This window comes from Floricoccus penangensis (assembly GCF_001832885.1).
GTDB classification, from domain to species: Bacteria; Bacillota; Bacilli; order Lactobacillales; family Streptococcaceae; genus Floricoccus; species Floricoccus penangensis.
Genome location: NZ_MKIQ01000003.1, coordinates 57672 through 173014, shown reverse-complemented (window position 1 = coordinate 173014; position 115343 = coordinate 57672). Strand labels below are relative to the sequence as shown.

The 115343-nt window shown below is 33.4% G+C and carries 111 protein-coding genes, 2 tRNA genes and 2 pseudogenes (2 of these 115 cut by a window edge); 91 read left to right on the top strand and 24 right to left on the bottom strand.

Features of this window, described 5'->3' with window-relative positions; translation table 11 throughout:
• From glsA to BG262_RS01905, 3 genes are all read left to right on the top strand, one after another.
• Positions 1 to 1062, top strand: partial view of a glutaminase A gene (gene glsA / locus BG262_RS01915; RefSeq protein WP_070787196.1) — the 3' portion only. Its footprint begins 786 nt before the window's first position; only the last 1062 of its 1848 coding nucleotides appear in the window; its start codon lies beyond the left edge, outside the window; its stop codon occupies positions 1060 to 1062.
• A gap of 125 nt (positions 1063 to 1187) precedes the next feature.
• A complete protein-coding gene (locus tag BG262_RS01910; protein WP_070787195.1) occupies positions 1188 to 1628 on the top strand; it encodes a LytTR family DNA-binding domain-containing protein in 441 nt (146 codons plus the stop codon).
• Positions 1625 to 2362 carry a DUF3021 domain-containing protein gene (locus BG262_RS01905; protein ID WP_070787194.1) on the top strand — a complete coding sequence of 246 codons (738 nt, stop codon included), beginning with the start codon at positions 1625 to 1627 and terminating at the stop codon, positions 2360 to 2362. The genes BG262_RS01910 and BG262_RS01905 overlap by 4 nt, the downstream gene beginning before the upstream one ends.
• Positions 2363 to 2503: 141 nt before the next feature.
• On the opposite strand, the gene BG262_RS01900 is transcribed toward BG262_RS01905, so the two are convergent.
• From BG262_RS01900 to BG262_RS01885, 3 genes are all read right to left on the bottom strand, one after another.
• Complete coding sequence (locus BG262_RS01900; RefSeq protein WP_070787193.1) at positions 2504 to 3100, bottom strand: hypothetical protein; 597 nt, start codon at positions 3098 to 3100, stop codon at positions 2504 to 2506.
• Between the two features lie 136 nt (positions 3101 to 3236).
• Positions 3237 to 3491, bottom strand: a complete 255-nt coding sequence (locus BG262_RS01895; protein ID WP_070787192.1) for a zinc metalloprotease — start codon at positions 3489 to 3491, stop codon at positions 3237 to 3239.
• 294 nt (positions 3492 to 3785) lie between these two features.
• Positions 3786 to 4877: a M24 family metallopeptidase gene (locus tag BG262_RS01885; RefSeq protein ID WP_070787190.1), complete on the bottom strand. Its 1092-nt coding sequence runs from the start codon at positions 4875 to 4877 to the stop codon at positions 3786 to 3788.
• Positions 4878 to 5230: 353 nt separating this feature from the next.
• On the opposite strand from BG262_RS01885, the gene ccpA reads away from it, so the two are divergent.
• The 15 genes from ccpA to BG262_RS01810 all read left to right on the top strand — a co-directional run bounded on the left by ccpA (position 5231) and on the right by BG262_RS01810 (position 19735).
• Entirely contained in the window at positions 5231 to 6226 is a 996-nt protein-coding gene (gene ccpA / locus BG262_RS01880) for a catabolite control protein A (protein ID WP_070787189.1), read from the top strand.
• Between the two features lie 39 nt (positions 6227 to 6265).
• Complete coding sequence (locus BG262_RS01875; protein WP_233278810.1) at positions 6266 to 8143, top strand: LTA synthase family protein; 1878 nt, start codon at positions 6266 to 6268, stop codon at positions 8141 to 8143.
• A 123-nt stretch (positions 8144 to 8266) separates the two neighbouring features.
• Positions 8267 to 8932, top strand: a complete 666-nt coding sequence (locus BG262_RS01870) for a response regulator transcription factor (protein WP_070787188.1) — start codon at positions 8267 to 8269, stop codon at positions 8930 to 8932.
• A 1-nt stretch (position 8933) separates the two neighbouring features.
• Positions 8934 to 10256: a sensor histidine kinase gene (locus BG262_RS01865; RefSeq protein ID WP_070787187.1), complete on the top strand. Its 1323-nt coding sequence runs from the start codon at positions 8934 to 8936 to the stop codon at positions 10254 to 10256.
• A gap of 2 nt (positions 10257 to 10258) precedes the next feature.
• On the top strand, positions 10259 to 11281 hold the full coding sequence (gene holA / locus BG262_RS01860) for a DNA polymerase III subunit delta (protein ID WP_070787186.1): 1023 nt from the start codon (positions 10259 to 10261) through the stop codon (positions 11279 to 11281).
• A gap of 319 nt (positions 11282 to 11600) precedes the next feature.
• Positions 11601 to 12452 (top strand): transporter substrate-binding domain-containing protein, encoded by an 852-nt coding sequence (locus BG262_RS01855; protein ID WP_070787185.1) that lies wholly within the window; start codon positions 11601 to 11603, stop codon positions 12450 to 12452.
• A gap of 51 nt (positions 12453 to 12503) precedes the next feature.
• Positions 12504 to 13115 (top strand): superoxide dismutase, encoded by a 612-nt coding sequence (locus tag BG262_RS01850; RefSeq protein WP_070787184.1) that lies wholly within the window; start codon positions 12504 to 12506, stop codon positions 13113 to 13115.
• A 196-nt stretch (positions 13116 to 13311) separates the two neighbouring features.
• Positions 13312 to 14652 carry a DEAD/DEAH box helicase gene (locus tag BG262_RS01845; protein ID WP_070787183.1) on the top strand — a complete coding sequence of 447 codons (1341 nt, stop codon included), beginning with the start codon at positions 13312 to 13314 and terminating at the stop codon, positions 14650 to 14652.
• A gap of 37 nt (positions 14653 to 14689) precedes the next feature.
• Entirely contained in the window at positions 14690 to 15553 is an 864-nt protein-coding gene (locus BG262_RS01840) for a transporter substrate-binding domain-containing protein (protein ID WP_070787182.1), read from the top strand.
• A gap of 17 nt (positions 15554 to 15570) precedes the next feature.
• Positions 15571 to 16380 (top strand): amino acid ABC transporter permease, encoded by an 810-nt coding sequence (locus tag BG262_RS01835; protein WP_083312863.1) that lies wholly within the window; start codon positions 15571 to 15573, stop codon positions 16378 to 16380.
• Positions 16373 to 17134 carry an amino acid ABC transporter ATP-binding protein gene (locus BG262_RS01830; protein ID WP_070787181.1) on the top strand — a complete coding sequence of 254 codons (762 nt, stop codon included), beginning with the start codon at positions 16373 to 16375 and terminating at the stop codon, positions 17132 to 17134. Before BG262_RS01835 ends, BG262_RS01830 begins: the two co-directional genes overlap by 8 nt.
• Before the next feature lie 14 nt (positions 17135 to 17148).
• Positions 17149 to 17376 carry a DUF4059 family protein gene (locus BG262_RS01825; protein WP_070787180.1) on the top strand — a complete coding sequence of 76 codons (228 nt, stop codon included), beginning with the start codon at positions 17149 to 17151 and terminating at the stop codon, positions 17374 to 17376.
• Positions 17377 to 17467: 91 nt separating this feature from the next.
• Positions 17468 to 18379, top strand: a complete 912-nt coding sequence (trxB, locus tag BG262_RS01820) for a thioredoxin-disulfide reductase (protein ID WP_070787179.1) — start codon at positions 17468 to 17470, stop codon at positions 18377 to 18379.
• 77 nt (positions 18380 to 18456) lie between these two features.
• The gene (locus BG262_RS01815) at positions 18457 to 19263 is read left to right on the top strand and encodes a helix-turn-helix domain-containing protein (protein WP_070787178.1); all 807 of its coding nucleotides are present in this window, start codon (positions 18457 to 18459) and stop codon (positions 19261 to 19263) included.
• 64 nt (positions 19264 to 19327) lie between these two features.
• Positions 19328 to 19735 carry a hypothetical protein gene (locus tag BG262_RS01810; RefSeq protein ID WP_070787177.1) on the top strand — a complete coding sequence of 136 codons (408 nt, stop codon included), beginning with the start codon at positions 19328 to 19330 and terminating at the stop codon, positions 19733 to 19735.
• Positions 19736 to 19798: 63 nt separating this feature from the next.
• On the opposite strand, the gene BG262_RS01805 is transcribed toward BG262_RS01810, so the two are convergent.
• Positions 19799 to 20530 (bottom strand): SDR family NAD(P)-dependent oxidoreductase, encoded by a 732-nt coding sequence (locus tag BG262_RS01805; protein WP_070787176.1) that lies wholly within the window; start codon positions 20528 to 20530, stop codon positions 19799 to 19801.
• A 187-nt stretch (positions 20531 to 20717) separates the two neighbouring features.
• Between BG262_RS01805 and BG262_RS01800 the strand changes: the two genes are divergently transcribed.
• Positions 20718 to 21683: a serine hydrolase domain-containing protein gene (locus BG262_RS01800; RefSeq protein WP_070787175.1), complete on the top strand. Its 966-nt coding sequence runs from the start codon at positions 20718 to 20720 to the stop codon at positions 21681 to 21683.
• A 55-nt stretch (positions 21684 to 21738) separates the two neighbouring features.
• Here BG262_RS01800 and birA read toward each other — a convergent pair whose 3' ends face one another.
• Positions 21739 to 22665, bottom strand: coding sequence for a bifunctional biotin--[acetyl-CoA-carboxylase] ligase/biotin operon repressor BirA (gene birA, locus BG262_RS01795; RefSeq protein WP_070787174.1), 927 nt, complete (start codon positions 22663 to 22665; stop codon positions 21739 to 21741).
• A gap of 223 nt (positions 22666 to 22888) precedes the next feature.
• Here birA and metK point away from each other — a divergent pair, with 223 nt between their 5' ends.
• From metK to budA, 4 genes are all read left to right on the top strand, one after another.
• Positions 22889 to 24079: a methionine adenosyltransferase gene (metK, locus tag BG262_RS01790; protein ID WP_070787173.1), complete on the top strand. Its 1191-nt coding sequence runs from the start codon at positions 22889 to 22891 to the stop codon at positions 24077 to 24079.
• Between the two features lie 199 nt (positions 24080 to 24278).
• A complete protein-coding gene (locus tag BG262_RS01785) occupies positions 24279 to 27707 on the top strand; it encodes a pyruvate carboxylase (protein WP_070787172.1) in 3429 nt (1142 codons plus the stop codon).
• A 207-nt stretch (positions 27708 to 27914) separates the two neighbouring features.
• Complete coding sequence (gene rny / locus BG262_RS01780) at positions 27915 to 29495, top strand: ribonuclease Y (protein ID WP_070787171.1); 1581 nt, start codon at positions 27915 to 27917, stop codon at positions 29493 to 29495.
• A 133-nt stretch (positions 29496 to 29628) separates the two neighbouring features.
• Positions 29629 to 30339, top strand: a complete 711-nt coding sequence (gene budA, locus BG262_RS01775) for an acetolactate decarboxylase (protein WP_070787170.1) — start codon at positions 29629 to 29631, stop codon at positions 30337 to 30339.
• 23 nt (positions 30340 to 30362) lie between these two features.
• On the opposite strand, the gene BG262_RS01770 is transcribed toward budA, so the two are convergent.
• Complete coding sequence (locus tag BG262_RS01770; protein ID WP_070787169.1) at positions 30363 to 31193, bottom strand: mechanosensitive ion channel family protein; 831 nt, start codon at positions 31191 to 31193, stop codon at positions 30363 to 30365.
• A 106-nt stretch (positions 31194 to 31299) separates the two neighbouring features.
• Here BG262_RS01770 and BG262_RS01765 point away from each other — a divergent pair, with 106 nt between their 5' ends.
• The 5 genes from BG262_RS01765 to lepB all read left to right on the top strand — a co-directional run bounded on the left by BG262_RS01765 (position 31300) and on the right by lepB (position 33613).
• On the top strand, positions 31300 to 32319 hold the full coding sequence (locus BG262_RS01765) for a branched-chain amino acid aminotransferase (protein WP_070787168.1): 1020 nt from the start codon (positions 31300 to 31302) through the stop codon (positions 32317 to 32319).
• A 136-nt stretch (positions 32320 to 32455) separates the two neighbouring features.
• Positions 32456 to 32659, top strand: a complete 204-nt coding sequence (locus tag BG262_RS01760; RefSeq protein WP_070787167.1) for a DUF2969 family protein — start codon at positions 32456 to 32458, stop codon at positions 32657 to 32659.
• A gap of 78 nt (positions 32660 to 32737) precedes the next feature.
• A tRNA-Tyr gene (locus BG262_RS01755) sits at positions 32738 to 32818 on the top strand.
• Positions 32819 to 32845: 27 nt separating this feature from the next.
• A tRNA-Gln gene (locus BG262_RS01750) sits at positions 32846 to 32917 on the top strand.
• A gap of 66 nt (positions 32918 to 32983) precedes the next feature.
• A complete protein-coding gene (gene lepB, locus BG262_RS01745; protein WP_070787166.1) occupies positions 32984 to 33613 on the top strand; it encodes a signal peptidase I in 630 nt (209 codons plus the stop codon).
• An 89-nt stretch (positions 33614 to 33702) separates the two neighbouring features.
• Here lepB and BG262_RS01740 read toward each other — a convergent pair whose 3' ends face one another.
• Positions 33703 to 35103 carry a D-alanyl-D-alanine carboxypeptidase family protein gene (locus tag BG262_RS01740; protein WP_083312862.1) on the bottom strand — a complete coding sequence of 467 codons (1401 nt, stop codon included), beginning with the start codon at positions 35101 to 35103 and terminating at the stop codon, positions 33703 to 33705.
• Between the two features lie 207 nt (positions 35104 to 35310).
• Here BG262_RS01740 and BG262_RS01735 point away from each other — a divergent pair, with 207 nt between their 5' ends.
• The 26 genes from BG262_RS01735 (at position 35311) to BG262_RS01605 (ending at position 58327) form a co-directional block, all read left to right on the top strand.
• The gene (locus tag BG262_RS01735; protein ID WP_070787165.1) at positions 35311 to 36564 is read left to right on the top strand and encodes a diaminopimelate decarboxylase; all 1254 of its coding nucleotides are present in this window, start codon (positions 35311 to 35313) and stop codon (positions 36562 to 36564) included.
• A 119-nt stretch (positions 36565 to 36683) separates the two neighbouring features.
• Positions 36684 to 36920 carry a YneF family protein gene (locus BG262_RS01730; protein WP_070787164.1) on the top strand — a complete coding sequence of 79 codons (237 nt, stop codon included), beginning with the start codon at positions 36684 to 36686 and terminating at the stop codon, positions 36918 to 36920.
• A 57-nt stretch (positions 36921 to 36977) separates the two neighbouring features.
• Complete coding sequence (racE, locus tag BG262_RS01725; protein ID WP_070787163.1) at positions 36978 to 37769, top strand: glutamate racemase; 792 nt, start codon at positions 36978 to 36980, stop codon at positions 37767 to 37769.
• Positions 37766 to 38776, top strand: coding sequence for a nucleoside-triphosphate diphosphatase (locus BG262_RS10325; RefSeq protein ID WP_083312861.1), 1011 nt, complete (start codon positions 37766 to 37768; stop codon positions 38774 to 38776). Before racE ends, BG262_RS10325 begins: the two co-directional genes overlap by 4 nt.
• Positions 38773 to 39288, top strand: a complete 516-nt coding sequence (locus BG262_RS01715; RefSeq protein WP_070787162.1) for a metallophosphoesterase — start codon at positions 38773 to 38775, stop codon at positions 39286 to 39288. Before BG262_RS10325 ends, BG262_RS01715 begins: the two co-directional genes overlap by 4 nt.
• On the top strand, positions 39278 to 39763 hold the full coding sequence (gene cbpB, locus BG262_RS01710; RefSeq protein WP_070787161.1) for a cyclic-di-AMP-binding protein CbpB: 486 nt from the start codon (positions 39278 to 39280) through the stop codon (positions 39761 to 39763). Before BG262_RS01715 ends, cbpB begins: the two co-directional genes overlap by 11 nt.
• A gap of 12 nt (positions 39764 to 39775) precedes the next feature.
• Entirely contained in the window at positions 39776 to 40516 is a 741-nt protein-coding gene (xerD, locus tag BG262_RS01705; protein WP_070787160.1) for a site-specific tyrosine recombinase XerD, read from the top strand.
• Entirely contained in the window at positions 40509 to 41252 is a 744-nt protein-coding gene (locus BG262_RS01700; protein ID WP_070787159.1) for a segregation/condensation protein A, read from the top strand. The genes xerD and BG262_RS01700 overlap by 8 nt, the downstream gene beginning before the upstream one ends.
• Positions 41230 to 41814: an SMC-Scp complex subunit ScpB gene (gene scpB / locus BG262_RS01695; protein ID WP_070787158.1), complete on the top strand. Its 585-nt coding sequence runs from the start codon at positions 41230 to 41232 to the stop codon at positions 41812 to 41814. The genes BG262_RS01700 and scpB overlap by 23 nt, the downstream gene beginning before the upstream one ends.
• Positions 41815 to 41861: 47 nt before the next feature.
• Positions 41862 to 42581: a pseudouridine synthase gene (locus BG262_RS01690; protein ID WP_070787157.1), complete on the top strand. Its 720-nt coding sequence runs from the start codon at positions 41862 to 41864 to the stop codon at positions 42579 to 42581.
• Positions 42574 to 42933, top strand: coding sequence for a holo-ACP synthase (gene acpS / locus BG262_RS01685; protein ID WP_070787236.1), 360 nt, complete (start codon positions 42574 to 42576; stop codon positions 42931 to 42933). Before BG262_RS01690 ends, acpS begins: the two co-directional genes overlap by 8 nt.
• Positions 42934 to 42938: 5 nt before the next feature.
• Complete coding sequence (alr, locus tag BG262_RS01680; protein ID WP_070787156.1) at positions 42939 to 44054, top strand: alanine racemase; 1116 nt, start codon at positions 42939 to 42941, stop codon at positions 44052 to 44054.
• 149 nt (positions 44055 to 44203) lie between these two features.
• Positions 44204 to 45052: a bifunctional methylenetetrahydrofolate dehydrogenase/methenyltetrahydrofolate cyclohydrolase gene (locus BG262_RS01675; RefSeq protein ID WP_070787155.1), complete on the top strand. Its 849-nt coding sequence runs from the start codon at positions 44204 to 44206 to the stop codon at positions 45050 to 45052.
• Positions 45045 to 46370 carry an exodeoxyribonuclease VII large subunit gene (gene xseA / locus BG262_RS01670; RefSeq protein WP_070787154.1) on the top strand — a complete coding sequence of 442 codons (1326 nt, stop codon included), beginning with the start codon at positions 45045 to 45047 and terminating at the stop codon, positions 46368 to 46370. Before BG262_RS01675 ends, xseA begins: the two co-directional genes overlap by 8 nt.
• Positions 46367 to 46594: an exodeoxyribonuclease VII small subunit gene (locus BG262_RS01665; protein WP_099098714.1), complete on the top strand. Its 228-nt coding sequence runs from the start codon at positions 46367 to 46369 to the stop codon at positions 46592 to 46594. Before xseA ends, BG262_RS01665 begins: the two co-directional genes overlap by 4 nt.
• Entirely contained in the window at positions 46584 to 47462 is an 879-nt protein-coding gene (locus BG262_RS01660) for a polyprenyl synthetase family protein (protein ID WP_070787152.1), read from the top strand. The genes BG262_RS01665 and BG262_RS01660 overlap by 11 nt, the downstream gene beginning before the upstream one ends.
• A gap of 11 nt (positions 47463 to 47473) precedes the next feature.
• A complete protein-coding gene (locus tag BG262_RS01655; RefSeq protein WP_070787151.1) occupies positions 47474 to 48292 on the top strand; it encodes a TlyA family RNA methyltransferase in 819 nt (272 codons plus the stop codon).
• 3 nt (positions 48293 to 48295) lie between these two features.
• Positions 48296 to 48721, top strand: a complete 426-nt coding sequence (locus BG262_RS01650) for an arginine repressor (RefSeq protein ID WP_070787150.1) — start codon at positions 48296 to 48298, stop codon at positions 48719 to 48721.
• Position 48722: 1 nt separating this feature from the next.
• Positions 48723 to 50381, top strand: coding sequence for a DNA repair protein RecN (recN, locus tag BG262_RS01645; RefSeq protein WP_070787235.1), 1659 nt, complete (start codon positions 48723 to 48725; stop codon positions 50379 to 50381).
• A gap of 233 nt (positions 50382 to 50614) precedes the next feature.
• Positions 50615 to 51559, top strand: a complete 945-nt coding sequence (gene rsmH / locus BG262_RS01635; RefSeq protein WP_070787148.1) for a 16S rRNA (cytosine(1402)-N(4))-methyltransferase RsmH — start codon at positions 50615 to 50617, stop codon at positions 51557 to 51559.
• A 32-nt stretch (positions 51560 to 51591) separates the two neighbouring features.
• On the top strand, positions 51592 to 51969 hold the full coding sequence (gene ftsL / locus BG262_RS01630) for a cell division protein FtsL (protein WP_083312859.1): 378 nt from the start codon (positions 51592 to 51594) through the stop codon (positions 51967 to 51969).
• A complete protein-coding gene (locus tag BG262_RS01625) occupies positions 51966 to 54212 on the top strand; it encodes a penicillin-binding transpeptidase domain-containing protein (protein WP_070787147.1) in 2247 nt (748 codons plus the stop codon). The genes ftsL and BG262_RS01625 overlap by 4 nt, the downstream gene beginning before the upstream one ends.
• Before the next feature lies 1 nt (position 54213).
• Positions 54214 to 55209, top strand: coding sequence for a phospho-N-acetylmuramoyl-pentapeptide-transferase (mraY, locus tag BG262_RS01620; protein WP_070787146.1), 996 nt, complete (start codon positions 54214 to 54216; stop codon positions 55207 to 55209).
• A gap of 389 nt (positions 55210 to 55598) precedes the next feature.
• A complete protein-coding gene (locus tag BG262_RS01615; RefSeq protein ID WP_070787145.1) occupies positions 55599 to 56531 on the top strand; it encodes a PLP-dependent cysteine synthase family protein in 933 nt (310 codons plus the stop codon).
• 2 nt (positions 56532 to 56533) lie between these two features.
• Entirely contained in the window at positions 56534 to 57679 is a 1146-nt protein-coding gene (locus tag BG262_RS01610) for a cystathionine gamma-synthase (protein WP_070787144.1), read from the top strand.
• Entirely contained in the window at positions 57680 to 58327 is a 648-nt protein-coding gene (locus tag BG262_RS01605; RefSeq protein WP_070787143.1) for a class I SAM-dependent methyltransferase, read from the top strand. It begins immediately after the preceding gene.
• A gap of 164 nt (positions 58328 to 58491) precedes the next feature.
• Here the strand turns inward: BG262_RS01605 and nrdF are convergent, their stop codons facing one another.
• The 5 genes from nrdF to plsY all read right to left on the bottom strand — a co-directional run bounded on the left by nrdF (position 58492) and on the right by plsY (position 63135).
• The gene (gene nrdF / locus BG262_RS01600) at positions 58492 to 59445 is read right to left on the bottom strand and encodes a class 1b ribonucleoside-diphosphate reductase subunit beta (protein ID WP_070787142.1); all 954 of its coding nucleotides are present in this window, start codon (positions 59443 to 59445) and stop codon (positions 58492 to 58494) included.
• A gap of 103 nt (positions 59446 to 59548) precedes the next feature.
• Positions 59549 to 61705: a class 1b ribonucleoside-diphosphate reductase subunit alpha gene (gene nrdE / locus BG262_RS01595; protein WP_070787141.1), complete on the bottom strand. Its 2157-nt coding sequence runs from the start codon at positions 61703 to 61705 to the stop codon at positions 59549 to 59551.
• A gap of 68 nt (positions 61706 to 61773) precedes the next feature.
• On the bottom strand, positions 61774 to 62133 hold the full coding sequence (nrdI, locus tag BG262_RS01590) for a class Ib ribonucleoside-diphosphate reductase assembly flavoprotein NrdI (RefSeq protein WP_233278809.1): 360 nt from the start codon (positions 62131 to 62133) through the stop codon (positions 61774 to 61776).
• Between the two features lies 1 nt (position 62134).
• Positions 62135 to 62356, bottom strand: coding sequence for a glutaredoxin-like protein NrdH (gene nrdH, locus BG262_RS01585; RefSeq protein ID WP_070787140.1), 222 nt, complete (start codon positions 62354 to 62356; stop codon positions 62135 to 62137).
• 140 nt (positions 62357 to 62496) lie between these two features.
• Positions 62497 to 63135 (bottom strand): glycerol-3-phosphate 1-O-acyltransferase PlsY, encoded by a 639-nt coding sequence (gene plsY, locus BG262_RS01580; RefSeq protein WP_070787139.1) that lies wholly within the window; start codon positions 63133 to 63135, stop codon positions 62497 to 62499.
• Positions 63136 to 63394: 259 nt separating this feature from the next.
• On the opposite strand from plsY, the gene parE reads away from it, so the two are divergent.
• From parE to BG262_RS01555, 5 genes and pseudogenes are all read left to right on the top strand, one after another.
• A complete protein-coding gene (gene parE / locus BG262_RS01575; RefSeq protein ID WP_070787138.1) occupies positions 63395 to 65335 on the top strand; it encodes a DNA topoisomerase IV subunit B in 1941 nt (646 codons plus the stop codon).
• Positions 65336 to 65352: 17 nt separating this feature from the next.
• Entirely contained in the window at positions 65353 to 66684 is a 1332-nt protein-coding gene (locus tag BG262_RS01570) for a TrkH family potassium uptake protein (protein ID WP_070787137.1), read from the top strand.
• Between the two features lie 8 nt (positions 66685 to 66692).
• On the top strand, positions 66693 to 67346 hold the full coding sequence (locus BG262_RS01565; RefSeq protein ID WP_070787136.1) for a potassium channel family protein: 654 nt from the start codon (positions 66693 to 66695) through the stop codon (positions 67344 to 67346).
• 11 nt (positions 67347 to 67357) lie between these two features.
• Positions 67358 to 69787 carry a DNA topoisomerase IV subunit A gene (parC, locus tag BG262_RS01560; RefSeq protein WP_070787135.1) on the top strand — a complete coding sequence of 810 codons (2430 nt, stop codon included), beginning with the start codon at positions 67358 to 67360 and terminating at the stop codon, positions 69785 to 69787.
• 59 nt (positions 69788 to 69846) lie between these two features.
• A pseudogene (locus BG262_RS01555) lies at positions 69847 to 70254 on the top strand (VOC family protein).
• A 165-nt stretch (positions 70255 to 70419) separates the two neighbouring features.
• Here BG262_RS01555 and BG262_RS01550 read toward each other — a convergent pair.
• Positions 70420 to 71559, bottom strand: a complete 1140-nt coding sequence (locus tag BG262_RS01550) for an amidohydrolase (RefSeq protein ID WP_070787134.1) — start codon at positions 71557 to 71559, stop codon at positions 70420 to 70422.
• 232 nt (positions 71560 to 71791) lie between these two features.
• Between BG262_RS01550 and BG262_RS01545 the strand changes: the two genes are divergently transcribed.
• From BG262_RS01545 to BG262_RS01440, 22 genes are all read left to right on the top strand, one after another.
• On the top strand, positions 71792 to 72499 hold the full coding sequence (locus BG262_RS01545) for a beta/alpha barrel domain-containing protein (RefSeq protein ID WP_070787133.1): 708 nt from the start codon (positions 71792 to 71794) through the stop codon (positions 72497 to 72499).
• Positions 72500 to 72577: 78 nt separating this feature from the next.
• Entirely contained in the window at positions 72578 to 73051 is a 474-nt protein-coding gene (gene lspA / locus BG262_RS01540) for a signal peptidase II (RefSeq protein WP_070787132.1), read from the top strand.
• Positions 73048 to 73944 carry an RluA family pseudouridine synthase gene (locus tag BG262_RS01535; RefSeq protein ID WP_070787131.1) on the top strand — a complete coding sequence of 299 codons (897 nt, stop codon included), beginning with the start codon at positions 73048 to 73050 and terminating at the stop codon, positions 73942 to 73944. The genes lspA and BG262_RS01535 overlap by 4 nt, the downstream gene beginning before the upstream one ends.
• Positions 73945 to 74151: 207 nt before the next feature.
• Positions 74152 to 75966: a glutamine--fructose-6-phosphate transaminase (isomerizing) gene (glmS, locus tag BG262_RS01530; RefSeq protein ID WP_070787130.1), complete on the top strand. Its 1815-nt coding sequence runs from the start codon at positions 74152 to 74154 to the stop codon at positions 75964 to 75966.
• Positions 75967 to 76116: 150 nt separating this feature from the next.
• The gene (locus BG262_RS01525) at positions 76117 to 76848 is read left to right on the top strand and encodes an MIP/aquaporin family protein (RefSeq protein ID WP_070787129.1); all 732 of its coding nucleotides are present in this window, start codon (positions 76117 to 76119) and stop codon (positions 76846 to 76848) included.
• Between the two features lie 250 nt (positions 76849 to 77098).
• Entirely contained in the window at positions 77099 to 77620 is a 522-nt protein-coding gene (gene pyrR / locus BG262_RS01520) for a bifunctional pyr operon transcriptional regulator/uracil phosphoribosyltransferase PyrR (protein WP_070787128.1), read from the top strand.
• A gap of 26 nt (positions 77621 to 77646) precedes the next feature.
• Positions 77647 to 78927 (top strand): uracil-xanthine permease family protein, encoded by a 1281-nt coding sequence (locus BG262_RS01515; RefSeq protein WP_070787127.1) that lies wholly within the window; start codon positions 77647 to 77649, stop codon positions 78925 to 78927.
• Positions 78928 to 79017: 90 nt separating this feature from the next.
• Entirely contained in the window at positions 79018 to 80013 is a 996-nt protein-coding gene (locus BG262_RS01510; RefSeq protein WP_070787126.1) for an NAD(P)/FAD-dependent oxidoreductase, read from the top strand.
• A gap of 18 nt (positions 80014 to 80031) precedes the next feature.
• Positions 80032 to 80985 carry an aspartate carbamoyltransferase catalytic subunit gene (locus tag BG262_RS01505; protein WP_070787125.1) on the top strand — a complete coding sequence of 318 codons (954 nt, stop codon included), beginning with the start codon at positions 80032 to 80034 and terminating at the stop codon, positions 80983 to 80985.
• A 2-nt stretch (positions 80986 to 80987) separates the two neighbouring features.
• Entirely contained in the window at positions 80988 to 82073 is a 1086-nt protein-coding gene (locus BG262_RS01500; protein WP_070787124.1) for a carbamoyl phosphate synthase small subunit, read from the top strand.
• Between the two features lie 161 nt (positions 82074 to 82234).
• Entirely contained in the window at positions 82235 to 85414 is a 3180-nt protein-coding gene (carB, locus tag BG262_RS01495) for a carbamoyl-phosphate synthase large subunit (protein WP_070787123.1), read from the top strand.
• A 290-nt stretch (positions 85415 to 85704) separates the two neighbouring features.
• A complete protein-coding gene (locus BG262_RS01490) occupies positions 85705 to 86508 on the top strand; it encodes a dihydroorotate dehydrogenase electron transfer subunit (RefSeq protein ID WP_070787122.1) in 804 nt (267 codons plus the stop codon).
• Positions 86508 to 87455, top strand: a complete 948-nt coding sequence (locus tag BG262_RS01485; protein ID WP_070787121.1) for a dihydroorotate dehydrogenase — start codon at positions 86508 to 86510, stop codon at positions 87453 to 87455. The genes BG262_RS01490 and BG262_RS01485 overlap by 1 nt, the downstream gene beginning before the upstream one ends.
• A complete protein-coding gene (gene pyrF / locus BG262_RS01480; RefSeq protein WP_233278808.1) occupies positions 87445 to 88131 on the top strand; it encodes an orotidine-5'-phosphate decarboxylase in 687 nt (228 codons plus the stop codon). The genes BG262_RS01485 and pyrF overlap by 11 nt, the downstream gene beginning before the upstream one ends.
• 22 nt (positions 88132 to 88153) lie before the next feature.
• The gene (gene pyrE, locus BG262_RS01475) at positions 88154 to 88783 is read left to right on the top strand and encodes an orotate phosphoribosyltransferase (protein WP_070787119.1); all 630 of its coding nucleotides are present in this window, start codon (positions 88154 to 88156) and stop codon (positions 88781 to 88783) included.
• 1 nt (position 88784) lies between these two features.
• Positions 88785 to 90056, top strand: coding sequence for a dihydroorotase (locus tag BG262_RS01470; protein WP_070787118.1), 1272 nt, complete (start codon positions 88785 to 88787; stop codon positions 90054 to 90056).
• A gap of 104 nt (positions 90057 to 90160) precedes the next feature.
• Positions 90161 to 91936 carry a DUF2075 domain-containing protein gene (locus BG262_RS01465; protein ID WP_070787117.1) on the top strand — a complete coding sequence of 592 codons (1776 nt, stop codon included), beginning with the start codon at positions 90161 to 90163 and terminating at the stop codon, positions 91934 to 91936.
• The gene (locus BG262_RS01460) at positions 91933 to 92259 is read left to right on the top strand and encodes a nucleotide pyrophosphohydrolase (RefSeq protein ID WP_206598546.1); all 327 of its coding nucleotides are present in this window, start codon (positions 91933 to 91935) and stop codon (positions 92257 to 92259) included. Before BG262_RS01465 ends, BG262_RS01460 begins: the two co-directional genes overlap by 4 nt.
• A 74-nt stretch (positions 92260 to 92333) precedes the next feature.
• Positions 92334 to 93347 carry an oxygen-dependent tRNA uridine(34) hydroxylase TrhO gene (gene trhO / locus BG262_RS01455; protein WP_070787116.1) on the top strand — a complete coding sequence of 338 codons (1014 nt, stop codon included), beginning with the start codon at positions 92334 to 92336 and terminating at the stop codon, positions 93345 to 93347.
• Between the two features lie 115 nt (positions 93348 to 93462).
• Positions 93463 to 95259 (top strand): ROK family protein, encoded by a 1797-nt coding sequence (locus BG262_RS10990; RefSeq protein WP_338061279.1) that lies wholly within the window; start codon positions 93463 to 93465, stop codon positions 95257 to 95259.
• 582 nt (positions 95260 to 95841) lie between these two features.
• Positions 95842 to 97296, top strand: coding sequence for a sucrose phosphorylase (gtfA, locus tag BG262_RS01445; RefSeq protein ID WP_070787115.1), 1455 nt, complete (start codon positions 95842 to 95844; stop codon positions 97294 to 97296).
• Between the two features lie 98 nt (positions 97297 to 97394).
• Positions 97395 to 98168 carry an EcsC family protein gene (locus BG262_RS01440; protein WP_070787114.1) on the top strand — a complete coding sequence of 258 codons (774 nt, stop codon included), beginning with the start codon at positions 97395 to 97397 and terminating at the stop codon, positions 98166 to 98168.
• Between the two features lie 294 nt (positions 98169 to 98462).
• Here BG262_RS01440 and BG262_RS01435 read toward each other — a convergent pair whose 3' ends face one another.
• The gene (locus tag BG262_RS01435) at positions 98463 to 99014 is read right to left on the bottom strand and encodes an NADPH-dependent FMN reductase (protein ID WP_070787113.1); all 552 of its coding nucleotides are present in this window, start codon (positions 99012 to 99014) and stop codon (positions 98463 to 98465) included.
• A 128-nt stretch (positions 99015 to 99142) separates the two neighbouring features.
• Here BG262_RS01435 and BG262_RS01430 point away from each other — a divergent pair, with 128 nt between their 5' ends.
• The 6 genes from BG262_RS01430 to BG262_RS01405 all read left to right on the top strand — a co-directional run bounded on the left by BG262_RS01430 (position 99143) and on the right by BG262_RS01405 (position 104153).
• Positions 99143 to 99661, top strand: coding sequence for a hypothetical protein (locus BG262_RS01430; protein ID WP_070787112.1), 519 nt, complete (start codon positions 99143 to 99145; stop codon positions 99659 to 99661).
• An 84-nt stretch (positions 99662 to 99745) separates the two neighbouring features.
• Positions 99746 to 100933 carry a DUF998 domain-containing protein gene (locus tag BG262_RS01425; protein ID WP_070787111.1) on the top strand — a complete coding sequence of 396 codons (1188 nt, stop codon included), beginning with the start codon at positions 99746 to 99748 and terminating at the stop codon, positions 100931 to 100933.
• A gap of 139 nt (positions 100934 to 101072) precedes the next feature.
• The gene (locus tag BG262_RS01420) at positions 101073 to 102383 is read left to right on the top strand and encodes a bifunctional folylpolyglutamate synthase/dihydrofolate synthase (protein WP_070787110.1); all 1311 of its coding nucleotides are present in this window, start codon (positions 101073 to 101075) and stop codon (positions 102381 to 102383) included.
• A gap of 38 nt (positions 102384 to 102421) precedes the next feature.
• Positions 102422 to 103411: an alpha/beta hydrolase gene (locus tag BG262_RS01415; protein WP_070787109.1), complete on the top strand. Its 990-nt coding sequence runs from the start codon at positions 102422 to 102424 to the stop codon at positions 103409 to 103411.
• A gap of 2 nt (positions 103412 to 103413) precedes the next feature.
• Complete coding sequence (locus tag BG262_RS01410) at positions 103414 to 103791, top strand: EamA family transporter (protein ID WP_099098712.1); 378 nt, start codon at positions 103414 to 103416, stop codon at positions 103789 to 103791.
• On the top strand, positions 103791 to 104153 hold the full coding sequence (locus tag BG262_RS01405; RefSeq protein WP_070787107.1) for a DMT family transporter: 363 nt from the start codon (positions 103791 to 103793) through the stop codon (positions 104151 to 104153). Before BG262_RS01410 ends, BG262_RS01405 begins: the two co-directional genes overlap by 1 nt.
• Before the next feature lie 417 nt (positions 104154 to 104570).
• On the opposite strand, the gene BG262_RS01395 is transcribed toward BG262_RS01405, so the two are convergent.
• The 4 genes from BG262_RS01395 to BG262_RS01380 form a co-directional block, all read right to left on the bottom strand.
• Entirely contained in the window at positions 104571 to 105206 is a 636-nt protein-coding gene (locus tag BG262_RS01395; protein WP_070787105.1) for an Asp23/Gls24 family envelope stress response protein, read from the bottom strand.
• Between the two features lie 59 nt (positions 105207 to 105265).
• Complete coding sequence (locus BG262_RS01390) at positions 105266 to 105439, bottom strand: DUF2273 domain-containing protein (protein WP_070787104.1); 174 nt, start codon at positions 105437 to 105439, stop codon at positions 105266 to 105268.
• A gap of 26 nt (positions 105440 to 105465) precedes the next feature.
• Positions 105466 to 106074 carry an alkaline shock response membrane anchor protein AmaP gene (gene amaP / locus BG262_RS01385; protein ID WP_070787103.1) on the bottom strand — a complete coding sequence of 203 codons (609 nt, stop codon included), beginning with the start codon at positions 106072 to 106074 and terminating at the stop codon, positions 105466 to 105468.
• Between the two features lie 101 nt (positions 106075 to 106175).
• Entirely contained in the window at positions 106176 to 107180 is a 1005-nt protein-coding gene (locus BG262_RS01380) for a YeiH family protein (RefSeq protein WP_070787102.1), read from the bottom strand.
• A 200-nt stretch (positions 107181 to 107380) separates the two neighbouring features.
• Between BG262_RS01380 and BG262_RS10900 the strand changes: the two are divergent.
• Positions 107381 to 107590 (top strand): annotated as a pseudogene (locus tag BG262_RS10900) (CsbD family protein); the annotation flags it as partial.
• A 596-nt stretch (positions 107591 to 108186) separates the two neighbouring features.
• On the opposite strand, the gene apf reads toward BG262_RS10900, so the two are convergent.
• The 6 genes from apf to BG262_RS10310 all read right to left on the bottom strand — a co-directional run bounded on the left by apf (position 108187) and on the right by BG262_RS10310 (position 113740).
• A complete protein-coding gene (gene apf, locus BG262_RS01370) occupies positions 108187 to 108855 on the bottom strand; it encodes an aggregation-promoting factor (protein WP_070787101.1) in 669 nt (222 codons plus the stop codon).
• 578 nt (positions 108856 to 109433) lie between these two features.
• On the bottom strand, positions 109434 to 109613 hold the full coding sequence (locus tag BG262_RS01365; RefSeq protein ID WP_070787100.1) for a hypothetical protein: 180 nt from the start codon (positions 109611 to 109613) through the stop codon (positions 109434 to 109436).
• Between the two features lie 17 nt (positions 109614 to 109630).
• The gene (locus BG262_RS01360; RefSeq protein WP_070787099.1) at positions 109631 to 110230 is read right to left on the bottom strand and encodes a hypothetical protein; all 600 of its coding nucleotides are present in this window, start codon (positions 110228 to 110230) and stop codon (positions 109631 to 109633) included.
• Positions 110223 to 110981, bottom strand: coding sequence for an HAD-IIB family hydrolase (locus BG262_RS01355; protein WP_070787229.1), 759 nt, complete (start codon positions 110979 to 110981; stop codon positions 110223 to 110225). Before BG262_RS01355 ends, BG262_RS01360 begins: the two co-directional genes overlap by 8 nt.
• A gap of 16 nt (positions 110982 to 110997) precedes the next feature.
• Positions 110998 to 112563, bottom strand: coding sequence for a GNAT family N-acetyltransferase (locus BG262_RS10315; protein ID WP_083312856.1), 1566 nt, complete (start codon positions 112561 to 112563; stop codon positions 110998 to 111000).
• 106 nt (positions 112564 to 112669) lie between these two features.
• Positions 112670 to 113740, bottom strand: coding sequence for a GNAT family N-acetyltransferase (locus BG262_RS10310; protein ID WP_158006629.1), 1071 nt, complete (start codon positions 113738 to 113740; stop codon positions 112670 to 112672).
• A gap of 134 nt (positions 113741 to 113874) precedes the next feature.
• On the opposite strand from BG262_RS10310, the gene BG262_RS10815 reads away from it, so the two are divergent.
• The 3 genes in view from BG262_RS10815 to BG262_RS01330 are tightly spaced (at most 9 nt apart) and all read left to right on the top strand, a layout consistent with a single transcriptional unit that may run on beyond the window.
• Positions 113875 to 114198 carry an ArsR/SmtB family transcription factor gene (locus BG262_RS10815; protein ID WP_070787098.1) on the top strand — a complete coding sequence of 108 codons (324 nt, stop codon included), beginning with the start codon at positions 113875 to 113877 and terminating at the stop codon, positions 114196 to 114198.
• Positions 114199 to 114609, top strand: a complete 411-nt coding sequence (locus tag BG262_RS10810; protein ID WP_070787097.1) for an SRPBCC family protein — start codon at positions 114199 to 114201, stop codon at positions 114607 to 114609. It abuts the gene before it with no gap.
• Between the two features lie 9 nt (positions 114610 to 114618).
• On the top strand, positions 114619 to 115343 hold the 5' portion of the coding sequence (locus tag BG262_RS01330) for a hypothetical protein (protein WP_070787096.1). Its footprint extends 82 nt past the window's final position; only the first 725 of its 807 coding nucleotides appear in the window; it begins with the start codon at positions 114619 to 114621; its stop codon lies beyond the right edge, outside the window.

The window sequence follows — 115343 nt, the reverse complement described above, 5'->3', positions numbered from 1 at the left end:
GGGATTTTGGGAGTCCTCCCAGGTCAGCTTGCTATTGCTGTTTTCTCACCATTACTCGACCGTCACGGGAGTTCTGCGCGTGGAGTGGCCGCTTTTGAGACAATAAGTAGCGACTTAAACCTGCACATTATGAATGTCAATAAGAGCGCATCTTCCGTGATTAAGTCAATTTATACTATTGATGAACGTCCATCAATTTTGAGAAGAACTACCGATGAGGAAGAAGTTCTAGATAAATATGGTTATAAGGCAAAAGTCATTGAAGCAGAAGGAGATATTTTATTTTCTGGTGCTGAAACTCTAATAAGAGAGTCAATGAAGGATGCTGATGACATTGATATCTTTATCTATGACAATACTTTGGTAAAGAGCATTACTGATGGTAATGAAGAAGACATCGTAAGAAAAATGATGTACGAGGTTGGAGAAGAAAAACTTGCTCAAGGGAAAAGAGTTGTTATTGTAGACCCTAGTGGAAGATATCTGGATAACAATACAAACGAGGATATTAAGGTATTTAAAAGTACGGAATCAGCTCTTCAATGGGCGGAAGAAAAGATATTAAAAAAATATTCCGATCCTGATGTAAATACCTCATCATCGATAGTACCTATAAATGACTTTGAATTTTTTACAAATTTTGATGAGAAACAAATTAAGGATTTTGTAGACTTGCTCAAACCTTTATCATATAAAAATGGTGATAAGATTGCCTCAGTTGGTGATGAAAATAAAGGAATTTATTTTATTACCAAGGGCAAGGTTACGGCAAGTAAAAAAGAAGGAAATAATTCCCAAAATTATCGTCGAATTACTATTTTGATTGCTGGAATGACTTTCGGAGAAATAGCCCTTACTAGTGGTGATAAGGCAAAATTTGATATTTGGTGCCAAGCTGATACAGAACTTCTCTATCTTTCAAAGGATGCCATCAATAAAATGACAATAGAAAATCCATCCCTCGCGGCTGCTATGTGGAAGGCAATCGCATTAGATGGATATAGTCTCTTTGATAGAACATTAAGGCAGTTATCATCACGAGTAGAACAAGAAGAAATATAAATTAATCCAGTCTGACGATTGTCAGACTTTTTTTGACCTCTTAATCAATAATTTATACCTCTTACCCAAAAGTTATAGTTTTGGATAATATTTAATGATAATATTACCTTAAAGGAGAGGGATGTATGAAAGTAAATCTTTATATAGACGAGAATGAAAAAGATCCAAGAATTGATATTTATTCTGATGCTATGAATGAAGAGATAGAAGAAATTTTAAAGTTACAAAATTTAATTACTAATAAAAATATAGTTGCATATTCTGATGATAAAATTTTTATCTTCGAACCCGAAGAAATTGTAAGAATTTACTCAGAAAGCAGAAAAGTATTGGTTGAGACCTTAGATAGTAAAATTTATAAGCTTAAGATACCCTTGTATGAAGTGGAAGAAGTGTTTCAAGAAGAGTTTATTAGGATAAGTAAAAGTGAATTAGTAAATTTTTTTCAACTTCAGCAATTGGAACAAGCATTTAATGGACAAATAAAACTTACCCTCAAAAATGGACAAATAGCTTATGTTTCAAGAAGATTTGTTAAAGAATTGAAAAGGAGGTTGGGAATATGAAGATATTTAAAAATATTTTAAAAGGTGCAAGTTTTGGAATTACAATTGGATTTTTAATTTCACTAATAGTCTCCTCATTTTATGAAGGTGGTGTCTACTATCCATCAAGCCCTAATTTTGTTAGTTCATTTCCAAGAGAAGTTGATGCTATTTGGTATTCAATTGTTATTTGGACCTTAATTGGATTATTATTCACATGCGCAGGTTTAATTTTTACAATTGAAGATTGGTCTTTATTGAAAAAAACATTTATTCATTTTATAGTGACCCTTGTAATTTTTTCATTAATTTTTAAATTTACGGGCTGGACTGATTTATCGATAAAAAGTTATATGATTTGTGTATCTATTTTTTGTTTAACATATATTATCATATGGACGTTAACATATAAAACAACGGACAAGGAACTTGAGATGATTAATAATAAATTAACTTCTAAAAAAATTGATAAAGATTACACTGAAAGATTACGTAAAAGAAGAGCACATCAAAAAAGGTATTCAATCAGATTTGGACAAGATATTAATTGGGATGAATTTTTAAATAATGATTTCGTTAAAATGAATATTGATTTTATTAGTTTATCGAAAAGTAAAAAAAGCATGCAAGTTTGGTGCTCTTATACATCTGTTCAAATTTGTGAAGAACTATCTAAGATTACCTTTGTTCCTAAAGATAAAATAACTGTAACGGATTTAGGTGCATTTGCTAATCTTTCTTTTGTAAGATTATAACTCTAATGAAACATGATAATAATGTATATGTTTTGATTAATTAATAATTAATAACAAGAGAAAATTCGAGAAGAACTATCTGAAGTTACTATAACTGATATGACTAAACTAGATAGTTTTCATTGTTTTGGTTTTTGAAATTCATATATGTATATCATAATTAAAACGCCAGAATCTTATCTGACGTTTTTTAAAAATTATTTTTTTTGATGGTAATTTAGCAATTTGATCCATTATCTTCAGGTTGAAGTCTATGAGTTTTTCATGGATAGCCATATAATCAGAATTTGTTTGATCAATACCTTTATCGCTTATCAATTTTTCAAATTTAATTTTTGCTCTATTAATATCTTGTTGTCCTGTCAAAATATACATTTCATCTGAGGAAGTGATCGAGCTAGGGTTATCAATAAATCCTTGAAGCTTATCATAATAGTCTTTATAGCTTTGTGCCACTTCATTTGCTGAGTCAATAACTTCTTTAGGCAAAGTAGAATTGTCAAGTCCAAGATCAAATTGACTACCTTTTAAGTCTTGAGTATCAGTCTTTGTTTGATTAGAATCTTCTTTAGCAGCAAGTTCTTGAGTGCTTTCTTCAATTTTCGAAGTGTCATTTTTACTAGTCGCTGTTTCTTTAGATACTTCACTTTTCTTTGATGAAGAGCATGCGTTGAGTGATACTAGACTAAGTATAGTTGCACTTAAAACTAGCCCTTTTTTTAATAAATTCTTTTTCATTTTTTCTACTTTTTTTTATTAAAAACTTTATATAGCGCTTACATTATTATTTTAACAAATTATAAAATAAAGTAAATATAAAAATATTTAATAATCTTAAAAAAGAAAAGACGTTATAAATAAAACGTCTTTTCTTTTATTCAAAATCATCTTTTTCAAAAGCAACCGAAGGATAATGACCAATTTTTGAAAGATCAGTGTCATAAGGTACACCGTAAATCATTAGATATTCATCTTCTTTGAAGTTTGCTTCATAGAAGTCCCTTATTAGTTCTTTATCTTCAGAAATAAATAAGACTTCAGCAACTTCAAAGTTATTTTCCATTCGTCCACGAACAATAACTTTTAAAGGATGTTCATTATCTAGACCGTTCAATGCCATTTTATTCATAAAGAAGACTCCTTTATTTTTTTGAATTTACATTAATCTTTACTTTTCTTATTCACATATTTATCTGTAATTACAAAATAGATAAATCCAACAGACCCTGATATTAGTAATAATATTAAAAGTTTGGTTGTGAAGGATAAGTCTTTTTGTATAAGATAATTTGTTGATATAAAATATATTAACAAATTGATTAGCACACCAATTATTCTTTGCACTTTTTCACTCATAAGCACCCCTGGATTGCTTATATTTAGAGATTATAAGACTTTAATGATTTCAAGTATATATATATATCTATTCAAAGATTAAAAGATCCTTACTTGTTTTAGTAAATGGTACTACGCCAGTATCTGTCATATGCATACAGTCTTCAATACGTACGCCAACTTTTCCTGGAATGTAGATACCTGGTTCAATTGAGAAACACATACCTTTTTCCATAACCACATCATCAACACCACCAAGTGATGGGAATTCATGGCAATCCATACCAATACCATGACCAGTACGGTGAGTGAAGTATTCGCCATATCCAGCTTTTGTAATCACATCACGCGCAACCTTGTCAATTTCATTAGCTGTAACGCCTGGTTTTGCAAAGTCCATAGCAGCTAATTGAGCTTCTAGAACAATATTATAGATTTCAGTATCAAACTCACGTGGTTTTCCAATTGAAATAGTACGAGTAGCATCACTTGCATAACCATTTTTCATAACACCAAGGTCAAATAGAAGGAATCTGTTACGTTCGATAACATTTGTTCCAGGCATACCATGAGGGTTTGCGGCATTATCGCCAGTTAGAACCATTGTGTCAAATGACATTTTTGAAATACCTAGACGTTTCATCTCGTATTCAATTTTAGCAATTACATCCATTTCAGTTGCCCCTGGATTTTCAGCAGCATATTTAAAACCAATTTCAAAGGCTTTATCTGCATAGTCACCAGCAACCATCATTTTTTCAATTTCATCTTCAGATTTAATAATACGAAGTCTTTGAATTAATGGACTAATATTAACAAATTCATTACCAAAAACAGATTGTAGACCCTGAGATTTCTTAAGATTGATGTCTTCGTATTCAACAGCAATTTTCTTAACATCTAAGTTACCAACATGACTCTGGATAGCCTCCCAAGGGTTTTCATTGTCAGTATAACCAAATACATCAAAATCAACTATATTGCTTGCAGGTTCAACTTCAAGTGCAGGGGTGAATAAGATTGGGTCACGATCGGTGAAAATCATAAGTCCCATAATTCTTTCATGTGGATCAGACTCAAAACCAGTTAGATAGTTAATAGTAGTTGGGTTAGTTAAAAAAGTCATCTCGCTGTCGTTAGCTTCAAGAAATTTTTGAATTTCAGTAAATTTATTAGTCATTATTACAAATTTCTCCTTCATATAATATAGAAATAATTATACCACTAAAAAAAAGTTTTGTAATTCAGACTGGTATATTTTGATTCTCACTGTAAATTTGAGGTAAAAATTTAAAAATTAGTTAACCAAATCTTTATAAATAAGGGGTTTTTTAAAGTAATTTCAGGATAGAATGACTGAAAAAGAAGTTTAATATTTCACAAAAAAAGATTGGTACATTTTTTCTGAAAACAAATAATATATACTTGTAAATGCTTACATATACTGGTATACTGAATTTGAAATATCGTTTTCACAAAGTTTTCAGTAAACGATTACAGTATGAATAAATTATTAAGGAGATGTAAAGAAAAATGGAAGAAACAGCAATTACCATTTATGACGTAGCGCGTGAAGCAAATGTTTCAATGGCTACAGTTAGCCGTGTTGTTAACGGGAATCCAAATGTACGTGAGGCAACTAGAGCAAAAGTTCTTGAAGTAATTGATCGACTAGACTATCGACCAAATGCTGTGGCACGTGGGCTTGCAAGTAAGAAGACAACAACTATTGGAGTTGTTATACCTGATATTTCAGATACTTATTTTGCAACATTAGCGCGTGGTATTGACGATATTGCAACTATGTATAAATACAATGCAATTATTGCTAACTCAGATAGTGATGATAAAAAAGAAGTACATGTAGTTAATAATCTATTAGCAAAACAGGTTGATGGAGTTATTTTTATGGGAAATCGTATCACTGATAGTGTTCGTGCAGAATTTTCTCGCAGTAGAACTCCGGTTGTACTTGCAGGGACAGTTGATGAGGATGAACAATTTGCTTCAGTGAATATTGATTATGTTTCAGCAAGTCGTGAAGCAGTTAACCAATTAGCTAAATCAAATAAGAGAGTTGCCTTTTTATCAGGACCATTAGTTGATGAAATTAATGGACAACGTTTAACAGGTTATAAAGAAGCTCTCAAAGAAAATAAATTGAAATATACAGAAGCTTTAATTTTTGAAAGCAAGTATAGCTATGAAGATGGTATTGCTATTGCTGAGAGAATTAAAAATAGTGGAGCAACCGCTGCCTATGTAGCAAATGATGAGCTCGCTGTTGGCCTTCTTAATGGTCTTTTAGATCTTGGGCTTAAAATTCCAGAAGACTTTGAGATTATAACAAGTAATAACTCACCTGTTACTAATTATACGCGCCCATCTATTTCAAGTATTGAACAACCGTTATATGATATTGGTGCGGTTGCAATGCGTCTCTTAACAAAACTTATGGGTAAAGAAGAGATTGAAGAAAAGACTGTCATTCTTCCTCACGGTATAGTAGAAAAAAATACAACAAAATAAAAAGAAAGAAGATAAAATTTTTATCAATTGGTAAGATCAGTGTTAATATTATGGGAAATCCTTTTTGTAGGAGGATTAATTCTTTCATTATTGTTAATCACAGTTGTTGATGTTATCTTGAAAAAAGAGAAAGGTCTTGTAAATTACTGTAAGACTTTTTTACAAGATTCAATATTCACAGTTGTGATATCGCTTGGAATATTAAGGTTTTATTTGAATAAAAAAAATATATTAGTCTGGAGTGAATACTTTAGAAAATATTTTTTCCTTAAATTTTTAATCTTCCTTTTGGGCATTGGGATAATTTTTGTATTAACCAAATATATTTTAAGAAAACTTGGTATTGTACAAGGAAATGATAAAAAAAGAGGAATCTTAGGGTATTTATCTCTTATTGTATCAACTATACTATTTGCTGGAGGTATCGCTTTAGCAGTAGGTAGCAGATGGTTTATTTCATTCTTTGGTAAATTGACACCAGAACAATTTTTGTTTAATTTTAATTCACCAGTTAGTGGTGGTGAAGATGGTGTTATGCTTGAAATCTATTCAACTCCAGTTCTTGTTACAGTTGCACTTACAGTTCTTTTTATCACTGTATTTTGGCCAAACATTAAATTAGGTCTTGGTAAAAAGACATTAATTCCTGCACGTTTTTATAGATTGATTGCATTATTAATTGGAATTGTAACATTTGTATACGGAGCAAATTACAGTATAAAAGAATTGGATCTGAAGAAAGTATATCAAGCATACTATAGCGATTCTTCTTACATAAAAGATAATTATGTAGATCCAAAAAAGACTGATTTAAAGTTTCCAACCCAAAAAAGAAATTTGGTTCATTTTTATTTAGAATCATATGAGAATTCATTTTTTGATAAAGAAAATGGTGGTTATGGATATGAAGGGCATAACTTAATGCCTGAGCTGATGGAACTTTCTAAAGAAGGGATTCATTTTTCACAAAATGAAACATTTGGTGGACCAAATCAGACCTATGGATCAAGTTGGTCTGTGGCTTCTATGGTAAACATGAGCACAGGACTTCCGCTTAAAATACCAATGGATGGAAATTCATATGGTAAAACAGGTTACTTCCTACCAGGTGCTACTGCGATAGGAGATATATTACAAAAAGAAGGTTATGAACAGACTATTATGTTTGGCGCAGATGCTAACTTTGGTGGTTTAACATCATTCTTTACCAATCATGGTGATTACAATATTTTTGATTTAGAATATGCTCGTAATAGTGGTTTAATTCCTAAAGATTACAAAGTCTGGTGGGGATATGAGGATAAAAAGTTATATCAGTACGCTAAGGATGAAATGACACGTTTATATGAAACAGGTAAACCTTTTAATTTAACAATGGAGAATGCTGATACACATTTTCCAAATGGATATTTAGAGCCTGGTACTCCAACACCTTATCAATCACAATATGCAAATGTCTTCTTACAATCTCAAAAAGATGTTGTTGAACTAGTTCGTTGGATTCAAAAGCAACCATTCTATGAAAATACTACGATTGTATTAACTGGGGATCATTTAAGTATGGATAAGGATTATTTTAAAGATTTCGATCCAGGCTATAGAAGATCAACATTTAATTTAATCTTAAATGGGGACTTCTCTAACAAAGAAATGATTCAAATGAATAATAGAGAGTACGCACCATTTGACTATTTTCCAACTGTATTAGCAGCTATGGGTGTTGATATAAATGGTGATAGATTGGGATTAGGTACAAACCTTGCTTCTGATACAAAAACTCTTGTTGAACGAGACGGTGTTGATACCGTAAATCAACGACTGGGAGAAAATAGCGACTTTTACAATAGGGCATTTGTTAGTGAAAGTGGGGAAAATATTGATGGTGTCAAAGTTTCAGAACGTAAATTGAATAAATGATGTTCTTATTATTTAGAGAGAGGAATAAAATTTCTTCTCTTTTTTATTTACGGCTTGTTTTCAGATTTTTTTAAGGACTAACAAATAGAATAATAAAAAATATGATAGAATGGAGATATGAAAATGTTTAAAATATTATTAGTAGAAGACGATCTAAGCCTCTCAAATTCAGTATTTGATTACTTAGATAGTTTCATTGATGTTACACAAGTATTTGATGGAGAAGAAGGGCTATATGAGGCGGAATCAGGTATTTATGATTTAATTTTATTAGACCTTATGTTGCCAGAGAAGAGTGGTTTTGATGTTTTAAAAGAATTAAGAGAGAAAGGAATTGATACACCTGTGCTTATCATGACTGCTAAGGAAAGCCTTGATGATAAAATGCATGGTTTTGAGATTGGAGCTGATGACTATCTAACGAAACCATTTTATTTAGAAGAGCTCAAGGCTAGAATTCAAGCATTATTGAAACGTGCAGGAAAACTTGAAGATACTAATTTATCTTATGGTGAACTTTCTGTTAATCCAGCAAATAATACAGTAAAAATAGGAGAAGATTCGGTAGAAATTTTAGGTAAAGAATTTGATCTTTTGGTGTATTTACTTCAAAATCAAAATGTAATTTTGCCAAAGGAACAAATATTTGATCGAATTTGGGGTTTTGATAGTGATACTACTGTAACCGTTGTAGAAGTTTATATTAGTAAATTACGAAAAAAACTAAAGGATAGTGAATTTGCTAAGAATTTAAACACTTTGAGAAACGTTGGATACATTTTAAGATAGTATGAAGAAAATTGACTTTAGATCATTTTTACACTTTTTCATTGCTTTTACTGTAATCTTCGTTTTACTCACAGTAATAATTTTGCAAGTCTTATCTTCAGGTCTATATAAGTCAACGGATGAAAATATACAGAAGCTTGCATCTAATCCTCAGAAATTAGCTTCAATAGCTTTAACGGGAAGCAATGACGGAGTATTTAATGATACAAATAACGGAATCCATTCCTTCAATAATGAAGAGTCAGGTGATTACCTAAAATCTGCAGGAGACTTTGGACCAAATGAGACTATTATTGTTTATGATGCCAAAGGTAATATACTAAATCCGTCAAAAATTGATATTTCAGATAATCTTATTTTAAAATCTATTAAATTTGATAATTCAAGCCTAAATTCTATAAAAAGTGTTACGGTGACTAATCCGTATGGTAGAGATATGCAATTTAGGACAGAAATAATTGAGCCAAAATTTAACCCTTCAATAACAAACATTGCTTACATTCAGATTTTAGTAAATACTAACCAACTTTCTGAAAGTTTAAGCAGAAGTAGAGTGATAATAATTTCAGTTATGGTTGTTTTCTGGTTTGTTTCTCTCGGGGTTTCAATCTATCTTTCGCAATGGAGTAATAGGGTACTTTATAAAGCATATGAGAAACAAAAAAGTTTCGTTGAAAATGCCAGTCATGAATTACGAACACCTTTAGCCATTTTACAGAATAGATTAGAATTACTTTTTCAACACCCTAATGCTTCAATCATCGATGAATCAGAAAATATTTCTGAAAGTTTAAATGAAGTACGAAATATGAGGATTTTAACAAGTAATCTTCTTAATCTCGCGAAACGTGATGAAGGATTGAAAATTAAATTGACTAATGTTGATAAAAGCTTTTTTGAAACTATTTTTGAAAATTATCAGATGTTGGCAGAAAATAGAGGCAAAAAGTTTACCAGTTCGGTAGAATTAAATGACAATAAAATTAAAATTGATGAGAGCCTAATTAAGCAAGTTTTAACAATTTTATTTGATAATGCCATTAAGTATACGGGTGAAGATGGAGAGATTCACATAGATATAAGAGAAAAAAACGGAAATTTAGTTATGAAGGTCTTTGATAATGGAGAAGGTATTAGTCCAGATGATCGTGAAAAAATCTTTGACCGTTTCTATCGTGTTGATAAAGCACGTACAAGAGCAAAAGGTGGCTTCGGTCTAGGATTGTCACTTGCAAAACAAATAGTTGAACACTTACATGGGAAAATACAAGTTTCTAGTAATCTTCCAAAAGGATCAATATTTACAGTTAGATTAAAGGTATAGCAATGACGATTTTTGACCAAATAGATAAAATAGATAAAAAAAATCTTTCTCCACTTTATTTAATATATGGAGAAGATGAGGATATTTTATCTGAAGCAAAGCAAAAAATATTAGAAAAAATACAATTTTCTTCTGATAATTTAAGCCAATCATATATAGATTTGAGTGAATCTGATAGTAAATTTGCATTGGAAGAACTTGAAAGCTTACCTTTTTTTGACGATCAAAGAATTGTAATCTATGAGAATTTCTGGGATATATCAACTGCCAAGAAATCAGTCTTTACAGAACAAGAGTTGAGTCGATTCGAGGGATTTGTAGATAATCCAGTTGATACGACTGTTTTAATTATTATTGTTCACGGAAAACTTGATAACAAGAGAAGAGTTGTTAAAAAACTTAAGCAAAAAAGTATTGTTTTTGAAGCTGTTTCTCTTAAAGAAAGTGAATTAAGTAGTCACCTTCTTACTTTGTCAGGACAAATGGGCATGGACATTTCTGCCACAGCAATGAAAAGATTACTTGAAAAGTCATCTTTCAGTTTTGGATTAGCAAAAAAGAATCTTGATTTATTGAAGTTATATAAGCCTTATGGAGAGATAAGTATTGCTGATTTAGATTTAGTGTTGCCAAAAACTTTACAGGATAACATTTTTGATTTAACTGAAATGCTACTAAAAGGTCGTATTAAAGAAGCACGTTCCCTTATCAATGACTTAGTAATTCAAGGTGAGGACGTAATAAAATTGCTTTCAATTCTTACAGGTAATTTTAGACTTTATTATCAAGTAAAACTTTTACAGAAAAAGGGAAATTCACAAGCACAAATTACTGAGCAATTAAAAATACATCCATATAGGGTGAAGCTTGCGCTACAAACGGTAAGTAAATTATCATTAGAATTTCTAAGTCAAACTATATATGATTTAATTAATTTAGATTATCAAATTAAATCTGGATATGGGGATAAAAATTATCTTTTTGATGTGGAAGTAATAAAAATTGCTCTGAGTAGAGTGAAATAGATTAAAAAAGACAGATTCCAAATGAATTTGTTTTTTTATGAATTAAGTCATAGTCATTATGATTATAATAACATCATCTATAGTTATTAACTATTAAATGTGGAATTTATTTAGTATAGCAAAAGTTATCGAAATTTGAGCCTTTTAGTTGACTGAAAAAGGTAAATATTAGAAAATAGACATGTTAACGTTTTCTCATTTAAATTTCTTGTGAAAATGAGAGGGACATTGTTAAATAAATATCGGTTTTTCGACTAATCGTTAATAATAGTAGACGATTTGTCTGATGATCCGAGGATTATATAATAGGAGGGCTTTAATGAAATTAAAGAAACTATTTACTGTCGGAGCTGTTTTGCTTACAAGTACAGCATTACTAGCTGCTTGTTCATCAGGTAGTAAATCATCTTCAAAAACAGAAGAATCAAAAAGCGATTCTAAAGTTACAAAGATTACAGTAGCACAAACTGCTGACTCTAGACCGTATTCATTCATGGATGGCGATAAACTAACTGGTTTTGATATTGAAGTACTAAAAGCTGTAGATGAAGCACTACCACAGTACGAGTTTGACTATAAAAAAGTTCCAGATGATTCAATCATAATGGATGTTGATACTGGTCGTGCTCAAATTGGTGCAAATAACTTTGGTAAAACACCAGAGCGTGAGAAAAAATATCTATTCACTTATCCAATTTCACAAAATGTGAACGCAATCTTCTCTCGTAAAGGTGATAACTTTAAGAGTATAGCTGACTTAGTTGGTAAAAAGACTTTAGTACCAACGGGTTCAAATTATGGAGCAATCTATGAACAATGGAATAAAGAAAATCCAGATAAGAAGATTGATTTTGCATACTCTGAAGATCCGTTAAAAGAAAGAATGGCAGCAGTTGAGTCAGGTAAAATAGATTTCATGTTCGCTAGTAAGTCAAATGGAGAAATTTTACTTAAGGAAAATGGACTTGATCTTGTAAATAATGTTCCTGACTTAAAAGACTATCCTATATTTGCAACATACGAATATTTCTTGCTTGGTCAAGATCAAAAAGATCTTCAAGAGGCAGTTAATACTGAGATTAAAAAACTTTCAGAAAACGGTAAGTTAAAAGAGCTTTCTGAAAAATTCTATGGAGCTGATTATGTTCCAGGTGAAGATCAATATAAATAAAGGTTATTAATAATTTACTAACAAAATTTTTTAAAAAATAAGGAGAAAATCATGGCATTTACATTACCAGAATTACCATACGCATACGACGCATTAGAACCATTTTTCGACGTTGAAACAATGCATTTACATCATGATAAACATCATCAAACATACATCACAAATCTTAATGCAGCTTTAGAAAAACACCCAGAATTAAAAGTCGAAAGTGCTGAAGATCTTGTTAAAGATTTAGATGCTGTTCCTGAAGATATTCGTACAGCTGTCCGCAATAACGGTGGTGGACATGTCAATCATTCATTCTTCTGGGAAATTCTTGCTCCAAATGCTGGTGGTCCAGCTACAGCTGAAATCGCTGACGCAATCAATGAATCATTTGGTTCATTTGAAGCATTTAAAGAAGAATTTAAAACTGCAGCAACAGGACGTTTTGGTTCAGGCTGGGCATGGTTAGTAGTCGATAAAGATGGAAAACTTCAAGTTGTTTCAACTGCAAATCAAGATTCACCATTAAGTGATGGATTAACTCCAGTGCTTGGATTAGATGTTTGGGAACATGCGTATTACTTGAAATACCACAACGTACGCCCTGACTACATCGCAGCATTCTTTGAATTAGTAAATTGGGATAAAGTTAACGAGCTTTATGCAGCAGCTAAATAATTCTGTAGAAAGCATGTCTTATGGCGTGCTTTTTTATTTAACCATCTGAGGCTACTGGAAAACTGATTTATACACAGGGCTTGATTATTTTGGTATAATACTCTGATGAGCATTTTTCAGAATAGGAGCGTCTGTAAATCTGCTTGATTATTTATACTGTTATTTATCTAATGAACAGTAAATGAGAGAGGAAAACATGAAATTTACAGATTTTAACTTAAAACCATTTATTAATAAGACACTAGAGGATATTAACTTTAAAGAAACAACTGAAGTTCAAGAAAAAATTATTCCTTTGATTTTGAAAGGAAGAGATGTTGTTGGAGAATCTAAGACAGGTAGTGGTAAAACTCATACTTTCTTAATCCCTATTTTCCAAAAAATTAATCCTGAATCAGATACTGTGCAAGCAGTTATTACTGCACCAAGTCGTGAACTTGCAACTCAAATTTATAATGAGGCTATGAAGTTTGTTGCAAATGATGATCGTATTCGTGTAGTTAACTATGTTGGTGGAACTGATAAAAATCGTCAGATTGAAAAATTAGCAAACAATCAACCACATTTAGTTATTGGAACACCAGGTCGCGTACTTGATTTAATCAATGCACAAGCCTTAAAGACTTACACTGCAAACACATATGTAGTTGATGAAGCAGATATGACTTTAGATATGGGATTCTTAACTGATGTAGACAAGATTGCGTCAACTTTTGATAAAAAAGTTCAAATGCTAGTCTTCTCAGCAACAATTCCACAAAAGTTACAACCATTTTTGAAGAAATATTTAAATAATCCAGTAATTGAAAAGATTGCAAGTAAGACTGTTATCAGTGATACAATCGATAATTGGTTAATTTCTACAAAAGGAAAAAGCAATAATAATCAATTATTAGAAATTGTTAAAACTATTAATCCATATTTAGCAATGATTTTTGCTAATACTAAAGAGCGTGCAGATGAAATTCATTCTTTCTTAGTTAATAACGGATTAAAAGTAGCTAAAATCCATGGTGGTGTTGCTCCGCGTGAACGTAAACGCATCATGAAGGCTGTTCAAAATCTAGATTATCAATATGTTGTTGCTACTGACCTTGCGGCACGTGGTATTGATATTGAAGGTGTAAGCCATGTAATTAACGATGCAATTCCACGTGATTTAGAATTTTTCGTTCATCGTGTTGGTCGTACAGGTAGAAATGGCCTATCAGGTACAGCAATTACCTTATATGCACCAAGTGATGACTCAGCAATTCGTGATCTTGAAAAAATGGGAATCAAGTTTTCTCCTAAAGTAATAAAAAATGGAGAAATTGTTGATACTTATGATCGTGATCGTCGTGAAAAACGTGAAAAAACTAAGAAAGAACTTGATCCAACAATGATTGGTCTTGTTAAGAAAAAGAAGAAAAAAATTAAACCAGGATATAAGAAAAAAATTGGCTGGGTACTTGATGAACGAAATAAAAAACAACGTCGTCAAGAACAAAAAGCACGTGGTCGTGCTGAACGTAAAGCTAAAAAACAAAACTTTTAGAGAGAAATGCTAGGTAACTAGCATACGAGGATATTACATGAGTAATAAATTTAAGAAATTATCATTAGGTGTTGTAACTGTTGCTGCCGCTGCTCTCCTCGTTGCATGCGGTAATGGTTCTTCATCAAGTAAAACTCAAGAATCATCAAGTGTAAAAAAAGAGCAAATTGTAATAGCAACTGACGGTGATACAAAACCCTATAGTTATGTGGTTGATGGTAAACCAACAGGTTATGATGTTGAGTTAGCGAAAAAAGTATTTGAAAAGTTGCCTGAATACGATGCAAAAGTTGAGGTAACTGAATTTAATTCAATTCTAACTGGTATTGATGCTGGTCGCTATCAAGTAGGTGCAAATAATATTGGTTGGTCTGAAGAAAGAAGTAAAAAGTATATTTATTCTTACCCTGTTTCTAAAACAGATAATGCAATTGCAACTCGTAAAGGAGACAATGTATCATCATTGGATGATTTATCTGGAAAATCAACTGAAGCATCAGCAGGTGTTAACTACACTGAAATTCTATTAAATTGGAATAAGAGTAATCCTGATAAGAAGGAAATAGTTGTAAATTATGCTGATAACCTACCTTTGGGAACAAGACTAGGTGATGTAGAGAGTAAGAAAATTGACTTTGTACTTCATGATACAATTTCTTTAAATACTGTAATTAAAGATCAAGGATATGATTTACAAGTATCTCCGATTAAGATCAAAGATGATGGTAATGCCTATTCTGGTAAAGACTTCTTTATTTTTGCAAATGATGAAGAAGGGAAGAAATTGGAAGAAAAGGTAAATAAGGTATTAGCAGATTTTGAAAAAGATGGGACTTTAAAAGAGTTATCTAAAAAGTTTTTCAATGGTGACTTTGTTCCAGATGCTAGTGATTATAAATAATTGAGAAAGGCTTACCTATGCAAGGAAAATACAGTTTTCAAGAATTTTGGGCAATGTTCTTCGATAAGATTTTCAATTGGGATGCTTTCGTTGGATCTTTTCCAAAAATTATCAGTAAAATTCCAGTTTCATTAGAAATTACATTATTTTCAGCAATTTTCGGCTTAATATTAGCTCTGATTCTTGCAATAATTAGTATTCAAAAAATTCCAGTTTTAAACCAACTTAGACTTTTATTCGTTAGTTTCATGAGAGGGACACCAATCTATGTTCAATTATTATTGACATATTATGGTATTCCACTAATTCTTCGTGCAATTAATATGAATTATGGTACTAACTATAATATAAATAATATTTCCTCTATGTTTTTTGTTATTGTGACATTTACTTTGAATGAAGCAGCATTTAATAGTGAAACAATACGTTCAGCAATTCAATCAGTTGAAACAGGCCAAATTGAGGCAGCTAAATCTCTTGGGATGACAAGTTTTCAAGTATTCCGTAGAGTGATTTTACCTGAATCTGCTACTGTTGCTGCTGCACCATTAGGGAATGCCCTAATTGGTCTTTTTAAAGGAACATCTTTATCATTTGTTGCTGGTGTAATTGAAATGACAGCAGAAGCAAAAATTTTAGGTGGAAGTAACTATCGTATATTTGAAGCTTATATTGCTTTAGCAATAGTATATTGGGCAATAAATATTATATTCGAAAATATAATTTCACTTATTGAGCGTAAGCTTGAAATTCCTAACCCTGATGAAAAGAAAAAACGTGGATTATTCTCAAATCCATTTGATAACGGGGGAGCTGTACATGATTAAAATAAGAAATTTAACAAAAGCATTTTCTGGGAACCTTGTTTTGGATGGTATTTCACTTGATATTAATTCTGGTGACGTTATAGCTATAATTGGTGCAAGTGGTGCTGGTAAATCAACTTTTTTAAGAAGTATTGATTATCTTGAAAAACCTGATTCTGGACAAATTGAAATTAATAATTTTAAAGTTGACTTTGCTAAGATTACTAATCAAGAAATTCTTGAGCTTAGAAGAAAAACCGCTATGGTTTTTCAACAGTTTAATCTTTTTGAGAGAAAGACAGCTATTGAAAATGTCATGGAAGGTTTGACAGTTGTAAAGAAATTATCTAAAGAGGAAGCAAATAAAATTGCTGAGCAAGAACTTAAAAAAGTTGGACTATCTGATCGAATGGATTATTATCCAAAATTTCTATCAGGTGGTCAAAAACAAAGAGTTGGTATTGCAAGAGCTCTTGCGATGAAGCCTGAGTTACTCCTTTTAGATGAACCAACAAGTGCTCTTGATCCAGAATTAGTTGGCGAAGTTCAAGAATCAATTCTGCGAGCTGCAAGAGACGGTCAAACAATGCTACTAGTAAGTCATGAAATGGATTTTGTCTACAATGTTGCTACAAAAGTTTTATTCCTTGAAAAAGGAAAAATTATTGAACAAGGAACTCCTGACGAGGTATTCAATCATCCAAAAAATCCTAGAACAAAAGAATTTTTGAATAGACATGTAAATAATGTTACAATGGATGTAATTGAAAATTAGCAAAAGGAAGAATAATGTTACAATTCACTGTTAAATTATACCTTGAAGCCCTTTTGATCACGGCATTAATTGCATTTGCCATAAGTGTTTTATATATACTTGGTTATATGGCACGTGGTCAAAATAAAACTATCTATCAAAGACAAAATAAAATTTTTGATGTAATGCTGATAAATTTTTTGAGCATTCCAATATTGTCATTTGCAACTTTGACGATATTGATTATTATTAGATCACGCTAAAAGATATGAGCTCTTGATTGAGCTTTTTCTTTGGTTTTTGTTGATATAAAGCATAGAATATATTATATAAATTTTAAATTTAGGAGAAATTATGTACGATACAATTATATTGGGTGCAGGCCCTGCTGGAATGACAGCAGCTCTATATGCTGCAAGAAGTGACTTAAAAGTTCTTTTATTAGAACAAGGAGCACCTGGCGGACAAATGAATAATACTGCTGAAATTGAAAATTATCCTGGATATGAAACAATCATGGGTCCTGATTTATCAATGAAGATGTACGAACCACTTGAAGGATTGGGTGTTGAAAATGCTTATGGAATTGTACAAAGAGTTGAAGACCATGGTGATATAAAAAAAGTAATTACAGAAGATGAAGAATTTGAAACTAAAACTGTAATAATTGCAACAGGAGCTAATCATCGTCACTTAGGAGTACCTGGTGAAGAAGAGTATGGAGCTCGTGGAGTTTCGTATTGTGCTGTCTGTGATGGAGCATTTTTCCGTAACAAAGATATCATGGTTGTAGGTGGTGGAGATTCAGCCATTGAAGAAGCAATCTTTTTAACACGTTTTGGAAGCTCAGTTACAATTGTTCACCGTCGTGATGAATTACGTGCTCAAAAGATTATTCAAGACCGTGCTTTTGCTAATGAAAAAATTTCATTCATTTGGGATTCCGTAGTTGAAGAAATTCTCGGTGATGATCAAAAAATTACTGGTGTTAAGCTTAAAAATCTTAAAACTAATGAAGTTTCAGAAAAAGAAGTCGGAGGTCTATTTATCTATGTTGGTCTTGATCCAATGACTGAAACTGTAAAAGATTTAGGGATAACAGATGAAGCGGGTTGGGTAGTAACTGACGAAAAGATGCGCACAAGTATACCTGGAATCTTCGCAATCGGAGATGTCCGTGCTAAAGACTTGCGTCAAGTAACAACAGCTGTAGGTGATGGCGCAGTAGCAGGACAACAAGCATATCAATTTATTAGTGAACTATAGAGCCGAAAAATAGTGTATCATTGATATGCTATTTTTTGATAAATTTTGATAAAATAAAGGATTTTTAGAGATTATAAATGAATAAAAAAGAAATTGGCAATATTATAAAGAGAAAAAGAATAGAGTTAGGTCTAAGTCAAAAGCAGTGTGCATATGGCATTTGTTCTCAACCCCTTTTATCAAATATTGAAGCTGGAAACTATATGCCTTCAGGAGATATATTATTAAAATTATTGAGTAGACTGGGAATTGCTAACTTACAAGATATCTCATTAAATGAATTTTTACCTCTTAGCAGTGATTTCAAAATGAATGAGAAATGCGAATTGTTGTGTCGGAATCATGAGTATTCGAGATTGAATAATTTTTTATTATCAACTGATGTAATAGAATCTGTTAGTGAATTAAACATGCAGAATTACTATTATTATTTAGCAGTTTCACAGTTTCAAATTGGAAATTTAAAAGAAGCTCAGCAAAATTTTAATATAGTATTAATTGAAAATAATAAAAACATTGTTGAAAGATTATGTAATTCTGGTTTAGGTTTGATTTCTGCAAAACTAGGTCTAAAAAAAGAATCGGAAGATTATTTTTGCAAATCATTTTTTGATCTAGATAAAATAAAATATGAAGAGAATATGAATGTATTGTTCTATTTAAAAGCTCTTGCACAAAAAACATTAAATATGTATTCAGATTCTTTTGAAACAATTGAAGAAGCAATAAAATTTATTTCATCGCATAATTCTCATTATATGCTAGCAAATTTATACTATTTAGCTGTTAGTATTACAAACAATAAAATTAAAAAAATTGAGTATAGTACTAATAGTGATTTGTTCAGAAATCTTTATAAAGAAGAAGTTTTTAAGAAAATATAAGAATGCTTATTTTTTATTTATAATCATCCTCCTATAATTATGTTATTAAGAGAGGGGATTTCAAATGGAAAAATTATTTGAAAATAAAACAGTAATAAGTGCTGATATTGATGAAGTGAAAAATTTTTTAGCCTCATCTAATATTTCACAATGGGCATATGATATTTCGAGAGTAACAGAATGTGGTGATGATTTACTTGAATTAAAACGACCTAAAAAAACTTTTAATGGAAGAGAGATTTTGAATATTACTGATGGTGGTAATGAAGTATTTTATGACATAAAAGGAGATAAATTAGATTATAAAATTAAGTTCGAGTTGACTTCAATAGGAAATTCTACATTGATAAATGAAATATTTTACGTAGAAAGTAGAAAAAGTTTTATGATTATTTTAAAGATAATGAAGCCCATCATAAAAATAGAATTTATGAAAAATTTGGACACTTTGGCTTATATTTTAGATACGTAATATAGAGTGTAATAAATAAAAAGCAAAAATAATAAGTAATTTATTTTTGCTTTTTATTTATATTTAGTTCAAATATTTTTTTAATTTATTTTGATTTTCTTTGTAATAGTATTCTTTAGGTAAATATATTTCAGAACCATTTTGATCAAACATTTCGCCAGTTTTATTTACCAATTTATTAGATAATGAAAGATACTTTCCAACCGGAACATTTGTATTTTTAATATTTCTTGTCCATGACATAAGATTACTTCTAACTTCTCCAGGATAAAAAGAGTTAACCATTATATTAGAATCAATAAGTTGATCAGATAAATAAATCATTAATAATGTTTTATATGAAATTTCCCATGAAGCCATCTCTACTACGTTATTCTGAGTTGAAGGAATAGGTATATTATTTATTGCAACTGGATTTCCAGTTACTATGAAAACTCTAGATTGTTGTGATTTGGAAAGTAGTGGAGTAAGAAGGGTAATAATTTCATAATGAGATTGCAAATTACTTCTTATATTTATAGTAGGTGATGTAGGATATACTCCAAAAGTATCTAGTAATACATCAATTTTAGAAAGTTTATTGTTCAAAATATCTACAATTCTTTTTTGTTCGTTCTTTTTTGTTAAATCTCCTAAAATGTAATTTATTTTATTATTTGAAATTATTTTTATTTCTTTAGCTTTATCTTCATTTCTTCCAACAATTGTAATATCTGTATCATAAGGTATAAGACTCAAAGCTATTGCTTTCCCAACACCTGATGTTCCACCTAAAATTACTATGTTTTTATTCATATTAACCACCTCTTATATTTTATACATTAATACTAATACGAAAATAACTTTTTTTATAATAAGCGTTCTTATATTTTTATACAGAATTGTTTGTGTCTTACTAAATCCATTCCTTATATGATATAATAAATTAAAAAATTGATAACATTTTCACGATATATTGTATAAAAAATTGAGGAATAGATTAGTGAGCGAAGAAAAGAATGGATTTTCCGGAGTAACTTTTGAAAGACAAGATACCCAAGTTAAAATTGAAACCTGTGGGTATCGTGATATGGCCAATAAACTATCAATTCATGTAGATACTAAATTTGGTACTGCATCAATGGGTAAAACATTTATTGCAGTTGCAATTATGCAATTGATAGAATCTGATAAATTATCTTTTTCTGCGACAATTAAAGAAATTTATAATGGTTCATTAGGTACAATTGAAGATAATATAACCATACATGAGCTACTGACTCATACATCAGGTATCCAGGATTATTTTGATGAGTCTATTAATGATGGTTACGAAAGTTTATGGAAAGAAATTCCAAACTATTCAATTCGAAAAAATAGCGATATTTTGCCCTTGTTCATAAATAAGGTTCAAGATAATACTAGACGAGGAAAGTTTATATACAACAATGCTGGCTATGTTATTTTAGCTGATATTATTGAAAAAATAGATACCGTCACCCTTGATAATTTTTTAAATGAAAATATTTTTAAAAAACTTAATATGACTAATACTGGATATTACGAACTTGATCAGTTACCTAAAAATACAGCTACAAGTTATATAAAGACGAAAAATGGTTCTCCTCGAAGTAATATTTATTCTATTGATTCTAAGGGAACTGGAGCTGGTGGATGCTTTACTACAGTAATTGATATTTGCAATTTTTGGGATGGACTTTTTTCTTTTAAAATTATATCAGAGGAAAGTATCTCAGAAATGTTTAAAAAGCATGCAGAAAGTGATGATGAAAAATATGGATTAGGATTTTGGCTGACTAAGGATGAAGAATACATCTATATGGAAGGAAGTGATCCAGGAATTTCTTGTATATCTTTATATAATCTAAAGGGAAAAAATATTTATACGGTAATAAGTAATTATGAAGACAATGTATGGCAAATGGCTCGTGATTATTTAGTTAGATAAAAATTTATTCAAAAAACAAGATTATCAAGCAATTGATAATCTTGTTTTAATATTTTTACCATTTAGACAGTGAAATTTCTCCACTTGAGATAATTTTTTGACCTTGGTCAGTATCGATAATTAGTTCTCCTTTATCAGTAAGGTCAACTGCTTTACCTGTGTATTCTTCACCATTTTGTTCGAAAGAAACTTCGCGACCTAGAACTAATGAATGATCCTTGTAAATCTTTAAGTAGTCCTTATCTAATAGGTAGAAGAACTGATTCCAAATTTCTGCGATGAGTTCATTTCTTGTGATAGGTGGATGTTGAGTGAAAAGACTAGTTACCTTATCTTTTATATCATCAGGGAAATTTTGAATAGCAAAATTAAAGCCAATTCCAATAATAACATCAGTTACAGTACCCGATTCAACATCAGTTTGTGCTTCTGTTAAAATTCCAGCAAGTTTCTTACCATTCATGTAGATATCATTCACCCATTTGATTTGAGTGTCAATACCAGTTAGGTTTTGAATCGCTTGAACAACAGCAGCAGCAGTTAAAACAGTATATTGAGGCATATCAGAGAATTTAACATGTGGCTTAATAACTAAACTCATATAAATTCCACGACCGTTTTCAGAATAGAAACTTCTTCCGAAACGACCTCTTGCTTGTTCTTGTGCATTCGCTAAATAAAGTGTGTTTTCTTCCAAGTCCTTTTTAGCGTCAGCCTGAGTCGAAGCACTCTCGGGTGTAATTTTTACATTCTTAACGTCGATTGCTTTCTCAACGATTTCACTTGCATTGAGAAGATCTCCTGCGATAAGCTTGTAACCACGATTTTTTACTGAGTCTATTAAAACTCCGTCCTTCTCCAAAGCCTTGACAGCCTTCCAAACACTTGTACGGCTAATATCTAAGACAGTTGCGATTTCTTCACCATTAACATAGTCAACAGCGTCGAATAAAATTTTAAATACTTTTTCTTTTGTAGTCATAAACTAATTATACCATTATTTGTTAAGAGTTACCTTTATTTAAGTATGAAGGTTTATAAATAATTATAATGATCTCTAGACATTAATAATTACTATCATCTTATAAAAATCTTTTGCTACTTATTAAAAAGATTTTGTGTTAGAATTGACTATGGTACAGTCCCGATGGTTGGAGAAAATCCACTACCTGTAACCGAAAAATAGAAAGTAGGGGGAAACAAAAATGACAGAGAAGATTTTATTTACAAGTGAAAGTGTATCAGAGGGGCATCCAGATAAGATTGCCGATCAAATTTCTGATGCAATTTTAGATGCGATTTTAGAACATGATCCATATGCGCGTGTTGCTGCTGAGACCGCAGTATACACTGGAAGTGTTCATGTTTTTGGTGAAATCACGACTGATGCATATGTAGATATAAATACTGTAGTACGTAATACAATTAAGGAAATCGGTTATACTGATGCAACTTTTGGATTCGACTACAAAACAGTTGGAGTTCATCCAAGCCTAGTTGAGCAATCACCAGATATTGCTCAAGGAGTAGATGAAGCTATTGAAATTCGTGGTAATAAAGACCGTGACGAGCTTGATTTAATTGGTGCAGGTGACCAAGGTATTATGTTTGGTTATGCTACTAACGAAACACCTGAGCTAATGCCTCTAGCAATTTCATTAAGCCACAAACTGGTTAAAAAACTTGCTGATTTACGCAAATCTGGTGAGATTGATTATCTTAGACCAGATGCTAAAAGCCAAGTAACGGTTGAATATAACAAAGATGGTTCTGCAAAGAGAATTGACACAGTTGTAATCTCAACCCAACACGCTGAAGAAGTAACTCTTGAAACAATAAGAGAAGATGTAATTAACAAGGTAATCAAGGAAGTAATTCCTGCTGATTTACTTGATGAGGATACAAAATATTTTATCAACCCAACAGGACGCTTCGTAGTTGGTGGACCTCAAGGAGACTCAGGTCTTACTGGACGTAAGATTATCGTTGATACTTACGGAGGTTATGCACATCATGGTGGTGGAGCATTCTCTGGTAAAGATGCTACTAAGGTTGACCGTTCTGCATCTTATGCAGCGCGTTATATTGCAAAAAATATCGTGGCTTCTGGACTTGCTGATACAGTAGAAATTCAACTTTCTTATGCTATCGGTGTTGCACAACCAATCAGTATTAATATCAATACCTTTGGAACAGGAAAAGTTGACGATGATAAGCTAATTGAAGCTATCCGTAAAAACTTTGATCTTCGTCCAGCTGGTATCATCAAGATGCTCGACCTACGCCGCCCAATATATCGTCAGACAGCAGCATACGGACACTTTGGTCGTACAGATATCGAACTTCCATGGGAACAATTGGATAAAGTAGAAGATTTAAAAGCACTATTAGATTAGTTTTTTAGAAAAACTCTAATTTTAGTAGTCAAAATTAATATAAAAAACAGGTAACTCGACCAAAACTGGCTTGATTACTTGTTTTTTATTTTCAGAAAACATTGAAAATGAAACCGATTTCTTGTAAAAGAACAAATTAATGCACAATATCCATGCTATACTTGTTGCAAACCTAGTTATTAATGGAAGGATATTTTTTATGCAGAAAGTTTTAGTCGCAAATAGGGGTGAAATTGCAACTCGTGTATTTAGAGCATGTACAGAGTTGAAAATTTCAACTGTCGCAATTTATGCAGCTGAAGATGAATATTCAGTGCACCGTTTCAAAGCAGATGAGGCATATTTAGTTGGTAAGGGTAAAAAACCAATTGACGCTTATCTAGATATAGAAGATATTATCCGTATTGCTAAAGAGTCTGGAGCTGATGCAATTCACCCAGGTTATGGTTTTTTATCTGAAAACATTGATTTGGCAAAACGTTGTCAAGATGAGGGAATTACTTTTATCGGACCATCAATTCACCATTTAGATATTTTTGGAGATAAGATTAAGGCTAAAAAAGCTGCATATGATGCTGGAATTAGCCCTGTACCAGGTACCGATGGAATTGTTGACTCAGTTGAAGAAGTTATTGAATTTGGTAATACACATGGTTATCCAATAATGATTAAAGCTTCTCTTGGTGGTGGTGGACGCGGAATGCGTATCGCTCATAATGACAAAGAAGCTCGTGAAGGCTATGATCGTGCTAAAAGTGAAGCAAAATCTGCATTTGGTAATGATGAAGTATATGCTGAAAAATATATTGCAAACCCTAAACATATTGAGGTTCAAATTTTAGGAGATACACATGGTAACGTTGTTCATTTATTTGAACGTGACTGTTCAGTTCAAAGACGCCACCAAAAAGTAGTAGAAGTTGCCCCTTGTGTGTCACTTTCTGACGAGCAAAGAGAAAAAATTTGTCAAGCTGCAGTTCAAATCATGAAACACGTTGGTTATATCAATGCAGGAACTGTTGAATTTCTAGTTGAAGGAGATAACTTTTACTTCATCGAAGTAAATCCTCGTGTTCAAGTAGAGCATACAATTACTGAAATGATTACTGATATTGATATTGTTCAGTCTCAAATTCTGATTGCCCAAGGTAAAGATTTGCATAAGGAAATTGGAATTCCAGAACAAAAAGATATCGAACATAAAGGAGTAGCTATTCAATGTCGTATTACGACAGAAGATCCTTTGAATGACTTTATGCCTGATACTGGAAAAATTGATACTTATCGTTCACCAGGTGGATTTGGAGTACGTTTAGATGTTGGGAATGCATATGCTGGTGCAGTCGTAACTCCTTATTATGATTCTCTTTTAGTTAAGCTCTGTACTCATGGGACAAGTCTTGAACAAGCTATCCAAAAGATGCAACGTTGCTTGAAAGAGTTCAGAATTCGTGGAGTCAAGACTAATATTCCATTCATGAACAATGTAATTAGTCACCCAGATTTCCAAAACGGAACAGTATTAACTACCTTTATTGATAATACCCCTGATTTATTCAAGTTTTCAGCTACAAGAGACCGTGGTAATAAGACCCTTAAATATATTAGTCAAATTACAGTGAATGGTTTCCCAGGTGTTGAAAAAGAAAAGAAACATCCGGCAGAAATCTATATTCCAAAAAAGCTTAATAAATCTGATAAAAAAATAATTACAGCAAAGAATGTTCTTGACCAAGATGGTGCTGATGCAGTCTCTGAATGGGTTAAAAACCAAAATCAACTTCTTTTAACTGATACTACCTTCCGTGATGCCCATCAAAGTCTATTAGCTACACGTGTTCGTACAAAAGATTTATTAGATATCGCTTCGTTAACTGAAAAAGCTTTGCCTAATTTATTTTCTTCTGAGATGTGGGGTGGAGCAACATTTGACGTGGCTTATCGATTCTTAACTGAAGATCCATGGGATAGACTTAGACAAATTAGAAAAGCAATGCCAAATACTCTTTTACAAATGCTATTTAGAGGATCAAATGCTGTAGGATATTCTAATTATCCAGATAATGTGTTAGAAGAATTCATTAGAGAGTCAGCACGACAAGGTATTGATGTATTTAGAATCTTTGATAGTTTGAATTGGGTTCCTCAAATGGAAAAATCAATTCAAGCAGTGCGTGATGCAGGGAAAATTGCTGAAGCGACAATTTGTTACACTGGTGATATTAATAATCCCGAAAGACAAAAATATTCAGTCGATTATTATAAGAACATGGCTCGCGAACTTGAGTCTTTAGGAGCGCATATCATAGCTATTAAGGATATGGCTGGACTTCTTAAACCACAGGCTGCATATCGTTTGATTTCTGAATTGAAGGAAGCAACTGACTTACCAATTCACCTTCATACACACGATACAAGCGGAAATGGTATTTTTACCTATGCGGAAGCAGTCCGTGCCGGCGTTGATATAGTAGACCTTGCAATTCCTGCTATGAGTAGTGCTACCAGTCAACCAAGTATGACAAGTCTTTACTATGCTCTTGAAGGATCTGATAGACAACCTGATTTTGATGTTGAAAATGCTGATAAAATCAATCAATATTGGCTTGGTGCTCGTAAAAATTATAAGGCCTTTGAAAACGGTGTAACTGGACCTCAACCGATGGTATACATGCATGAAATGCCAGGTGGTCAATACTCTAATCTTCAACAACAGGCTAAGGGCGTGGGTCTTGGTGATCGTTGGGATGAAGTTACCAAAATGTACCATACCGTTAATATGATGTTTGGGGACATTGTGAAAGTTACTCCATCGTCGAAAGTTGTTGGTGATATGGCACTATTTATGGTGGAAAACGATCTTACGGAAGAAAATATCTTTGAAAAAGGTCAAGCTTTGAGTTTCCCTGACTCTGTAATTTCCTTCTTCCGCGGTGATTTAGGTCAACCTGTCGGTGGTTTTCCAAAAGACCTACAAAAGTTGATTCTTAAAGACAAGGAAGCTTATACTGTAAGACCTGGTAGTCTGGCAAAAGCTGTTGACTTTAAAGAGGTTGAAGCAGAACTGGAAGAGTTGATAGGCTATAAACCTAAGCATGAAGAAGTTTTAAGCTATATTATGTATCCAAAAGTATTTTTGGACTATCGTAAGGCTTATGAACAATTTGCTGATATAAAATTACTAGATACTGCGACTTTCTTCCGAGGAATGGAAGTAGGAGAGGCAATTAACTTTAACCTTGAAAAAGGTAAAGATTTACTTATTCGCCTAGACCAAATTGGTGATATTGATGAGGATGGTAACAGGACACTTTACTTCAATCTCAATGGTCAAAGACGAGAAATCGTGGTTCATGATGCATCTTCCAAAACTACTAGCCGTAAGAGACCGAAAGCTGATCTGACAAATGACAACCAAATTGGTGCCACTATGTCGGGATCTGTTCTTAAAGTTCTTGTAAAAGTAGGTGATAAGGTCGAAAAAGGAGATAATCTATTTATCACTGAAGCAATGAAGATGGAAACTTCAGTTCAAGCAAGATTTACTGGAACTGTAAAAGAAATTTTTGTTGCCGAAGGCGATCGTATTGAATCAGGAGATTTGCTGATTGAAGTAGATAAAGATTAATATTTTATTTTTGAAATTTAATGATTTAGGCAGGATAAATATAACTCCTGTCTTTATTTTTTTGTCTTTGGAAATTGTGATAAATTTTGTAAAAAAAATAACAATAATTACTTCACTAACTTTGACCAAATGCCTAAATTATGTTAAAATAATAGAGTACTAATAGAAGATTTTTATGAGTACCAAATATAACAATTGAGGTGTAAAATGTTAGCAATTAATGTCGTAATTGCTCTCGTTTGTGCTGTAATTGGTTTGTTTGCAGGTTTTATCTTGCGCAATATTCGTCTAAATAAAGATCGGCTTGATGCTGACACATTGATAGAAAATGCAGAGAATAAAGCTAATGATTTAACTCTCAATGCTGAGCGTGATGCAGAAAATATGAAAAAAGAAGCCCGTTTAGCGATGAAAGAGGAGGGGCAAAATTATCGCTTAAAGATTGAAAATGAATTTGAAGAAAGTAGGCAAGAACTTAAGAAACAAGAAAATCGTTTAAAACAACGTGAAGAAATATTAGATCGTAAAGACGATGCCTTGACACAAAAGGAATTGAATCTCGATTCAAAAGAAGATAATCTTGAGCAAAAAACGCAGCAAATTGTACAGCGTGAACAAGAGGTGAACAAGCTTGATGCAGAGAAACAAGAGGCACTAGAGCGAATTGCTCAGTTGTCTACTGCAGAAGCTAAGAAAATAGTATTAGAAGATACTGAAGAATCACTTACTCGTGAATTAGCTCAAACTATTCGTGCTAGTGAAGAAAAGGCAAATGCTGAAGCTGACAAGCGTGCTAGAAATATTATTTCTTTAGCAATGCAACGTGTTAGTGGAGATTTTGTAAGTGAACAAACGGTCTCAGTAGTTACTTTGCCAAATGATGAAATGAAAGGTCGTATTATTGGTCGTGAAGGCCGTAATATTCGTACTTTTGAATCATTAACAGGTATTGATGTAATTATTGATGATACACCAGAAGCAGTTGTTTTATCAGGATTTGATCCGATAAGACGTGAGATTGCTCGCTTAACACTTGAACAACTTGTTCAAGATGGTCGTATCCATCCAGCGAGAATTGAAGAACTTGTTGAAAAGAATCGTAAAGAACTTGATAAACGTATTATGGAATATGGTGAACAAGCAGCCTTTGAGGTTGGTGCTCATACATTACATCCAGATATAATCAAAATCATGGGACGTTTGCATTTCAGAACTAGTTACGGTCAAAATGTTCTTGATCATTCTGTTGAAGTAGCAACTCTTGCAGGAGCACTTGCAGGTGAGATGGGTGAAAACGTAGCTCTCGCTAAACGTGCAGGATTCTTACATGATATTGGTAAAGCTCTTGACCATGAAATTGAAGGAAGCCACGTTGAGATTGGAGCAGAACTTGCTAAGAAGTACAAGGAAAATCCAGTAGTTGTAAATACAATTGCAAGTCACCATGGCGATACAGAGCCAACAAGTGTTATTGCAGTATTGGTTGCGGCCGCAGATGCTCTTAGTGCAGCAAGACCAGGCGCACGTCGTGAATCAATTGATAATTATATCAAGAGATTACAAAACCTCGAAGAAATTTCAAATGGATTTGATGGTGTTGATTCAAGTTTTGCTATTCAGGCAGGACGTGAAGTACGTGTACTTGTTAATCCAAGTAAAATTGATGATGATAAGGCTACAGTCTTATCACATAAAATTAAACAAAAAATTGAAGAGGAAATGGACTACCCTGGTAGCATTAAAGTTACAGTTATCAGAGAAACAAGAGCCATTGACTATGCAAAATAATTTGTTAAAAAAACAGCCTAGGCTGTTTTTTTGTTGACTTTAAGTGGAGATATTTCTTTGTGAGTAAATTCCTAAATTTTATTGTTTTAGTTATAGCGTTTTTGTTTTATAATGGTGAGTGGAGGATTTATTAATGACAGACAGAATTAAACTTTTCCAACATAATACTCTAAGTGCTTTAATGGCAGGACTTTATGCTGGAAATTTAACAATTGATGAACTTTTAACCCACGGAGATTTAGGAATCGGAACAGTTGATTCAATAGATGGTGAACTTATTGTTTTAGACGGTAAAGCATACCAAGCTCGTGGGGATAAAACAATTACAGAACTACCTGGAGATTCATTGGTACCATATGCTGCGGTGATTCCTCATGAAGCAGAAGTAATTGGTATCCAAAGAACTGAAATAACTAGTGAAGATCTTTCTGAGAAAATGGAAAGTTATTTCGATGGATATAACCTTTTCCGTTCAATAAAAATTGAAGGTACTTTTAAAAAGATGCATGTTAGAATGATAACACGTGCTGAAAATGGTGAACGTTTTGCCAAAGTGGCTGAAGTTCAACCAGAATATATTGAAGAGAATGTAAAAGGTACTGTAGTAGGTATTTGGACACCAGAAATGTTCCATGGTGTGAGCGTTGCAGGCTTCCATTTACATTTCTTGTCTGATGATCATTCATTTGGAGGACATGTCTTAGATTATGTTCTTGAAAAAGGACAGTTTGAACTAGGGCCAGTTCATGAATTAGAACAAAGCTTCCCAACAAATGATAAAAATTTCTTACGTGCTGACCTTGACGTTGAGAGACTGAAAAAAGATATTGATTTAAGTGAATAGAAAAAAGAACAGTTTAATCAGAATTAATTCTCTGATTTTGACTGTTCTTTTTCTGACTTCAAATTAAGTTCTAAATACCCCTCCATGAGGAGAGCTTCTGCCTTCCCACGATCTGTATATTTTACTTTAGCAAGGTTACGTATAAATAATCCTGAATTATTTATATCGTGTATCCCAATATAAGTTGGTTCTTCAATAAAAAGATCTTTATTTTGAGAAAAAATATTTTTATTAACTTTAGTAATTTCTTTTGAAATCGTATCTGGGTTTTCAATTGAACTGTTTGCTAAAGGTAGGTCAATATAAAGTTTATAGGTTTCTTTTGAAAAATTTCTTATACTTTGTATATTATGATTTGGTACATAGATAATTGATCCATTACCATCTATTAATACCAAGCTTCTTATACCAACTGATTTAACAAGACCAATTGCTGCGGGCATATTAACAACTGAAACATAATCACCAACGCTAGCTTGATTTTCAAAGATAATAAAAAAACCATTTGTTATATCTGATAGTAAATCTTTTCCAACTAGAGTTAAGCCAACACCAAAGAATCCAGCACCTGCGAGAAGTTTACTCATAGGAATTCCGACAATATCTAAGACGGTGTATATATATAAGAAAAGAGTTATATACTGCAAAGCACTTTGAGCAATTCTTGAAAATGTTAATGTCCAATTAGTATTTGACCAAGACTTTTGGGAATAATTTTTGAAGAAACGTTCCACAATCTTTTTGCAGAATTTATATAATATATAAAATAAGATACTAGTTATTGCTATGTAGAAAAGTTTATTTCCTACATTTTTAAAAAGTTCATTCCAATCAACGTTTTTTAATAAATTCATAAATACCTCGAATTTTCTGAATTTTTCTAAAAATCTCTTGAATTTATAGAAAAAAAAGTCTAAAATTATTAAATATTATTATATCAGAAATCTAGGAGGATATGAAATGACAGTGGAACTTGATTGGGAAAATCTAGGATTTGAATATAGGAAACTACCATTTAGATACATCTCACGTTTTAAAGACGGATCATGGGATGAAGGCGCCTTAACAGAAGACTCAACCTTACATCTTGAAGAAGCTAGCACAGCTCTACATTATGGACAACAAGGATTTGAGGGTTTAAAAGCATACAGGACAAAAGATGGGTCGATTAATCTATTTCGTCCTGATAAGAATGCTGAAAGACTCCAAAGAACCGCAAGAAGATTGATGATGCCTGAAGTACCAACAGATAAATTTATTGATGCTGTTAAACAAGTAGTTAAAGCAAACGAAGATTTCGTACCTCCATACGGAACAGGCGGAACACTCTATATTCGTCCATTATTAATTGGGGTTGGTAATACAATAGGTGTACATGCTGCTCCTGAGTATATCTTTACAGTTTTTGCTATGCCGGTTGGAAATTACTTCAAGGGTGGACTTGCACCAACGAACTTCATTGTTTCATATGACTATGACAGAGCAGCTCCTTATGGTACTGGTGCAGCAAAAGTTGGTGGTAACTATGCAGCTAGTCTAGTTCCAGGTGATACTGCAAAAGATCGTGGATTTAGTGACGTAATCTATCTTGATCCAGCAACACATACAAAAATAGAAGAAGTAGGAAGTGCGAATTTCTTTGGTATCACAGTAGATAACGAATTTATTACACCCCTTAGTCCATCAATTTTACCGAGTATCACAAAATACTCGCTTCTTTACTTAGCTGAAAACCGTTTAGGCATGAAAGCAATTGAAGGAGAAGTTGAAATAGACAACTTAGACCATTTTATCGAAGCAGGTGCATGTGGTACAGCAGCAGTAATTTCACCAATCGGTGGAATTCAAAATAAAGATGATTTTCATGTTTTTTATAGTGAAACTGAGGTCGGTCCAGTTGTAAAAAAACTATATGATGAACTAGTGGGAATTCAATTTGGTGATGTTGAAGCCCCAGAAGGTTGGATTTTCAAAGTATAAAATTTATATTATTAGGACTTGTGTAAGTCCTTTTTTTGTAAACATAATAGTAAATTAATAAATTTCCCATAGAAAAAACTTTTCGCTTCAACTCATTCGCCTTGAAAACTGTCTAGTTTTTTTGTAGAATATACTTATGAGTAAAAAGAAAGATATTGAAATCCAAGTAGTGGATACAGATGCAGGTGTAAACCTAGTAATTGGCAAAAAAATTGTTGCTGAAATTATCGAAAACGATGGTAAATTCTTACTAAGAGAAAGTGGTAAAGATAAGGCACAATATAAAAATTATTCAGTTGCACTAGAGGAAGCAATTAAAAATTATAATTTATCTCTATAATTTTTAATTTTAGTATTGAAAAATCAGCAGACATTTGATAGAATAATATCTGTTGATTTTGAAATATATTTTAACCATGGAAGGGTAGCGAAGAGGCTAAACGCGGCGGACTGTAAATCCGCTCCTTCGGGTTCGGGGGTTCGAATCCCTCCCCTTCCATTACTAGTTTTCTAGTGAGTCAATTTTTGGGGTATAGCCAAGCGGTAAGGCAAGGGACTTTGACTCCCTCATGCGTTGGTTCGAATCCAGCTACCCCAGTAATATTAATCAAGTAGGGTGGGATGGACCACCTTTTATTATAGCTAAAAGTTCTAGGAGTAGAAAATGGTAAAAAGAGATTTATATACTAGACTGATTATCACGGCATTATTAATTGGTGCTTTAATTCTGTTAAGAATTTATGTGTTTGAACCAATAAGAATTCATAACAATAATATGGCACCAGCATTAACAAAATCTGAACAAGTACTTGCTCTTAAGAAGAGTAAGCTTGAAAATTTAGATTTAGTAGCTTATAGAAATGGTGATAAAAAATATATTGGTCGAGTTATTGGAATTCCAGGTCAAGAAGTTACAATGTTTGACGATATTCTTTATATTGATGGAAAGATAATAAAAGAACCATACATTAAAAAGAATGAAACTGCTTTTCTAAAAGAAAACCCTGATGAAGAATATAATGCGGACTTCTCTGTTTCTAGTTTGACTGGAAAAAATATTCAAAAATTACCAAAAGATAAATATATTATTTTAAATGATAATCGTAAGGTATTTGACGATAGTCGTAAATTTGGATTAATTGATAAATCAGATATTTATGGAAGAATTACATTCAAGGTATTTCCATTAAAGGATTTTGGTTTTGTTCAAAATGATGAAGCGAAATTTGAAAATGGTTTTAAGGTTGATACTGGTGGCACAGAAACAACAGAGTCATCCATAACTGAAAAATAAGTACATATATTAGGCACTGATATTAGGCACTGACAACTAAGTGCTTTTTTTGAGCAAAAAAAACCTGCCAAATATGGCAGGCTTTGATACTAAATAATATTCAGTACAATTGATAAAGTTAGGCAAGTAACAACTAAAAGACTTAATAATTTAAGTGAAATAATAAATTTATTTTTTTTACGATTTCTAATTCGATTAGGTGTTAACAAGCAGAATAATAAAAGTACAAAAATTAATAATATTTTTTTAATGAAACTTCGGAAACTATTATTAGTCGGAGTTTTTTTATCATTATTTGCTTTGTTTGAGCTATACGATAAACTAGTCTTTTCATATGCAACTTCAATTTGTGGAATAGTTTTACTTACAAAAGGGAGAGGAGAATTGTAAACGACATCCTTATCAGAAATTGTAAATGTTCCATCTCTGTCTTTTGGTTTGACAGCAACTAAATCACCATCAGTCTTAACTTTTTTCGAATCGATAGTATGTTTTCCAGCAGGTAATATTACTTCCTTAGAAAAATTACTATAAGCGTAATCAAGTAGTGCATTACCGTATAGATGACGATTGAATTCACTATCCTCATCATCCCAGTTTCCAACACCCATTATTACCTCAATGACACGCATATCATTTTTTTTGCAAGTTGCCATATAGTTATAATCAGCAATTGGACTTGACCCTGTTTTTATACCATCAACACCTTCATAGGCATATGATTTACCATTAGGAGCAATATTTCCTGGTAGAGAATAGTTATAGTTTTGTACTTTCTCCTCATAAGGTGTACCCTTCATAATAGTTAGACTAGCATTTTTAGTAATCTCTAATATTTCAGGATGTTTGTTGACAATATTATAGCCTAAAATAGAATAATCACGAGCCGTTGTTTGATTACCTGCTTGGGCATCATAACCTTGAGGTGTATATAAGCCTTTGAAAGCAATTGCTTGTGCTCCAGAACAATTATTAAAATGAGTGTTAGTCATACCAATCTCTTTAGCCTTCTCATTCATTATATCAATAAATTTTCCAGCATCATTATTAGATACCAAATTAGCTAACATAATTGTTGAGGCACTTGAAGATGGAATAAAGGACATTTTTATAAGTTCACTAACCGGATATTGAACACCTGCAACTAACGGAGTGTTACTTACCTCGAAGATCTGGCTAATTTGTTGATCAGTAGGAGAAGCCGTTACAAGCGTATCCATGTTAAATTTACCTTCTGACATCGCTTCATAGACAATAAACATAGTCATAGCTTTTGCCATACTACCTTGGTCTCGGATCTCATCAGGGTTATCTTGCCATAAGACTTGACCATTTTGAGCATCAATCATAATAGATGATTTAGGTTTGTATTTTCTATCAACAGTATAACCATATTCTTTGGTTATTTGGTAGAAATCTCCTGTAGGTCCTAAGTCCGTTTCTTCAGCGAATACTGATGTGTTTTTGGGGGATAAAAAATTTACTGACATTAATATACTAAGACAGAAAAATTTTATAAATTTACTTTTCAAAACATTCCTTTCATAAATAAAAAATAATTTTCTCAAAAAAAGAAAACAAAATAATAGAACAATTATATCACTTTTAAATTAAAAAATATTATATATATTGTTCTTTCTTCGGTTTTTTATTTTGTCAGAATATGTTAGAATATTATAAAAATATGGAGGACTATGATGAAAGAACCATTTGTAGATAAAAATAAACTGGATGAAATAACAGAACAATTTCCTACTCCTTTTCATTTATACGATGAAGCAGGGATTAGACAAAAAGCGCGTGATTTATATAAAGCATTTTCATGGAACGAAGGTTTTAAAGAATATTTCGCAGTTAAGGCAACACCAACACCTGCCATACTTAAAATTTTACAGGAAGAAGGCTGTGGAGTAGACTGTGCTAGTTATGTTGAATTACTAATGAGTCATAAATTAGGTTTTAAAGGACATGATATCATGTTCTCATCAAATGACACACCAGCAAGTGAGTTTGAATATGCAGCTAAAATTGGAGCAATCATCAATCTTGATGCTTATGAACACATTGAGTTATTAAAGGATACAGTTGAAATTCCTAAGACAATATCTTGTCGTTACAATCCAGGCGGAGTTTTTGCACTTGGAACTGATATTATGGATAGTCCTCAAGAATCTAAATTTGGGATGACAAAGGAACAACTTATTCAAGCCTTTAAAGAACTAAAGGAACTGGGAGTAGAGAAATTTGGTATCCATTCTTTTCTAGCTAGTAATACAGTAACTAACGATTATTATCCAGCACTTGCTGAAGAGTTATTTGAACTTGCAGTTGAAGTGGTGGAAGAGACAGGTGTAGACCTTGATTTTATTAATCTTTCAGGCGGCATTGGGGTCAATTACAAACCAAATCAAAAAGAAAATGATATCTTTAAAATAGGTGAGGGAGTCCATCAAGCATATGACAAGGTTCTTAGTGCCCATGGTCTTACTTCGGTCAAAATATACACTGAGTTAGGTAGATATATGTTGGCACCCCATGGTTTATTAGTTACTAAAGTACTGCATCGAAAAAATACTTATAGAACATACATTGGAGTTGATGCCAGTGCTGTAAATTTGATGCGCCCAGCTTTTTATGGGGCTTATCATCACATTAGCATAAATGGTAAGTATGACGATGAACCAACTGAGAAAGTAGATATAGTGGGTTCTTTATGCGAAAATAATGATAAATTTGCTGTTGAAAGAATGATGCCTGAAATTAAAATTGGTGATACTCTTTTAATTCATGATGCAGGTGCTCATGGTTTTTCAATGGGCTATCAATATAATGCTAAACTAAGAAGTGCGGAAATATTGTTACAAGAAGATGGAAGCCCACGTATGATAAGGCGTGCAGAAGTTCCAGAAGATTACTTTGCAACCCTATACGGATTTGATTTTTCTGAATAAGTAGATTGGTAAGAATTTACTAGTACTTAAGTAGTAATATTGTCTTTCAACTTTTCTTTACATAACTTTTTTGGTATAATTACCTAATGAACAATCAATAAGGAGATATATACATAATTATGAACATCGGAATTGCTATTTTATTAATCTTAGTAGCTGCAGCAGCAGGTTTTGCAGGTGGTATTTTCTTAACTCGTTCTCAAGTTAAGAAAATGATGGCTGATAACCCACCATTAAATGAAGACGCAGTACGTATGATGATGAGCTCAATGGGACGCAAACCAAGTGAAACTCAAGTTCAACAAGTATTTCGTCAAATCAAAAATTCTGCAAAACAAGAAGTTAGTAAGAAATAATGAAGGGCTTGAGCATGATGCTCTGCCCCTTTATTTTCTGAAAATTTAGGTGATATCATGGATAAAAGACCAATTGGGGTTCTAGATTCAGGTGTTGGAGGACTTACAGTAGTTAGAGAATTGATGCGTCAATTACCTCATGAAGAAGTTATATACATTGGTGACTCAGCCAGGGCACCCTATGGTCCAAGACCTGCTAGACAAATATTAGAATATACATGGCAATTAGTAAATTTTCTTTTAAGCAAAGATGTAAAAATGATTGTGATAGCTTGTAATACTGCTACAGCAGTCGCTTTGGAGGAAATAAAAAAGGAAATTGATGTACCAATCTTAGGGGTTATCTTACCTGGTTCAAGAGCAGCAATTAAATCTACAAAAACTGATAAAGTTGGTGTAATTGGAACTAAGATGACCATAGAGAGTGACAGTTATAGGAAAGTAATAAACCTTAAGTCACCTAAAATCAAAGTATATAGCTTGGCTTGTCCACGTTTTGTACCTTTGGTTGAAAGTAATGAAGTAAATTCATCGCTTGCTAAAAAAGTAATTTACGAGAGTTTGCAAGAACTTACAGGGAAAGTTGATACTTTAGTTCTTGGATGTACTCATTACCCCTTATTACGACCAATAATTCAAAATGTAATGGGGACAGGCGTTAAACTGATTGATAGTGGTGCTGAAACAGTTAGTGATATTTCAATGTTGCTTGATTATTTCCAAATCAATGGAATTGAGCAAGAAATATTAAATCATAAATTTTATACAACAGCCAATGTCCAAAGTTTTAAAGAAATTGCAGACACATGGTTAAATCAAGACGTAGAAGTGGAGCATGTTGATTTATGAGTCAAATTTTTAAAGATGTAGAAAATAACGTATTTGGTAAGTTAGATGCTAATGGTTTTCTTCTGATTCATAGTTTTGAAGAAAATTTTAGAGAAAAGTTTCTACCAATTGAAAATTTTTTCAAAAAATTTTTTGAGGATAATGATAGCGAGAGTTTTGGTATAGAAATTTTTTCTGTAGAAGATAAAACTGATGCAGTATTTGATCTTTTCTTTGAAATGGTTCGTACTGCTACTGGAAAAGATTTTCAGTATCAGCTTTCAAATGGAGTCTTTTCAGCATATCTAGATGGTAAATTAATTCATTTGGAGACTTATGGAGACTTCGACAGTGAGAAACTTTCTGACACTTTGAATCTAAAACCTGACTTTGTAAAAAAAGATAAAAAATATCAAATTAGTGAGGATAAGACAATTCTCATTGCTACACATAATGAAGGTAAAACGAAAGAATTTCGTCAAATGTTTTCAAAATTAGGTTATACAGTTGAAAATCTAAATGATTATCCTGAATTACCTGAAGTTGAAGAAAATGGTTCAACTTTTGAAGCAAATGCAAGACTTAAAGCAGAAACTATATCTGAACTAACTGGGAAAATGGTTTTAGCTGATGATTCTGGCTTGAAGGTTGATGTTTTGGGTGGTTTACCAGGTGTTTGGAGTGCTAGGTTTGCCGGTGATAAGGCGACCGATGCTGCTAACAATGCAAAACTATTACATGAATTATCAAGTACTGCTATTACTCCCGAAAGAAGAACAGCACAATTTCATACAACCTTAGTAGTTGCGGCTCCAGGTAAAGAATCTTTAGTAGTTGAAGCTGATTGGGATGGCTATATTGCAACTATTCCTAAAGGAGAGAACGGCTTCGGATATGACCCATTATTTGAAGTTGGGGAAACAGGGAAAACTGCTGCACAGTTGCCTTTAGAAGAAAAAAATAAAATTTCGCATCGAGCAAAAGCTTTAGAAAAGCTTCTACAAGTATGGGGAGAGTGGGCAAAATGATTATTATTATGAGTGACTCTCACGGTGATCGTGAAATTGTTGAAGAAATTAAGGATAAATACAAGGGAACTGCAAGTGCAATAATTCATTGTGGTGATTCAGAACTTCCAAGTAGTGATCCAGTTTGGAAAGGAATTACTGTTGTTGAAGGAAACTGTGATTTCGACTCAGGTTATCCAGAGGTTGCCACTATCAATGCTGAGAATAAAAAAATCGTTGTTACACACGGGCATTTATATGGTGTAAATTTTGGTCTGAAACAACTTGAGCTTTTAGCGCAGGATAAGAAAGCCGATATTGCTTTCTTCGGTCATATTCACAGACCAGTTGCTACGATTGAAGATGGAATTTTATTTTTAAATCCAGGTAGTATAAGTCAACCTCGTGGGGATCATCATGAAAAAATGTATTGTAAGCTTGAGTTAAATAATGAAGGTTATCATATACAATATCTCACAAGAGATCATAAACCTATAAAAGATTTGGAGTTCCAATTAAAATATGATAGATAGACAAATAGAAGATTTCCTTCTGGCACAAACAGAAACCTTCATGAAACCTGCAAAAGATGTCGCGGTTTTAATTGATGAACATAATGTTGCTCACGCCAAGTTACTTTTGAGTCAATATAAATATTCAAACGTACCTGTTATTACCAAAAAGAAAGAGTTTGTTGGTATCTTAGGACTAACAGAAATCGTTGAGTTTGAAAATGCTCATGATTTCTTTTATGAAAAAAGTACTCAAACAGATATTTCAGAAATTGTAAATAATGAAATTGAAACGGTTCAGATTAATTATTCTTTTGAAGATATCTTACGTAAACTTACAAAACAGTCATTTCTACCTGTTTTAAATGATAAAGAGTTTGTAGGAATCATTCCTAGACAAGAAATTTTAAAGGCGTTTAGTGCTTTTGTACATGATTTTCCAAAGCATTACAGAATAGAAAAAATACCAGAAAATGAAAAAAATTTAAAGAAATAAGAGAGTAGTAATATGGCAGAAAACTCTGTAATCAATGAAGAAAGAATCTTGGAATACTTGGCAAGTAAAAGTATAACTAAGAATACATATGATAATTATCTTTATGATTTAAGAGCCTTTGCGTCCTTCATGGAGGAACGCGATTTGACAAAGACAAATTTAGATATTTATCGGCAAAAACTTTTGGCTGATGGTCTGAGTCAGACTGCTGCTAAAAGAAAGATTTCAGCTATCAATCAGTTCTTGAAATATTCATACAATAAAGGTAATATTTCACAATATCTTCAACTTGAACAAATAAAAGTTAAAAAGGTTCAAAATGATGTGAAAATACCTCGGGTTGTAAAGTTACCAGATGTTTATGGGCAAATTGAATCTGTTGGGCAATTTATCGCCCTACTAATAATAGAATTTGGTCTAACCCCTACAGAAATACAGTCTCTTAGTTGGCGTGATTTTGATTGGAATTTCAAAATTTTATCCCTAACAAAAAATGGATTTAAAAGGATTATTCCAATGTCTAATAAATTTATACTTATTTCACGTAGTATAACTAATGGTGATGAACTATTCTCAAAATCTAGACAATTTCTTTACTATGAATTAAAGAAATATACTCCCCTAACAGCCCAAGAATTACGAGAGCAATATATTCTTCGCCAAGTTACTAGAGGAATGAAAATTCATGATTTAGCTGGTAAATTAGGTCTTACAACTACGGCAACACTAGAAAAATATTATAAGAATGAATGATATAAAGATTAAAATTAAAGATTTTGAAGGACCTCTAGATCTACTACTCCATCTTGTAAGTCAATACAAGATGGATATTTATGAAGTACCACTTGTTTCAGTTATTGAGCAGTATCTTGAATATGTTAATTCTATGAAAACAATGGAATTAGAGCTTGCAAGTGAATATCTGGTTATGGCAAGCCAACTCATCCTTATTAAATCCCGTAGACTTTTACCAACAGTGACGGATGAATTTGAGGATGATACAATAGATTTAGAACAAGAACTTTTAAATCAGATTGATGAATATCGTAAGTTTAAGCTTTTATCAGCAGATCTACAGGAGTTACATACTTATAGAGCCGGTTTTTATTCCAAAGAAAAAACTGAAATCGCTGCAGATGATGTTGAGCTGGCTTTCGACAAAAATAGTATAGATTTATTTTTGGCCTTTAATAAGGTTCTTGAGCAAAAAAGACGAGAGTTAAGAGATGAGAATAACACGATTGTTGGTGATTCTTTCTCTATTGAGGAAAAAATTATAGAGGTAAGTCAGATTATTAATGAACGAGGTCGTGTTGAGTTTTCTGATTTATTTTCGACATCGGTAAACAAGGATGAGATGATAACTATTTTCTTAGCTACGCTTGAGCTCATTAAAACCCAAACTATCTCTTGTAGTCAGCAAGAAATTTTTGGTTCAATTATTTTAGAAAAGGTGGAAACTACTTTTGAACAAGACGGCAATGCTTGAGGTCTTGCTTTTCGTAGCAGGGGAAGAAGGGCTAACAATCAGAGATTTAGCCAGTCTAATGTCCATTAGCCCACAAGCAACTCAACAGCAAATTGACAAATTAAAAGAAAAATACGAAAATGATGAAGAGTGCGCATTGACTATTATCGAAACTGCAAGTCGTTATAGACTGACTAGCAAGGATATTTTCAAGGAGCTTTTACAACATTATGCTAAAACTCCAATCAACCAGTCTTTGTCAAAGGCTGCCTTAGAGGTATTGTCTATTATTGCTTATAAGCAACCTTTAACAAGAATTGAAGTTGATAATATTCGCGGAGTTAATTCACAGGGTGCTATTACAACTCTTTTAACTTTTGACTTAATAAAAGTTATTGGGAAAAAAGAAGTAATTGGTAGTCCAAATTTATATGCAACAACTGACTTCTTCCTAGACTATCTAGGAATTAACTCACTTGAGGAACTACCTCAAGTAGATGAAAGTAAATTAGATATTGAAGAAGTTTCACTTTTTGATGATGGTAATCTAACTATAGAAGAAGAACTTTCTGAAGATATTTAGAAAATAATTGGCAATATAGCAATTAATAGAAAATAGGAATTTAATAAATGAGAATCAATAAGTATTTAGCCCATGCGGGTATCGCAAGTCGTCGTAAGGCTGAAGAATTAATCAAATCTGGTCAGGTTCAGGTTAATGGGAAAATGATGACTGATCTTGCCTATCAGGTTAAAGCAGGAGATCGAGTAGAAGTTGATGGAATTTCAGCATATAGTGAAGAACCTGTTTACTTTCTATTCAATAAGCCGCGTGGAGTTATCTCAAGCGTAAGTGATGAAAAGGGTAGAAAAACTGTTATGGACTATTTCCATGGTGTAAAAGAACGTATTTATCCCGTGGGTAGACTTGACTGGGATACTAGTGGTCTACTATTGATGACAAATGATGGGGAATTTGCAAATCTTATGACTCACCCTCGTCATGAAGTTGAAAAAGTATATGTAGCGAAAGTTGAAGGTCAAGCGAATAAGGAAAATCTTCGTCCTTTAACACATGGTGTTAGACTGGATGGTCGTAAAACAAAGCCTGCAACTTATTCAATTTTGAAAACTGACGGTGTTAAAAAAACAAGTGTTGTGAGCCTTGTTATTCATGAAGGCCGTAATCACCAAGTTAAAAAAATGTTTGAAGCAGTAGGTCTTCCAGTTCAAAAACTTAGTCGTGTACAATATGGACCACTTGATCTTGCTGGTGTTGCTCCAGGTGAATATCGCAAATTAAGTAAAAAAGAAGTAAGCCAACTTGTTAATATGGCAAAAAATGATTAAGAATATTGGAATTGATAATATAGAGCTTTCTCGCATTGAGAAAGCATATGAAAAAAGCAATCGCTTTGCAGCACGAATACTGACAATATCTGAACTTGAAATTTTTGAAAAATATTCAGGTCAAAGAAAAATTGAGTACCTTGCTGGTCGCTGGGCGGCAAAAGAGGCATTTTCAAAAGCCTGGGGAAGTGGAATTGGGGAAATAAGCTTTCAAGATTTAGAAATACTTAATAATAACCAAGGGGCTCCATACTTTAGTAAGTCACCTTTTAATGAATTAGGAAATGTTTTTATTTCGATTAGTCATTCAAATCTTGAAGCTATCGCATTTGTTATCTTAGAAAAGAGTTAAAGAAAATGAGAAGTAGTATACATCGTCCAACAAGAATAATTGTTAATTTGGAAAGTATAAGAAGAAATATCCGAAACCTTCGTGACCATGTAGGATCTGATCCGATGATTTATGCTGTTGTAAAAGCAAATTCATATGGGCATGGATCTGTCAGAGTTGCACATGCTGTGCAAGGGTTAGTTGATGGATTTTGTGTATCAAATTTAGATGAAGCTATTGAATTAAGAGAAAACAATATTTTTGAAAATATTTTAGTTTTAAGTGGAATTTCACCGAGAGATGCTGAACTCGCGCTAGAAGAAAACATAAGTTTGACCATTCCAAGTGTTGAATGGTTATTACAAGTTATAGACGAAAACAGAGAAGCAGACCTATCGGGACTTAAACTGCATATAAAATTTGATAGTGGAATGGGGCGAATTGGTGTTCGAAGTGTAGAAGATATTAATGAAATTATTGATATTATTGACAAATATAATTTTACATTTGATGGTATATTTACTCATTTTGCTACTGCAGATGAAGCTTCTCAAACAAAATTTGAACAGCAAGAACATGCCTTTAAAAGCGCGCTTATTGGTATGAATCGTCGTCCACATTTTATTCACTCAACAAATTCAGCAGCAAGTTTATGGCATCCTGATTCAATTGAAGATATCATACGCTTTGGTGATGCTATGTACGGACTAAATCCATCTTGTGGTAATCTTGAACTACCATTTGAACTCGAGCCAGCTTTGACACTTGAAAGTGAACTGAGCCATGTGAAGCTTCTTGAAGAAGGAGAGACTATTGGTTATGGAGCAACTTACACTACAGATTCTGATATTTTTGTTGGAACATTACCAATTGGATATGCAGATGGTTGGACAAGAAATATGCAAGGCTTTGACGTATTAATAGATGGTAAGAGGATGCCAATTATTGGACGAGTATCAATGGATCAAATCACTATTAAACTTGATCAAGAATATCCTTTAGGAACGAAAGTAACTCTTATTGGCAAAAATGGAGGAGATGTCATCACAGTTGATGATGTTGCTGATAAAAGAAATACAATTAATTATGAAGTTGTATGTCTCTTAAGTGATAGAATTTATCGAACATATATAAATGAATAAATCAGTAAAAAACTAGTCTAGCAATGGATTAGTTTTTTACTGATTTATAGAAAGGGATTATAAGCATTAAAAGAATATTAATTCAGAAGAATTTATGAAAATTTGGTATAATAAGAGATAAACTATAAGAATTAAGGGGAGTGATATAAATGGCAATTATTGATGGGAAAGCTTTAGCTGAAAAAATGCAAGCTGATTTAAAAACAAAAACAGATAAATTGATAAAAAAAGGAATTACTCCTGGTTTGGTGGTTATCTTAGTAGGTGAGGATCCAGCAAGTCAAGTATATGTGAAAAATAAAGAAAGAGTAGCAAATAATTTAGGGTTCAATTCGGTTGTTCGTCGTGTTGAAGAAACTATATCAGAAGCAGATTTGCTTAAAATAATTAATCAATACAATCTAGACTCTCAATTTCATGGAATATTAGTTCAATTGCCACTTCCAAAACATATTGATGAAGAGAAAGTGCTTTTAACGATTGATCCTCAAAAGGATGTTGATGGCTTTCACCCACTTAATATGGGTAAATTATGGGAAGGAAATCCACTCATGATTCCATCAACTCCTGCAGGAATTATGGAAATGTTCAAAGAGTACAATGTTGATTTAACTGGTAAAAATGCAGTAATCATTGGACGTTCAAATATTGTTGGAAAACCAATGGCAGCTTTGTTATTGCAAGAAAATGCTACGGTAACTATTACTCATTCTAAAACCAAAGACCTTAAAGATGTAACAAAACAAGCTGATATTTTAGTCGTTGCTATTGGAGTAGGACATTTTATTACAGCTGACTTTGTAAAAAATGGAGCAGTTGTTATTGACGTTGGCATGAACCGTAATGGTGAAGGAAAGTTAATTGGTGATGTTAAATTTGATGAGGTAAGTGAAGTAGCAAGCCTCATTACTCCAGTTCCAGGGGGAGTTGGGCCGATGACGATTACAATGCTGATGGAGCAAACATATCAAGCAGCATGGAGAACAATAAATGACTGAGTACCTAACAGTCTCAACATTAACAAAATATTTAAAAACTAAATTCGAGCGTGATCCATATTTAGAAAAAGTCTATTTAACAGGAGAAATATCAAATTTTCGTAAAAGGCCAAGTCATCAGTATTTCTCACTAAAAGATGATAGTGCTGTTATTAGTGTTACAATGTTTGCGCCAGCTTTTAATAAACTAAATTTTTTACCAGAAAATGGTATGAAAGTAATGGTTGTTGGGAGAATAAGCCTTTATGAAAAAAGTGGACAATATCAAATAAATGTAACTCAGATGATACCTGATGGGATTGGAGCACTTGCTGTTAAGTTTGAGCAACTTAAGGAAAAGCTTACATCTGAAGGCCTCTTTAATATGCAATGGAAGCAAGATATTCCTCAATTTTCAAAAAAAATTGGGGTTGTAACTAGTCCCTCGGGTGCTGTCATTCGCGATATTATAACTACTGTTGGAAGAAGATTTCCAATGACAGAAATTGTTCTATTTCCTACAAAAGTTCAAGGTGATGGTGCAGCAGAAGAAATAGCAACAAATATACGAAGAGCAAATGATATTGGAGACTTTGATGTTTTAATCGTTGGTCGAGGAGGTGGCTCAATCGAAGATCTCTGGTGTTTTAATGAGGAGTCAGTGGTTCGAGCAATTTTTGAATCTAAAATACCAGTTATTTCGAGTGTAGGTCATGAAACTGACACAACCTTAGCTGACTATGTGGCAGATAGAAGGGCAGCAACTCCTACTGCAGCAGCTGAGATAGCTACCCCAGTTAGCCAGTTTGATATTTTGACCGCCTTATCTGATCGTGAAAAAAGAATGGAAGCAGCACTTTTAAAGTCCATAAGATTAGGACAAGAACGTGTTGACCGTCTTGTTAATTCTGTGATTTTTAGACAACCTGAGCGTCTCTACGATGGACACATTCAAAAAGTTGATCTATTGACTAATCAATTAATTGACTTGACGAAGCAAAATTTAAGACAGAAGTCACAAACTTACGAGCTTTTAAATCAAAGACTGTCTAGCATTAACCTGTTAAGAAAAGTTAATAACTATCAGGATTTAATTAATCAAGAACAAAGGCTTCTTGTAAATGCAATAAATAAAATATATGATCAAAAGAAAAACCAAGCTGAAAGAGCTTGGCAGGCATTGACTTTGATTAGTCCAGAGAAGATTCTATCTCGTGGATATGCAGTTGTTAAGAAAGATGATATGATTGTTAAAAGTACTGATGATGTGTTTGATGGTGATATATTAGAAATAGATTTAGCAGATGGAAGAATAAATGTTGAGGTAAAAAATAAATAATGGCAAAAGCAGAAGAAAAGAAATTCGAAGATAATTTGGCAGAGTTAGAAGAAATTGTTCGTAAGTTAGAAAATGGTGATGTTGCTCTTGAGGATGCAATTTCAGAATTTCAAAAGGGAATGATTTTAAGTGAAAGCCTTAAAAAGACTTTAGCTGACGCAGAAAATACTTTGGTGAAAATTGTGCAAAAAGATGGTTCTTTAGAGGTTTTTGATGGAGAATGATGAATTATTAAGTAATATTGATGAAACCATTAGGGAATTTTACTCAGCTAAAGAGATGATTCCACACTTAACAGATTCTATATTATATTCAGTCAATGCTGGTGGAAAGAGAATAAGACCTCTTTTTATGTTACAAACTTTGCGTGCCTTTGGTATTGAATTAACAGAGGAGCATTATAAGGTAGCGGCTTCGGTTGAACTTATTCATACTTCTAGTCTTATCCATGATGATTTACCAGCAATGGATAACGATGACTATCGACGTGGTCGCCTGACAAATCATAAAGTTTATGGTTATGCACAAGCAATTCTCGCGGGAGATGCATTACTTCTTGATCCTTATAATTTATTGGTTTCAAGTGAGCTACCTGCAGAAATTCTAGTTAAATTAGTTCGCGAATTATCATATGCGAGTGGTTCTTATGGAATGGTAGCCGGTCAAGTATTAGATATGGATAGTGAGCAAAAAGAAATCAGCCTTGATGGGCTTAAGCAGATTCATGCTTTGAAAACGGGAAGAATGCTAACTTTTCCATTTGTAGCAGCAGCTATTGTTGCACAAGCAGATGAGAGGATAGTTGAAAAGCTTCGTAAACTTGGTGAACATATTGGTCTTGCCTTTCAAATTAGGGATGATATAAAAGATGTAACAGCTGATTTTGCAGAAATTGGAAAAACTCCGGGCAAAGATATTGAGGAAGATAAGGCAACTTATGTTAAGTTTCTTGGTCTTGAAGGTGCTAAAGAGGCTTTGGAAAATGAATTATATTCTGCAAGACAAATAATAAAAGAATTATCAGATGAGAATGACTTTTGGCCAACAAGTGTCCTAGAGTTAATTAATATGCTAGATATAAACGATAAGTAATAGGAGAATAAATGGCAAAGGAACGTGTTGATGTTCTAGCTTACGAACAAGGGCTTTTTGATACCAGAGAGAAAGCCAAGAGAGGAATAATGGCTGGTCTTGTTTATAATACGGATAACCTTCGTTTTGATAAGCCAGGAGAAAAGATTGATGCTGCAACTGAATTGCATATAAAAGGTGAGAAACTTAAATATGTGTCACGAGGTGGTTTGAAACTTGAACGTGCTTTAGAATATTTTGATATTTCAGTAGATGATAAAACTGTACTTGATATTGGTGCATCTACTGGTGGATTTACTGATGTAATGCTCCAATCTGGTGCTAAGCTAAGCTATGCTCTTGATGTTGGTACAAATCAACTTGCTTGGAAAATTCGTCAAGATGACCGAGTTGTCGTGATGGAGCAATTTAATTTCCGTTACGCTAAACCAGATGATTTTAAAGATGGCCTTCCAAGTTTCTCTTCAATTGATGTTAGTTTTATTTCCCTTGGTTTAATTCTTCCACCACTATTTGAGATTTTAGAAGATCAAGGTGAAGTTGTTGCCTTGATTAAACCGCAATTTGAAGCAGGTAGGGAACAGATTGGGAAACATGGGATTATTAAAGACGCTAATGTTCATAAGGAAACGATTGTCAAGGTTACAAATATTGCCCATGGAATAGGCTATTCAGTCCTAGGATTAACACATTCACCAATCAAGGGTGGCCATGGTAATATGGAATTTCTTGTACATTTGAAGAAGGATGGAAAAGATACTGAAGTATCAACTGAGCAAATTGATCAAGTTGTTGAAAATGCACATCAAGAATTAAAGGATAATAAATAATAAATGAAAAAAGCAGATCGTATAAAAGAAATTGAAGAGCTTCTTTCAAGCCAAGATATAAAAACTCAAGATGAATTAGTTAAAAATCTGCAAGAAAAAAATATCGACGTAACTCAGGCAACAATTTCTCGTGATATTAAAGAAATGGGATTAGTAAAGGTCCCAGCTAAATCGGGCGGATATCGTTATAGTCTTCCATCAGGACAAAAAGATAAGTCATATCTATCTTTAATTTTGGATATAGAAGTTCTAGACAAGATGCTTTCCATAAAAACAGGTCCAGGACATGCAATGCTAGCTAAGCGTAATTTGCTTGAATCATATGGACGCCGCATTTTTTCACTCGTAGCAGACGATGATAGTTTACTTTTGGTTGCATATTCGGAGGAAGACGCTCTAATAATCTATCGTTTGTTAGGAGGTGAGTAATATTTTACAAGATATTTCTATTAAAAATTTTGCCATAATTGAAGACATCCATCTTCAGTTTGATAATGGAATGACTATTTTAACAGGTGAAACAGGAGCAGGGAAGTCAATTATAATTGATGCTATGAATCTACTTTTAGGTAGTCGGGCAAGTGTTGATTTCGTTCGCCATGGTGCAGATAAATCCCAAATAGAAGGATTGTTTTTCTATGAAACAACTGCTGGAATAAATGAAAAATTAGAGCAGTTAGGTATTGAAGATACAGGTGAGTTGATATTAAGACGTGAAATTTTCTCAAATGGTAGAAGCGTTTGTCGTATTAATGGTCAAATGGTTAATTTGACAAGCCTTCGGGAAATTGGAGAACATCTTGTTGATATTCATGGACAGCATGATCATCAAGAGTTAATGAATCCAAAGCAGCATCAGGTAATGCTTGATGAGTTTGGTGGAAAAGAATTCATAGCCGTTAAAAAAGCTTATCAAGATAAATTTGAAACATATAGAAATCTTCGCTCCAAGTTACTTGAAAGAAAAAGAAATGAACAAGAATTTGCTCAAAGAATTGATGTTCTTCAATTTCAGATTGATGAGATTCAGACTGCTGAAATTGATTTAACTGAAGATGAAAAACTTCAAGCACGTAGAGAAATTTTGGTAAATAGTAAAAATATCGTTGATTCTTTAAATATTGCCTATGCAGCATTAGATGATGAAGATTATTCAAGTCTTTCGAATGTTAGAAATGCAATGAACGAAGTTGAAACAATTGAAGATTTTTCACCATTATATAAGGAAATTTCATCGAAGGTAGCTGAGAGTTATTATATTTTGGAAGATGTTACTGCTAGTCTAGCTAAAGCCTTAGATGACTTAGAATTCAATCCAAATGAATTGATGTTTTTAGAGGATAGAATTGCAGTATTAGCTACCCTTAAAAAGAAATACGGGCCTGAGCTTTCAGACGTTTTATCTTACCTTGATAATATTAAAAACGAACTTGCTGACTTAACTGGCGGTGAGAATGATAACGAAAGTCTTGAAACTCTAGTTAAAGATGCTGAGAAAGAGTTGGTCATCGCTAGTAATAACCTAAATGATATGAGACGGAAACTTGCTTCTGATCTTGAAAAAGATATAAAAAATGAATTAAAAGATCTTTATATGGAAAAAGCAGATTTCAAAGTTAATTTCGAAAAAGCAAAATTCAATCGCCAAGGTAATGAACACATTGAATTCTTTATTCAAACAAACCCAGGTGAAGGTTTTAAACCACTAGCAAAGACAGCATCTGGTGGAGAGTTAAGTCGTTTAATGCTAGCAATTAAATCATCATTTTCTCGTAAAGAAAATAAGACAAGTATTGTATTTGATGAAGTCGATACTGGTGTGTCAGGAAGAGTCGCACAAGCTATTGCTAATAAAATTTACAAGATTTCTGCAGCAGGACAGGTTTTATGTATTTCTCATTTACCACAAGTAGTTGCAATTGCTGATACTCAATTTTATATTGAAAAACAAAGCAGTGATGATGTTACGACATCTACAGTAAGAAAACTTGACTATGAAGAACGTGTCGAGGAGATTGCGAAAATGCTTGCAGGTGATGATATTAGTAAGGAAGCACGTGCACAAGCTGAAAAATTATTAGTAAAATAGTGAAGCGTTTTCCAAACCTTGAACAAAAATATATTAAGAATGTTTCAGCCAAGTCATTAAAAATTAATAAAAAATATGCTATAATATTAAAGGCTTATTTAAGCCTTTTTTGTTATACTAATAGCATTGCTTTTGAAAAATTAGTATTTTTTTATTTCAAAAAATTTACTGATAATTTATTAATAATTGAAAATATGCTATAATTTTACACATCGGTTTGAAAGTGAGATAATATGGAATTTAAACACGAGACAGTTCTCTTACATGAAACTGTAGATATGCTCAATGTAAAACCTGATGGTATTTATGTTGATGCCACAATGGGCGGTGCAGGGCACAGTAAATACCTGCTAGATAAATTGACTACTGGTCATTTGTATGCCTTTGATCAAGATCAAGTAGCCCATGATAATGCAAAAATTAAATTAAAAAAATATATAGAGCAAGGCTCTGTGACTCTAATAAAAGACAACTTTAGAAATATAAAAAGTGCACTTAGTGATTTAGGTATTGAAAAAATCGATGGTATTCTCTATGACTTAGGCGTATCAAGTCCACAATTTGATGATGTTGGTAGAGGATTTTCATATCGAAATGAAGCAAAGTTAGATATGAGAATGGATCAATCTTCTGATTTAACTGCCTTTGAAGTAGTTAACAAATACCAATATAGTGACTTGGTTAGAATTTTCTATCGCTATGGAGAAGAAAAATACTCAAAACAAATAGCTAGAAAAATTGAAAGCGCTAGAAAAATTGAACCTATTGAGACAACAACGCAACTTTCTGAAGTCATTAAGTCGGCATTACCTCAAAAGGAATTGAAGAAAAAAGGACATCCAGCCAAACGAATTTTTCAATCAATTAGAATTGAAGTTAATGATGAACTTGGTGCAGCAGAAGATTCAATTGAACAAGCAATTGATCTGCTGAATATTGATGGTAGAATTAGTGTTATAACATTTCATTCTTTAGAGGATAGGCTAACAAAAAATATTTTTAAAGAATATAGTACAGTTGATGTTCCAAGAGGTTTGCCTTTTATTCCTGACGAGCTTAAACCAATTTTAGAATTGGTTAATCGTAAGCCAATTTTGGCGAGTCCAGAAGAACTAGAGAATAATAATCGTGCACACAGTGCAAAATTACGAGTTGCTCAGAAACTTAAGGAAAAATAATCAATCAAGTGATAGATAAGGAAGCGTAAGTCATGGCTAAACCTAAAAAAGTATTTGATATTTCATCAGCTGCCAAAGAAGATAGTTACAATATTCGTGCAGAATCTGTGTCATCAAACTTGTTGACGAATATTATGAATAAAATGACAAAAATAGAAAAGTCATTTTATCTTGTAATTATCTTTACAGCGATTATTATTGCTATTGGCACAGTTTTCGTGAGGACAAAAGTCATGCAAACTGAACAAAACCTCTCTGATGTACAATATGAAATTGATAAGAAGAAAACTAGACATGAGGAGCTAGATCAACAAATTCAGGAACTATCAAGATCGGAAAGGGTTATTAAGATTGCAGAAAATAATAACCTGAGATCTAATAACAAAAATATACGGAAAGCAACAAAATGAAAAAAATCTTTTTGATTCCATGGGAAATAATAAAGAAATATATTAAAAAAGCAAATCTAACGCCTGGTCAAAATAGAAAACGAGTTGAGCAAAGTTTATTTTTTGTTACGATTTTATTATTTGTCGTTTTTGCTTTAAGATTAATATGGATTGTTGGAACTGACCATGTCGCGGGAGAAAGTCTTTCAGATAAGTCGAAAAAAAATGTACAATCAACTCAAGTAATACAGGCGAAGCGAGGTACAATTTTTGATCGTAACGGAGTTCCAATTGCAATAGATTCAAGTAGTTATACTGTTTATGTAATTACGGATACGAATTATGTAAATAATAAAGAAGAACGACTATATGCTAACAGTAATGACTTTAAGAATATTGAGAAGATATTTAAAGACAATTTAGGAATGGATACTAACTACGTTTCTGAACAGCTTAACGATAAAGATAAAAAATATATTTATTTTGGTACAAAAGGTTCAAATATTGACTTCAGTACTCGTGATAAAATCGAAAAGGAAGCAGAGAAACAAAAAGTCAAAGGTATAAAGTTTGAACCTCATTTATCAAGAAGTTATCCTAATGGTCAATTTGCATCTCATTTCATTGGACAAGCTACTCTAGAGAATAACGATGAGTCGAAAGGTCTAATTGGCGTAAATGGTATAGAAGCTAGCCTAAACTCAACTCTTAGTGGTAAGAATGGAGTTCAGGTATTACAAAAAAGTAAACTTGGTGTTCCATTACCAGGTACTGTTGAATCAATAAAAGAGGCTACTGATGGTAGTGATGTTTATACGACACTGGATTCTTCTCTTCAGACTTATCTTGAATCATTAGTTGATAGTGCTACAAAAGGGGCAGATGCAAAAGAACTTGCTGCTACTTTAGTAAAGGCTGACACAGGTGAGATTTTAGCTACAACACAGAGACCAACCTTTAATCCAGAAACAAAAGAAGGTTTAGATAAAGAAAATTTCCCTTGGGCGAATTTCCTTTATCAAACTAATTATGAACCTGGTTCAACAATGAAGATATTCACTCTTGCATCTGCAATAAATACAAATGTAATGAATCCAAACGAATATTATACTAGTGGTACATACGTAATTGATGGTCAAGAAATTCATGACTGGGATGTTAGTATAAATCCTAATGGTAGAACAATGACCTTCCCACAAGGTTTCGCTTTATCAAGTAATATTGGTATGACTATTTTAGAGAAAAAAATGGGTGATAAAGTTTGGCGTAATTATTTAGAGAGATTCAAATTTGGAACTCGAACAAATATGGGAGCTGGAACTGAAGAAGCTGGGCAATTTCCTGATAACAATACTGTAACAAATGGTATGAGTTCATTTGGTCAAGGTATTGGTGTAAACCAGTTGCAGATGATTAGAGGTTACTTAGCGATAAGTAATAGCGGTACAATGTTAGAGCCTCATTTTATAAATCGAATTGTAACAAATAATAAAGTTAGACAGGTTACACCTGAAATTGTTGGTAAGCCTGTTGATGCTTTAGCAGCCAATCAAACTCTTCAATATATGATAAATGTAGGTACAGATCCAGTTTATGGTACTGCTTATAATTTTTCTAATAATAGTCCATATTTCCAAGTTGAAGGACAGAATGTTTCGGTGAAAACTGGTACTGCCCAAATTGCTGCTGATGCTAAAGATGGTGGTGGATACTTAAAAGGGGCTACTCAATACGTGTATTCAGCTGTAGTAATAACACCAACTGAAAATCCTGAGTATATAATGTATATGACAATGAAAGAGCCTACAAACTGGAAGCTTGATTATATAGCAGATGTTGCAAATCCACTATTAACTAGAGCAATGGAAATGAAAGATACTTTAGCTATAGCTGATACTGGACTTGAAACAGAAAAAATAAAAATAAAGAATTATGTTGGTGAAAAACCAAATATGACAGCACAAGAGTTGAGACGTGAAATTCTTGCACCAGTTATTATTGGTGATGGCGGAAAAATTATTAAGCAGTCTGTTAGTGAAGGTACTTCAGTTAATCCTAATAGAAGAATATTATTATTAACTGATGGTGAAATTACTATGCCAGATATTTATGGCTGGACAAAATTTGATACTGAAAAATTTGCTGAATGGATGGACTTAGAGGTCGAATTTACAGGTACAGGAAATAAGGTAATAGGCCAAAGTATTGAAATGAACGCAGATATTTCAAAAAATAAGAAATTAGTAGTGAATTTAGGAGTATAAAATGACATTCGAAACAATAATTGCTGGAATTGTTACCTTCATTGTAACATTCCTAGCAATTCCAGAGTTTATTAAATTTTTCCATAAGAAAAAAATTGGTGGTCAACAAATGCATGAAGATGTACACCAACATGCGCAAAAAGCAGGAACACCTACTATGGGAGGAATTGTTTTCGTAGTAGCTTCTCTCCTTGTATCTTTGCTATTTGCAATAATATACGGAGTTCTAACACCTCCGTTTTGGATTGCTTGGATAGTATTTGCAATTTATGCAGCTGTCGGATTTGCTGACGATTTCTTGAAAGTATTTAGACAAATCAATCAAGGACTTACAAGCCTACAAAAGTTAATCGCTCAGATTTTAACTGGTATACTTGCCTACTTTATCTTTATGCATGAAGAAGGAGCAAACTTTATCAATATTTTTGGTTTAAAAGTTAATGTTGGTATATTCTTCGCAATCTTTCTAATCTTTTGGTTAGTTGGGTTCTCAAATGCTGTTAACCTAACAGATGGTATTGATGGATTAGCTAGTATTTCGGTCGTAATCTCACTTGCTGCTTATGCAGTGATAGCTTATAATCAAAAACAATTTGATGTCTTGTTGATAATTATGACTACAATTGGTGGGCTACTTGCTTTCTTTTACTACAACCATAAACCTGCCAAAATATTTATGGGAGACGTTGGAAGCCTTGCATTGGGTGGATTGTTAGCTATTATTTCAATCCTGCTGCATGCTGAGTGGACATTATTATTAATTGGTATTGTATATGTTTTCGAGACATTATCGGTTATGCTTCAAGTTAGCTACTTTAAGTTCTCAGGCGGAAAAAGAATTTTCAGAATGACACCAGTACACCATCACTTTGAACTTGGTGGATTCACTGGTCATGGTAAAGCATGGAGTGAGTGGAAGGTTGATTTCCTTTTCTGGGCTATTGGATTCTTTGGAAGTGCATTAGCATTGATAATTTATTTTGCAACATACAAATAAAAGAGAATTATAAAAGATCTGTTAGAAATTTTCTAGCAGATTTTTTGAAAATTTATGTCTAAAATATTTGACGAATTTAAAAATTATGTTATTATTGTGATATCAAAAGAAGGAGAAATAGAAATGACAAACAACAAATTTACATCAAATAATACTTGTTGTTGTTGCGTGGTAGAAAAATCTAGCATGTCATTTTGTCGTACTATTTCGCAAGAGAAAATCTAACAATAATATAGTATTAATCTGAGTCTCATTAATTTGAGATTTATTTCTACATTATTAATAGGTATTTCAGGAGCTGATTTAGTCAGCTCCTTTTTCTTTTAATTATCTTCACAATATATCACTTAGTTTATCATCTCAGTTTAACTGTACATTAAGGAGAAAGAATGATTGTAACAAATGTCCACGATTTAATTGGCAATACGCCCATTATATCCTTTACTAATAATGAATTTGAGGAAATCCCCTTAGGTTCAACTGTTTATGCAAAGCTAGAATTTTTAAACCCCGGAGGAAGCGTTAAGGATAGGCTTGGTCAACATCTTATTGCTAGTGGAATTGAAAAAGGCTTGATAAATTCTGATACGACAATAATTGAGCCAACTGCTGGTAATACAGGAATTGGTGTAGCACTTGCTGCTTTAAAATATAAGTTGAAAACAATATTTGTAGTGCCAGAGAAATTCAGTCAAGAAAAGCAGGACTTGATGACAGCTCTAGGTGCTCAAATTGTACATAGTCCAACTGAAGAAGGTATCAAAGGTGCAATTGCAAAAGCAAAAGAACTAGATAACAAAATTGAAAACTCATATCTACCTCTACAATTTGAAAATGATGATAATCCCGATACTTACTATAAAGCAATGGGCCCAGAAATTACAAAAGATTTGAATGATGAAATTGATTCATTTGTGGCTGGTGTAGGAAGTGGTGGAACCTTTTCTGGTCTAGGTAAATACCTACAAGAGAAAATCGCTGATATTAGATTAATTGGAGTCGAGCCAGTGGGTTCTATTTTGAACGGAGGTCAGTCACATGGTCACGAGATTGAAGGAATCGGAGTAGAATTTATTCCAAAGTTCTTTCAAAGCCTAGATATTGCAGGTTATGAAACAGTGAGTGACCAAGAAGGTTTTGACATGACCAGAAAATTAGCATCAACACATGGATTACTCGTTGGTAGTTCATCAGGTGCTGCAATGGTAGCTGCCTTACGGGAAGCAAGTAAACTTCCCCAAGGTTCAAAAATATTGACTATTTTCCCAGATGGTGGGGAAAAATACTTATCAAAAGATATATATAAAAGAGAGGAATATTAAAAATGCACATTAATACTAAATTTATTCATGGCGGAATTTCAGAAGACAAGACAACAGGAGCTGTAAGTGTTCCGATTTACCAAACATCAACTTACCGTCAAAACGGTCTTGGTCAACCTAAAGAATATGAATATTCTCGTTCTGGTAACCCAACAAGACACGCACTTGAAGAATTGATAGCTGACCTTGAAGGTGGGGTACAAGGATTTGCCTTTGGTTCAGGACTTGCTGGGATTCACACAGTTCTATCTTTATTTGAACCAGGTAGCCACATCATCTTAGGGGATGATGTTTACGGTGGAACTTTCAGGATCGTTGACAAAGTTTTTGTGAAAAACGGTTTGGAGTATACGATTGTTGATACAAGTAATCTTGCAAACATTGAAGAAAATATTCAAGAAAACACTAAGGCAATCTATGTTGAAAGCCCAAGTAATCCACTTTTGAAAATTACTGATATCCAAGCAGTAGCAGAACTAGCTAAGAAGCATAATCTATTGACACTCGTTGATAATACATTTGCCACACCTTACCTTCAACGTCCACTAGAACTTGGTGCTGATATTGTCCTTCATAGTGGGACTAAGTATCTAGGTGGTCACAGTGACGTTGTATCAGGACTTGTAACGACAAACAATCAAGAACTTGCTTCTGAGATTGGTTTCCTTCAAAATGCAGTAGGAGGTATCTTAGGACCACAGGATAGCTGGTTAACTCAACGTGGAATTAAGACACTCGGTATCCGTATGGAAGCGCATCAAAAAAATGCTCAAGCAGTAGCTGAGTATCTTGAAAATCACGAAGCAGTTGAAAAAGTGTTCTACCCAGGACTTGCTAGCCATGAGGGACATGAACTTGCTAAAAAACAAATGTCTGGCTTTGGTGGAATGGTTTCATTTGAATTGAAAAATGAAGCAAAAACAGCAGAATTTGTTGAAGCACTTAAAATCTTTACCCTTGCTGAAAGTTTAGGTGGAGTTGAAAGCCTAGTAGAAGTACCATCTATCATGACTCATGCTTCTATTCCAAAAGACAAACGAGAAGCCGCAGGAATCAAAGATGGATTGGTTCGCCTATCAGTTGGTATCGAATACGTAGATGATTTACTTGCAGACGTTAAACAAGCACTTGAGAAAGTTGGAAAATAAATGGGATTAGAATTCATGCCAATCTTTAAGGATTGGGCAGTAAGTTACGATGATGAAGTAGAAGGCCACAATCCACAATATAAGGACGTCTTTGAAGGTTACTGGGATGTTATCACAGAAATCACCAATCAGTCAGGAAACAGCATTCTCGAGTTTGGAAGTGGCACAGGCAATCTAACCGAAAAACTACTTCAAGCAGGTAAAAAAGTATATCCGATCGAACCATCTCAAGAGATGAGAGCCGTTGCGCAGGAAAAATTGAAGGATTATCAAGTAGAATTTTTAGATGGAGACATGGAAAACTTCCCTCAACCAGAGAATGAAGTTGACACAATTGTCTCTAATCTGGTTTTTCATCATCTCAATGCAGCTGAAAAAAATTCAGCATTGGCAGCATATAATAAAATCCTACCATCCGGTGGCAAAATAATATTTGGTGATACAATGTTCCTTTCTCAAGCAGCATTAGATGCTATCATTGAAAGAGAAAGCTCACGCGGCTTCGAGGATTTAGTAGAAGATTTAAACAGAGAATACTATCCTTTGATTACCGATTTGGAAGAAATTTTCCGCGCTAATAACTTCAAGACAAATTACCGTCAGATGAATAATTATGTCTGGATAGTTATTGCAGAAAAAATAAATTGAAATTTAGAAAATAAGACAAAATAAAAAAGGTTGGTAAATTTTACCAGCCTTTTCGTATATAGTTGATTAAAATAGAAATAAGACAAGGCGACGAATTGATGATAGAACTAGCGTTCATCGAGATGAGTCAACGATGTATTAATCTATTTTTAAACGACTATATATTAGAAATCGTAGTCTTCGTCAGCCATACTCTCAACTTGACCAAGTAGGTATCCATTACCAACTTGACTGAAGAAGTCGTGGTTGCTTGTTCCTGTTGATAATCCGTTCATAACGATTGGATTAACATCACTTGCATTATCAGGAAATAGAGGTTCAAAACCTAAATTCATTAATGCTTTATTGGCATTATAGCGTAAGAAGGTTTTAACTTCTTCATCCCAACCAATTTCACCATATAAATCATCTGTATAGCGTTCTTCATTCTCATAAAGTTCGAATAGAAGTTCATATGCCCAGTTTTTAAGGTTTTCTTGTTCTTCGTCACTTAGTTCGTTGAAACCAAGTTGGAATTTGTAACCGATATAAGTTCCATGGACACTTTCATCTCGAATAATAAGTTTAATTATTTCTGCTACGTTTGAAAGTTTATTATTTCCAAGGTAGTAAAGAGGAGTGAAGAACCCTGAGTAGAACAGGAAAGTTTCTAGGAAGACACTGGCAACCTTTTTCTCTAAAGGAGTACCATCACGGTAAATTCCATTAACTCTTTGAGCTTTATATTGTAAAACTTCATTTTCTGAAACCCAGTCAAAGATTTCGTCAATTTCAGTTTTTGTGTTTAATGTTGAAAAGATACTTGAGTAGCTTTTTGCATGGACACTTTCCATGAATTGGATATTGTTAAGAACAGCTTCTTCGTGTTGAGTACGAGCATCTGCACGTAAGCTATCCATACCTGTCTCAGATTGGACAGTATCTAGAAGAGTAAGTCCTCCAAATACTTTTCCTACCAAGTCTTTTTCGTTTTCAGAAAGATGGCGCCAGTCGTCAAGGTCATTTGATAGTGGGATACGTGTATCTAGCCAAAACTGTTCTGTTAGTTTTTCCCAAGTAGACTTATCAATCATGTCTTCAATGGCGTTCCAGTTTATGGCTTTATAATAATCATTCATTTTATTCTCCAAATAAATATTGTAAAAATTCGTTCCTTATAAATACTTAAATTTGATTTATAAGGAAGGCATAAGAGTACAGCTTGTGAGTCTTATGCTGAACTTAAATTACACAGCTTTCACATTGGTTTGCCCCAACTTCGTCACCATTATCAGTAAATGTTCTAACGTAATAAATACTCTTAACACCTTGTTTCCAAGCATAGTTACGCAGAATATTAAGGTCACGAGTTGTTTGTTTTGGACTTGTCTTCCAGTCATAGATTCCTTCTGGAATTTCTGAACGAACAAATAATGTTAGGCTTAATCCTTGGTCGACGTGTTTTGTAGCAGCTGCATAAACATCAATAACTTTACGCATATCCATATCGTAGGCACTTGTGTAATAAGGGATTGTGTCAGTGGCTAAATCACGTGCTGGGTAATAAATTTTACCAGTTTTCTTTTCTTGACGTTCTTCAATACGTTGAGTAATAGGATGAATACTTGCTGATACATCATTGATATAACTAATTGAACCATTTGGAGCAACAGCTAGGCGATTTTGATGATATAATCCATCAGTTTGAACTTGTTCTCTAAGTTCTTGCCAATCAGCAGCAGTAGGAATTTTAATTCCTTCAAATAATTTTGCAATAACTGGTGAAATCTCTTTATCTTCTTTAACATAGTCATCAAAGTAAGAACCATCAGCATATTTTGATTTTTCAAAGTTATAAAACTTAATTCCACGTTCTTTAGCAATCTTATTACTTGATACAAGAGAATAGTAGTTAAGAAGCATGAAGTAGATATCAGTAAATTCTACAGATTCAGGACTACCATATTCGATATGGTTCTTAGCAAAGTATGAATGAAGACCCATAGCACCAAGTCCAATAGTATGAGCACGATCGTTACCATTTTTAATAGATGGAACAACATCGATACTAGAACTATCTGTAACAAAAGTTAAGGCTCTGACCATTGCATCAATTGATTTGGCAAAATCTTTTGTATTCATAAGGTTAACAACGTTTGTAGAACCTAAGTTACATGAAATATCAGTACCTAGTTTTTCATATGTTTGATCATTGTTAATAATACTTGGTTCTTGTACTTGAAGAATTTCAGAACATAGATTACTCATAACAATTCTTCCATCAATTGGATTTGCATTGTTTGCAGTATCAATATTCACGATATATGGATAACCAGATTCTTGTTGAAGTTTAGCAATTTCTTGCTCTAAATCACGTGCTCTGATTTTCTTTTTATCAATTTCAGGGTTTGCTACCATGTTGTCATATTCAGCAGTGATATCAACATAAGAGAATGGTTTACCATAAATTCTTTCAACGTCATATGGACTAAATAAATACATGTCTTCATTTGCTTTGATTAATTCATAGTATTTATCAGGAACAGTCACACCGAGTGAAAGTGTCTTGACACGAATTTTTTCATCAGCATTTTCTTTTTTAGTTGATAAGAAGGCAATAATATCTGGATGGAAAACATTAAGGTAAACAACACCTGCACCCTGTCTTTGTCCAAGTTGGTTTGAATAAGAAAATGAATCTTCGTAAAGTTTCATAACAGGAACAACTCCACTTGCTGCATTAGCAATGCCTTTAATAGGAGCACCAGCTTCACGCAAGTTAGAGAGATTAATTCCAACACCACCACCAATACGAGATAGTTGAAGTGCTGAGTTAACTGAACGACCAATTGCATTCATATCGTCTGTTGGTTGAATTAAGAAACATGATACCAGTTCACCACGGCGGCTACGTCCAGCATTTAAGAAACTAGGAGTAGCAGGTTGGTAACGTTGATTTAACATTTCGTCAGCAATTGAACGTGCGAGTTCTTCATCACCATCAGCGAAGTAAAGAGCATTTAAGAGAACACGATCTTCAACATTTTCAAGATAATATTCACCATCATTAGTCTTCATTGCATATTGTTGATAAAACTTATACGCAGCCATGAATGATTTGAATTTAAAGTTTTGATCATAAAGCCAAGTACTTAATTCCTCAATAAAAGAAAAATTGTATTTCCCAAAGAAATCTTTTTCAATATAATCATTATCTAATAAATAATCAAAACGTTCTCTCAAAGTATCAAAACGCATTAGATTTGGCTCAACATTTTCAATAAAAAAAGCCTCTAAAGCCTCTTGATCCTTGTGAAGAGGGATTTGACCATCAATAGGAATATTAATTTCATTATTTAGGCGAAAATAAGTTACGTCGCCAAGATTTTTTAAAGACATGTGTCCTCCAATTTATAAATAAAAATTCACTATAACATTAAATATTATAGCAAATTATTTGTAGAAAATTATTTTATTTTTGTAATAATTTCTAATACATTTGCAACATCTTCTTGCGTGCCATTGAACTCGAAAGAGTACAGCATGGGAAGGTTATATTTTTTAGCTAAATCTTTTGCTGTATAGACAAATTCATCACCAAAGTTTCGATTTCCACTTCCAAGTATTCCACAACATTTGTCAGAATAATCTTCAAGGAATTCGTCAGCAGGATAAGTGATATCTGGCTCATAAGTGGGTACAACTAAAATAAAGCTATCATCAATATCTGATTGAGAAAAATTTGTAATTTCAAAACTTGGTAAGTTAAGTTTCTTTACAAAACGTCGAACTTGGCCAGTTACAGAAAAATAAGCAATTTTCATCATCTTATGACGCTAATTTAGCAAGTTCAGCTGGACGAAAACCAGAGAATGAAAGGTCATCTTTTGCAATAATTGGGGCAGCCATAAATCCCATTTCTTTTACTTTTTCTACATATTCAGGTTGCTCATCGAGATTGATTTCTTGAAATTGAATTTCTTTATCGCTCAACCATTTTTTTACCATCTTGCATTGCATGCAATTATTTTTTGAAAAAACTGTAACCATTTATATAAACTCCTATCATTTTTTAAATAGTATGTGATTATTCTAAATCAAAAAAATATTTTTTGCAAGTTAAAAAACACAATATATAGTGTTCTTTTTGAAAAGTATACCCTATATTTTGTGTTTTTATATAAATTAAATTATTTTGTTTTTTGTTTAGTTATGTTAAGTCCAAAGGGGACAAGGTTTTCATCGTGATTCATAATACGCTTAATATTATCTTTATGTTTATAAATTATAAAGAATGCTAAAATTAAAGTTAAAATTGTAAAAATGGGATCGTATGATTTAAAGATAAAATGAATTGATGGGAAAATTAAAACTGCTAATCCACCAATAACCGCACAAGCAACACTTGCAAAACTCACCATGCTGGTCAGATATAGTGTAATGACAAAAATAATTAGCAAGAAAAAGAAGAAGTAGGGATTATAGGCAAAGAGCATACCAGCACTTGTTGCTACCGCTTTTCCTCCTTTAAAGTGGTCAAAGATTGAGCAAGTATGTCCAAAAATTGCTAAAATACCAAATACGACGGGTGAGATTCCATGAACATTAAATATTAATGGAAGACAAGTAGCGATATAACCTTTGAAAAAGTCTAAAATAAATACAATAATTCCGGCTTTTCTACCTAATATACGAAAGGTATTTGTAGTTCCTGTATTGCCACTTCCATAATCATGAAGATTTTTATGGAAAAATATTTTTCCAATCCACAGACCTGATGGAATTGAGCCTAGCAAATATGCTAAAACTAATAATATAACGATTTTCATAAGATAATTATATCAGATTTTACTAAAAGAAATAATACAAAAGAATTATTTCTTTAGATTTTAAAGATTAATTAATACATTTACTAGCCATTATGAAGATAAATAAATATAATTTTTATGGTCTTTTTGATTTTTTTCTCGTATAATAGATAGAATGAAGTGGTATGCTCTCATAACAAGTAGTAAAAAAGATAATAGAAATATAAGTTTAAAAGAAGTTTAAGCATATCACAGAAGAGTTATAGTTAGAGGTTAAGAAATGACAATTGATGTTAATCATTATAATGACGATGCAATTCAAGTCTTAGAGGGACTTGATGCCGTCAGAAAACGACCAGGAATGTATATTGGTTCTACTGATACAGCAGGACTACATCACTTGGTTTATGAAATTGTTGATAATGCTGTTGATGAGGCTTTAAGTGGGTTTGGTGACAAGATTGATGTTACCATCCATAAAGATAATTCTATCAGCGTAGTTGATGCAGGCCGTGGTATGCCAACAGGAATGCACAAAATGGGTATTCCAACAGTTGAAGTTATTTTTACTGTCCTTCACGCTGGTGGTAAGTTCGGTCAAGGTGGATATAAAACTTCTGGAGGACTACATGGGGTAGGGTCTTCAGTAGTTAATGCATTGTCTGAGTGGTTAGAAGTAGAGATTACACGAGATGGTGGAGTTTATCGCCAAAGATTTGAAAATGGTGGGAAGCCAGTTACTAGTTTAGAAAAAATCGGTACAGCTCCTAAATCGAAGACTGGGACAAAGGTTAGCTTTTTACCCGATTCTAAAATATTTTCTACCATAGAATACAAATACAACACAATCTTTGAACGTCTTAATGAAACAGCCTTCCTTTTGAAAAATGTTACATTGACATTGACAGATGAAAGAAGTGATAAGCAAGACACCTTCCACTATGAAAATGGAGTTAAGGATTTTGTAGCCTACTTAAATGAAGACAAGGATAATTTGACATCTGTAATGTATTTTACTGGTGAAGAATCTGATTTTCAGGTTGAGGTTGCCATGCAATACAATGATGGCTACTCTGATAATATATTGAGCTTTGTCAATAATGTACGCACAAAAGACGGTGGCACACATGAAACAGGTTTTAAGGCTGCTCTGACAAAGTCAATGAATGACTATGCAAGGAAGTCAGGTCTACTTAAGGAAAAAGATAAGAACTTAGAGGGTTCAGATTATCGTGAAGGTCTATCGGCTGTTCTTTCAATTTTGGTTCCAGAAGAACATTTACAATTTGAAGGGCAAACAAAAGATAAGTTAGGAAGTCCTCTAGCACGTCCAATTGTTGATTCAATTGTGAGCACCCAGCTTTCATATTTCCTTATGGAAAATGGAGAAGTGGCGCAAGGATTGATTCGTAAGGCTATTAAGGCACGTGAGGCAAGAGAAGCTGCACGTAAAGCGCGTGAAGATAGTCGTACTGGAAAAAAATCTAAAAAAGACAAAGGGTTACTCTCTGGTAAGTTAACACCAGCACAGTCTAAAAATCCTAAGAAAAATGAGTTATTTCTTGTCGAAGGAGATTCTGCCGGTGGTTCTGCTAAGCAAGGTCGAGATAGAAAATTCCAAGCAATATTACCTCTTCGTGGTAAGGTAATTAATACTGAGAAGGCAAAAATTTCAGATATTATGAAGAACGAAGAAATTAATACAATGATTTATACTATTGGAGCTGGAGTTGGTGTAGATTTTAATATTGAAGATGTCAATTATGATAAGGTTATAATTATGACCGATGCAGATACTGATGGAGCTCATATTCAAATCCTCCTTTTAACATTCTTCTATCGCTATATGAAACCTTTGGTTGAAGCTGGAAAAGTATATATAGCATTACCTCCTTTATACAAAATGAGTGAAGGTAAAGGGAAAAATGAAAAGATAGCTTATGCTTGGAATGAAGTTGAGCTTGATGAATTAAGAAAAAAATTTGGTCGTGGAGCAAGCCTCCAAAGATATAAAGGTCTGGGTGAAATGAATGCTGATCAACTTTGGGAAACAACTATGAATCCTGAAACGAGAACTTTGATTCGTGTTACTCTAGATGATCTTGCTCGAGCTGAACGTCGCGTTTCAGTTTTGATGGGAGATAAGGTCGAACCGCGTCGAAGATGGATTGAAAATAATGTTACATTTACTCTTGAAGAAGATGGAGAAGTCATCTTCTAGATTTAGGATGCATTGTTATGGAGAATTTATTAAATAGACTAAAACCTGCACAAATCATTGCTATGAGTTTCTTGATTATTATTTTAGTTGGTACCATTTCACTAATGTTACCAATTTCTACAAAATCAGGAGAAAGTACATCACTTTTAGATGCTATTTTTACAGCAACTAGTGCGACTTGCGTTACAGGACTTACAACATTACCGACTGCCTACCATTGGTCTTTCTTTGGTCAGGTTATGATATTACTCATGAATGAAATTGGTGGGCTTGGCTTTATGACTGTTGTTGTTATCTTATTAACAATAACTGGTCAAAACCCATCACTCAAATATTCAATGGTAATCAAAGAATCCTATAATTTTGCCAATTCTGGTCAAGCATTTAAGCTTATTAACTACATTATTAAGATGATGGCAGTTATTCAGATTATAGGAGCTATTCTTTTGGGATTTTCTTTTGTACCAATGTTTGGTTGGGAAAAAGGAATCTGGTATAGTATTTTTCATTCAGTATCAGCAGTATCAAATGCAGGGTTTGACTTATTTGGTAATTCTTTAATGGATTTTGCAAACGATCCTTATATTTTAATCGTAATGTCCCTTTTAATTTTATCTGGGGGATTTGGGTTTATTATTTGGATGGACTTGCTTAATTATCGAAATAACCCTAGACTCAGCTTACATACGAGGATTGCACTTGTTATGACTGCACTTTTGGTGGTTGGTGGGACTCTATTATTTATGCTGATTGATGCAGGAAACTATGATGGTAATATTCTTGAATACTTTAGTCAGAACTTCTTTCTTGCAGTGAGTCCAAGGACTGCTGGATTTAATATTTATGATTATAACAAGATGCCTTATGCAAGTGTTCTATTAACTATGATATTGATGTTCATTGGTGGTACTAGTGGGTCTACATCAGGTGGTATAAAGACTACAACATTTGGGGTTTTACTTTTGAATATTCGTTCAATTTTACGAAGAGAAGATGTTACTACTTACCATTATAGAACTATCCCGAGGCATACAGTAAGACAGGTTTATGAAGTAATGTTCCTTTATATGACGGTTACTTTAGTTAGTTCGTTTGTTCTACTTATGACTGAAAAATTGCCAATTTATAATGGTATTGAATATATCTTTTTTGAAGTTATAGCAGCTATTTCAACGGCAGGTTTCTCAATGGGAATGACACCTGACTTGTCAGTTTTCGGTAAAATATTAATTATTATCTTGATGTTTGTTGGTCGTATTGGTTTATTTACGATTATATATTCAATTAACCATAGCGATAAAAAAGAAAGTTACTTTAAATACCCAGAAGAACAAGTAATTATCGGATAGGAGACTTTATGAAATCATATGCAGTAATAGGATTAGGGCGCTTCGGAGGCAGTGTGGTTAAAGGGCTAGCTGAAAGAGGACAAGAAGTATTAGCGATTGATCGAAATGAAGACATAGTAAATGATTATATGGATATTGCAACACAGGCCATAATTGGTGATGCTCAAGATGAAAGAATGCTTGAGAGTGTTGGTATTGGGAATTTTGATTATGTAGTGGTTGCCATTGGTGAAAATGAACAAGCAAGTACACTTACAACTTTATTAACTAAAGAGTTGGGAGCTAAAATGGTTGTTGCAAAAGCCGCTACGTCAATTCAAGCCAAAGTTTTGGCAAAGGTTGGAGCAGATGTAATTATTCAGCCAGAGGCAGATGCAGGTCGAAGACTTGCTGAAAGACTAGTTAATAAAAATATCTTCGAGTACTTTGAAATTTCACATGATATGATGTTTGCTGAAATGAAGGTAAACAATCCAAAATTAGAAGGAAGAAAAATTTCAGATATTAACTTCCATGATAAGCATGAAATAAATGTTTCAATGGTTAGGCACACTGATGGAACAACTGAAATTGGTGCTGGGGATACAATCTTACATGTAGGTGATTTCATTTACGTAGTAGGTAAGAAGAAAGCAGTATCTCAACTTAGTAATATTATTTAGTAGGAGAAAAAATGTCAAATATACAAAATTTGTCTCTCGAAGATATAATGGGAGAACGTTTTGGACGTTATTCAAAATATATAATTCAAGATAGGGCGTTACCAGATATCCGTGATGGATTAAAGCCCGTACAACGCCGTATTTTGTATTCAATGAACAAGGATGGAAATACCTTTGATAAGGGTTATCGTAAGTCTGCCAAATCTGTTGGTAATGTCATGGGTAACTTCCATCCCCATGGAGATTCTTCAATCTATGACGCTATGATTCGCATGAGTCAGGATTGGAAGATGCGTGAACCATTGATAGAGATGCACGGTAATAATGGTTCAATGGATGGTGATCCACCAGCAGCAATGCGTTATACAGAAGCACGATTAAGCGAAATATCTTCTTATTTGCTTCAAGATATATATAAGGATACCGTTCCATTTGCATGGAACTTTGATGATACTGAAAAAGAGCCAACGGTTCTTCCAGCAGCATACCCTAATCTTTTAGTTAATGGATCAACAGGTATTTCAGCTGGTTATGCTACAGAGATTCCACCTCATAACTTAGGTGAGGTTATAGATTCAGCAATCTATATGATTGACCATCCATCTGTCAAAGTGGATAAATTGATGGAAATTTTACCTGGGCCTGATTTTCCAACAGGTGGTATTATTCAAGGTAAAGATGAAATTAAACGTGCCTATGAGACAGGTAAAGGACGCATTGTTGTAAGAAGTAAGACTGAGATTGAGATTCTTAAGGCTGGCAAGAAACAAATCATTGTTACAGAAATTCCTTATGAGGTTAATAAGGCAACATTAGTTAAGAAGATTGATGATGTTCGTGTTAATCAAAAGATTGCAGGAATTGCTGAAGTTCGTGATGAATCTGACCGCGACGGTTTACGAATCGCTATCGAGCTTAGGAAAGAAGCCGATGAGCAATTAATTCTTAATTATCTTTATAAATACACAGATTTACAGACAAACTACAACTTCAATATGGTTGCTATTGATAATATGACACCAACTCAGGTTGGAGTAATTGAAGTACTTAGAGCCTACATTAGTCACCGTAAGGAAATTATAGTTTCTCGTAGTCGTTACGATCTTAAGAAGGCTGAGAAACGACTTCATATTGTTGAAGGTTTAATTCGTGTTCTAAGTATTCTTGATGAAGTTATTGCCTTAATCAGAGCAAGTGATAGTAAGTCGGATGCTAAAGAAAATCTGAAGATTTCATATGACTTTTCAGAAGAGCAGGCAGAAGCAATTGTTACCTTGCAACTTTACCGTTTGACTAATACTGATATAGTTACTCTTGAGAAGGAAGATGCAGAGCTTAAAGAGCAAATAATGACCCTTAAGGCCATTATTGATGATGAAAGAACGATGTTCAATTTGATGAAGCGTGAGCTCCGTGAGGTTAAGAAGAAATTTGCTAATCCTCGCCGAAGTAACTTGGTTGACCAAGTTGAAAACGTTGAAATCAAAGCAGAGAGTCTTATTATCGAAGAAGAAACATACGTAACGGTTACACGTGATGGTTATATAAAACGTACAACCCCTAGAAGTTTCATGTCTAGTCAAATAGATGAACTTGGTAAGAAAGAAGAAGATAAGTTAGTCCTCCTGGAAAATACCAAAACGACTGCACATTTAATGATTTTTACTAATCTAGGTAATGTTATTTATCGACCAATTCATGAACTTCCAGATATTCGTTGGAAAGAAACTGGGGAACATTTATCGCAGTCGATAACTAACTTTGAATCAGAAGAACGTGTTATCTTTGCACAAATAGTTACTAATTTTGACGAGGTTAATGAAGAGTTATTATATGCAGTAACAAAACTAGGTCAAATAAAACGAGTATCAATGGGCGAGTTCAAGCCATGGCGCACTTATAAGTCTAAGTCATCAAAATATGCTAAGTTAAAATCGGCAGAAGATGTAGTGATTGCAGTTGGTCCAACAGAAGAACTTGATGAAGTAATGTTAATATCATATCGTGGATATGCACTTCATTTTGGTATAAGCGAAGTACCAGTAGTTGGTGCAAAGGCAGCTGGTGTCAAAGCAATGAATCTAAAAGATGAAGATGTGATTGCTTCAGCATTCCTTCTTAAATCTCCCGATATGTACCTATTAACCCAACGAGGTGCCTTTAAGAAAATGAAGGTATCAGAAATACCAGTTACTAGCCGTGCAAATAGAGGACTTTTAGTATTACGTGAACTTAAGAAAACACCACATAGAGTTTTTGCTGCAGGTAATGTACTTGAAGATACTAATCTTAGAATAATTTCAGAAATGTTGCATGAATTTGATATTCATCCAGCGGACCTCGGTTACAGTGAAAGAACAAGTAACGGAAGCTTTATCTTTGATGAAGATAAGGAAAAAGGCGTTAAGGATGTTATCGAAATTGATGACAATGATAATTAATTTAAAATCGAGGAAACTCGATTTTTTTTGCTATACTTAAGAAAAAAGGAGAAGTTACTATGAAGGCAAAAATTACAACTTTTTTAACATTTGACGGTAGAGCAAGAGAAGCAATGGAATATTACACAGAGAATATTCCAGGTACGACAGTTAAAAACCTTCAATTTTTTACTGAAGATTTTCCAAATATTTCAAAAGAAATGGTTGGAGGCGTTTTAAATGGAATCTTAGACATTCAAGGTCAAGAGTTTATGTTCATGGATATGGCACCAGGGGACGCTCCATCATTTAATTGAGCAACATCTTTTTACATTGATTGTCAAACGGAAGAAGAGTTCGATAATTTATTTAAGGTATTATCAGATGGCGGAAGTGTTATGATGGGACCTGAAAAAGTTCTAGATAATCGAAAAGTAGCATGGGTGGTCGATAAGTTTGGTGTAACTTGGCAACCAGTTTGGCATTAAAAAAACTCTAACTGATATTTGCTAGAGTATAAGTGTAAAGGACCTTCTGGTCCTTTTTAAATATCTATAGTTGATTAAAATAGAAATAAGACAAGGCGACGAATTGATGATAGAACTAGAGTTCATCGAGATGAGTCAACGATGTATTAGTCTATTTTTAAGTGACTATAATTTTATATTTAGTAGTCTTTGAACTACATCAAGATAATAATTAATTGAATAAATTAAGGCATTATCATCGATTAAGAATTTAGGATTATGGAGTGGAATATTTTTTCCTGTACCGATAAAGGCGAAGAATATCGGAACATATTTATGATAACGAGAAAAATCTTCACCAGTTAGATTGCTTTCAATTTTTATAGCATCTAAAAAGTTATCAGTAATACTAGGAATAAGTTTATTGAAAAGTTCCAAATCATTATCAAGACAGTCAGAGCCTTCAGTCCACTCGATATCGACCGTTTGACCATAGATATCTGTTGTATTTTCAACTGTTTTATAGAATAAATTTTTTAGTTTTTTTCTGATATCTTCATTGAGAGTTCTAAGTGTGCCTTCAAATTCAAATGTATCAGGTACAACATTCCAAGTACTACCAGATTGAACATGTGTAATGGATAGAACAGCTTCTTCCTTGCTAGGAACATGACGGGATATTAGACTTTGAAGGTTAGTGATTATTTGCGATCCTGTAACGATTGGATCATTTCCCTCATGAGGATGAGCAGCGTGACTACCCACTCCTTTGATCTTGACCTTTATTCTATCAACACTTGCCATTAGCTTATCTTGACGATATCCAATAGTACCAAGAGGTAAATCAGGGAAATTATGGAAGCCAACAAGAGCACTTAAATCTGACAGAAGACCAGTCTTAATTACAGCCTGTGAACCTTGGAAGTTTTCTTCAGCTGGCTGAAAGAAAAGACGAACAGTGCCCTTAAGTTTATCTTCATTTGCTTTTAATAATTCAGCAGTAGCAAGAAGTGAAGTGGTATGAAAATCATGACCACAGGCGTGCATTACCCCATCGTTAACCGATGCGTAGGGAAGACCAGTTTCTTCAAATATTGGAAGAGCATCAATATCACATCGAAGCCCGATAATGTTATTCTTATCATTCCCGATTTCAGCAATTACTCCAGTTTCTAAACCAGAATCAATTATTTTTATGTCATGTTCCTTTAAAAATTCTTTTATATATTCAGTTGTTTCATATTCATGTTCTGATAATTCTGGATGTTGATGGATATGATATCTTATTCCCACAAATTTATCTAAAAATTCCTTTTCTATAGCCATTTATTAATCCTCTTTCTTAATATGTACATACAATCATATCAAATTAAAGATTTAGTAACTATATTATTATCTTTGAAAAATTTGATGCCAAGTTAAAAATTTTAAATGTCTCAATATCACATAGATGAAGATATGTATTAAGTAAATTTTATGTAAAATTTATCTCTTAATCATTTGAAAATAAATTTTGGTGCTATAATCAAATTTATAATAAAAAGATTAGGAAAATATTATGCAAAAACCGGTTAAACATATACCAAATATTGATTCTACATTAAGAAGTCGTGATTCTATCATATCAATGCCTAAAGTAATTTCTAAAGCATCAGGATTCATGATTAAGGGGCGTAGAATAAAAAGTATTTTGTATTCTAACGATGTTACAGTGATTTCAAATACAAATGCAGATGCTATCTTAAACGTTTACCCATTTACTGCAGATATGGCGATTCTAGAATCAATCTTAAATGTTGCTAGAATGCCAGTTCTTGCAGGAATCGGAGGAGGTTTAACGTCAGGGATTCGTTGTGCTACAAATGGAATGACAGCGGATCAAAAAGGTGCATCAGCAGTTGTTTTAAATGGTCCAGTTGATGAAAAAACTATCAAGCTTGTTGATTCATATATTGATGTTCCAATAATCTACACGGTACTAGATTTTGAGCGAGATTTAGTTGCCTTACATAGAATAGGAGTTGATATTTTCAACGTAGCTGGAGGAAAAGACACAGTAAAATTAGTTAAGCATGTTAAATCTTTTTTCCCAGTTGATGAATATCCTGACGTGGCAATCATTGCGTCTGGTGGTAAGAACGAAGAATCTATTCTTGAAACGATTGAAGCTGGAGCAAATGCAATCACAGTAACAGGCTATGGACTGGCAGAAAAGTTATTCCACAAAAAAATGCAGCATTATAGGGAAGACCATGAATTATATTAGAAGAAAGTCGAGGTCAGTGGCCTCTCTTTTAATTAATTTTTTTCCACCACTAAAAATTCTTATGGTATAATTAGACTTATGAAAAAAATACTAGTACTTTTAATAATAATTTTAGGAGTTGCTGCTGACCAATTTGTTAAATTTTGGACAGTGAAAAATATCCCCTTAGGAGATAGCATTCCTTTTATAAAAAATATCCTAAGTTTAACCCATCTCCAAAATACAGGTGCCGCATGGTCAATGTTCGAGGGCAAGCAGTGGTTCTTTACAATCATAACAGCGATAGCTTTGGTAGTAGGTACTTATTATTTGGTTAAAAATATCAATAAAAATAATGGAATTTCATATAGTATTGCTCTCATAATTGCAGGGACTCTTGGTAATTTCATTGATCGAGTTCGTCTTGGTTATGTTGTTGATATGTTCCAATTAGACTTTATTAATTTTCCGATTTTTAATGTAGCGGATTCCTTTTTAACTGTTGGATTAATATTGATTTATATTTGTATCTTTAGAGAAGATAGCAAGAAAGGAAAAAGTAAGAATAAATGAAGATAATTGTAAAAGAAGCTGGAAGTAGACTCGATAAAGCTATGGCAGACCTAACAAAATACTCACGAACAGTTACCAATGAATTAATAAAAGATGGTCAAGTTACTGTTAACGGTAATATTGCAAAAGCAAAATATAAAGTTCAAGAAGGTGATGTGATTGAGTTTACTGAGCCCGTGGAAGAGGTTTTAGAATACCTACCTGAAGACCTATCTCTTGATATTATATATGAAGATGATGATGTTGCAGTAGTAAACAAGCCACAAGGTATGGTTGTTCATCCCTCAGCAGGTCATACATCAGGAACTTTAGTTAATGGATTGATGCATCAAATTAAAAATTTATCAGGAATTAATGGAGTTATTCGTCCTGGAATAGTACACAGAATTGATAAAGATACATCAGGACTTTTGATGGTCGCTAAAAATGACTTAGCCCATGAAAAATTAGCAGAACAACTGAAAGCAAAAACAAGTAAACGTCGTTATTTAGCTATTGTTCATGGTAATCTTCCAAGTGATAAAGGAATGATTGAAGCTCCAATTGGTCGTAATCCTAAAGATCGTAAAAGTCAAGCAGTTATTGCAAGCGGAAAACCTGCGGTAACACGTTTTGAGGTTATTGAACGATTCGATGATTATACATTGATTTCGCTTGAACTTGAAACAGGACGTACTCATCAAATTCGTGTCCATATGGCTTATATTGGTCATCCAGTAGCAGGAGATCCATTGTATGGTCCGAGAAAAACATTAACACCAAATGAAGGGCAATTTCTTCATGCTGAAGTTTTAGGATTTGAACACCCAACTACAGGAGAGTGGATAGAGTTTACAGCACCAGCACCTGAAGTATTTCAAAAAGCAATTGAAAAATTAAGAGATAAGGTATAAGCATCTAGTTAAACTAGATGCTTTTTTACATTCTTATATATAGATTGTTTGAATGATTGAAGTTAATTGTCTATCAATGTATACCAATGGATGATTTTTTAATAAAAAATTTTTATTATTGACATCTGATAAGTATTGTTTTATAGTATCTATGTTTTATAAAAAAATAATAAAAAAGTATATACCAATTTAAAGGGGGATATAGATATGTGTGGAATAGTTGGTGCTGTAGGAAATAATAATGCAGTAGATATCTTGATGCAAGGACTTGAAAAACTTGAATATAGAGGATATGATTCAGCCGGAATTTTTGTAAATAATGCTAAAGGAAATAAGAATTTAATCAAATCAGTTGGCAGAATTGCTAAGTTAAGGGAAAAAATTGGCATGGAAGTTGCAGGAACTGCGGGTATTGGTCATACTCGTTGGGCAACACATGGTCAACCAAGTGAAGAAAATTCACATCCTCACGCTAGTGCAGATGGTGAGTTTGTACTTGTTCATAACGGAGTAATTGAAAATTATCTAGAAATTAAATCAAAATATTTACCAGATTATTCATTCCAAAGTGAAACAGATACAGAAGTTGCAGTAGCGTTGATTGCAAAATTCGCTAATGAAGGATTATCAACATTAGAAGCTTTTAAAAAAGCTCTTCATATTATTGAAGGTTCATATGCTTTTGCATTGATGAATGAAAATGATCCAGATGTAATCTATGTTGCTAAAAATAAAAGTCCACTTCTTATTGGTCTAGGTGATGGATATAATATGGTATGTTCAGATGCTATGGCAATGATTCGTGAAACTAATGAATTTATGGAAATTCATGATAAAGAATTAGTAGTTTTAACAAAAGATAATGTTGAAGTTACTGATTATGATGGTAATAAAGTTGAGAGAGATTCATATGTTGCTGAGCTTGATCTTTCAGATATCGGTAAGGGAACTTATCCTTTCTATATGTTGAAAGAAATTGATGAACAACCGTCAGTCATGCGAAGACTCATTACAAAATATGCTAATGAGGATGGAAGTATGAACGTAGATCCTGAGATTGTAAAAGCAGTTCAAGATGCTGATAGAATTTATATTATTGCAGCAGGAACAAGCTATAATGCTGGTTATGCTTCAAAAAGAACTCTTGAATCACTTACAGATACACCAGTTGAATTGGGTGTTGCTAGTGAGTGGGGATATGATATGCCTATATTATCGGAAAAACCATTCTTTATTTATCTTTCTCAATCAGGGGAAACTGCAGATTCACGTCAAGTGTTAGTTAAAACAAATGAAAGAAAGATTCCAAGTTTGACAGTTACAAATGTTCCTGGATCAACTCTATCTCGCGAAGCAACATACACAATGCTTTTACATGCTGGACCTGAAATTGCAGTAGCATCAACTAAGGCGTATACTGCTCAAATTGCAGCACTAACATTTCTTGCAAAAGCAGTCGGTGAAGCTAATAATAAATCAGAAGCATTTGATTTTGATTTAGTTAAGGAATTATCAATCGCTGCTCAATCAATTGAAGCTACTTTATCAGAAAAAGAATTAATAGAAGAAAAAGTAAATGAAGTAATTGCTGATAGCAGAAATGCTTTCTATATTGGACGTGCTGAAGATTACTATGTTGCAATGGAAGCAAGTCTTAAGTTAAAAGAAGTTTCATATATCCAATGTGAAGGATTTGCTGCAGGTGAATTGAAACATGGTACAATTGCTTTAATTGAAGAAGGAACTCCAGTAATTGCATTAATTTCTAATAATCCAAAGGTTTCCGCTCATACTCGAGGAAATATTATGGAAGTAGTTGCTCGTGGAGCTAGTGTGCTTACTGTGGTTGAAGAAAGTATGGCAAAAGAGGATGATGATATTATTGTTACTGAAGTTCATCCTTATCTTGCACCAATTGCAATGGTAATTCCAACGCAATTGATTGCATATTATGCTTCAATTGCGCGTGGGCTTGATGTTGATAAACCACGTAATCTTGCAAAAGCTGTTACAGTTGAATAGTTTTTATAAAAATTTAATATATAATTCATAAGAAGGTAGGAGTAACTCCTGTCTTCTTTTAGATTTTCTGAAAATTTCAGAAAAATAAGTGTTTCTTTTTACATAATAAATTGAAAGTGCTATTATTATTGACTGTAAGGAGGCAATAAAATGAAAAAATATATTGCAGAATTTATCGGAACATTTATTTTAGTATTTGTAGGTACAGCAGCAGCAGTCTTTGGTGGTGGAGCAGCAGCAGGTTCAATTGTTAGCCTTGTTGGTATTGCACTAGCATTCGGATTAGCTGTTATGATGGCAGCATATAGCATTGGAACTATCTCAGGTGCTCATTTGAACCCGGCAGTATCAATCGCAATGTTTGTAAACAAAAGAATGGACATGACTGACTTAATCGGTTATATCATTGCACAAGTTGTTGGAGCATTTGCAGGTAGTTTGACACTTTTAGCTTTAGTTAATTCTGCTGGTGGAGATACAAAAGCACTTGGTCAAAACCTTTATGGTGCGGATGCAATGATTAATGTTGGAGCAACTGGTGCATTTATCGTGGAAGCTGTTCTTACTTTCATTTTTGTATTGGTTATCATGACAGTAACAAGTCCAGCTCGAGGAAATGATAGCTTAGCAGGACTTGTAATTGGTTTGACATTAACAGGTCTTCACTTTGTAGGTGTACCAGTCACTGGTATGTCAGTAAACCCTGCTCGTAGTCTTGCACCAGCAGTATTGGTTCAAGGAACAGCATTAAGCCAAATTTGGTTATTCATCTTAGCTCCAATAGTTGGTGGTATACTTGCTGCAATAGTAGCTAAAAGCCTACTAGGCACAGAAGTTGACCCAGGTGACCAAGATCTTGACCTAGACTTAAGTAAAAATTAATATTGAATGGAATTTATTCCATTCTTTTTTTCTATTGATAATTACCAAAAAATTTGATAAAATAAATAAAACCTTTAAGAATAGTCCAGAGAGGCTGTAAAGGTGTGCCAAATTGATTATATAGTATACACTCACTTTGCAGTGTAAACTTTTTCATAGACACACCCTGCCTTCTGGCAGGGTGTTTTTTGCTGAATATCACATTTGATAAGTTAATTCTTATCTACTACAGAGAAATGAGGAGAGAAAAATGTCAGTTAAAGAAATCACAGATGAAATTACAATGAAACGTGCTATTACACGTATCACTTACGAAATTATTGAACGTAATAAAGATTTAGATAACCTAGTAATTGTAGGTATTAAAACTCGTGGAGTATATATTGCAAAAAGAATTCAAGAACGTCTTAAACAATTAGAAAATATTGATATCCCTCTTGGAGAACTTGATACAAATCCATTCCGTGATGATAAAAAGACAGATGAAGATACTACATCAATCCCTGTTGATATTACAGGAAAAGAAATCATCTTAGTTGATGACGTACTTTATACAGGACGTACAATTCGTGCAGCAATCGATGCGCTAGTAAGTCTAGGTCGCCCTTCAAAAGTAAGCTTAGCTGTACTCGTTGACCGTGGACATCGTGAACTTCCAATCCGAGCTGACTATGTAGGTAAAAATATTCCAACAAGTCGTGATGAAGAAATTATCGTAACAGTAAGTGAAGTTGATGGTGAAGATAGCATCAAAATTAGAAAAGAAGACTAATACCAAGAAGGGATACAAACTAAATAATGGAAAAACCAATTTATGATGTCCATGACATGCCAAAACCAGGCTTGCTACTTGGATTAAGCTTCCAACACTTATTTGCAATGTTTGGAGCTACTGTACTTGTGCCAATTCTTGTTGGAATTGATCCAAGTATTGCACTATTCTCAAGTGGGCTTGGAACAATGGCTCATTTAACTGTAACTAAGTTTAAAGTTCCAGCATACATGGGTTCAAGTTTTGCCTATATTGGAGCAATGCAATACTTACTTAAACATGACGGTATGCCTGCTGTTGCTCAAGGAGCAATGGTAGGAGGACTTGTTTACTTTATTGTTGCTATGATTGTAAAAAGAGCTGGAAATGCTTGGATTGATAAAATTCTTCCTCCAATCGTAGTAGGACCAGTAGTAATGGTTATTGGATTATCATTATCTGGAAATGCAGTTAATGATTCCATGAATCGTAATGGAGAATACTTCCTACCATATTTGATAATTTCACTCTTCACAGTATTTGCAGTAATTCTCTTCAATATGTACGGAAAAGGATTTGTTTCAATAATTCCAATTTTACTAGGTATTATCGTTGGATATTTGTTTGCACTTGTAGTTGGAAAAGTAATTGGTCAACCAATTGTTGATTTTTCACACGTAACATCAAGTCCTTGGATTAAAGCACCAACATTTGATATTCCATTCCTGGATTATCAAGTTAAGATTTATCCAAGTGCAATCCTTATGATGGCTCCAATCGCTTTTGTAACAATGACTGAGCACTTTGGACACATTATGGTACTTAACAGCTTAACAGGTCGTGACTACTTTAAAGAACCAGGTCTTGATAAGACTCTTGAAGGAGACGGACTTGCTCAAATTATTGCAGGTTTCTTCGGAGCTCCTCCAGTAACGAGCTACGGTGAAAATATCGGAGTTATGGCAATTTCTAAGGTATACAGTGTCTTCGTAATCGCAGGTGCTGCAGTCCTTGCAGTTTTACTAAGTTTTGTTGGAAAAATGTCAGCATTGATTTCAAGCATTCCCGCACCAGTTCTTGGTGGAGTAAGTATTGCACTCTTCGGTGTAATCGCTGCAAGTGGACTTAGAATCTTAGTTGAAAATAAAACAGACTTTAACGACAAACGTAATCTACTAATCGCAAGTGTAATCTTGGTATCGGGTATCGGAAACCTTACACTTCAAATTGGAAACTTCGCAATCACAGGAGTGGCCTTCTCAACAATCCTTGGAATCTTCTTAAACATGATCTTACCAAAGACTGCTGCAAATGAAGCAGGACATTAAGAAGCTCAAACATTAGAGAAGAAAATCATCTTATGATAAACTTAATTTTGGAAAATCATTTTCCAAAATATAGATCATAAGGGGGATAAAATGTCTAAGGAAATTTATGACATTACCATTATTGGAGCAGGCCCAGTCGGTCTGTACGCCGGATTTTATGCCGGAATGAGAAGTGTGAAAACACAAATTATTGAAAGTCTACCTCAGGTTGGTGGTCAATTACAGGCCATCTATCCTGAAAAATATATACACGACGTTGCAGGACACACAAAGGTGAAAGCTAGTGAACTAGTTGAGCAGTTGAGTAAGCAAGTCGAAAAAATGCCAGAAGTTGAAATTAAAGTTGGCCAATCGGTCACAGACATCGAAAAAGTCGGTGATAATTATTTAGTTACTACGGACAAAGGTGCTTATGAGACTAAGTCAATCATTCTTGCTACAGGAAATGGGAGTTTTAACCCCCGTCAATTAGCGGCAGATGTTGATAAAAATCTGGTAAATGAAGAAGAAAGAATTTTCTACCATGTAGATAAACTAGATAATTACAGGGAACTTGATGTAGTTGTGGCAGGTGGTGGTGATTCAGCTATTGATATTGCCATGATGCTTGTTCAAGTTGCTAATAAGGTCTACCTTGTTCATCGTAGAAAAGAATTTCGAGCTTTAGAAGAAAGTGTCAGACAACTTCACCTTTCAGGTGTTGAAGTTTTAACACCATATAAATTTAACAATATCCAAGATGCAGGAGATGCTATTGAGATAAATCTAACTAAGGTGAAGTCACAAGATGAAGAAAGAACAATTTCTGTCGACAAGTTGATAGTTAATTACGGCTTTCTAAGTGATAATAGCCACAGCAAAAACTGGCAGATTGACCTAAACAAGAATCGTGGATTGTATGAAGTTGATTCTTTAATGGAAACAAATATGCCACTAATTTACGCAATAGGAGATGGAGCTACATACCCTGGAAAATTAAAATTAATTTCCCAAGGCTTTGGTGAGGGTCCTACTGCAGTAAATCAAATTGTAGAAAAACTTTATCCTAAAAATTCAAGGATCGTTCATAGCACATCACTTTTTTAATGTAGAAAAGGAAATAGAATGATAAATCAAGATGGAAAACTTGCCTTACAACATCTGGTAACGATGGAAACTCTTTCTAATGAAGAGGTTATGGCACTTGTTGAAAACGCTCAAGAATACAAAAAGACAAATCCGTCTGCTCAGTCTTTGAAAGAAGAATTTGTGGCAAATATGTTTTTTGAGTCAAGTACGCGAACTCATAAGAGTTTTGAAGTAGCAGAGAGAAGACTTGGATACAAAGTGGTCGACTTTGATGCTTCAACGAGTTCAGTTAATAAAGGGGAGACTCTTTATGATACGGTACTTACAATGTCTGCCATTGGTATTGATGTTTGTGTCATTCGTCACCCACAAGATAGTTATTATGAAGAACTTATTGCAAGCCCAACTATTAAATCTTCAATCGTAAATGGTGGAGATGGAAGTGGACAGCATCCTTCACAATGTCTTCTTGATTTAATGACAATTTATGAGGAATTTGGTCACTTCAATGGTCTTAAGATTGCTATCGCAGGAGACCTGAGCCACTCGCGTGTTGCAAAATCAAACATGATTATGCTTAAACGTTTAGGAGCTGAGCTTTATTTTATAGCACCTGATGAGTGGCACACTGATGAATTTGACGAATATGGTAAGCATGTCCAACTTGATGATATCATTGAAGAACTTGACGTTCTTATGCTTCTTCGAGTACAACATGAAAGACATCATGGAAGTGAAGAGTTTTCAGAAGCTAAATATAATAAAGAGTTTGGCTTAACCCATGAACGATACGACAGATTGAAGGACGCAGCAATTATTATGCATCCAGCGCCAGTTAACCGTGGAGTTGAAATAGATGATGATTTAGTTGAAAGTCCCAAAAGTAGAATTGTTGAACAAATGACAAACGGTGTCTATGTTCGTATGGCAATCCTTGATGCAATCATGAATTACAGGAATCAGCAAAAGCTTGATGAGGAGAACAAATAAGAATGAAAAGATTATTAATATTAGAAGACGGTACAATTTTCGAAGGAACTGCCTTTGGAGCTGATGTTGACGTAACTGGAGAACTTGTATTTTCAACAGGAATGACAGGTTACCAAGAATCAATTACTGACCAATCATACAACGGACAAATTTTGACTTTTACTTACCCGTTAGTTGGTAACTACGGAATTAATCGCGATGATTACGAGTCAATTTCACCAACATGTAAGGGTGTGGTAGTACGTGAGAATGCTAGACTTGCAAGCAACTTCCGTAACCAAATGAGCCTTGATGAGTTTCTAAAAAGAAAAAATATTCCAGGAATTTCAGGAATTGACACACGAGCTCTTACAAGGATTATCCGTGAACACGGTACATTAAAAGCAACAATGGCCAATGTTGGGGATGAAATTGAACATCTTGAAAGTCAACTTAAGGCAACTGTTCTTCCAACAAATCAAGTATCGCAAGTTTCTACAAAAACTCCTTATCCAGCACCAGGAACAGGTCGTAGCATCGTAGTTGTTGACTTTGGATTAAAACATTCAATTCTACGCGAACTGTCTAAGAGAGAATGTAACTTAACTGTAGTTCCTCATACTACAACTGCTGAAGAAATTATTGAAATGAATCCAGATGGAGTAATGCTTACGAACGGACCTGGTAACCCAGAAGATGTACCGCAAGCACTTGATATGATTCGTGGAATTCAAGGGAAATATCCAATCTTTGGAATCTGTTTGGGTCACCAATTATTTGCAATGGCAAACGGAGCAAAAACTTACAAAATGAAATTCGGTCACCGTGGATTTAACCATGCAGTTCGAGAAATTGCGACAGGTCGTGTTGATTTTACATCACAAAACCACGGCTATGCTGTTTCAAGTGAAAATCTTCCAAGCGACTTGATGATTACACATGTGGAAATTAATGATGAAAGTGTTGAAGGAGTACGCCACAAACGATTCCCAGCATTCTCAGTTCAATTCCACCCAGATGCAGCACCTGGACCACACGATGCAAGCTATTTATTTGATGACTTTATGGAAATGATAGATATTTTCAAAGGTGAGGAACCTACTGTTTAGAATTTGAAAACAGTTGAGCATACGATTTATTAACTTTGAACTACAGTTCAAAGTCGTATGTGAAGCAGTTATGAAAATTCTAGTAGGTGAATCCCGTCAATGAATTATAGGTTAATCAAGAAATTAGCTTAACTCAGAAGAATTTATAACAAGGAGAAGAAATGCCAAAGCGTAACGATATAAATAAAATTATGGTAATCGGATCTGGTCCAATCATCATTGGTCAAGCTGCCGAATTTGACTATGCAGGAACACAAGCCTGTCTAGCTCTTAAAGAAGAAGGCTACGAAGTAGTTCTTGTAAATTCAAATCCTGCAACAATCATGACTGATAAAGAGATTGCTGATTCAGTATATATTGAACCAATCACTCTTGAATTTGTAAGCCGTATCCTCAGAAAAGAAAGACCTGATGCAATCCTTCCAACACTTGGAGGACAAACAGGTCTTAACATGGCAATGTCACTTGCTGAATCAGGAATCTTAGATGAACTAAATATTGAACTTCTAGGAACAAAACTTTCAGCAATCGACCAAGCAGAAGACCGTGATCTTTTCAAAAAATTGATGGAAGAACTTGAACAACCAATTCCTGAAAGTGAAATCGTTCATACTGTTGAAGAAGCAGTTGATTTTGCTAACATCATTGGATATCCAATTATTGTACGTCCTGCCTTCACTCTTGGCGGAACTGGTGGTGGTATGTGTGATAACGAAGAAGAACTTCGTGAAATTGCAGCCAACGGACTTAAATTATCACCTGCAACTCAATGTTTGATTGAAAAATCAATTGCCGGTTATAAGGAAATTGAATACGAAGTAATGCGTGATGCTGCTGACAATGCAATTGTAGTATGTAATATGGAAAACTTTGATCCAGTTGGAGTCCATACAGGGGATTCAATCGTATTTGCACCAAGCCAAACTCTTTCTGATATTGAATATCAAATGTTACGTGATGCAAGTCTAAAAATCATTCGTGCTCTTAAAATTGAAGGTGGATGTAATGTACAGTTAGCACTTGATCCACACTCATTAAACTACTATGTAATTGAAGTAAACCCTCGTGTATCTCGTTCGTCAGCTTTGGCATCAAAAGCAACTGGTTATCCAATTGCTAAATTAGCTGCTAAAATCGCAGTTGGTTTCACACTTGATGAAATGAAGAATCCAGTAACTGGTACAACTTATGCAATGTTTGAACCAGCACTTGACTATGTAGTTTCTAAAATTCCTCGTTTCCCATTTGATAAGTTTGAGCATGGTGACCGTCACCTTGGAACTCAAATGAAGGCAACTGGAGAAGTTATGGCTCTTGGTCGTAACATTGAAGAAAGCTTACTTAAAGCAGTTCGAAGTCTTGAAGTTGGTGCTTATCATAATGAATCTGAAGAAGCAGAAAATGCTAGCGAAGATGAATTATATGAAAAAATGGTTAAAGTTCAAGACGACCGTATCTTCTACCTTTCAGAAGCAATTCGTCGTGGTATCACTATTAGTGAAATCGCTGAGCTTACAAAAATTGACTTATTCTTCCTTGATAAATTAGCACATATTGTAGAAATTGAAGAACAACTTAAGACACAGGTTTTCAATCCTGAAGTTCTATATGAGGCTAAGAGAAATGGGTTTGCAGACCGTAAGATCGCTGATCTTTGGTCAATGACTCCAGAAAAAGTACGCGAAATGCGTGAGAAGAATGACATTAAACCAGTCTACAAGATGGTTGATACATGTGCGGCTGAGTTTGAAAGCTCAACACCTTATTTCTATTCAACATATGAAATTGAAAATGAATCAGTAAAATCTGATAAGGAAAGTGTTCTAGTTTTAGGATCTGGTCCTATCAGAATTGGTCAAGGGGTTGAATTTGATTATGCAACAGTACATTCAATCAAAGCAATACAAAAACTTGGCTACGAAGCAATTGTTATGAACTCAAATCCTGAGACAGTATCAACTGACTTCTCAGTATCTGATAAATTATATTTTGAACCACTAACTTTCGAAGATGTTATGAACGTTATCGAACTTGAGCAACCAATCGGAGTTGTCGTACAGTTTGGTGGTCAAACAGCAATCAACCTTGCTTCATCACTTGAAAAAGCAGGTGTTAAGATTCTAGGAACTCAAGTAGTTGACTTAGACCGTGCGGAAGACCGTGATGAGTTTGAGAAAGCTTTGAAAGACTTAGATATCCCACAACCTCCTGGTGCAACAGCAACTAACGAAGAAGAAGCAGTAGCAAACGCTAATGCTATTGGATACCCAGTTCTTATCCGTCCTTCATACGTTCTTGGTGGACGCGCAATGGAAATCGTTGCTAACGAAGCAGACCTACGTTCTTATATGAGAACAGCAGTTAAGGCTAGCCCAGACCATCCAGTATTAGTTGACTCATACCTTGTTGGTCAAGAGTGTGAAGTTGATGCCATCTGTGACGGTGAAACTGTCCTAATCCCAGGTATCATGGAACACATTGAACGCGCAGGGGTTCACTCAGGTGACTCAATGGCCGTTTACCCACCACAAACATTTAGCCAAGAAACAATTGACACAATTGTTGATTATACAAAACGTCTAGCTAAAGGACTTAACTGTCTTGGAATGATGAATATCCAGTTCGTAATCCATGATAACAAAGTATACGTTATCGAAGTTAACCCACGTGCTAGCCGTACAGTACCGTTCTTGAGCAAAATTACTGATATCCCAATGGCCCAAGTTGCCACACAAGCTATCCTTGGTAAGAAAATCAAAGACCTTGGATACTCTGATGGTTTAGCGCCAGTTAGCGACCAAGTTCACGTTAAAGCGCCAGTCTTCTCATTCACTAAGCTTCAAAAAGTTGATACGCTTTTAGGCCCTGAAATGAAATCTACTGGGGAAGTAATGGGTACAGATGATACTTTAGATAAAGCTCTTTACAAAGCCTTTGAAGCAAGTAACATCCACCTTCCAGAATTTGGATCAGTTCTCTTCACAATCGCTGATAGTGATAAAGATGAAGCCTATGAACTTGCTAAACGTTTCTCTGACATCGGATATAGCTTACTTGCAACAGATGGAACTGCTAAGTTCCTTAACCAAAAGGGACTTAATGTTGAAGCTGTTAACAAGATTGGTGAAGCAGAAGATGATATCCTAAGCTTAATTGCAAGTGGACGCATCGCAGCAGTTGTAAATACTACTGGAACTGACCGTAACCTTGAAAATGATGATAGCTTGTACATTCGTCGTGAAGCAGTAGAACGTGGTGTTCCACTCTTTACAGCTCTTGATACTACGGATGCTATCTTGAAGGTGCTTGAGACTCGTTCATTCAGCGTTCACAAAATCTAATTTAGGCTTAAAATTAATTGCCTTACTTCGTTACCTTCGCTTCGATGAACGAAAGTTCTATCGAAGCTTGGCTCCTTGTAATTCAATTTTTTAATCTCTAAATACTTGGATGACTTAAAATTAATTACTTTACTTGGTTGCCTTCGTCTTGATGAACGAAAGTTCTATCGGAAGCTTGGCACCTCGTAATTCAATATTTAATCTTTTATCTAGTTAAATTGTGTAGTGGTTTATGTAAATTTTAATATTAGTGGTAATCAGGCTCTGGATTGGAGTCTGATTCTCCATAGATGGAGAAAATCAGAAAGGAAAAACTTGTGATACTTAAGGAAAATCTGAAGATTGTCAGTCAAGAACAGATTGCACCAAGAATCTTTGAAATGAAGATGACTGGTGAGATGGTTTCTGATATGAATGTCCCTGGTCAATTTTTAAATATGAAAGTTCCAGATGCTAGTAAGGTTTTAAGACGTCCAATATCAATTGCAGAGATTGATAAGGAAAATAATACTTGTTCAATTATCTACCGTGTTGAAGGTGGAGGAACAGCAATCTTATCAACTTTACAAGCAGGAGATGAAGTCGATGTCATGGGACCTCAAGGTAATGGCTTTGATATTTCAATGGTCAAAGCAGGAGATCATGTCCTAGTAATCGGTGGTGGAATCGGTGTTCCTCCTCTTTACCAACTTGGAAAAGAGTTGAAAGAACTTGGTGCAGAAATTACCTTCCTCTTTGGTTATGCTAATTGGGATGTAATCATCTATGAAAAACTCTTCCAAGGTTTAGGACAAGTATTCATCTCTACTGACGATGGATCATACGGAGTTCATGGACATGTTGGTCACTTACTTGATGCACTTGAATTTGAACCAACAGCAGTCTTCTCATGTGGCGCACCTGGAATGCTTAAGGCAGTTAATGAACGCTTTAAGGAACATCCTCACGCTTATATCTCGCTTGAAAGCCGTATGGCTTGTGGTATGGGAGCATGTTATGCCTGCGTAGTTCCAAAAATTGAAAATCCAGAAACAAGTAATCTTCGTGTATGTGAAGATGGACCAGTCTTTAAAACAGGAAGCGTGGTATTGTAATGACAGATAAAAATAGATTATCCATTAAACTACCTGGACTAGACCTTAAGAATCCAATTATTCCTGCATCAGGATGCTTCGGTTTTGGTCAAGAATATGCCAAATACTATAGCCTTGATGAGCTAGGTTCAATCATGATTAAGGCAACAACTGAAAATGCTCGTTATGGAAATCCAACACCTCGTGTTGCGGAAACTCCAAGCGGTATGCTCAACGCCATCGGACTTCAAAATCCGGGGGTAGATGTTGTTCTTGCTGAAAAATTAACTTGGTTGGCTGATAACTATCCAACCCTTCCAATCATTGCCAATGTGGCAGGATTTTCAAATGAAGAGTATGCGACGGTAAGTCATAAAGTATCACAAGCACCAAATGTTACGGCGATAGAACTGAATATCTCTTGTCCCAATGTCGACCACGGTGGTAACGGTCTTCTAATCGGTCAAGTACCAGAACTAGCATACGCTGCGACTAAAAGTGCGGTAGATGCTTCATCGGTGCCAGTCTACGTCAAGCTAACACCGAGTGTGGCAAACATCAATGACGTGGCTCAAGCTGTCGAAGAAGCCGGTGCGACTGGATTTACCATGATTAATACACTGGTTGGTACCCGTTATGACCTTAAGACACACAAGCCAATCATCGCCAACGGTCAAGGTGGAATGAGTGGACCAGCAGTCTTCCCAGTAGCCCTCAAGCTTATCAGGCAGGTTGCTCTTGCCTCAAACCTTCCAATTATCGGTATGGGCGGAGTAACAACTGCAGAAGATGCAATTGAGATGATGATAGCAGGAGCTAGCGCTATCGGAGTTGGTACTGCAAACTTCACTGATCCTTATGCTTGTCCAAATATTATTAAAGATTTACCAGGTGTGATGGATAAATATGGAATTGACAATCTACAAGATTTTGTAAATGGAATACAGGAGGAACTTCGTGGAAACTAGACCAGTAATAGCATTAGACTTTTCATCAGATAAGGAAGTCTATGACTTCTTAGAAAAATTTCAAGGCCAAAGACTATTTGTAAAAATCGGAATGGAACTCTTTTATAAATATGGTCCTGAAATTGTAAAACAAGTTGCTGAGAATCACGATGTATTTCTAGATTTAAAACTTCATGATATTCCAAATACTGTGGAACGTGCTATGGCAAACATTGCGGAATTGAATGTCGCTCTTACAAATGTTCATGCAGCTGGTGGAGTTGAAATGATGGAAGCGGCCCTTCGTGGTCTTGAAGGAAGTAATACAAAGCTAATCGCTGTAACTCAACTTACTTCAACAAGCGAAGAACAAATGCACGAATTTCAAAATATCCAAACAAGCCTACTTGATTCAGTAATTCATTATGCTAAATGTACTGAAAAAGCTGGACTTGCTGGAGTAGTTTGTTCTGCTAAAGAAGCAAGAGCCATCAAAGACGCTACATCAGAAGATTTTATCTGCCTAACACCAGGAATTCGTCCTGCAGGTGCAGAAGTTGGTGACCAAAAGCGTGTAGTAACACCAGCTGATGCTCGTAAAATTGGAAGTGACTATATCGTAGTTGGACGACCAATCACTCAAGCAGAAAATCCAGTAGAAGCATATGAAAACATTATGGAACAATATAATTCTTAAGATATAAGAGGAGAAAAGGGAAATGACACTATCACAAGACATCGCAAAAGACCTATTAGATATTAAAGCAGTATTCCTATCACCAAAAGAACCTTTTACATGGGCAAGTGGAATTCAATCACCAATCTACACAGATAACCGTATTACAATCAGCTATCCTGAAGTACGCCGTCAAATTGCTCAAGGATTTGCGGATGTTATCAAAGAAAAATTCCCAGATGTTGAAGTAATCGCAGGAGCAGCTACTGGTGGTGTGCCTCATGCTGCATGGGTTGCTGAAATCTTAGATTTACCAATGGTTTATATCCGTTCAAAAGCAAAAGACCACGGTGCAGGAAACCAAATCGAAGGACGCATTGAAAAAGGTCAAAAAATGGTAATCATTGAAGACCTAATCTCGACAGGTGGTTCAGTAATTGGAACAGCAGAAGCTGCACGTCGTGAAGGTGCTGATGTTCTAGGAGTAGCTGCAATTTTCACATACGAACTTCCACGTGGAATTGAAAACTTCGAAAAAGCTGACTTACCACTAGAAACACTTTCTAACTATTCTGATTTAATCGAAATCGCACGTGAGATTGGATATGTAGATGAAGATGAACTTGAGCTATTGAAAAAATTCAAGGCTGATCAAAATAACTGGCAGGACTAATATGACTAAATTACTTATTAAAAATGGTAGATTAGTGAATCCAGCAAGCAATTTTGATGGAATAGCTGATATTTTAGTAGAAGATGGCAAAATCAAAGAGATTGCTGAAAATATCACAGCAGAAGCTGATAAAGTTATTGAAGCAGGTGGTCTGGTAGTAGCACCAGGTCTGGTTGATGTCCATGTACATTTTCGTGAACCGGGGCAAACCCACAAGGAAGATATCCATACTGGAGCTTTGTCTGCCGCTCGTGGAGGGTTCACAACTGTTGTCATGATGGCAAATACAAATCCGACAATCTCAACTGTACCCGTGTTAGAAGAAGTTCTAGCATCTGCTGCCAAAGAAGATATCAATATCAAGTCTGTAGCAACAATCACTACTAACTTTGACGGAAAGCACCTAACTGACTTCTCAGCCTTGCTTGAAGCAGGAGCAGTAGGGTTCTCAGATGATGGTATCCCGCTTTCAGACTCTGCAATGGTAAGAAGTGCCATGCAAGAAGCGGTTAAGTACGATACTCTAATCAGCTTGCACGAAGAAGACCCAGCATTAACAGGTGTTCTCGGAATAAATGATGGGGAAGTAAGCCATAAATGTGGATTCACAGGTGCTCCAACAGTTAGCGAGTACAGTATGGTTGCGCGTGATGCAATGATTGCTTATGATACAAAAGCGCGTGTACATTTCCAACATATGTCTGCTAAGGAGAGCGTTGAAGTAATCAAGTTCGTAAAATCTTTAGGAGCAAATATTACTTCAGAAGTTACACCGCAACATTTTTCTATCACAGAACAAGAAATTCTAACTGTGGGTACTAACGCAAAATTAAACCCACCATTAAGACGTGAAGAAGATAGACTAGCAGCAATCAAGGGGCTTCAAGATGGGACAATTGATGTAATTGCAACAGACCATGCCCCACATACACATGAAGAAAAAGACCAAGAACTGACAAAAGCACCAAGTGGAATGACAGGACTTGAAACATCCCTTCAATTAGGATTAACTCACCTAGTAGATGAAGAATATTTAACATTATCTCAACTACTAGAAAAAATGACCCTAAACCCGGCTAATTTATATGGCTTTGATGCAGGATACCTTACAGAAGGTGGACCAGCAGACATCGTAATCTTTGACGACAAGAAAAAAGTCGTTATAGAAAACGACTTCGCCTCAAAAGCAAATAACACACCATTCATCAACCAAGAACTCACAGGAAAAGTAATCTATACAATCTGTGATGGGAATGTGGTTTATGAAGGTTAAGAGAACATAGAAGAACATCCGAAAGGGTGTTTTTTCCATTTAAAATGATTAAATATTATTATATAATAAAACTATATTATATTTATGAAAAATAGGAGTATTTTATGACGATTAAGTCACCAGTAATTTATGAAACAGAATATTCTAGAGAAGGTATCAAAAATTTAGTTACTGAATCTGAAAATGATAAAAAGGTAATTTTTGAATACCCAACAGTTTACATTGTAAATGATACAAAAAAAGATGAATACACAGTTTACGTTGGAGAAACAACCAATATTGGACGTAGAACAGAGGAGCATTTATTAGCTGATAGTTTATTAAGGGATGACTGGAAAGAGCTTGCAGATTCTGATTCTTCAAAAATGTTTGTGATTGGACATAATCATTTTAACAAGTCCTTGACGCTTGATATTGAAAATAGATTAATGCAATATATGACAAGCGTAGATAAAGTTAAAAAAGTTAACAATCGAAGGACTAATCAACAAAATAATTACTATACTGCAGATCAATTTGATGAAATTTTTTCTAAAATATGGAGGAAATTGAATAAAAAGAATAAGGATCTTTTTCCTACTGAGAGAATTATAAAAGATTCTGCTCTTTTTAAGGCTTCTCCATTTCACAAATTAACTGATGAGCAATTGAAAGCTAAAGATGAAATTATTTTAAAAACTACAGAATCTCTTTCTCAAAATAAAGTTGGACAACTGATTGTTGTGGAGGGAGAAGCTGGATCAGGAAAAACTGTTTTATTAAGTAGTTTATTTTATGAACTTAATCAACTAGCAAATGATAGCTCAGAAGATCCTGAAAATATTGTAATTAGAAATCTTGGGAAGAAGCAACAATTAATAGTAAATCATGAACAGCAATTGAAAGTTTATCAACAGATCGCCACTAAATTAGGAATTTTAAACCGAAGAAGTGGTCAAATTGTATCTCGACCTACAACTTTTATAAATAATACTCTACCAGAGGACAAAGTTGATATTGTTATAGTTGATGAAGCACACTTATTATGGACCCAAGGAAAGCAGTCATATAGAGGTAGTAATCAACTAAAGGATTTGTTAGACAGAGCGAAAGTTGTGATTGCAGTTCTTGATAAAAATCAGATACTTTCTAGAGAACAATATTGGGATGATGAGGAATTTGATTTTCTAATCCATGAAGCAATTTTGAATAATCAATATGTATATTTAGATAATCAATTAAGAATTAATGGAGATGATGAAACTATATATTGGATAAGAACATTAATTGATGAAAACAAAATTTTAAATATTCCGAAAGACTCTAAAGGTTATAATCTGGAAATATTTGATGATATTGATCTGATGTATAAAAAAATAAAGAAAAAATCTGAAAATGAAGATAGCGGTATCTCTCGAATGCTTTCTACATTTGATTGGGATTACGTAGATAAAAGAAAGCCAGATAATGGGGACGAATTTTGGAATGTAGAAGTTGATGGATGGAAATTACCATGGAATTTACAACTTCCACAGAATAAGGAAGAGAAAAGAAAAAATAAAGATTTGGCATGGGCTGAACAAAGACAAACAATAAATGAAGTTGGTTCTACATTCACAATACAAGGTTTTGATTTGAATTATGCAGGTGTAATAATTGGCCCCTCTGTTAAATATAGAGACGGTAAAATAATTTACGATCCTAAAGGGAGTAAAAATAAAAAAGCTACTCAAAGAAGAACACTAAAAACAGGTGAAAAAGTAGAAGTTTCAGATAAACTTTTAAAGAATGAACTTAATGTTCTTTTAACAAGAGGGGTAAATGGTCTTTATATATATGCAGTTGATGAAGAATTAAGAGAAGCTTTGAAATTGGCTAAAGAAGGAAAATTAAAATTATGAATTCAATGGAAAGAATAAATAAATTTCGAGATGATAGAAATTGGAGGCAATTTCACAATGAAAAAGACCTTGCAATTTCTATTTCACTTGAAGCATCAGAGCTTTTAGAAATTTATCAATGGAAAAATTCTGAAGAAGGTAATAAAGATATTGAACATCTAAAAGAAGAACTTGCAGATGTTTTAATATATTCATATATGCTAGCAGACAATTTAAATTTCGATATTGATAAAATAATTGAAGAAAAGCTAATAAAGAATGATGAAAAATATCCAGTTGAAAAAAGTAAAAATTCAAATAAGAAATATGATGAACTAGATTAAGTTAATATAATTAGATATCATTTTCACAATCAAAACAATCCTAATTTTCACAAACTTCTGGTATAATATTTGTTATGGAAAATTTACATAATAAAATCTCAAACAAAGAATTAAAAGAGCGTTTGATGGCTGAGACTGAGCCACGCACAACGATTTCTTTTTACAAATACTTCAATATCCCTGATGCTCAAGCATTTCGTGATGAGCTTTACCAAAAGTTTGTTGACCTGGGTGTTTTCGGGCGTGTTTACATTGCAACTGAAGGTATCAATGCTCAGATTAGTGTTCCAACTTCTAATGTTGAAGCTCTTAAGGAAACAATCTACGCAGCTGATCCAGCTCTTGATGGTATTCGTTTAAATTATGCTATTGATGATGACGGAAAATCTTTCTGGGTTCTTCGTATGAAGGTTCGTGATAAGGTTGTTGCTGATGGTATCGATGATCCAACTTTTGATCCGTCAGACGTTGGTGCTTACCTTAAGGCAGCAGAAGTTAACGAAATGATGGGTCGTGAGGATACTATCTTCGTAGACATGCGTAACCATTACGAGTATGAAGTAGGTCACTTTAAAGATGCTATAGAAGTTCCGTCAACTACCTTCCGTGAGCAATTACCGATGGCAGTTGATATGCTTCAAGACTCTAAGGACAAAAATATTGTAATGTATTGTACTGGTGGAATTCGTTGTGAAAAAGCTAGTGCATACATGAAACATGAAGGTTTCGAAAATGTCTATCACGTTGAAGGTGGTATCATTGAATACGCTCGTAAGGCTGAAGAAGAAGGTTTACCTTTAGAATTCATCGGGAAAAATTTCGTATTCGATGAGCGCATGGGTGAAAGAATTACTGATGATGTGCTTTCTCACTGTCACCAATGTGGTAAAGTAAATGATGACCACAAAAATTGTCACAATCCAGCTTGTCACAGACTATTCATTCAATGTCCAGAGTGTGATGAAAAATTCGAAGGATGTTGTTCAGAACAATGTCAAACAGAAATGCACCTTCCAAAAGAAGAATTAAACAATTTAATCCAAGAACGCATGAAAGATAAAGATTTCTTTACTAAAAAACGTGCTTAAGTCCAAAGATCGTCAATTGACGGTCTTTTTTCACAAATTAACAATGTAACCGTTTTTATAAATTCAGAATTTTTGCTATAATCAATTTAGGAAAAATAGAAATTAGGTTACATTTATGCGATTAGAAGAAATACCTCAAGAACGAGAGACAATGCTCAAACATGATACTGAGCGTGATAAAGGTCTCAAAGAGCCTTATACAATTAAAAAAATAAAGAATCTATCATATGGTCCTCATGGTAAAGAGAATAAGTTTGATATTTATTATCCTAAGGGGACTCATCATCCTTTACCGACCATCGTCAATATTCACGGTGGGGGTTACTTTTACGGCAGTAAAGAGATTTATCTTTTTTACTCTATGCACCTAGCTAGTCAGGGCTTCACGGTTATCAATTTCAATTACCGCTTGGCACCTGAAAGTAAGTATCCTGCACCGCTTGAAGATATCAATAGCATGATGAATTGGCTTCTGGACAATAATCAAAATTACAATATCGATATGGATAATCTTTTTGTCGTGGGCGATAGCGCGGGAGCACAACTGGCAGAGCAGTATGCGACCATAGTTACCAATCCTGAGTATGCAAAAGGATTCTCCTTCAAAGCTGCTAAGGTGAAAATCAAGGCGATGGCTCTCAACTGTGGTTTATACTTTGTAGATGAGGAGCAACCTGCTGACCATGATTTTACCTACTATTTTGGGGCAGATATCAAGGAAATTATCAAAAAAGACTTCCCTGTTGAAGAATTTATTACTTCTGAATTTCCTTCATCTTTCGTGGCAACTTCCTCTCATGACTTTTTGAAGGACTTAGCTAAGCCATTTGCGGAATTATTGGAATCGAAAGGTGTTGTTGCTAAATATAAGTTATATAAGAATAAGGACAACTCTTATTTGGGGCATGTTTTTCACGTTGACCAAAAGCGCGTGGTAGCAAGCGAGTGTAATGATGATGAGATAAGATTTTTCAAATCTTTTATTGATAGGACCATCCATAAATCAAATATGGACTATTTGAGTATTGATATTGGTGGTTCATCTGTTAAATTTGGATTAATTAATGGTTCTGGTAATCTTGTGGAGATATGGAAAAGAGAAACTCCTGAATCCTTAGAAGAACTACAAGCAATGCTTCAAATTGAGATTGAGGAAAAGTCTGATTTAATTAAAGGTATTGCTATGAGTATTCCAGGTAAGATTAATTCAAGAAACGGATATATTCATACTGCCGGAGCTATTCCATATCTCTATGATTTTTCAATGAAAGAATGGGTTTCATCATTTACGGAACTTCCTTTTGTTACCATAAATGATGGTAAGGCAGCAGCACTTGCGGAGTGGTGGATTGGAAATCTTAAGGATATTGAAAATGGGGCAGCAATTGTTCTCGGCTCAGATGTTGGATGTGGTCTTATTGTAAATAATCAGTTGCTTCAAGGTCCAAATTATCAAGCAGGCGAAGTGAGCTACTTAATAAGAAATCCTAATAGACATGACTCTCAGTTATTTGATAATCAAGCCTCAGCAGTTGTCTTTATGAAGAGAGCAAGTGATATTTTAGGTGTATCAAAGTATGATTACCAAACAATATTTGATGCCATTGTAAATCATGAGTCAAAAGAACTGGATGAATTGTTTACTGCCTACTGCCGAGATATTGCAAGTCTGATTAATAATCTTCAAGTAACTTTAGACCTTGAAAAAATAGTTATAGGTGGTGGAATCAGTAACCAGAAAATAGTTACGCAAACAATCAAAGAAGAATACTATAAATTAAGGCAAGAGCATGGATTACTAGAAAAAACATTCCAACCAATTGCAATCGAAGAGTGCAAGTTCCATAATTCATCGAATCTACTTGGTGCTCTTTATCAGTTGTTTATCGAAATAGATGCTAGGAGTATGTAGGATAATAAATTCCTGAATTTTGGTTGGAAAGTATTTACCATATAAAAAGAGATGCAGTTTTCCTTGTAATTCAATAAAAGTGTTATAAAGAATTCTTCGATATTCTTCATTTACTTATAAAAATCCTAAATATGATATAATTTTAGGACAATCAAATTATTTATAGGGGGGAAATTTATGGGCATTCTATTTTTAATTTTTTTAGTAATAGTTCTAATATTATTATTTACAGTTGCAAGATCTGTATTTTTCATTATTCTTAAATTACTTTGTCTTCTCTTTATAATCTACTTGATATATATGTTGTATTTATATATATTTGGATGATACTTTAAGAAACTTAATCTGGAAATATCTATTTTCAGATTTTTTATTTTGATATAATCGCTATGAAAATATTTTATATTTAATTTTAAAACCTGAGCATTTACTTTTTCTGAAAGAAGTAGGACTCAGGTTTTTATATTTTTACAATAAATTTACTGAATATTTTAAATTAATTTGAAATATCCCTAGAAATTTTAGAATAATAAGTTATAATATATCTAGTGAAAAATTTAACTATGAGAGAAAGAGGATTTTATGGCTATTAAAAATGAAGCTATGTTGATTACTTACAGTGACAGCATGGGGGACAATCTTAAGGACTTGAACAAGGTTTTAACTGACCACATGAAGGGGGTTGTTGGTGGGGTGCACTTGCTTCCGTTCTTCCCATCAACTGGAGACCGTGGTTTTGCGCCAAGCGACTATACTGTCGTTGATGACGCTTTTGGTGATTGGTCTGACGTCGAAAAACTGGCAGAAGATTACTATCTAATGTTCGACTTCATGATTAACCATGTTTCACGCCAGTCACACATGTACCAAGACTTCAAGGAGAAGAAGGACGACTCTAAGTACAAAGATTTCTTCATCCGTTGGGAAAAGTTCTGGGAGAAAGTTGGTGAAAATCGTCCGACTCAAGAAGACGTTGATTTGATCTACAAACGTAAAGATAAGGCTCCAATCCAAGAGATTGAGTTTGCTGACGGAAGTGTTGAAAACCTTTGGAACACTTTTGGGGAAGAACAAATTGATATCGACGTGAACAGCCAAGTAGCAAAAGAATTTATCAAGGATACTCTTGTGGACATGGTGAAACACGGTGCAAGCTTGATTAGACTAGATGCCTTTGCCTATGCAGTTAAAAAAGCAGATACAAATTGCTTCTTTGTTGAACCTGATATTTGGGATACTCTTGATGAAGTTAGAGAAATTTTGGCACCTTATCAAGCTGAAATTCTTCCTGAAATTCATGAGCACTATTCAATTCCAATGAAGATATCTGAACATGATTACTTTGTTTATGACTTTGCTCTTCCAATGATTAATCTTTATTCGCTTTATTCAGGTAAGTCTAATCGTCTTGCCCATTGGTTAAAAACAGCACCAATGAAACAATTTACTACGCTTGATACCCATGATGGTATCGGAGTAGTAGATGCGCGTGATTTGCTTACTGATGAAGAGCTTGATTATGCTTCAGAGGAATTATACAAGGTTGGAGCAAATGTTAAGAAGACTTATTCTTCAGCAAACTACAACAACCTAGATATTTATCAAATCAATAGTACATATTATTCAGCATTAGGAGATAATGACCGTGCATACTTACTTGCAAGAGCAGTACAAGTATTTGCGCCTGGTATTCCTCAAGTCTATTATGTGGGACTTCTAGCAGGTAAGAATGATATTGAACTTCTTGAAGGGACAAAAGAAGGACGCAACATTAACCGTCATTACTATTCACTTGAAGAAATTGACCAAGAAGTAGAACGTGCAGTAGTCCAAAATCTCTTTGAATTACTTCGTTTCCGCAATCAGTCTGATGCCTTTGATTTAGAAGGTAAGATTGAAGTTGAAACACCAAGTGAAAGCGAAATTGTTGTAACTCGTACAAATGCAGACGGAACAGTTTCAGCAACACTTGAGGCAAACCTTGCCACAAAAGACTTTGTCATTAAAGAAGCTGACAAAGTAATCCTTGAACAATAATAGATAGTAAACACCAGTCAATGACTGGTGTTCATTTTGTATATTAGTATACTTATTTTTGTTATAATACTATTGTAGAAAGTAAAAAGGAGAATATGATGGGTAATATTAATAAAAATTCAAACAAAGGTTTGGATAGTGTTAGAAACAGTACAAAAAAAATTGTCAATAATGTTTCTAGTAAAATTAAAGATAACTCTACAAATATTGAGCAAATATCTCAAGACAAAATGATGCAGACTCTTGATTGGGCATACAGTAAAACTATGACAGGGATGCCAGGTCAAAAAAATATTCAAGACTTAGTTGATGATTACCTATCATTATATGATAAAGAAGTGGCAATCAATAAATTAATAAATGCTCAAACAACTAAGGCTGCTACATCTGGATTTGTTACCGGTTTTGGTGGAGTTATAACAATGCCCGTCACAATTCCAGCTAATGTTACTACGGTTATTTTATTTCAGATGCGTATGATAGCTGCAATTGCAAGTATGAGAGGGTACAATTTAAATAGTGATCAAGTTCAAACTTTTGTTTACGCAACTCTTGCTGGAACATCAGTTTCAGAACTATTAAAAAAAAGCGGAATAGTTATTAGTAATAAGTTAATGCTTGGAATAGTTGAAAAAATTCCAGGTAAGACATTAACAAAGATAAATCAAGCAGTTGGATTCAGACTTGTAACCAAATTTGGTAGCAAAGGAGCTGTTAACTTAGGTAAGATGGTTCCAATTGCAGGTGCTGTAGTTGGTGGAACATTTGATACATTATCTACAAAAACTATTGCTAGACTTGCCAAAAAAACATTTACAGATGCTGGAATATATTTAGGTGATGATATAATAATTCCTAAAGAAGAGCTATAAATTATCTATAAATCAACCTCAAGACCCATAAAAAGAAAATTTAGCTATGATATAATTAATTCAACAAAACATCAGATGATGTTCAGTTAATTAATGAGGGAAAAAATATGAATTTAATAAAAACGATAATTTTAGCGATAATTGCACTATTTGTTCTTAAAATATTTTTATCAAGTGCATTTTTCTTGATAAAATGGGGGGTAATACTAGGTGTTATTTACTATCTATATCAAGCCATTACAAATAGAGGATATTAAAAAAGCTGTGATTTTTTGATCACGGCTTTTAACTTGCTTATTTTGTCAATTGTTTAAAGAATTCTATATAAGAATTTACAATTCCTTGAAGATAATCAGAAGTTCTTTGGTCAATCTTACCATCTTCTGTTATTGATGAATCAATGTGTCCTAGGTATGCTTCTGGTTGTTGAAGTGTTGGCATATTTACGAAAACAAGTGATTGGCGTAAGATATGGTTTGAACCAAATCCTCCAATTGCACCGGTTGATGCAGTGATCACTGCGGCAGGTTTTCCGTCCCAAACGTTTGCACCATAGGGTCTTGAACCTACATCAATTGCATTTTTAATAACCGCTGGAACGCTTCTGTTATACTCTGGAGTGACAAATACAATTCCATCATATAATTTAATTTTTTCTCTAAAATCAGTCCATGCTTGTGTTGGGGTAGATTCATCATCTAAATCTTGATTATACATTTCAAGTTCAGCAATCTCGATAATGTCCGCTTCAAGATCACCCTTGAACATAGGAAGAATTGTTTCAGCAACTTTTCTATTAAAAGAACCTTTGCGTAGACTTCCAATAATAATACCAATTTTTGCCATATTAATCTCCTTTTCAATTAAAAAATTATCTATATGTTAAGTATAGCACTAAGTATATGAAAAGGCTTGATTTTGGTTTACTATCCTAATATTAACTTATATGCTAAAATATCTAAAAAGGAGTAGCTATGGAATATTCAGTAGTAATGGTAGTAAATGAAAAAATCGAAAGTGTTGTAAGGAATCACTGGCAAAAAATGTCTGACCTTAACTTATCTACATACCATTTGGATGGAGATAAATTCCCACATATAACATATTTATCTTTTGATACAAAGGATAGCATAGAGCAAGTGATTTATATTTTTAAAAAGGAGTTTTCTAGGCTTCCTAAATATAACTTTAACATTGAGAATCTTGAATCATTTGGAGTTTGTAAGGCAATTTATTATGCAATATATTTTCCAGAAATATTTTATAAAAATAGGCTATCACTTATTGACAAAGTTGATGAGAGATGGCACGAAAATAGTACTTTTAAGTATATTAGTCACCTTACGATTGCAAATTATCTAAAAACTGATAATCATAAAAAAACAATTGATTTTTTAGAAAATGATTTTATAAACCTTAAAGGAAATATCAAGAATTATCTTCTAGTATCAATTAATCCAGATAAGACTATAAATATTTTATCTTATGTTTAATCTTCAATCTTTAATTTTTTCTTTGCTCCAAATATATTTTAGTGATAGTATTAAATTAATTATTTAACAGATTCGAGGAATGTTATGGATAAGGAAGAAAAGTATAAGTTTCCAGTACAGTTGTCAGCATTGATAAAGGAAAATTCTGGTAAAGATATTAAATTAAATGAGGCAAATGGAGACTTTGAATTTGTTGAGAGAGAAATAAATCAAGAGGACAGCCAAAAAGTATCATTGAGAGGATTTATCATTCCTTCAGTCATAACTACAATAATTTTTTATTTATATTTTTATTATAGGGACATGATATATATACCAATGAATGGGATGATTTCCATTGGAAGTGCCGTTACAACGCTTGGAGTATTAAGTGGAGTAATTGTTTTACTAATTACCTTCATTTTAATTAAAAACGGTAAAATTTTAGCTCAATCATCGACCTTATATTGGAGGAATTTTCCTGCAATTCTAGTAGCCTTTACTGTAATTCTTTTTTTATCTACCTTTTACTTATTTGATATTTTGGATTTCATGTTACCTGGCTTAAGATTTGACCTGTATACAGCAACATTTCTTTTTCTAATTATTGTCGCAGTTATTGACTATTTGATGATTTTTACCATGCTTAGACTAACACCGTCTATTTTAATTAATATACTAACGATTGTAATTATTGGTGGAGTGATTGGGGCTATGATGACTAACCGCGACCGAGAATGGTGGCAATATAATTTTAGTTATTTAGGTACCTTTAGGGCAAAAAATAGTTGGCAGTTTAATTTGACACTTGTTTTGTCAGGTGTACTTATGATTTCACTCGTGGACTATTTATATGTATCGTTGACACACAAATATAAGAGTAAGAAGTTATCTATTTTGAGGTGGTTGTTGATATTGGTTGCAATAAACCTTGGAGCAGTTGGTGCATTTCCGTATCGAGGTGGAACCATATATGCAGTAATTCATAATCAAGTGGCTAGTAATTTAGTATATTTAATTATCGTTTTGATTTTAGCTCTCCCGATACTGATGCCTAAGCTTTCAAAAGACTTTCTATATGCCTCGTACTTTATTATGGGAATATTAGTGTTGATAGTTTTTCTTTTCCAAGGAGTTCATTATTTTTCATTAACTGTATTTGAGCTTTTAGCATTCTTTGTAGCATTCATATGGCTTTTAATGCTTTTCCAATATCTACAAGGTTTGTTGATAGATAAAGAAGATGAAAAATACATAAAGATATATTTTAAAGAATATGACGAAGAAAACTAGGACTTGTTTCTGGTTTTTTTGATTTAATTATCTTGTTATATAATTTATAAACTTCAAATAAGAGTATAATAAAGAAAAGCTTACATAAAATTTACACAGTAAGAATTTGAAGTTTGTTATAATTGATGATGAGGTAAATATGATAGAAAATGAAATTGATGCTGTAAAATGGATACACAATCGAAAGAAATATGGACCAAAACCAGGACTTATGAGAGTTGAAGCTCTTCTTGAATTAATTGGTAATCCTCATTCTGATTTGGAAATAATTCATGTCGCTGGAACGAATGGTAAAGGATCAACTGTGAGTTATTTGCGAAGCCTTCTAATGGAAGAGGGCTTAAAGGTTGCAACATTTACTTCACCATATATTGAAATGTTTAATGAACGTATTGCTATAGATGGGAAATTCATTTCTAATTCTGACTTAACTAGGTTAGTAGATAAATTAAAGCCTTCAGTTGAGGAAATTGACAAAAATCCAAAGACAACAGGGATTCCAGAATTTGAATTTTTGACCGTTCTTGCTCTTGAATATTTTAAGGAGCAAGATGTTGATGTAGTAATTCTCGAAGTTGGTCTTGGTGGTCTTTATGATTCAACCAATATTGTTAATCCATTAATTACAGCAATTACGACAATTGGAATGGATCATATGGATATTTTAGGAAATACAATTGAAGAGATTGCTTATCAAAAGGCTGGGATAATTAAAAAGAATATTCCTTTGGTTACTGGAAATATAGAGCATTCTGCTTTAAAGGTAATAGAAGATAAGGCACGTCAGCTTGATGCACCAACTTATTGTTTAGGTCAAGAATATAAGGTCCTTAAATCTTCTTCAGAAGAAGAATGGGGTGAAACTTTTTATTTTGAAAATGAGGAAATAAGTATTGTAGATTTAAACACTCCACTTCAGGGACTACATCAAATTGATAATGCTGGACTTGCTATTGAAATTTTTTATCTTTATTGTCAAATAAAAAAAATAAAATTTGATATAAAGAAAGTTAGAAGTTCTCTTAAAAGAACCTACTGGCCTGCTAGGATGGAAAAAGTCATGGAAAAACCATTAGTAGTTATAGATGGTGCTCATAATATACCTGCGATTAAATCATTAATTGAAAATCTACAAAGTCGATATGCGGATAAGAAAATAGCAATCCTTTTTTCTGCTCTTGAGAGTAAGAGCATTGATCTTATGATTGAAAAATTATTGAATATTGATAATGCTGACCTAATAGTCACAAGTTTTGATTTCCCTAAGTCCTTGGAAATTTCTCAACATGATTTTTCTAATTTAGATTTATCCTATAAGGATGATTGGGAAGCAGTACTTGATGAACTGCTGAAAAATGATGTTTATGATTTGATTTTGGTTACAGGATCGCTTTATTTTGTATCAATGGTGAGATTATATTTTAAAGGAAGTTCACAAAGTATGATATAATGATTGTAAACGTATACAACATATAAGATGGAGGTTTTATGAAGATTTTTTTAATTATTGTGGTCATTATTTTAATGATAATTTTTGCACTTTTACTATATGCAGGTAGTTTTTTAGCTAATGCAGTTATGGATCGAGATAACAATTGGTATAATAAAATGGGACATAGTTTGGCAAACCCAGATTTGTTTGATGTTGCTGAAGATGATCCATATACAGTTATTGAAAACGCTCAAAACAAAGTTGCAAATGATTTTTGGGATAAAAATTTAACAGAACAAGTTACGATTACTAGTTTCGATGGACTTAAGCTTGTTGGAAATGTTTTTAAACTTAATCCTGATAGTAACAAGTGGTTACTTGGTGTGCACGGGTATCGTTCTACTGGAAGACGTGATATGCAAGTTATTATGGAACATCTAGCCCGTTCTGGTGAATATAATATATTAATCCCAGATCATAGATCTCACGGTGAGAGCGAAGGTAAGCTGATAACTTTTGGTCATAATGAAAAGAAGGACATTCTGCAATGGACTAATGAGCTTCTTAAAAAAGAACCGAATGCTGAAATCGTTCTATATGGCGGATCAATGGGAGCAACTACTGTAATGTTAACAACAGAACTTGATCTTCCGACAAATGTTAAAGGGGTTATCGCTGACTGTGGTTATACTTCAGCTTATATGGAATTTGAGCTTTTAATTAAAAATGCTCTTAAAATTCCTAGTTTCCCGCTCCTAAGTTTCATGAATTTCTTTGTAAGAACAAAAGGGAATTTTGATTTGAAAAGCGTAGATGTTAGGCCAGGCTTAAATAAAAATGAATTACCATTCTTAGTAATACATGGAACAGGTGATAAATTTGTAGATGTTAGTATGGCTCAATTAAACTTTGATGCAGATAAAGGTGCTAAAGACTTGTTAATTGTTAAAGATGCTCCTCATTTATCATCATATATATATGATGAAGACGATTATTTTAAAACTGTTAATAGTTTCTTAGACAATCTCGTATGGAAGAAAGGATAAAAATGAAAAATAACAAAACTAAAGGTTATATCCTTGTTTTAATTGCTGCCACTTGTGCAAGTCTAGGTCAGTTATTATGGAAGTTTGCAGCAGAAGCGTCTGGGATGTCATATACCTTATTTACAATAATTGGATATGTTTTAGCAGCAGCTGGTATGTTTATTCTTATGGCATCATTTGCCTATGGTGAGGTATCTGTATTACAACCAATGATGTCTATTGGTTTTGCGTTCTCAGTTTTTCTAGGTTTTATTTTTCTTCATGAACCAATTACAATTGCTAAAATACTTGGAGTAATTTTTATAGTGGCAGGAACAATTGTTCTTTCAAGAAGTCCAGAGGACACAAATGATACTACAACAGAGGGAGAACTTAAATAATGGAAAATTTCTTTGCTATTGCCTTCTGGCTTTTAGTATCAACTTTATCTGGTAGTATTGGTGCCATATATCTTAAAAAAGCGATGAATAAAATGCCATCATTTACTTTTAAAAATATAGCAACTTCAATTGATTTTTATATTGGTGCCTTCTTATATATCGTAAGTGCTCAAACTAATATTCAATTATATAAGCATTTAGACTATTCAATTGGTTTCCCAATGACTTCAATCGGATACATCTGGACAATTTTAATCTCATACTTCGTATTCAAAGAAAAAATTACCAAGGAAAAAATCTTGGCAATTGCTTTAATCGTCATCGGTATTGCCTTCCTTGGAAGTGCAGGAGGAGTTAGTTAGGATTGAATCAAACTAATCCTATACGTATTGATAGATTTATCAATACTACAAACTATCTTTATTTTATTCAGGCAACTAATATCTGTTTGCTACTCATAATCATCCTAGTGTTTTTAAAAGCAGTGAGAAAGAAAGTTACATATGCTTTCAGTATACTAATATCTTTGATTGGCTTGGTGGCAAACTATTTCTATATTGCATTTGATGGTGTACTTATTGATAATGGATTACAACTTAATTTATATAATAATGTGAATGTCTATATTACAATTCTAATTTTTATACTCATTGTCTTATCAGTGATTTTATCATTTACATCTAAAAAGAGATGACTCAGTACATTATATAAAACAAAATCATCTGCTTAAAATGCAAACAAAAACTCGAGAATTTTTTCTCGAGTTTTTTACATATTTATTATTTAACTCTTGAAGATTCTTTTGTTGCATTATCAACAGAATCTTGTACTTTACCTTTAGCATCACTTGCTTTGTCTTTAACATCAGAAGCTTTATCTGAAACTTTGTTTTTAGCGTTATTTGCTTTATCAGAAGCAGAATCTTTAGCATCATTTACTTTATCTTGAATAGTTTCTGATTTCTTTTCGAACTCTTCAGCACTTTGAATATCAACTACATCGACATTAAGTTCAACAAGATCAAGACCAGTCATTTTCTTAACTTGATCAGAGATAACTTTTTGCATATTTTCATAGATTGACTGAATATTTCTACCATACTCAACAATAGCTTTCATATCTACAGCGATTTGTTCTTTACCAACTTCAACTTCAATACCCTTTGTAGGATCGTTAGAATTGACAATTTTTCCAGCTAGATTTGAGAAGAATCCACCATCAACGTCTAGTAAACCGTCTACTTCAGCAAGAGCAATCCCAATAATTTTTTTCAATACTTTATCATCAAAAGTAAGTTGACCAGAAGTATTTTTGTTATCTTCAGTTACACTTGCTACTTGAGCATTGTTTGAATTAGATTGATTTGAATTAGATTGAGTAGATTGAGTGTTAGTATTTTTGTTATCATTTGACATAATATTGTCCCCCTGTTTAAAATTAAAAATTATATGTTAATTACTTGCAACCAATTAAATTAATTAAAGATACCTATATCCTTAACAATAAATCCAACAAATGCGCCTAGCCCAACTAAAATTATAACTAAAATAGTTTTCCAGAATCCTAGGCTCATAAACAATATTGCTAGGAGCAATCCTAACAATGCAAAGATTATCGGAATTTTATATTCATATAAAAAATCTTTCATTTATATTCTCCTATATTTATATTTATTTATATAACTCTCGGTTTATTTGAACTTGATTTTGTATCTCTAGAATTATTTGATGAGTTTTTTGTGTCGTCACTCTTGGGCACTTCGAAATCATTAAATTTTATTACAGATTTAATTTTACTATCTACGCCAAGAAGACTTGAAATTTTATCAGATATTTCTTCCATGAGATTTTCTTTTTTATCAATAACATTAGTTCCAGGTGCTAAATTTCCAGAAATTTGAACTTTAATTTTTTTCCTATACATTTTAGCTCGTACGGAAGGATCTTCAATATCAGAATCTTTCTTCACAATGCCCAGAACAAAGTTTTCAATAGCCTTTTTCTCAATGACTAAAGATCCTTTGGATTTATTTATTTTGAAACTGCTTGTTTTTTTAGGAGCAAAGATAACGAATAAAAGAAGTATTATTATTAAAGCTATAAAGAACAAACTTAACCAAAATAAAATTTGAGGAATATATTTTCCAATAAAATCATAGTTTTCATAGCTAGTCAGTGTGTATCGCAAATTACCAACGCTCTGATAAGTAATAGTTACAGAAAATAACACAAAAACTAGTAAAATTAACAAGATGCTGCAAAAAAGTTTAGATAATTTTCCCATAAGTTACTCTCCTTTCCATAAAAATAAATGTTTAGGCTTATAAACCTCTACAAATTCATTCTAGTATAATCAATAAAATCATGCAAATATAAACCTATTTGTTATCTGATTATTAAATAAATTAAAATAACTGCTAAAACAGTTTGAAAAGTTCCACTAGCTAAACCATATATTAAGAACTTAGGACCTTCTTTTATAAACTTTTGAAGGTCTAGTCTTAATCCGATGGCGGCAAGAGCGATTGTTTCAAACCATCCGCTGATAAATTTAGCTGAATTACCTAAAAATTCTGGTAGTGGTAATAGGCTATTTAATGTACAAACTAGCAAGAATCCAAGAACATACCAAGGAATCAGCTTTTTTTTGTTTACTTTAACATTTTGTGTTTCAATATTGCTTTCGTTTTTCACAAGTCTACCCATGACCAAAACCACTACAGTTAACATGATAATACGCATAATTTTGAACAACATAGACATCTGGATGACACTTTCTCCCAGGAAACTTGCCCCTGCCACGACTTGCCCAACTGATTGAAGGGTTCCACCTAATAAGGCAGATTGAGCCATAATTTGGTCAGGAAAAAGTAGCTTAGCTAGAAAAGGAAGAGTCAGCATCATTACAGTCCCCAATAAATTGACTAAGGTAATAACTTGCCCCTTTTCTTCATCGTCAGCATTGATAGTTGGAGCAATAGAAGCGATAGCAGAAGAGCCACAAACCCCACATCCTCCTGCCATCATTAGTGACATCTGTTTATTGAAGCCTATTTTACGTCCTAACCAAGCAATAAATGCGATAGTCGAAGTCATAAGAAGAAGGATGTAAATAAGAGCTTTCGGCCCCATTTGAGCTATTGTCTGGAAACTAACTGTTGCACCTAATAGCACGACGGAAACTTCGAGTAACTTGCTTTCAGAAAACTTTGTTCCCGCATCTAACTCTTTTTGACGAAAAATTGTGTTTCCAAGAATGATTCCAAGTAGAATTGCTATTGTTGTTGCTCCTAATTTAGGGACAAAAATTGCTAAAAGTTTACTTAATACGGCTACGCCTAGAGATAAAAGTAAACCTGGTGTTATTTTTTTTATTTGATTTTTGTTCATTTTAACTTCCATTTCCATATATTCACTGACTAGTATATACTATTAACTTATATAATATAACGAAAACGATAAATATATTATATAAGTTAAATGATAAACTTAAATTTGTTAATTAATATGCGAAATCCTTGCAAAATTTTTTTTAATTTGGTACATTAAGAATGTAAACAAAATACAAAAAAACACAGGAGGTTGTCGAAATGACAGATAATGGAACAGTAGATAAAGTAAAAGGTAAAGCTAAAGAAGTTGCAGGAAATGTAACAGGAGACAACGGTAAAAAAGCAGAAGGTTTCTTTGACCAAGTAGTTGGAAAAACTAAAGAGATTGCTGGGAAAGCTGGCGATGTAGCAAAAGATGTTGCTGATAAAGCTGGTGATGTTTTTGAAGATGTTAAAGATAAAGCTGAAGACCTATTTGATAAAGCTCCTGATAATTCTAAAGAAGCTAAAGATCAAGCAGAAGACGCTAAAGATACTGTAATTGATAAAGCAAAAGATGTTAAAGATGCAGTAGTGGATCAAGCTAATGATGCTAAAGATGCAGTAGTGGACAAAGCTAATGATGTAAAAGATGCTGCTGAAGAAAAAGCAGACGAAGTCAAAGATAATAAATAATAATTAATTCTAGACTTGGAGACTTTCCAAGTCTTTTTTTGTTTTATTTAAATAGGTGTTTTTCCAGCTTCAACTCTTATGTCATTAACTAATAAATCAAATCAGTTTTCAAGCAAGATAATTAAATTATTAGAAGAATTATCTTGCTATATTATTAAAATAATTGGAATTGTTAACGATTTACTCTCATTTGAAAATTATAAAAGGACATGAAAAGGGTATTGTTGGTAATCTAAAATGGACGCTCGAATCAAAAAGCCATGAAGTTTAGTTAAGGTTATGTAGCCAATATATGAAAATAAATAAAAAAATACGTACATCAAGATCGATGTACGCTTTTGGGGGTATATATTATTTATGTCTAATATGTTTTATTTTAAAAATTTATCTTAGTACCAACCATTTGCAACCCAGAATGATTTAGCAGCATCCCATGATCCATAACGACCAGCAACATATTGATCAGCAACACGTTCTTGGTTAGCTGGGCTGTAGTCACCGTTAAGGTATGATGAATCTAATTGGTAACGTCCAATATATTTACCATTAGTTGCTGAATATGAACCTGATGATTCTTTAAAGGCAATCCATTCTTTTGCGGAAGATGAGTCACCTGATGCAGCTGGTGCTGAAGGTTGTGCAACTTCTTGTGTATATGTTGGTTCAGCTGAAGCTTGTGTATAAGTTTCCTCAGCTGGTTGAGTATATGTTTCAGTAACTTCTTGTTCAGCAACCGGTGCTTCTTCAACAACTGGTGCTTGTTCAACTGGTGCTTCTTCAACAGCTGGAGCTTGTTCAGCAGGAGCTGTGTATCCATTCATATTATCAGTATCGAAAGTGATAACTTGACCAACGTAAATAACGTTTTGATCTTGAATGTTATTTAGATTTGCAATAGCAGCAACATAGTCAGAACTTCCCATATATTGTTGTGAAATTGATGATAATGTATCACCAGATTGAACAGTGTGAGAAATAGTATCAGCACTTGCGGCTGTTGCTCCGAATGCTGCCGTACCTAAAACTGCGCTTGTTGCTAAAATTGTTTTTAAATTCATGTATGTGTATCTCCTTTATTATGTTTGTTTGTTTGTTTTTCTTGTACAAGATATATTAAACCAAATTTATATTACAGTGATATATGAGAGATGTAAGAGTTTAATGTCAAATATTTCTTACATATTACAACAGTTGGTAAAATTAAAAGTATTATGTAAAACTGTATCAGTGGAAATCCTTGTATGGCAAGGGATTTGGGCAGTAAATATTTGATTTTTTTAAAAAAATATGGAATTAAAATAATCTTTGAAAAAAATATTTTTCTTCAATTGTTATTAAATTAACTTGTATTATATGCTTTAAATGTCCTATTTTTAAGGAAACTTTAAGGAAAGTCTAAAGAATAGTAAACCGATATATTGAAATTTAATGATTTGTTTTATAAATTAGATAATTTTTGAAACATGCTTAAATTTTGTCTATTGTCTATAAAACTTAGTAATATTTATAGAAGAAATCATCAAGGAATATGGTAAATCATATTGTAATATGTAGTACAGATGCTTATATTCATATAGATTGGAAAATACTAGCATAATCTGTATCAATAAAAAAAAGCCCATTTCTGAACTTTAATCTACAAAAAATATATTATATTATCCTTAATTTTTATCTTATATCCAAAGTCCGAAGCAAGCTCCTCAATTTCATCAATGTTTGCCTCAAATCCATCTAACTCAATTTCAGGATTGAACCCGTACTCACGGTTTATATAGTTAGACTCCAAAAGTCGTTGTAGTTCCTCAAGTGTTTTCATTTATATTTATCTGACTCCTAAATCTTATTATTATTGTTGCACACCCAAGTATAAATGGCTTTTGCTGTTTCTTCAATAGATAAGTCTTCAACATCCAAATAATCTACATTATCAAGATTTTTAAAGTATTCTTCTTTAAGTAGTAGAAGATTTTCAAGGTAAAAATCGAAAAAATTTCTTGTTCGACTTTTATCTTCATTCTTATTGCTAATTAACTTTTCTTTAGAAGCACTTAAAAATAAAATTCTATCGGGGAATGATTTATGTAAACTTTCTAGTTTATTCGATAAATTTTTACTAACTTGCCAATCATATCCAAGTGAAATTGGATAATTCAAGGTATAGAAATCAATTTCTTCAGCTCCAAAATCAAATATTGATGTATTCTGTGACTTAGCTGAATTATACTTTCTAATTTCATTTTCTATGAAAAGTTTTTGAATCTCCAGATAATCATTACGGACATCTTTATCAAGTTTTCTTCTATTAATAAGCTCGAATATTTGGTTGTTATCTTCAAAAACAATATTTATTTCTGGATGGAGTTCTTTTAATTTTTTAAGTGCGCTAGTTTTGCCAACAGCCATTGAACCTTGTATAGAAAATATTTTACTCATATTCTTTACCTAACGACATAATTGTTTTAGCAACTTCCTTACTGTCCTTAGGAACAATATTTACTTGATTTTCCAAAAATAGTTTTTTAGCATTTTCTGGGTCACCGATTAGATATGCAGATTTAGCATTTTTTAATAGTTCAATATCGTTATGGTCATTTCCAAAGGCAATGTAATCATCAATTTCAAAAACCTTATTTAAGGTAGTAAATTTATTGATTCCACCTGATGTAATATCAAAGTTTCCTTCATTAGCATGAGAGATTACTGAAATATCAGATGATAATTCAGCTAGTTCATTTTCTACAATAGAAGGAGCATCAAGAAGAATTATTTTTATTGGTTGCTTGATTTCAGCGATTTGTATTTTTTGAGCCAACTTATCTGGATCAAGTTGTTTAAAGATTTTGTTTGAAGGGTCAACGCTAGCTGCATAGTCAAACTTGTCATCAATAATATAACTCAATTGATGTTTGTCGATTATTTTTTGAATTTGTTCGAATGAATTTTCATCTATCAGCTTAACAACCGATATTTCTCCCTTATCAGCTACTATTGAACCGTTACCACCAATTAATTTGTTGTTCCTAAACTGTGGAATGAGCGGAAGTAGGTCTCTGATAGGTCTGGCTGAGGCAAATATTACTTCATGATTATATTCTTCCAGTTTCTTTAAAGCCAGAATAATATCTTGATCAATTGATACACCGTTAAAGCAAAGTGTTCCGTCAAGGTCAAATACAAATTTCATTTTATTAATTTTCTTTCTATAAATATATCCAATATCTTCTTTGAAGAATTTTATCTTCATTAAATATTTTATTCTCTAAAATTCCATTATTTTTTTCAATTGTTTTAGCAGAGGCCAGATTATCGTCATCACATACCAAAAGAACCCTCTTTAAATCATAAGAGTTGGCGATACTTAATGTTTGTTCAAGGATTTTGCTTGCATAACCCTTTCTTCGTTCACTAGGTGATACGGAATAACCGATATGCCCAACATATTTTTCCAAGTAATCATTAAGTTGTAAGCGAATATTAACTAGCCCGATAATTTTTTTGTCGGATTTTCTGATTGCCAAATATTCAAGTGAAGGAACCCTTCCTTGATTAAGTACATTAAAATCTTCTTGAGCTTTGAGATATTCAATCCACATTTCCATATCATCATAATCTTGAAGCCTAGAACCTGCAACAATGTAAGGTGCATCGTATTCATTTTTATATTCAAGTAGTTGTTCTGTGTATTCTAATGATGGTTTAATTAGAGCAATATGGTTAGTATCTATCCAATAACGACATGTATTTTCGCCATCATACGGATCATATCTTACATCTTCAAGCATACCACCATTTGCCTCAATAGTTTTCCTGGAACCAATATTATTCTCATCGCATGTTATAAGAACTTTGCTCAGCCCCTCTTTTCTCGCCTCGTCAACAACTAAATTAAGCATCTCTTTTGCATACCCTTTTCTTCGTTCTTCTGGTAAAACAGAATATCCAATGTGACCAATGAAATTTTTAAGGTAGTCATTTAATTCTAAACGAAGATTTATTAAACCGACTAACTTATTATCTGATTTCCTTATAGTCAGATATTGTTTAGTAGGAACTAGTTCTTTGGGAGTTGTATCTTTTTCCTCAAGATCAGTTACAAAATCAATCCATCCTTGAAGATCCTCATATTGCATCAACCAGCATAAACTTCCAGTTCCTTCGGGAAGTTTGATGAATTCATTCTTATATTCCTGAATTTGGTCAATATATGCGAGACTAGGTTTCACAAGCATTAGCTGATTGGTCTCTATCCAATAACGCCATGTATTTTCGCCATCATATGGATCATATCTTATATCTTCAAACACACCACCATTTACCTCAATAGTTTTTCTTGAACCAATATTATTCTCATCACAAGTTATAAGAACCTTGCTAAGACCTTTTTTTCTCGCCTCGTCTACGACAAGACTAAGCATTTCGGTAGCATAACCCTTTTTACGCTCACTTGGTAAAACAGAATATCCAATGTGACCACCAAAATTTAATAAATAGTTATTTAACTCAAGCCTCAGATTAATGAGGCCAATCAACTTATCATCTGATTTACGAATTGCATAGTATTGAATAGCAGGGACAAGACCATCAGGAACCTTTTCTTTTTCTTCAAAATTTCTAACATCGATTACCCAATTAACCAAGTTTTTATATTCTGTAACTCCAGAAGCACCGTGAATTTGCTCTTTATTTTCAATGAACTCTTTGATTAAATTTTCTAATTGATTTAGATAAACTATCTCTGCCCTTACTAATTTAATATTTCCCATCATATTATTCCTTTTTCCTTTTAATTAATTGTAGCAAAAACATTTGATTAAATATATTGTTTATTTAAAAATATAAAATAAAAAAAGCTCCTCAGAGCTTTCCAGTTATCTAAACTAATTCTTTAAGATTTACCCAATATCTTTTTTGGAGTTTATTATCATAATTGATAACAATATCCTCAAGGATACCGCCATTTTTTTCAATCGTTTTTATAGATGCAATATTATCTTCATTACATACCAATAGAAGTTTCTTGAGATCATATAGGTATGCTTCTTCAAATATTAGCTTCAATATCTTCGAAGCATAACCTTTTCTTCTTTCAGATGGTCTAACTGAGTAACCAACATTTCCAATATATTTCTCTAAGAAATCATTAAGATCAAGTCGTAAGTTCACCAAACCAATAAGTTTATCATCAGATTTTCGAACTGCTAAATATTGAACGTGTGGAATCGAGTTCTCATCAGAGTCATCTTTTTCATCAATGAGTTCAGAAGGGTATAGATATTCTAGCCATTCTGATATACTTTCAAATTTTGTTAATTCAGAACTCCCGAAAATATAGCTTGAGTGAGAGTCTGAGTACTCAACTTTGTAATCTAAAATTTGCCTGGCATAATCCATTGAAGGTTTTACAAGAAGCACAGGATCAGCATCAATCCAATATCTTAAGATATTCAGATTTTTGATATGATAGAATCTTGCATCTTCAAATATTCCTCCATTAGCTTCAATAATTAACTTCGCAGCAATATTATGTTCGTAGCACGTTACTAGAATGTTTGTAATATCAAGTTTTTTAGCTTCTTTAATAGCGAGTCGAAGTAGTTCCTTACCATAACCGCTTTTTCTTTCACTTGGTATGATTGAAAATCCTATATGACCTCCAAAGTTTAACAAGTGATCGTTTAATTCAAGTCTTATACTTACCAAACCAATTAATTTATCATCTTTTTCACGAATAGCTAAGTACTGGATGGCAGGTACACGTTCATCACAAATATTTTCTTTTTTTTCAAACTTATCAACATCAATTATCCAATCAACAAGATTTGCGTAGCTAGTAACTCTAGATCCCCCATGTAACTCATCCTTATTACTTGCAAACTCTAACATCAATTCTTGTAATTGATTTATATAAATAATTTGTGGTTTTTTTAATATTATTTTCCCCATAAGTATTTTTCCCCCCATAGTCTAATTGTAAAAAAAATATTGTAATAATTCAAAATTAAAGGTATATATTATTTGACAAGACACCATTTGGTGTCTTATAATTTGTTTATAAAATGAAAGGGGTATCATAAAGTATGCAAGAAGCAAAGCGTGATGTTTTTTTTGCCATTGCAGACTCAAATAGACGTCAAATTCTTCGATTGCTATCGGATGCAGAGCAGGAAGAAATGGCACTTCACGAGATTACACCTCACTTGGATATGGGGCGAACGGCAGTCTCAAAGCATCTAAGAATACTGACAGATGCTGATTTGGTAGAAAAACAAAAAGTAGGCAAGGAAACAAGATATCACCTGACACCAAAACCTTTGGAGGAAGTCAAAGACTGGATAGCCTTCTATGAAGACTTTTGGACTAAAAAGATTGGTGATTTGAAAAATTTATTGGAGGAAGAATAAATGGCAGATGTAGTACTAGATTTCACGATTAAAAATTCAATTGACAAAGTATGGGAAGCACTTACTGATTCCAAAATTCTGTCACAGTGGATTTGGGACAACAATTTTAATTCAGAAGTAGGAGAAAAATCAGAATTTCGTGCACCAGCTACTGATTGGTGGGATGGAGTTGTAAATATTGAAACACTGGTTGCTGAAAAACCAGAAAAATTAGTTTATACTTGGGCAACAATGGGAGAAACAACCAAAATATCATGGTTACTCTCTGACAACGGAGATGGAACAACTGAACTTCATTTTGAACAAGACGGATTCTCAGATGAAACTAAAGCGCGTGAAGGTGCAATTGCTGGTGCTACATACGCTTGGACTGAAAATATTGGAAAATTAAGTGGACTTCTTGAAGGATAAGGAAAGATAATGAACTACAAAACTGATATTAAAATTAGCGATAACGGAGTTATGTTTGCTCTTCCTGATGACCAAGGAAAAATTGTTATCACAAACGTCTTTATGAGCGATGATAGTGAAGGAACTTATATCTCAGTAAAAGATGGTAAGGTTATTGCTATTCAGCAAAAATTACATGAAAAAGTTGTTAAAGATATGGGAGCAACTCAAGTTGTAAAAATATATCCAAATTGGGATTTAGAGACTACTTATATAACTCGTGGATTAATGAATCTAGCTGAAGAAAACAAGCTTGAAATTAAAAAAACTCGTGTTAAAGCAATTCCAGAGAATCAAAGAAAGACTGTTGCTGAGTTTGTTGACATGATAGTATCTTTACTTTCAATCTTCAATATTTCATTTACTCCTACTGCACAAGCAGAAGATGTGTTAACATCAGCTAAAGCTAAACCCGCTAAAGCACAGCACAGATGGAATAAAGATGTAGCAAAAATTAAATTCACGGTTGATTTTAGAGGCTGTCAAGCAGAAGTATACTGGCAAAAACGAAATGAAATGTTGATAAAAAAAGGTGCTACAATGCTTGCTGAAGCTCCAAAAAATAAAGATGGTTCTGTTGGGTTTAGTGAAAGAGTAGGAGACCAACTTCGCCAAGAACAAGAAGGGAACTTTAAAGACTTTGTAACAACGACTGACATTATTCTCAAAAGTGTTAATGAAGTTGGACTTTTCCT

Bases quoted from the DNA above. Each gene is read 5' to 3' on its own strand.
- BG262_RS01910 (WP_070787195.1), top strand. From the start codon at position 1,188: ATGAAAGTAAATCTTTATATAGACGAGAATGAAAAAGATCCAAGAATT.
- BG262_RS01905 (WP_070787194.1), top strand. From the start codon at position 1,625: ATGAAGATATTTAAAAATATTTTAAAAGGTGCAAGTTTTGGAATTACA.
- BG262_RS01900 (WP_070787193.1), bottom strand. From the start codon at position 3,100: ATGAAAAAGAATTTATTAAAAAAAGGGCTAGTTTTAAGTGCAACTATA.
- BG262_RS01895 (WP_070787192.1), bottom strand. From the start codon at position 3,491: ATGAATAAAATGGCATTGAACGGTCTAGATAATGAACATCCTTTAAAA.
- BG262_RS01885 (WP_070787190.1), bottom strand. From the start codon at position 4,877: ATGACTAATAAATTTACTGAAATTCAAAAATTTCTTGAAGCTAACGAC.
- ccpA (WP_070787189.1), top strand. From the start codon at position 5,231: ATGGAAGAAACAGCAATTACCATTTATGACGTAGCGCGTGAAGCAAAT.
- BG262_RS01870 (WP_070787188.1), top strand. From the start codon at position 8,267: ATGTTTAAAATATTATTAGTAGAAGACGATCTAAGCCTCTCAAATTCA.
- BG262_RS01865 (WP_070787187.1), top strand. From the start codon at position 8,934: ATGAAGAAAATTGACTTTAGATCATTTTTACACTTTTTCATTGCTTTT.
- holA (WP_070787186.1), top strand. From the start codon at position 10,259: ATGACGATTTTTGACCAAATAGATAAAATAGATAAAAAAAATCTTTCT.
- BG262_RS01855 (WP_070787185.1), top strand. From the start codon at position 11,601: ATGAAATTAAAGAAACTATTTACTGTCGGAGCTGTTTTGCTTACAAGT.
- BG262_RS01850 (WP_070787184.1), top strand. From the start codon at position 12,504: ATGGCATTTACATTACCAGAATTACCATACGCATACGACGCATTAGAA.
- BG262_RS01845 (WP_070787183.1), top strand. From the start codon at position 13,312: ATGAAATTTACAGATTTTAACTTAAAACCATTTATTAATAAGACACTA.
- BG262_RS01840 (WP_070787182.1), top strand. From the start codon at position 14,690: ATGAGTAATAAATTTAAGAAATTATCATTAGGTGTTGTAACTGTTGCT.
- BG262_RS01835 (WP_083312863.1), top strand. From the start codon at position 15,571: ATGCAAGGAAAATACAGTTTTCAAGAATTTTGGGCAATGTTCTTCGAT.
- BG262_RS01830 (WP_070787181.1), top strand. From the start codon at position 16,373: ATGATTAAAATAAGAAATTTAACAAAAGCATTTTCTGGGAACCTTGTT.
- BG262_RS01825 (WP_070787180.1), top strand. From the start codon at position 17,149: ATGTTACAATTCACTGTTAAATTATACCTTGAAGCCCTTTTGATCACG.
- trxB (WP_070787179.1), top strand. From the start codon at position 17,468: ATGTACGATACAATTATATTGGGTGCAGGCCCTGCTGGAATGACAGCA.
- BG262_RS01815 (WP_070787178.1), top strand. From the start codon at position 18,457: ATGAATAAAAAAGAAATTGGCAATATTATAAAGAGAAAAAGAATAGAG.
- BG262_RS01810 (WP_070787177.1), top strand. From the start codon at position 19,328: ATGGAAAAATTATTTGAAAATAAAACAGTAATAAGTGCTGATATTGAT.
- BG262_RS01805 (WP_070787176.1), bottom strand. From the start codon at position 20,530: ATGAATAAAAACATAGTAATTTTAGGTGGAACATCAGGTGTTGGGAAA.
- birA (WP_070787174.1), bottom strand. From the start codon at position 22,665: ATGACTACAAAAGAAAAAGTATTTAAAATTTTATTCGACGCTGTTGAC.
- metK (WP_070787173.1), top strand. From the start codon at position 22,889: ATGACAGAGAAGATTTTATTTACAAGTGAAAGTGTATCAGAGGGGCAT.
- BG262_RS01785 (WP_070787172.1), top strand. From the start codon at position 24,279: ATGCAGAAAGTTTTAGTCGCAAATAGGGGTGAAATTGCAACTCGTGTA.
- rny (WP_070787171.1), top strand. From the start codon at position 27,915: ATGTTAGCAATTAATGTCGTAATTGCTCTCGTTTGTGCTGTAATTGGT.
- budA (WP_070787170.1), top strand. From the start codon at position 29,629: ATGACAGACAGAATTAAACTTTTCCAACATAATACTCTAAGTGCTTTA.
- BG262_RS01770 (WP_070787169.1), bottom strand. From the start codon at position 31,193: ATGAATTTATTAAAAAACGTTGATTGGAATGAACTTTTTAAAAATGTA.
- BG262_RS01765 (WP_070787168.1), top strand. From the start codon at position 31,300: ATGACAGTGGAACTTGATTGGGAAAATCTAGGATTTGAATATAGGAAA.
- BG262_RS01760 (WP_070787167.1), top strand. From the start codon at position 32,456: ATGAGTAAAAAGAAAGATATTGAAATCCAAGTAGTGGATACAGATGCA.
- lepB (WP_070787166.1), top strand. From the start codon at position 32,984: ATGGTAAAAAGAGATTTATATACTAGACTGATTATCACGGCATTATTA.
- BG262_RS01740 (WP_083312862.1), bottom strand. From the start codon at position 35,103: ATGTCAGTAAATTTTTTATCCCCCAAAAACACATCAGTATTCGCTGAA.
- BG262_RS01735 (WP_070787165.1), top strand. From the start codon at position 35,311: ATGAAAGAACCATTTGTAGATAAAAATAAACTGGATGAAATAACAGAA.
- BG262_RS01730 (WP_070787164.1), top strand. From the start codon at position 36,684: ATGAACATCGGAATTGCTATTTTATTAATCTTAGTAGCTGCAGCAGCA.
- racE (WP_070787163.1), top strand. From the start codon at position 36,978: ATGGATAAAAGACCAATTGGGGTTCTAGATTCAGGTGTTGGAGGACTT.
- BG262_RS10325 (WP_083312861.1), top strand. From the start codon at position 37,766: ATGAGTCAAATTTTTAAAGATGTAGAAAATAACGTATTTGGTAAGTTA.
- BG262_RS01715 (WP_070787162.1), top strand. From the start codon at position 38,773: ATGATTATTATTATGAGTGACTCTCACGGTGATCGTGAAATTGTTGAA.
- cbpB (WP_070787161.1), top strand. From the start codon at position 39,278: ATGATAGATAGACAAATAGAAGATTTCCTTCTGGCACAAACAGAAACC.
- xerD (WP_070787160.1), top strand. From the start codon at position 39,776: ATGGCAGAAAACTCTGTAATCAATGAAGAAAGAATCTTGGAATACTTG.
- BG262_RS01700 (WP_070787159.1), top strand. From the start codon at position 40,509: ATGAATGATATAAAGATTAAAATTAAAGATTTTGAAGGACCTCTAGAT.
- BG262_RS01690 (WP_070787157.1), top strand. From the start codon at position 41,862: ATGAGAATCAATAAGTATTTAGCCCATGCGGGTATCGCAAGTCGTCGT.
- acpS (WP_070787236.1), top strand. From the start codon at position 42,574: ATGATTAAGAATATTGGAATTGATAATATAGAGCTTTCTCGCATTGAG.
- alr (WP_070787156.1), top strand. From the start codon at position 42,939: ATGAGAAGTAGTATACATCGTCCAACAAGAATAATTGTTAATTTGGAA.
- BG262_RS01675 (WP_070787155.1), top strand. From the start codon at position 44,204: ATGGCAATTATTGATGGGAAAGCTTTAGCTGAAAAAATGCAAGCTGAT.
- xseA (WP_070787154.1), top strand. From the start codon at position 45,045: ATGACTGAGTACCTAACAGTCTCAACATTAACAAAATATTTAAAAACT.
- BG262_RS01660 (WP_070787152.1), top strand. From the start codon at position 46,584: ATGGAGAATGATGAATTATTAAGTAATATTGATGAAACCATTAGGGAA.
- BG262_RS01655 (WP_070787151.1), top strand. From the start codon at position 47,474: ATGGCAAAGGAACGTGTTGATGTTCTAGCTTACGAACAAGGGCTTTTT.
- BG262_RS01650 (WP_070787150.1), top strand. From the start codon at position 48,296: ATGAAAAAAGCAGATCGTATAAAAGAAATTGAAGAGCTTCTTTCAAGC.
- rsmH (WP_070787148.1), top strand. From the start codon at position 50,615: ATGGAATTTAAACACGAGACAGTTCTCTTACATGAAACTGTAGATATG.
- ftsL (WP_083312859.1), top strand. From the start codon at position 51,592: ATGGCTAAACCTAAAAAAGTATTTGATATTTCATCAGCTGCCAAAGAA.
- BG262_RS01625 (WP_070787147.1), top strand. From the start codon at position 51,966: ATGAAAAAAATCTTTTTGATTCCATGGGAAATAATAAAGAAATATATT.
- mraY (WP_070787146.1), top strand. From the start codon at position 54,214: ATGACATTCGAAACAATAATTGCTGGAATTGTTACCTTCATTGTAACA.
- BG262_RS01615 (WP_070787145.1), top strand. From the start codon at position 55,599: ATGATTGTAACAAATGTCCACGATTTAATTGGCAATACGCCCATTATA.
- BG262_RS01610 (WP_070787144.1), top strand. From the start codon at position 56,534: ATGCACATTAATACTAAATTTATTCATGGCGGAATTTCAGAAGACAAG.
- BG262_RS01605 (WP_070787143.1), top strand. From the start codon at position 57,680: ATGGGATTAGAATTCATGCCAATCTTTAAGGATTGGGCAGTAAGTTAC.
- nrdF (WP_070787142.1), bottom strand. From the start codon at position 59,445: ATGAATGATTATTATAAAGCCATAAACTGGAACGCCATTGAAGACATG.
- nrdE (WP_070787141.1), bottom strand. From the start codon at position 61,705: ATGTCTTTAAAAAATCTTGGCGACGTAACTTATTTTCGCCTAAATAAT.
- nrdI (WP_233278809.1), bottom strand. From the start codon at position 62,133: ATGATGAAAATTGCTTATTTTTCTGTAACTGGCCAAGTTCGACGTTTT.
- nrdH (WP_070787140.1), bottom strand. From the start codon at position 62,356: ATGGTTACAGTTTTTTCAAAAAATAATTGCATGCAATGCAAGATGGTA.
- plsY (WP_070787139.1), bottom strand. From the start codon at position 63,135: ATGAAAATCGTTATATTATTAGTTTTAGCATATTTGCTAGGCTCAATT.
- parE (WP_070787138.1), top strand. From the start codon at position 63,395: ATGACAATTGATGTTAATCATTATAATGACGATGCAATTCAAGTCTTA.
- BG262_RS01570 (WP_070787137.1), top strand. From the start codon at position 65,353: ATGGAGAATTTATTAAATAGACTAAAACCTGCACAAATCATTGCTATG.
- BG262_RS01565 (WP_070787136.1), top strand. From the start codon at position 66,693: ATGAAATCATATGCAGTAATAGGATTAGGGCGCTTCGGAGGCAGTGTG.
- parC (WP_070787135.1), top strand. From the start codon at position 67,358: ATGTCAAATATACAAAATTTGTCTCTCGAAGATATAATGGGAGAACGT.
- BG262_RS01550 (WP_070787134.1), bottom strand. From the start codon at position 71,559: ATGGCTATAGAAAAGGAATTTTTAGATAAATTTGTGGGAATAAGATAT.
- BG262_RS01545 (WP_070787133.1), top strand. From the start codon at position 71,792: ATGCAAAAACCGGTTAAACATATACCAAATATTGATTCTACATTAAGA.
- lspA (WP_070787132.1), top strand. From the start codon at position 72,578: ATGAAAAAAATACTAGTACTTTTAATAATAATTTTAGGAGTTGCTGCT.
- BG262_RS01535 (WP_070787131.1), top strand. From the start codon at position 73,048: ATGAAGATAATTGTAAAAGAAGCTGGAAGTAGACTCGATAAAGCTATG.
- glmS (WP_070787130.1), top strand. From the start codon at position 74,152: ATGTGTGGAATAGTTGGTGCTGTAGGAAATAATAATGCAGTAGATATC.
- BG262_RS01525 (WP_070787129.1), top strand. From the start codon at position 76,117: ATGAAAAAATATATTGCAGAATTTATCGGAACATTTATTTTAGTATTT.
- pyrR (WP_070787128.1), top strand. From the start codon at position 77,099: ATGTCAGTTAAAGAAATCACAGATGAAATTACAATGAAACGTGCTATT.
- BG262_RS01515 (WP_070787127.1), top strand. From the start codon at position 77,647: ATGGAAAAACCAATTTATGATGTCCATGACATGCCAAAACCAGGCTTG.
- BG262_RS01510 (WP_070787126.1), top strand. From the start codon at position 79,018: ATGTCTAAGGAAATTTATGACATTACCATTATTGGAGCAGGCCCAGTC.
- BG262_RS01505 (WP_070787125.1), top strand. From the start codon at position 80,032: ATGATAAATCAAGATGGAAAACTTGCCTTACAACATCTGGTAACGATG.
- BG262_RS01500 (WP_070787124.1), top strand. From the start codon at position 80,988: ATGAAAAGATTATTAATATTAGAAGACGGTACAATTTTCGAAGGAACT.
- carB (WP_070787123.1), top strand. From the start codon at position 82,235: ATGCCAAAGCGTAACGATATAAATAAAATTATGGTAATCGGATCTGGT.
- BG262_RS01490 (WP_070787122.1), top strand. From the start codon at position 85,705: ATGGAGAAAATCAGAAAGGAAAAACTTGTGATACTTAAGGAAAATCTG.
- BG262_RS01485 (WP_070787121.1), top strand. From the start codon at position 86,508: ATGACAGATAAAAATAGATTATCCATTAAACTACCTGGACTAGACCTT.
- pyrE (WP_070787119.1), top strand. From the start codon at position 88,154: ATGACACTATCACAAGACATCGCAAAAGACCTATTAGATATTAAAGCA.
- BG262_RS01470 (WP_070787118.1), top strand. From the start codon at position 88,785: ATGACTAAATTACTTATTAAAAATGGTAGATTAGTGAATCCAGCAAGC.
- BG262_RS01465 (WP_070787117.1), top strand. From the start codon at position 90,161: ATGACGATTAAGTCACCAGTAATTTATGAAACAGAATATTCTAGAGAA.
- BG262_RS01460 (WP_206598546.1), top strand. From the start codon at position 91,933: ATGAATTCAATGGAAAGAATAAATAAATTTCGAGATGATAGAAATTGG.
- trhO (WP_070787116.1), top strand. From the start codon at position 92,334: ATGGAAAATTTACATAATAAAATCTCAAACAAAGAATTAAAAGAGCGT.
- BG262_RS10990 (WP_338061279.1), top strand. From the start codon at position 93,463: ATGCGATTAGAAGAAATACCTCAAGAACGAGAGACAATGCTCAAACAT.
- gtfA (WP_070787115.1), top strand. From the start codon at position 95,842: ATGGCTATTAAAAATGAAGCTATGTTGATTACTTACAGTGACAGCATG.
- BG262_RS01440 (WP_070787114.1), top strand. From the start codon at position 97,395: ATGGGTAATATTAATAAAAATTCAAACAAAGGTTTGGATAGTGTTAGA.
- BG262_RS01435 (WP_070787113.1), bottom strand. From the start codon at position 99,014: ATGGCAAAAATTGGTATTATTATTGGAAGTCTACGCAAAGGTTCTTTT.
- BG262_RS01430 (WP_070787112.1), top strand. From the start codon at position 99,143: ATGGAATATTCAGTAGTAATGGTAGTAAATGAAAAAATCGAAAGTGTT.
- BG262_RS01425 (WP_070787111.1), top strand. From the start codon at position 99,746: ATGGATAAGGAAGAAAAGTATAAGTTTCCAGTACAGTTGTCAGCATTG.
- BG262_RS01420 (WP_070787110.1), top strand. From the start codon at position 101,073: ATGATAGAAAATGAAATTGATGCTGTAAAATGGATACACAATCGAAAG.
- BG262_RS01415 (WP_070787109.1), top strand. From the start codon at position 102,422: ATGAAGATTTTTTTAATTATTGTGGTCATTATTTTAATGATAATTTTT.
- BG262_RS01410 (WP_099098712.1), top strand. From the start codon at position 103,414: ATGAAAAATAACAAAACTAAAGGTTATATCCTTGTTTTAATTGCTGCC.
- BG262_RS01405 (WP_070787107.1), top strand. From the start codon at position 103,791: ATGGAAAATTTCTTTGCTATTGCCTTCTGGCTTTTAGTATCAACTTTA.
- BG262_RS01395 (WP_070787105.1), bottom strand. From the start codon at position 105,206: ATGTCAAATGATAACAAAAATACTAACACTCAATCTACTCAATCTAAT.
- BG262_RS01390 (WP_070787104.1), bottom strand. From the start codon at position 105,439: ATGAAAGATTTTTTATATGAATATAAAATTCCGATAATCTTTGCATTG.
- amaP (WP_070787103.1), bottom strand. From the start codon at position 106,074: ATGGGAAAATTATCTAAACTTTTTTGCAGCATCTTGTTAATTTTACTA.
- BG262_RS01380 (WP_070787102.1), bottom strand. From the start codon at position 107,180: ATGAACAAAAATCAAATAAAAAAAATAACACCAGGTTTACTTTTATCT.
- apf (WP_070787101.1), bottom strand. From the start codon at position 108,855: ATGAATTTAAAAACAATTTTAGCAACAAGCGCAGTTTTAGGTACGGCA.
- BG262_RS01365 (WP_070787100.1), bottom strand. From the start codon at position 109,613: ATGAAAACACTTGAGGAACTACAACGACTTTTGGAGTCTAACTATATA.
- BG262_RS01360 (WP_070787099.1), bottom strand. From the start codon at position 110,230: ATGAGTAAAATATTTTCTATACAAGGTTCAATGGCTGTTGGCAAAACT.
- BG262_RS01355 (WP_070787229.1), bottom strand. From the start codon at position 110,981: ATGAAATTTGTATTTGACCTTGACGGAACACTTTGCTTTAACGGTGTA.
- BG262_RS10315 (WP_083312856.1), bottom strand. From the start codon at position 112,563: ATGATGGGAAATATTAAATTAGTAAGGGCAGAGATAGTTTATCTAAAT.
- BG262_RS10310 (WP_158006629.1), bottom strand. From the start codon at position 113,740: ATGGGGAAAATAATATTAAAAAAACCACAAATTATTTATATAAATCAA.
- BG262_RS10815 (WP_070787098.1), top strand. From the start codon at position 113,875: ATGCAAGAAGCAAAGCGTGATGTTTTTTTTGCCATTGCAGACTCAAAT.
- BG262_RS10810 (WP_070787097.1), top strand. From the start codon at position 114,199: ATGGCAGATGTAGTACTAGATTTCACGATTAAAAATTCAATTGACAAA.